This window comes from Streptomyces sp. MAR4 CNX-425 (assembly GCF_048656465.1).
GTDB lineage: Bacteria > Actinomycetota > Actinomycetes > Streptomycetales > Streptomycetaceae > Streptomyces.
In genome coordinates this window covers 1-115343 of record NZ_JBMDLF010000007.1, presented here as the reverse complement: position 1 = coordinate 115343, position 115343 = coordinate 1, and the positions used below count along the sequence as shown (strand labels likewise).

Sequence of the window (115343 nt, the reverse complement as noted above, 5' to 3'; positions counted from 1 at the left end):
GCCAGCATCCGCGAACTCGGCTACCGCCCGCACGCCGGCGCCCGCGCGCTGGCCAGCAGCCGGTCCAACGTGCTGGCGCTGGTGATCCCGTTCCGCACCGGGATCCACGTGCCGGTCGTCATGCAGTTCGCGGTGTCGGTGGTGACCACCGCCCGGCAGCACGACCACGACGTGCTGCTGCTCACCCAGGAGGAGGGCGAGGAAGGGCTGCGGCGGGTGGCCGACACGGCGCTCGTCGACGCCCTCATCGTCATGGACGTGCAGCTGCGCGACGCCCGGCTGCCGCTGCTGCGCGCCCTGGACCGGCCCTCGGTGCTCATCGGCTTCCCCGCCGAGGCCGCCGGGCTGACCTGCATCGACCTGGACTTCGCGGCGGCCGGCGGCGCGTGCGTGACGCACCTGGCGGAGCTGGGCCACCGGTGCGTGGCCCTGGTCGGCTCGCCGCCGGCGGTCTACCTGCGCCACACGGGCTTCGCGCAGCGCGTCACGCAGGGCTTCACCGCGGCGGCCGACGAGCGCGGGCTGACGTCGACCGTGCACCCCTGCGAGGCCACCCCGGCGGCGGCGCAGGAGATGGCGGAGCGACTGCTGCGCGAGCACCCGGAGCTGACCGGGGTCGTGGTGCACAACGAGCCGGTGGTGCAGCCGCTGATCGAGGCGTTCCGGCGGCTCGGGCTGCGGGTGCCGGAGGACCTGTCGGTGGTGGCGATCTGCCCGGACGAGCTGGCGGAGCAGGCGCCGACGCCGATCTCGTCGGTCGCCGTGCCGTCCGCGGAGATCGGCACGCGGGCGGTGGAGCTGCTGATGCGCAAGCTGGACCGGCTGGACGTGCCCGAGGCGACGCTGCTGCCGCCGCGGCTCACCAGGCGGGCGACGACGGCGCCCCGCGGCGGCTGAGACCCGCCCCGGGGGCCGTGCACGAACGGAACGGAGCAACTCATCGCGTAGTCGAAGCGATTCGACTAGATCATAAGGAGTCGTGCACGTGAAACGAAGAACAGTTCTCGCCGCTCCGCTGGCCGTCCCCTTCGCCACCGCCCTCGCGGGCGCGGTGGCGGGACCGGCGGCGGCCGCCCCGGCCACCGCCGGCAAGGTCCGCGAGCTGCTGGGCAAGCTCACCCTGGACGAGAAGATATCCCTGCTCCACCAGTGGCAGCCCGCCATCCCCCGGCTGGGGATGAAGGCGTTCCGCACCGGCACCGAGGCGCTCCACGGCCTCGCCTGGCTCGGCCCCGCCACCGTCTTCCCGCAGGCCGTCGGCCTCGCCTCCACCTGGGACCCCGAGCTGATCCGCAAGGTCGGCGAAGCCGTGGGCGACGAGGTGCGCGGCCTGCAGCACGAGCGCCCGGACGGCTGGGGCCTCAACGTGTGGGCGCCGGTCGTGAACCTGCTGCGCGACCCGCGCTGGGGCCGCAACGAGGAGGGCTACTCCGAGGACCCGTACCTGACCGGCGTCATCTCCACGGCCTACGCGGGCGGGCTCACCGGCGGCGACCCCGACAACCTCAAGACCGCCCCGCTCGTCAAGCACTACCTCGCCAACAACAACGAGGTGCGGCGCGACCAGACCTCCTCGGACCTCCGGCCACGGGTGTTCAAGGAGTACGAGGAGCCCGCCTACCGGGCGGCGATCTCCGCCGACGCCGCGTGCGGCGTCATGACCGCGTACAACCTGGTCAACGGCCGGCCCTGCACGGTCACCGACCTCAACTCCTCGGTACGCACCTGGACCGACCGCACGCTGCTCAACGTCACCGACGCCTGGGCGCCCAACAATCTCCCGGCCAACGGCTCCCAGAAGTACTTCGACACCCTCGCCGAGGCCGACGCCGCCATCCTCAAGGCCGGTCTCGACAGCTTCACCACCGACGACACCAACGGCGAGCCGACCGCCGCCGCCGTCAAGGAGGCGCTGGCGCAGGGTCTGCTCACCGAGGGGGACATCGACACCGCCGTACGGCACATCCTCGACATCCGCGCCCGCCTCGGCGACTTCGACGCGGACGGCGGCCCGTACGGGCACCTCGACAAGTCCGTCATCGACAGCCCCGCCCACCGCAGGCTGGCCCGCCGCACCGCCGCCGAGGCGGTCGTGCTGCTGAAGAACGACCGCGGCGCGCTGCCGCTCGACGCCGGGAAGCTGCGGAAGGTCGCGGTCGTCGGCCCGCTGGCCGACACCCTCTACACCGACTGGTACTCGGGCGAACTGCCCTACGAGATCACCCCGCTGAAGGGCATAACCGACCGCCTCGGCGCCGGCGCCGAGGTGACCACCGGCGAGGGCGTCGACCGGATCGCGCTGAAGAACGCCGCGACCGGCCGCTACGTCACCGCGGGCGGCGGCGGCGCGGACGCGGCGCTGGCGGAGGACGCCACGGCGGCCGGCGAGAACGAGCAGTTCGACCTCTTCGGCTGGGGCGAGGGCGTCGTCACGCTGCGGGCCGTCGTCAACGGCAAGGTCGTCGGCCAGCGCGACGGCCAGTTCTACGCCGACCAGGACCAGCCCAACGGCTGGTTCGTCTCCCAGCTGTTCCGGCCGGAGGAGCAGGACGACGGCACGGTGGTGCTGCGGTACGCGGGCTACGAGGACTGGTTCGGCGACGCCGTCTACCTCCGCGCGCGCGACGAGGACGGCGTGCTCGTCCTCGGCACCGCCGCCGAAGCCTCCCGCTACACGCTGGAGACGCTGCGCGACGGCGTCGAGGAGGCCGTCGCGGCGGCGCGGGCCGCGGACACCGCGATCGTGGTGGTCGGCTCCATGCCGTTCATCAACGCCCGCGAGACCGACGACCGCGAGGAGATGGGCCTGGGCGAGACCCAGTCGGCGCTGGTGCGGGCCGTGCTGGCGGCCAACCCGAAGACCGTCGTGGTGGTGGAGAACAGCTACCCCACCACGCTGACCTGGGAGCAGGAGCACGTCCCCGCCCTGGTGTGGACGACGCACGCGGGCCAGGAGACCGGCCGCGCGCTCGCGGACGTGCTGTTCGGCGACGTGAACCCGGCGGGCCGGCTCACCCAGACCTGGTACCGCTCCGTCGACGACCTGCCGTCGATCCTGGAGTACGACAACATCAAGTACGAGCGCACGTACCAGTACTTCACGGGCGAGGTGCTCTACCCCTTCGGCCACGGCCTGTCGTACACCACGTTCCGCTACGGCCGCCCGCGGCTGCTGCGCGGCGGCGTGGCGGTGTCGGTCACCAACACCGGCCGGCGGGAGGGCGCGGAGGTCGTGCAGCTGTACACGCGGCAGCGCAGCTCGCGGGTGAAGCAGCCGCTGAAGAAGCTCCAGGCGTTCACGAAGGTGTCGCTGAAGCCGGGCGAGACGCGGACGGTGACGCTGCCGCTGACGCGCCGGGCGCTGGCGCACTGGGACGTGACCCGGGAGCGCTGGGTGGTGGAGCGCAGCACGTACGACGTGCTGGTCGGCGCCTCGTCCGGGGACATCCGGGGCCGGACGAAGCTGACCGTCGCCGGCGAGACGGTGCCGCCGCGGAACCTGCGCCGTACGACGCGGGCGGAGAACTTCGACGACTACGCGGGCGTGCGGCTGGTCGACGAGTCGAAGCCGCGGGGCACGGCCGTGGGCGCGGAGTCCGCGGGCGCGTGGCTGCTGTTCGCCGACGCGGACCTGCACCGCGGGGCGCGGCGGCTGACCGCCCGGGTGGCGAAGGAGTCGCCGGGCGCGGGCACGGTGGAGGTGCGCCTGGGCGCCCCGGACGGCCGCCTGGCGGGCACCGTCCAGGTCGACAGCACCGGTTCGCGGTACGCGTACACGGAGGTCAGGGCGGGGCTGAAGGGCGCCTTCCACCGGCAGGACGTGTACCTGGTGCTGTCCGAGGGCCTGCGCCTGGCCGACTTCTCGCTGCGCTGACCAGTTACGGCCCCGGGCCCGCGGGCACCTGACGCCCGCGGGTCCGGGGCAGCCCGCCCTGCTCACGGAAGGAAGCGCCATGCACCCACACGCAACCCGCCGCCGCGCGCGGCCGCGCCGCCTGCTCGCGTCGTTACTCGCGCTCGCCGCGGCGGCCTGCCTCGGGCTGGCCTCCGGCGCCCCGGCGCCGGAGGCCGCGCCGGCGCCCGCCGCCCGCGCGGACACGGGCACCGGGCCCGGCACCGGCCCCGGGCACACCGTCTCCTACGACCGCTACTCGCTGCTCATCGACGGCGAGCGGACCCTCCTCCAGGGCGCCGAATTCCACTACTTCCGGCTGCCGTCGCCGGACACCTGGCGGGACGTGCTGGAGAAGTACAAGGCCGCCGGGTTCAACACCGTGTCCCTGTACTTCCACTGGGGCTACCACTCCCCCAAGCGCGGCGTCTACGACTTCACCGGCGTCCGCGACGTCGACCGGCTGCTCGACGTCGTCGAGGACGTCGGGCTGTACGCCGTCGTCCGCCCCGGGCCGTACATCAACGCCGAGACCAGCGGCGGCGGGCTGCCCGCCTGGCTGAAGAACGTCGAGGGGCGGGCCCGGTCGTCGGACGCCGGGTACACCGCCGCGTACCGGGAGTGGCTCACCGAGATCAACCGGATCATCGTGCCGCACCAGCACACCCGCGGCGGCCCGGTCGTCCTCTACAACGTAGAGAACGAGTACGCGCAGAACACCGACGCGCAGTACATGCAGGACCTCCAGGACCTCGCGTACGCCCAGGGCGTCGACGTGCCCATCACCCACAACCAGTGCTGCCAGGCGTCCTGGACGCCGACCTGGGCGGAGGGCCTGGGCGCCGTCGACATCCCCGGCCTGGACGACTACCCGCAGTCCTTCGAGTGCCAGGACGCGGACACCGTCTGGGGCCCGTGGGGCGACGGCATCACCCGGCGGCTGAAGGACGACGCGCCGGTGTACGCCGCCGAGTACCAGGCCGGGGCGATCGATCTCAACAACGCCGGCTACGAGGCGTGCCGGCAGCTGACCGGCCCCGCGTACATGAAGTACTTCTACAAATCCAACCTGATCTTCAGCGGCGCCACCCTCTTCAGTTACTACATGGGCTTCGGCGGCACCAACTGGGGCTATCTGGCGCAGCCGAACGACGTCTACACCTCGTACGACTACGGGGCGATGATCACCGAGGACCGGCAGCTGACGGAGAAGTACGACGAGTTCAAGCTCCAGTCGCACTTCCTGCGGGCGGCCTCCCGGCACCTCACCGAGACGGACGCGGCGGCGCCCTCGGAGGTCCCCGCCCCGGACAACCCGGCGCTGGAGACCGCGAGCCGCGTCAACCCCCGTACCGGCGCCCGCTTCACCCTGCTGCGCCACGCCGACCCGCCCGCGACCACCGACGACTCCGCCGTCCTCGACTACGGCGACGGGCGGAGGCTGCCGGTGCGCGTCGACGGCCGCGACGCCAAGGTGCTGCTCTCCGACTACCCCTTCGGCGGGCAGCGGCTGGCGCTCTCCAGCTCCGAGCTGATGACGCACACGCGGACGGGCGGCCGGGACGTCGCGCTGCTGTACGGGCGCGAGGGCGAGGCCGGACGGACGGTGCTGGAGTACGGCTCGCGGCCGAAGGCCGAGGTCCTCGCCGGCGACGCGGACGTCTCGTACGCCGCCGGGCGGGGAGAGCTGACGCTCGACTACGTGCACGAGGGCCTGACCCGGGTGCGGATCACCGGCGGCGGCCGGCCGCCGCTGCTGCTCCTGCTCGGCACCGACGCCACCGCGGCGGAGTTCTGGCAGAGCGCGGACGGCGTCCTGGTGCGCGGCACGGACCTGCTGCGGGACGCCCGCGTACGCGGCCGCACCGCGCGGCTGCGCGCGGACACCGGGGAGCCCGGCGGCGTGGAGGTGTTCACCGACGCCCGCCGGCTGACGGTGAACGGCGCGCCGGTGCGCGCCCGGCGCACCGCGAGCGGCTCGCTGACCGCGTTCCTGCCGGGGCCGCGGCCCGTGCGGCTGCCGGAGCTGTCGGAGCCGGCGAGGTGGCGGCAGGCGGCCGGGGCACCGGAGACGGACCCCGGCTTCGACGACTCCCGCTGGCGGGCCGCGGAGCACACGCTGCACGCCGACGACCACGGCTTCCACCACGGCAGCCTGTGGTACCGCGGCCGGTTCACCGCCACCGGCGACGAGACCGGGCTGAAGCTGAACGCGATCACCGGCCGGCGCGGGATCTACCAGGTGTGGGCCGACGGCCGCTACCTCGGCTCGGCGCAGGGCGGCGTCCAGGCGGACTCCGACCCGCCGGTCAACGAGGACCCGGGACCCGGCACGTTCACGCTGCCGGACGCCGCCCCGGGCGAGGAGGTGGTCGTCTCCGTGCTCGTGCAGAACATGGGCCACAACGACGACTGGATCGCCGACGACACCCGCTTCAAGCAGCCGCGCGGCCTGGTGCGGGCCGAGCTGCCCGGCTCGGGCGCGGACATCTCCTGGAAGATCCAGGGCGCCCGCGGCGGCGAGGACCTCGCCGACCGGAAGCGCGGCCCGCTCAACACCGGCGGTCTGTACGGCGAGCGGCACGGCTGGCACCTGCCGCACCCGCCCGCGTCCGGCGACTGGCGCCGGGCCGGTCCGGACGTCGCGGCCGGCACCGTCTCCTGGTACCGGACGACGTTCCGCCCGGACCTGCCCCGGGGCCAGGACACCGCCCTCGCCCTGCGGTTCGGCGAGCCGCCCGCCGGGCACCGGGTGCTGATGTACCTCAACGGCTGGAACGTCGGCCAGTACGGCGCGGGGGTGGGCCCGCAGCGGGACTTCACCCTCCCGGCGGGGCTGCTCCGCGCCGACGGGCGCAACACGCTGGCGCTCGCCGTGGTCGCCGAGGACGACTCGGCGGTCCGGCTGCCGTCGCTGGTGGTGAAGGGCAACCACCGCACGGGCTGAACGCGGTGGTGGTCCGCGGCGGGCGGGAGGACGGCCGCCCGCCGCGGACGCTCTGCTCGGGGCCGGCTCGGGAGGGGGCCGGTCCCGGGTCCGCCGTCAGCCGCCGGAGACGGCGATGGACTGGAACTCGCGGAGCACCTTCCGCGGCGCCTCGTTCTCGCTGACGGCCTGGCCCAGGTCGTTGCCCATCACCCCGAGCAGCTCCGCCCACACCGGCCGGGTCGTGGGGTCGAACCGCGCCCGGCCGGTCATCCCCACGTACCGCCCGACCTGCGGGTCGTCCTTGAGCACGGCCACCGCCGAGCGCGTCGTCGGCAGCAGGCCCTCGGTCTTCAGGTACGGCACGTAGTTCTCCGGCCGGTAGAAGAAGCTGAGGAAGTCGCGGACCAGCTCGCGGTTCCCGGACTTCTTGAACGCCATCAGATAGTCCTGGATACCGTGCGCGACCGGCTCGGCGCCGTGGCTGACCGGGTGCACGGCGAGCCCGTAGTCGACGTCGCCCTCCTCGATCAGGTCCAGGAACGCCCGCGCGCCGAAGGCGCCGTAGACCATCGCGGCCTTGCCCTGGGCGAACAGCGGCCAGGTGCCGTCGGGGCGGTTGGTCTGGCCGGGGTTGGGCTGGGTGTAGCCGCGCCTGCCGAGGTCCTGGAGGAAGCCGAGGGTCTCGACGTTGCGCTCGCTGTCGATGGCCCAGCGGCCGTCCTCGATCCAGCCGCCGCCGCCCGCGCGGGCCCAGGTGCCGAACTCGTAGTGCCCGGACTCGATGCCGAGCGCCAGCCCGTACGGGACGTAGCCGCCGGGCAGCGCCTTGATCGCCTCGACGGCGTCGAGGAACTCGGCGCGGGTGCGCGGCGCCCCGTCGAAGCCGGCCTCGCGGAGGATCGCCTTGTTGTAGTACATGCCGTTGACGGTGGCCAGGAACGGCAGCGCGTACTGGCGGCCGCGGAAGGAGGCGTTGGCGGCGAAGGCCGGCAGGAAGTCGGCGCGGACCTCGGGGGTGAGGACGTCCTCGGCGGGGTGCAGCAGGTCGGCGTCGGCGTAGTCGGCGAAGAGGTTGAGGTTGGCGATGTCGGGGAGCTGGCCGGTCTGGACCATCGTGTTGATCTGGGTCTGGAGGTTGCCCCAGTCGATGATCTGGAGCTTGATCTCCTTGCCGGGGTGCTGCGCCTCGAACTTCGCGGCGAGCTTGCGCCAGTACGGCTGCGTGCCCTCGGTGTACTGCGCGATGACGACCTTGATCGAATTCGGGTCGCCGGCCGCGATCGGCCGGCCGCAGGCCGCCGCCAGGGCGGTGAGCGCGGACGCGGAGGCGAGCGAGGCGCCGGCGCGCAGGACGGTCCTTCTGCCGGGCCCGGTGCCGGACACGGGGTGGCTCATTTCGTGCTGCCCTTCGTCAGGCCGCTCACCAGGTACCGCTCGATGAGCGCGAACAGGATCACCGCGGGCACGATGGCCATCAGGGAGGCGGCGAAGAGGTACTGGTAGTTCGTCTCGTACAGGCCCACGAACTGCTGCACGCCGACGGTGAGCGGCACCCGGTTCTCGGTGGGCTCGTTGAAGACCGTCAGCGAGACGACGAACTCGTTCCAGACCTGGATGAACGTGAAGATGGTGACGGTGATGAGCGCGGGCGCCGCGAGCGGCAGCGCCATCCGCACCATGATCCGGAAGCGGCCGAGGCCGTCGAGCATCGCCGCCTCGTCGATCTCGACGGGTATGGACGCGAACTGGGTGTGCAGGATCCAGATTGCGAAGGCCACGTTGAAGGCGCAGTTGACCGCGATGATGAACCAGTAGGAGTGGATCCCGCCGGTGAACACCGCCTCCCGGTACAGGCCGATGAGCAGCGCCACCGCGGGGAACATCTGCGAGACCAGCACCAGCCCGAGGAACGCGCCCCGGCCGCGGAAGTTCGTCCGGGCCAGGATGAACGCGGCGGGCGCGGCGATCAGCAGCACGACGGCGGTGGAGACCAGCGCGACGACCAGGCTGACCCGGAAGTAACTGGCCAGCGGGATCTTGTCCCACACGTCGGCGTAGTTGGACCAGGCCCAGTCGTCCGGCAGGTAGTCGGCGGGCACCTGGAACAGCTCGGCGTCGGTCTTGAGCGAGCCGAGGAACATCGCCACGTACGGCGCGAGGAAGAACAGCGCGACGCAGAGCCCGGCGAGCGGCAGCCCGATGTGCCGCACCCGCCGCCACCCGGCGGCCAGCGGCCCGGTCACGGGGCGTACGGCGCGGGCGAGCGCGGCGCCGGCGAGGCGGGTGCGGTGGCCGAGGGCCTCGGCGGCGGCGCTGCCGGGGCGCTCGGTGCCGTACGGCCTGCCGGGGGCGTCGGGGCCGCGGCCCCGGAGCAGCCGGATGAGGACGGCGACGAGGATGCTGATCGCGATCACGTTGAGCACGCCGAGGGCGGCGGCCTCGCCGGTGTCGAGCCGGCCGGTGAAGGCGATCTTGTACATGAACGTGACGGAGGTGTCGGCGTGGTTGCCGGCCGTCTTGCCCATGATCACCCAGATCAGGGCGAAGGCGTTGAAGACGTGCAGCATGTTGAGCACGAGCGCGACCGTCAGCGAGGGCCGCAGCATCGGCAGCGTCACCCGGCGCCAGGTCGTCCACGCCCCGGCCCCGTCGATCTTCGCCGCCTCCGTCAGCTCGGCGGGGATGGTCTGGAGGCCGGAGAGCAGGACGTACGCCGTGAAGGGGATCGAGGTGATGATCCCGACCGCCATGAGGGAGTAGAAGGCGATGTCCGGGTCCTTGTACCAGTCCACCGGCGAGTCGAGGATCTTCAGGTCCATCAGCAGCCGGTTGAGCAGGCCGTTGCCGCCCTCGTAGATGAAGCGCCACACGGTCGCGGTCATCACCAGGGACGTCGCCCACGGCACGATCAGCGCGAGCCGGACGAGGCGGCGGCCGAAGAAGTCCTTGGCGAGGAACTGCGCGAGCGCGAGGGAGGCGAGGACCGTGAGGCCGACGACGACCACGACCCACAGAAGGGTGTTGCCGACGACGCCGGGCAGTTCGTCCTCGGCGAAGAGGTTGCGGTAGTTCTGCAGCCCGGCGAAGCCGTCCGTCAAGCCGATGCGGTTGATCTCGACGAACGACATCCCGACCATGTAGATCGCCGGGAAGACGATGACCGCGGCGATGAGGAGGGTGCCGGGCGCGAGCCAGCGGGCCGGGACGGTGCGCTGCCAGAGGGCGCGGAGGGGGCCGGCGGCCGGTGGCCCGGCGGCCCCGGGGGGCGGGGGTGTCGGCGGAGCGCCGGCCTCGTTCCGTACGGGACGGGCGGACGCCTCGGCGCGGGGCGTGGTCGTCAACGGGCACCTCCTGCTGCTCGATCGGCTCCCGGGGCGCCCTGTTCGCCCGGATCGCGCCGGTCGGCCCGCACGCCCGGGTGGCGCGGGGCGCCCGGGAGGCCGTGGTGTGCTGCGGTGTTTCCGGTGTTCTCGCCGCCTTCGCGGGTGTCGCTGTCTTCGCGGGTTTCGCCGCCTTCGGCGCCGCGGGCGAGGGTGGGCAGCGGGACGATCCGGCCGGCGGCGCCGCCGAACAGCTCCCGGTCCAGGTACGCCACCGCCCGCCCGATCGCGCCGACGGCCACGCACTCCTCGCCGAGGGCGGAGGCGCGCAGCTCCGGGACCCGCAGGCACACGTCCGCCAGCCGCCGCCGCAGCCGCGGCAGCAGCACGTCGGCGGCGCGGGAGAAGCCGCCGCCGAGGACGACGAGTTCGGGGTCGAGGGTCATGACCATCGCCGAGGTGCCGAGCGCCAGGTCGTCGCAGTAGCGCTCGACGGCCGCCACGGCGACGGGGTCGCCGCCGCGGGCGGCGGCGAAGGTGTGCCGGGCGGCGTCGCTCTTGGGCACGTCCGGGGGGACGGCGGGGCAGTCGTGGAGGTACGAGGCGGCGGTGACCCAGTGCGTCACGGGGTGCATGCCGACCTCGCCGGCGACGCCGCCGAAGCCCCGGTGCACCCGGCCGCCGACGACGAGCGCGGCGCCGGTGCGCCGGCCGGCGTGCAGGAACACGGTGTCGTCGGCGTCCCTGGCCACGCCCCGCTCGCGCTCGGCGAGGGCGGCGAGGCGGGAGTCGTTGTCGATCTGCACGGGGCAGGGGAAGAGCGCGCCGATGCGGTCGGCGAGGTCGACGCCGGTCCAGTCGGCGACGCCGGCGCAGTACTGCACGGTGCCGGCGCGGTCCACGATGCCGGTGGTGCCGGCGCCGACCGCCCACAGGTCCGTACGCCCCAGCCCCACGGCGGCCAGGCAGTCGGCGACGGCCCGGTCGGCGGCGGCGATGCGCTCGTCGACGGGGGTGGCGGGGCTGACGGGGCGGTGGGTCTGGGCGTGGACGGTGCCGTCGAGGTCGGCGACCGCGGCGCGCACGCTGTGGACGCCGATGTCGATGCCGGCGACGTGGCCGGCGTCGGCGCGGAAGCGGTACCGGCGCGCGGGCCGGCCGACGGTGCCCTGCGCGGGCCCCATCTCCTCGACCCAGCCCAGCTCGACGAGCCGGCCGACGACGTCCTTGGTGGACGGCCGGGACAGGCCGGTCCGCTCGGCGACCGCGGTGAGGGTGAGCGGCTCGGCGCCGCGGAGGGCGTCCACGACCGCGAGCGAGTTGAGGTGCCGCAGCCGGGACAGGTCCCCGCCCAGCTCCGCTGCCGATGCCATCGCGCGCCCCTCCCGGTTCCACCGTTCGCCCCACCGACCAGCCGCGAAGGACTAACGATGGACTCCTTTACATATTTACGATGGAGCCCTTTATATGGAGTGGAGAAGCGCAGCGTCAACCCGTCGAACGGAGCAGGACCTTGATCATCCCCACGCCGTCGCGCAGCTCCCCCCGCCCCGGTTCGTACGCCCTGGGCCCGGACACCCCGCTGCACGTCGCCGATCCGGCCCTCGCTCCGGTGGCCCGCGTCCTGCGCGAGCAACTGCTGCCGGGGACGGGCTGCGTCCTGCCGCCGGGGCGCGGCGGGATAGAGCTCGCCCTCGACCCGGCGGCCGGCGCGGAGGCGGAGGCGTACCGCCTGACGGTCGCCCCCGACGGCATCCGCGTCGCGGCCGGCGGCCCGGCCGGCGCGTTCTACGGCGTGCAGACGCTGCGCCAGCTCCTCCCGCCGCACACCCTGCGCCGCACCGCGCTCGACGCGGGCCCGTGGGACGTCGGCTGCGTCGAGATCGAGGACCGGCCGCGGTTCGCCTGGCGGGGCGTGCTCCTCGACGTGGCCAGGCACTTCTTCACGAAACGGGACGTGCTGCGGGTGCTGGACCAGATGGCCCTGCACAAGCTGAACGTGCTCCACCTCCACCTCACCGACGACCAGGGCTGGCGGCTGGAGATCGACCGCTACCCGCGGCTGACGGAGATCGGCTCCTGGCGCACGGAGTCGAAGCCCGGCTGGAACGAGACGGGCGACGGCCGCCCGCACGGCGGCTACTACACGCGCGACGACGTCCGCGAGATCGTCGCGTACGCCGCGGCCCGGCACATCCTCGTCGTACCCGAGGTCGACCTGCCGGGGCACATGACCGCCGCCATCGCGGCGTACCCGGAACTCGGCAACACCGGCGCGCAGGTGGCGGTGGAGACGGGCTGGGGCGTGAAGTCGACCATCCTCAACGTCTCGGACGCGACGCTGGACTTCGTACGCCACGTCTTCGACGAGGTGATCGAGCTGTTCCCCAGCCCGATCATCAGCGTGGGCGGGGACGAGTGCCCGAAGGACGAGTGGAAGGCGAGCCCGGCGGCGCAGGCGCGGATGGCCGAGCTGGGGCTGCGGAACGAGGACGAGCTGCAGAGCTGGTTCATCCGCCAGGTCTCGGACCACCTGGCGGCGCGCGGGCGGCAGCTGCTCGGCTGGGACGAGATCCTGGAGGGCGGCCTGCCGCCGGCGGCGACGGTGGTGTCGTGGCGCGACAACCACGGCGCGGTGCGGGCGGCCCGCGAGGGCCACCGGGTGATCACGAGCCCGGCCCGCCAGGTCTACCTGGACTACCGGGCGTCGGACTCCCCCGACGAGCCGGTGCCGGTCGGCACGGTGCTGCCGCTGGCGGAGGTGCACGCCTTCGAGCCGGTGCCGGCGGAGCTGGCCGGCACCCCGGCGGCGGAGCTGGTCATCGGCGCGCAGTGCGGGCTGTGGACGGAGGCGATCGACAACGTACGGGCGCTGGACTACCAGGCGTTCCCGCGGCTGAGCGCGTTCGCGGAGACGGTGTGGTGCGAGGGCGAGCGGGACCGGGCGGGCTTCGCGGACCGGCTGGCGCACCACCTGCGGCGGCTGGAGGCGCTGGGGATCGAGTACCGGCGCCCGGAGGGCCCGCGGCCGTGGGAGCGGCGGCCGGGGGTGCGGGGGCGGCCGGTGACGCTGGCGGAGTACCTGGCCGAGGTGGAGGCGGACACGCGGAACATCAGATAGCGGCGGCGCGCCGGGGGGGGCGGGTGGGCGCGGCACCGGCGCGCCCCTCCCCCGCCGGGGTCGGCGCGGGGGCGGCATCGTGCGGTGCGGCCCGTCGAGCCTGGCCGTACGGGTCACTTACCCTTGAAATCCGGCAAATCGCCCACCGGGGGCGGCTTTCCCTCCGATGACTTCGAAGCTCCCGGATGGTCGGTACCAGGGGAAGTCACGAGCCACGACCAGGAAGCTGGTGGACCTCATGAACGTCGCGCGGGTACTCATGGTCGCCCCGGTACGCACCCTCGACACCGCCGTGGCCTGGTACGAACGGCTGCTGGGGCGGCCGGCGGACACCCGGCCGATGCCGTCGCTGGCCGACTGGCACCTCACGTCGGGCGGCTGGCTCCAGGTGTTCGAGGACCCCGGGCGGGCCGGTTCGACGCTGCTCAATCTGGAGGTGAGCGACCTCGACGCGGAACTCGCCGGGCTCGCGGGCCGAGGGCTGTCCGCGGGGCCGGTGCAGACCGGCGGCGTACGTACCCGGTTCGCCGCCCTGGACGACCCCGACGGCAACCGGGTCACCCTCCTGGAGAACCCGGTGGCCTGACGCGCCGGCGGCTACCCCGGCCGCTCCCCCGCCACCGCCGCCGCGAACGCCCGCACCCGGCCGTTCTCCCGGTCCCCCCGCCACACCAGCCCCAGCGCCGACTGCGGCAGCCCCGCCACCGGCACGTACGTCACGTCCCGCCGCCCCTGGTACTCCGACGTGGGCCGGCACAGCAGCATCACGCCCCGGTTCGCCGCCACCAGCGACAGCCCCTCCTGCAACGTGCCCACCGCCGGCCCCCGCGGCACCGGCGTGCCCGCCGGGGTGCGGGTCGGCGCCTGGGCCTCGCGCCAGTAGCCGGGGGCCGGGCGGGAGATCCCGACCAGCGACGTCGTCGCCAACTCCTCGGCGTCCAGGGTGTCGCCGTCGCCTCGGTGGTGGGCGTGCCGTCCGGTGCGTACCTCGGTGAACTGGTGGGCTGGCGCACGGCGTTCCTCGCCGTGGGCGGGCTCGCCGTGCTCGTCGCCACCGCCACGGCGGTGCTGCTGCCCCCGCTGCCCGCCGCCGAGGCGGTGGGGCTCGGCGGCGTGCTGCGGCTGTTCCGCAACGCCCGGGTGGCCACCGGGCTCGCGGTGGTGTTCCTGCTGGTGACGGGGCACTTCGCGGCGTACACGTACGTACGGCCCGTCCTGGAGGACGTCGCGGGCGTCGGGGCGTCGCTGATCGGCGCCCTCCTGCTGGCGTACGGCGTCGCCGGGATCGCCGGCAACTTCGCGGCCGGCGCCCGGGTGGGCCGGTCGCTGCGCGGCACCGTGCTGGTGATCGGCGCCACGCTGACCGGCTCGCTGCTGCTCGTGCCGCTGCTCGGGCGGTCGGCGGCGGGGGCGGCGGCCCTGCTGGTCGTGTGGGGGCTGGCCTACGGCGGCGTGTCCGTGAGCGCCCAGACGTGGCTGGGGCTGGCGGCGCCGGCGGCGCGGGAGGGCGCGACCTCGCTGTTCGTGGCCGTGTTCAACGGGGCCATCGCCCTGGGGGCCTTCACGGGCGGGCGGATGGTGGACGGGTTCGGCACCCGGTCGGTGCTGTGGCTGGGCGGTGCGCTGGCGCTGGGCGCCCTGGCGGTGACCCTGCTGGGGCGCGTACCGGCGGCGGACGGCGGGCGCCTGTAGCGGCACCGCCGCACCCGCCACCGCCGCCGACGTCCGGGAGCGCGGACGCGGGCGGCGGGCGGCGCGGGCGGTCAGGGGCCGACGACGGGGGCCCACTCCCGTACGCCCACGACCTCGACGCCGGGAGCGCGGTAGTACGGATCGTCGGCCATGATCGCGTCGAGCCGCTCACGGGTCGCGTCGAAGACGAGCAGGGCCCCGGAGTCGTCGGCCCAGGGGCCGGCGGCGCGGAGGGTGCCGTCGCGGTGGAGGCGGGCCAGCCGGTCGCGGTGCGCGGGCCGGGCGGCGAGGCGGGCGGGGTCGGGGGCGAAGCGCAGTTCGAGTACGAGCATGGGCCGACGGTACGGTCGGGGGCGTGAGGGGATCTGTATCGCCCGATACACGGCCGCCGGAGCCGGCCGGCGCGCGCGCCGAGCGCGCCCTCCGCGCCGTACCGCTGCTCCGCGGCCTGACCGCCGAGCGGCTGCGCGCCGTCCGGGACGGCTCCGTGCCGCGCCGGTACGCCGCCGGGGAGGTGCTGCGCGCCGCCGGGGAGCCGGCGGAGCGGCTGCTCCTGCTGCTCGACGGCCGGGTCGCCGCGACCGTCGTGTCCGCGGCCGGGCGGGTCGTCCGGGTCGGGGCGTGGCCGGGGCCGTGCGCGCTGGACAAGGTCGCGGTGATCGACGGCCGCGGCCACACCGCCACGTTCACCGCCCTCACCCCCTGCACCGTGCGCGCCCTGCCGCGCGCCGGGTTCCTCGCGCTCGTCGACGACGCCGCCGCCGTCCGCGGCCACGTCCTGCGGACCCTCGCAGCCCAGGCCCGCGAGCAGCAGACCCGCTTCACCGCGGCGGCGACCCTCCCCACGCCCGCCCGGCTCGCGGCCTGGCTGCTGGTGGAGGCCGCCCGCCTGCGCTCCGCCCGGGTCCCTCTCCCCGGTGGGCAGCAGCCCCTGGCGGACCAGCTCGGCGTCACCCGCGTCACCCTCAACCGCGCGCTGTCCGGACTGCGGCGGGACGGGGTGGTGACGTACGCGCGCGGCGAGGTGGAGATCGTCGCCCCGGAGCTGCTGGCGCTGCGCGCGGCGCCCGCGCCCCGCTGAGGGGCCGCCGCCCGGACCGCGGGGGTCCGGTCGCCCCGATCGGGCGGCGTGACCGGGTCCCGTACCCGGCCGTGACTTATCCTCGAACAATCCGGACATAAGCCTCATAAGCCAACTAAGGACGCCATCGCCATGCGACTCCCGCCGCGCGGCGGCCACCGCCGCGATGCCGCAGGCGACGGGACCGCCCCGCACCGCGCGTCCTCCGTCCCCCACGTCGTCTACCCCCTGCTGATCCTCGCCGCCGTCGCGATCGCCGACCTCGCCACCCCCGCCGGGCTGCCACTGGCGTCGCTGCTGGTCATCGCGCCCGTCGTGGCCGCGGCCACCACCTCCGTACCCGCCACCGTCGCGGTCTCCGCCGCCGCCGTCGCGCTGACCGCGGCGCTGAACCTCCACCACGGCATCTGGGGCGACTCCCGCGCCGACATGACCCTCGCGTCCCAGGGCGCGGTGGGCGTGGCCAGCATCGTGACGTCCGTCATCCGGCAGCGCCGCGAGACCAAGCTGAAGCAGGTCAGGTCGGTCGCCGAGGCCGCCCAGCGCGCGCTGCTGCGCCCCCCGCCGCCGCGGATCGACCGGCTCGCCGTGCGCAGCGTCTACCTCGCCGCCGAGGCCGAGGCACAGATCGGCGGCGACCTCTACGAGGCGCTCGCGACCCCGCACGGCGCGCGGGTGCTCATCGGCGACGTACGGGGGAAAGGGCTGCCGGCCGTCGGGGTCTCGGCGGTGCTGACCGGGTGCTTCCGGGAGGCCGCGTACCGGGAGCCGACGATCGGCGAGGTCGCCGGGCGCATGGAGGAGACCGCCGTACGGGAGATCGACCGCGACGACCCGGCGGAGGACTTCAGCGAGCGCTTCACCACCGCCCTGCTGGTGGAGATCCCGCCGGACGAGCCCGTCGCCCGCATCGTGCACCTGGGCCACCCGGAGCCGCTGCTCATCGGCGGCGGCATCGTCACCCGCCACCCGCCGGAGCGGCCGGGGGTCCCGGTCGGGCTGGGCGGGCTGGTCGGCACGCTGCCGGTGCCGCAGACGATCGACTTCCGCCCGGGCGACCGGCTGCTGCTGTACACGGACGGGTTCATCGAGGCCCGCGACGACAAGGGGGTCTACTTCCCCCTCGCGGACGCCGCGGCCCGCCACGCGGACCGCGACCTGGACGAGCTGGTCGCCGCCCTCCGCGCCGACCTCCTCCGCCACACCGGCCGCCAGCTCCCCGACGACGCGGCCCTCCTCGCCATCGAACGCCTCCCGGACAAACCCCCACCGCTGTAGCCCGCCCGGCGCGACACGACCGCACCCGGCGCGACAACCCGGCCCGGCCCGGCGCAGCCCGTACAAACGACGAAGGCGACGCCGCCCGCGCAAACCGCGGGCACACGTCGCCTCTCGTTCTCGTGGAGATGGCGGGAATCGAACCCGCGTCCAACGGTGCAGGGACAGGACTTCTCCGAGCGCAGTCCGCTTCGTTTTTCTCGGCCCCGGAGATCACGCGGACAAGTCTCCGACGGGCTCAGTCACTGTGGTTTGTCCCGCTACACCCCGTGACCGGGTCTAACGGTGGAGTCCCCTAGCTGATGCCAGGATCCGGGTCGGGAACAGCCCCGGGCTGACACTTCGCAAAGTCGCTGCTCAGGCAGCGAGGGCGAAGGAATCGCGCTTGGTGTTGGCGATTATTTGTTTCGGCCTGTGGTTAACGAGATCATGGCCGCTTCCTCGGCTCGCTTCCCCTGTTCCGACAGCCGCTGTCGAAACCGATCATCCCCATGTGGTGTTTTCAAGGTGCGCCGCCCCGGAGGACCGCTGCTGACATCGTAGTGGACAACACGGTGGCGTGCCACCGTATTCCCCTCGTCCGCGCAGGTCAGCCCCGGAACTTCCGCCGCGCCGCCGAGATCGCCCGCTGCGCCTCGCGCTTGTCCTGCTTCTCCCGCAGCGCCTGCCGCTTGTCGTACTCGCGCTTGCCCCGCGCCAGCGCGATCTCCACCTTCGCCCGCCCGTCCTTGAAGTACAGCGCGAGCGGCACGATCGTCAGCCCCGTCTCCTGCGTCTTGCCGATGAGCTTGTCGATCTCCGCCCGGTGCAGCAGCAGCTTCCGCTTGCGGCGCGCGGTGTGGTTCGTCCACGTGCCCTGGGAGTACTCGGGGATGTGGACGTTGTGCAGCCAGATCTCGCCGCCGTCCAGGTGCGCGAAGCCGTCGGCGAGGGAAGCCCGCCCCTGCCGCAGCGACTTGACCTCGGTGCCCGTCAGCACCAGCCCCGCCTCGTAGGTGTCGAGGATGAGGTAGTCATGCCGCGCCTTCTTGTTCTGCGCGATCAGCTTGCGACCCGTGTCTTTACCCATAGCCGGGCCATTGTCGCCTAGACGCCGCTCCCGAGGCCACTCAAAACCGTACGGGCCTCCTCCTCCGCGTCCCGGTCCGCGTCGGTGACCGCGAGGTCGAGGTCCGGGGTGACGCCGACGCCCTCCAGGCTGCGTCCGGCCGGGGTGCGGTACTCGCCGACCGTCAGCTCCGCGACCGAGCCGTCGGGCAGGGCCCGCGGCATCTGCACCGAGCCCTTGCCGAAGGTGCGGGTGCCGACGACGACCGCGCGGCCGCGGTCCTGCAACGCCCCGGCCAGCAGCTCCGCGGCGCTCATCGTGCCGCCGTCGACGAGGACGACCAGCGGCGTCTCGGTGTTGCCGCCGGGTTCCGCGTAGAGCGCCTGCTGGTGCCCGTCCAGGTCGTACGTCGCGACCACCCCGTCGTCGAGGAAGCCGGACGCGGCCTCGACCGCCTCGACGACCAGGCCGCCGGAGTTGCCCCGCAGGTCGAGGATGAGGCCGTCGCTGCCGCGGGCCGCGGCCTCGGACGCGGCCCGGCGCACGGCCGCGCCGCTGCCGCGGGTGAAGCTCTCCACCCGGATCACGGGGGCGGTGGTGCCGTCGAACGCGGGCTCGTCCGCCCGTACGGTCACGGGCTCGGTGCTCAGCTCCACCCGGCGCACGGGCCGGGTCCAGCGCCGCTCGCCGCGCTGGAGCGCGAGCACCACCGTGCTTCCGCGCGCCCCCTCGCCGAGCCGCTCGCCGCGCAGCAGCGCGACGACCTCGGTGACGGGGCGGCCCGCGACCGGGGTGCCGTCGACGGCCCGCAGGGTGTCGCCGGTGCGGATGCCGGCCGCGGCGGCCGGGCTGTCCGCGCCGACCTGGGAGACCTCCATCCGGCCGGCCCGGTCGGTCTTGATCCACAGCCCGACGCCGACGTACTTGCCCGCCAGCATCCGCTGCACCGACGCGTACTCGCGCGCGCTGTACGCCGTCGACCAGCGGTCTCCGCTGCGGCTGACCAGGTCGTCGGCGTCGCCCGCGGACGCGGCGGTGCCGCCCTCGCCGGCCCGCGGGTCGTGGCCGTACGGCGGGTCCTCGGCGACGTGGCCGGTGAGCACCCGGGGCGCACGCGGCGCCTCGCCGGGCAGGGACCCGGTGGCGGCGCCGGTGGCCAGGACGCTGACGAAGACCAACGTCAGGGAGGCCCCGCGGCGGAAGGCGCTGCGGGGCCGGTCACAGTCAGACGAGCCCGACATGCCGCTGAGTGTAGGACAGCGACGGGTGCCGTATGGGGAGTTGGCCCCGCCACGGCACGCACGTGGCCTACGCCACACCCACCCCGATTGTCAGACCTTGAGGTACTTGCGCAGCGCGAAGAAGGCGGCGATACCCGGCATGAGCAGGCCGATCGCGACGACGAGCGGCAGCACCCGGATCACTTCGTCCCAGCCGATGAAGTTGATCAACAGGATCTTGTCGGCAAGCCAGTTGTCGATCAGGAAGTGCTTGCCGCCGACCAGCAGCACCGCCGCGAAACCGGCTCCGATCAGGCCCGCGACCGCGGCCTCGACGATGAACGGCAGCTGGATGTAGACGCTGGACGCGCCCACCAGCCGCATGATCCCGGTCTCCCGCCTTCGGCTGAACGCCGACACCCGCACGGTGTTGACGATCAGCATGATCGCCACCACGAGCATCAGCGCCATCACGCCGATCGCCGCGTACGTCATGCCGTTGAGCAGGTTGAACAGGCTCTCCAGCACGTTGCGCTGGTCCTGCACCTCCTGCACCCCCGGTCTGTCGGCGAAGGCGCTGGTGATGACCTCGTACTTCTCCGGGTCCTTCAGCTTGACGCGGAACGACTCCTGCATCTGGTCCGGCGTGAGGGAGGAGGCCAGCGGGGAGTCGCCGAACTGCTCCTTGTAGTGCTTGTACGCCTCTTCGCTGGACTCGTAGTGGACGCTCTCGACGATGTCCAGCTGGTTCAGGTCGTCCTGGATCTCCTTCTTCTGCTCCGCCGTCACCGCGCCCTTCTCGCAGTTGGGCGAGGTCTCGGCGTCCACTTCATTGCAGAAGAAGATGGAGACGTTGACCTTGTCGTACCAGTAGCCCTTCATGGTGTCGACCTGCTTGCCCATGAGCCAGGAGGCTCCGAACAGGGCCAGCGACAGGGCCACGGAGACGATCACCGCGAAGGTCATCGTCAGGTTGCGGCGGAGACCGACACCGATCTCCGAGAAGACGAACTGGGCGCGCATGCCCGTCCTTTCAGCTCCGGGGGCAGCAGCTCAGTGCTGGTATCCGTACACACCGCGCGACTGGTCGCGCACCAGCCGCCCCAGCTCAAGTTCGATGACGCGCCGGCGCATCTGGTCGACGATCTGCTGATCATGCGTGGCCATGATCACTGTGGTTCCGGTCCTGTTGATGCGGTCGAGAAGCTTCATGATGCCGACCGAGGTCTGCGGGTCGAGGTTGCCCGTCGGCTCGTCCGCGATGAGCAGCATCGGGCGGTTGACGAACGCCCGGGCGACGGCGACGCGCTGCTGCTCGCCGCCGGACAGCTCGCCGGGCATGCGGTCGCCCTTGCCGGTCAGGCCCACGAGGTCGAGCACCTCCGGGACCGTCTTGCGGATCTGGCCGCGCGGCTTGCCGATCACTTCCAGGGCGAACGCGACGTTCTCGGCGACCGTCTTGTTCGGCAGGAGCCGGAAGTCCTGGAAGACCGTGCCCAGCTGGCGGCGCATGTGCGGCACCTTCCAGTTGGACAGCCGGGCGAGATCCTTGCCGAGCACGTGCACCTGACCGTGGGTGGTCCGCTCCTCGCGCAGGATGAGCCGCAGGAAGGTGGACTTGCCGGAGCCGGAGGACCCCACGAGGAACACGAACTCACCGCGCTCGATCTCCAGCGAGACGTCCTGGAGCGCGGGTCGGTTCTGCTTGGGGTACATCTTGGTGACGTTGTCGAATCGGATCACGCTGGGCTCCCTGTCGCGGTCGCAGGTGACCTTACGCGAAGGCCCAGGGGGCGCGCAGTCAGCGTGGGTGGTTGGTGCGTTTCGTCACGGACAAACCGCCCGCTGTCACCGCGGGGATCCGGTGACCCGCGCCGAATCGGGCCGGACCTGGCACAGTGGTAGGTGGAGGGGTGCGATCAACGGGGCCGGGGAGAGCGAAACGGGAGGAGGAAGCACATGACACGCGACTGGCTGGTCTGCGCGAACTGTGCGGGACCCGTGAGCGAGGGCCGTTGTCCCGTCTGCCGGGCGAGCAGGGAGCGCATGCGCCAGGAAGGCGGCTGGCACGGCGTGCCGGCAGCCACGGTGTGGATACTGCTGGCGCTGCTGGCGGCCGTGGCGGCGGTGCTGTTCCTCCAGCAGCGGACGGCGTGACCGAGAGGTCCGGAACCCTCGCGAATGTGACGCGTATCACATCCTTGTGAGCGAATGCGCGGTGACCCACCGCTACGTGCGGCCGCGCACCACACGACGACAGCACACCGAAGGGCCCGGAGCGGGATCGCTCCGGGCCCTTCGTCTCGCCGTGACGGCGCGGGCGTGCCTGCGGTCAGGCAGCCGCGCCCTCGTTGCGGGTCATCAGGCGCGGCAGCAGCCGGAAGCCGACGCCGCCCGCGATGATGCTGGCGGCACCCACGAGCAGGTACGTGGTGCCGCTGGAACCGGTGTCGGCGAGCTCGTCCTGCGGCTTGCTGTCGCCGGCCGGGGAGGGCTCGCTGCCGCCGGAGGTCGACTCGGTCTGGCAGATGACGCTGTCGTCGTCCAGCTCGCAGTCGCTGTCGCCGCCGGTGCCGCCGGTGGTCTGCTGGCCGCCCGTGCCGCCGGTGGTCTGCTGACCGCCGTCGTCGCCGGACCCGCCGTCGTCGCCCGAACCACCGTCGTCGGCGCCGCCGTCGGTCGTGGTCTCGCCGGTCGTCTCACCGGTGGTCTCGCCGGTCGTCTCGCCCGTGGTCTCACCGGTCGTTTCGCCGGTGGTCTCGCCGGTCGTCTCGCCCGTGGTCTCACCGGTGGTCTCGCCGGTCGTTTCGCCGGTGGTCTCACCGGTCGTCTCGCCCGTCGTCTCGCCCGTGGTCTCACCGGTCGTTTCGCCGGTGGTCTCACCGGTCGTCTCGCCGGTCGTCGCGCCCTCGTCGACGCCCCCCGGGCCGACGGTGTCGCTACCGTCGGTGTCGCTGCCGTCTGTGCCACCACCGCCGCTGATGGCGTTGATCTCGATCCCGAGGCCCTGGCCACCGCTGTCGCCACCGTCGTCGCCGGTGGCCTGGGCGGCGCCGGCCGCAGCAAGCGAGGCGCCGCCGGCGATCAGCGCGCTGGCGGCGACCCGCGCCACCCTCACACGCACCTTGTTCGTCATTGCTCGCTACCCCCAGTAGCCGTACTCGTCAGTGGGTTGGCGTCGGTACGGGGGCTGTTCGCGGCGGGTCTGAAATCCCCCCTGAGTCACACGAACCCCACACACCTACAAAGCTCGGCGGCAAGCCTCTCCGGTATTCGGTGGAGCGTCAAGCGAGTTGAGACGGGGTTGTACCTTTTTCCGGCCATTGTCCGGGCCAAGTGGTGCACGACTGTGACACTCACAAGGACCGCGGTCAGCCCTGCAATTGAACCGGAAGGAGCAGGTCCGTAACCGGCCGCCGCGCCCCGGCCGGAATCAGCTCTCCGCGTCCGCCTGCTCCTGCTGCTTGCGCCAGCGGATGCCCGCCTCCAGGAAGCCGTCGATCTCGCCGTCGAGCACCGCGTGCGGGTTTCCCACCTCGTGCTCCGTGCGCAGGTCCTTGACCATCTGGTACGGCTGTAGCACGTACGACCGCATCTGGTTGCCCCACGAGCCGGCGCTGTCTCCCTTGAGCGCGTTCAGCTTCGCCTGCTCCTCCTCCTTGCGCTTGGCGAGCAGGCGGGCCTGGAGCACGCGCATGGCGGCGGCGCGGTTCTGGATCTGCGACTTCTCGTTCTGGCAGGAGACGACGATGCCGGTCGGCAGGTGCGTGATCCGGATCGCGGAGTCCGTGGTGTTCACGGATTGCCCGCCGGGCCCGGAGGAGCGGAAGACGTCGATCCGGATCTCGTTCTCCGGGATGTCGATGTGGTCGGTCTGCTCCACGACGGGCAGCACCTCGACCCCCGCGAAGGACGTCTGGCGGCGGCCCTGGTTGTCGTACGGGGAGATGCGCACCATGCGGTGCGTCCCCTGCTCGACGGAGAGGGTCCCGTACGCGTACGGCGCCTTGACGGCGAAGGTCGTCGACTTGATGCCGGCCTCCTCCGCGTACGAGGTGTCCAGCACCTCCGTCGCATAGCCCTTGTGCTCGGCCCAGCGCAGATACATGCGCTGCAACTGCTCGGCGAAGTCCGCGGCGTCCACGCCGCCCGCCTCCGCCCGGATGTTGACCATCGCCTCGCGCTGGTCGTACTCCCCGGAGAGCAGCGTGCGCACCTCCAGCTCCTCGACCGCGCGGCGGACGTCGGACAGCTCGCCCTCGGCCTCGCGCTGCGCGTCGGCGTCGCCCTCGCTCTCGGCGAGCTCGAAGAGGACTTCGAGGTCGTCGATCCGGCCGCGCAGCTCCTCGGTCCTGCGCAACTGGCCCTGGAGGTAGGAGAGCCGGCTGGTGACCTGCTGCGCGTTCTCGGGGTCGTCCCAGAGAGTGGGCGCCGCGGCCTCCTCCTCCAGCGCGGCGATGGTGGCCCTCAGCTTGTCGAGGTCGAGGACGGCCTCGATGGAGTCCATGCTGGAGCTGAGGGCTTTGAGCGATTCGGATACGTCAGGTGCTGCCACCCCACCAGCGTACCGCTGGATACGGCAGCTACCTGTGGCGCGTGCACGGGGATGCCGTATCCGCGGCTGCGCCCGGCGTACGGGGCCGGGGGTAGGGGGGCGCGGGTGCGGGGCGCGGGGCGCGCGGGGACGGCGACGCGTACGGGCCTGCGCGCGTACGGCGCACGCACGCGTACGCGCGCGGTCCCCGCGTCCTACGGCTCCGAGGTGGCGGAGCGGTCGCCGCCTCCGCCGCCGTCCCCGCCGCCGTCGCCGCCGCCGGACGCGGCCAGCCAGCCGCCGACGCCCGCGACCGCGACGACGGCCGCCGCCACCGTGATCTTGAGCCGGTTCGCGCGCGTCGTGCCCGTGCGGGCGGCGCGGGCCGAGCCCGGCCGCGGCTGGCCGGCCAGCCGCGGCACGCGCGCGGTGCCGCGGGCGCCGCCGGACAGCTCCTCGGCGCTGGGCATGCGCATGCTCGTGTGGGTGTCCCGGTTGGAGTCCGGCGCGGCGGACCGCACCAGCGGCACCGAGCCGCGCAGCGGCCGCCCGCCGGCCCCGGTGACACCCGGCTCGCCGGCCGTGGCCAGGGTGGCCGCCGGGGACGCCGCCCGGTCCGCGCCGAGCCGCATCGTGCGCGGCGAGCCGTGCGCCCCCGCCCCGTCCCCGTCGTCCGTCCCGTCCGCCCCGTCCGCCGACTCCTCCACGTCCAGCTGCGGCAGCCCCTCCAGATCCGGCTGGATCTCGCGCAGCCGGGCGGCCAGCTCCACGGCCCGCAGCCGCGACGCCGGCGCCTTCGCGAGGCACTGCAACAGCAGCTCCCACAGCTCGTCGGGGATGCCGGGCAGCGGCGCGACGGTCTCCGTCACGTGCCGCCGCAGCACGGCGCCGGGGTGGCCACCGCCGAAGGGCGTGAACCCGGCCAGCAGCTCGTAGAGCACGGTGGCCAGGGCGTAGATGTCGACGGCCGCGCGCGCCGGCAGGCCCTCGACGATCTCGGGGGCGACGTAGTCGGGGGTGCCGATGACGCGGCGCTGGGTCGGCACCCGGGTGCCCGCGGCGGTGCCGCCGCGCCCGCGGGGGGCGGGGGGAGGGTGCGGCGCGCGGCCGGGCGCGTCGATGAGCTTGGCCACGCCGAAGTCGGTGAGCAGCGCGGGGGGCGCGCCGCCGGCGCCGGCGGGGGCGTCGGAGTCCAGCAGGACGTTCTCGGGCTTGACGTCGCGGTGTACGAGGCCCGCCGCGTGCGCGGCGGCGAGCGCCTCGGCCACGTCGGCGGCGATGGCGACGGCGGCCTGCGGGAGGAGCCGGCGCTCGCGCTCCAGCCGGGTGCGCAGGTCCGTACCGCGGACGAGGTCCATGACGAGCGCGAGGTCGCGGCCGTCGACGACGAGGTCGCGGACGCCGACCACGCGCGCGTGGTCGAGGCTCATCAGCGCGGTGCGCTCCTGGAGGAAGCGCTCGACCAGCTCCCGGTCCTCGGCCAGGTCCTCCCGGAGCAGCTTGATGGCGACCGGCCCGTCCGGGCCGTCGCCGAGCCACACCGTGCCCGCGCTGCCGCGTCCGATCACCTGATGGGCGGCGTATCGGCTGCCGATTCTGCGTGCCATGACGACAAAGCTACGCGGCGACGCGCGCGTTGGGTGCGTCTCCGGCCCGGAAACCCCCCGTGGGTGTCGACTTGTCGGCATGCTCACAGGCCAGGAGGCGTCCTGGGCCCGTCCCCGGGGGGGGTGCCGGTCCGTCGCCCCCCGGCTACTGGCCCGGGGCCTGGGTGGCGTCCTTGAGGTCGTCGAGACCCTTCTGCGCGTCCTGGAGGTCGTTGACGCCCTCGTCGATGGTGTCCTTCGTCTTCTCGGCGTCGTCGGCGGCGTCGTTGAAGTCCGCGATCCAGTCCTTGAGGTCGGTGGCCCAGTCGCTGAGCTGGTCCCAGAAGCCCTTGCCGTCCGCGATCCAGTCCTGGACCGGGGTCAGCTCCCAGATCAGCCACGAGCCGACGACCAGGATGAGCACCGTGAACAGGCAGCCCTTCAGACAGCCGAGCCCCGGGATGCGCATCGGGTTCGCGCTGCGCCGCCGCTCCCGCGGCGGCTGCTGCGGCGGCGGCGCGGGCGGCTGCGGGCGGGGCTCGTAGCGCTGGGGCTGCGGCTCGTAGCGCTGCGGGGGCGGCTCGCGGCGGGCCGGCGGGGCGGCGTACGCCTCGGGCGGCGGCTGCCGCCGCTGGACGCGCCGCGGCGGGCGGCGGCGCAGCGGGTCCTCGCTGGGGTCCACATAGCCGATCTGCTGGGTCTGCTCGCCGCGGTCGCGGGCGGCGCGCATCTGGGTCTCCCAGGGGTGCGGGCCCTCCGGCTGCGGCGGCCCCTCGGTGACGGGCATCACCCGGGTGCCGTCCTCGGACCCGGGGGCGCCGCCCGGGCCGCCGGGGCCGGACTGGCCGTGCGCGGCGGCCGCGCCCGCGGCGCCGGCGGCGCCCGCCCCGCCGGCGGGCAGGACGCTGGTGGCGGCGTTCGGGTCGTACGAGCCCGGCTGCCCGGGGGCGCCGCCGCTGCCGCCGGGGAGGATCTGCGTGGGGTCGGCCGCGCCCGCGCCGCTGCCCGGCACCTGCGCCGGGTGCGGGTCGGCGGCGAGCAGCGCCGCGACGCCGAGGGCGGCGGTCGCCTGCTCCGGGGTGGCGCCGGCGCCGATGCCCGCGGCGACGGTGCGCAGCCCGCGGGCCAGGCTCTCGGCGCTGGGCCGTTCGTCGGGGTTCTTGCGCAGGCAGGACTGGACGACGGTCCACATCGGGTCGGGCATGCCGGGCGGGCGCTGGGCCTCCTGGCTGAGGTGCTGGTGGAGCACTTCCAGGGCGGAGTTGCCGCCGAAGGGCGGACGGCCGGTCAGCAGTTCGTACAGCAGGATGCCGGCGCCGTAGACGTCCACGGCGGAGGTCTGCGGGCGGCCCTCGGCGGACTCGGGGGCCACGTACGCGGGTGTGCCCACGAACTCGTGCGTGCGCGTCAGGCCCGGGGAGTCCGCGAGCCGGGCGATGCCGAAGTCGGTGAGCATCGGGTGCATCCGGCCGGTGCCGTCGGGCTCCGTGCCGCCGGCGAGCAGCACGTTCGCGGGCTTGAGGTCGCGGTGGACGATGCCGTCGGCGTGGCTGGCGGCCAGCGCGTCCGCGATCTGGGCGGTCAGCAGGGCGGCGCCGACGGGCGAGAACGGGCCGTTCTCGCGGAGGTAGCGGTGCAGGTCGGGGCCGTCCACGAGGTCCATGACGAGGGCCAGCAGATCGCCCTCGACGACGAGGTCGCGGGTGCGGACGATGTTCGGGTGGGTGAGGCGGAGGAGCGCCGAGCGCTCGCGCAGGAACCGCATCACCACGTCGGCGTCGCCTGCCAGCTCCTCCTTGAGGACCTTGATGGCGACCACCTCGCCGGGGCTGCCCGCCACGGCGGCTTCCGCCCCCGCCGTCTCGCGCTGGCGGCCACGCCACACGGTGCCCGTGGCGCCGCGCCCGAGCGGCTCTTCGAGGAGGTACTTGCTGCCTACCGGCCGCACGTCATGCGCTCCCTGGTCGTGGTCGTTCCTGCCGGCCCGCGGACCGGTCAGTCCGGGCGCCATCCGCACCACTCTAGCGGCGCGGCCGGGGCGCGGGTCGGGCCGCCGGGGGCGGGCCCGGCTCCGCCTCGGGCCACCGGTTTTCCGGAGGGCCCCCGTCCTGTTCGCCTGCTTCTGTGCGCCCTTCCGTACGCGCTTTCCGTGCCCCCGTCCGTGCGCGCCCGTGTGCTGTTCCGGACGCCGTACCCGTTCGCGGCGCCCGCTCACCTCCGCCGTACGAGCGGATCGCCCGTACGCGGCCGTTTCGTGACGCCAGTTCGAAGAAAAGACGTCAACCCCCCGGTCCGTGGTTGCCCCCCGAGGGCGACGAAAGCGACAGCGGCGGTCGGGAACGGCCGTTTTCCGGTCGGAACCAGGACGGGAAGCGGCCATACAAGATCCACCAACACCGGTCCCCGAGCGGGTTGTCGGTAGGAGATGGGAATATGACTGCTGCCCTCGAATCGGCCCTGCCCAGGGAAGGGAGCGGTGACCGGCATGCAGATCCGGCTGACCGTCCAGGCGACGCGCGGCGGTGCCGCCGCCCGCGGTCGCGATGTGATCGTCACCGCCCCTGCCGGTACGACACTGGGCGCCGTGGCCGGCGGACTGCTCGACGCCGCGGCGGCCGCCGCCTCGGGCGGCGGCGGCACGGCGAGCGGCACCGGCGGCGCGGGCGTTCCGGTGTACGCGGGCCAGCGGCTCCTGGACCCGGACCGCACGCTGCTCGGCGAGCCCCCGCTGGTGGACGGCGCGGTGCTGAGCCTCGGCGGCCCGGCGGACCCGGGCCACGGCCAGCCGCCGGAGGGGGACGCGGCGGCGGTCACCAGCCTGCGGGTGGTGGCGGGCCCGGACGCGGGCGGGGTCCATCTGCTGCACGGCGGCCAGATCCGGATCGGCAGATCGGCGGACGCCGACGTTCCGCTGGACGATCCGGACGTCTCGCGGCTGCACTGCGCGCTGACGGTCGCGGCGGACGGCCGGATCACGGTGGCGGATCTGGGTTCCACGAACGGGACGACGATCGACGGCCGGGCGGTGGGGCGCACGCCGGTGCCGCTGGCGGGCGGCGCGGTGCTGCGGGTGGGCGAGTCGGCCCTGCGGATCACGGCGGGGGCGGGGGCGGGAGCGGGGGAGGACGTCCGGGTTCCGGAGCAGCGCCGGTCGCCGGAGGAGGGTTCGACGACGAGCGGGCTGGGCAGCGCCTGGCCGGCGGGCGGCGGCCCGGAGCACGGAGGTACGGGTCCCGGGGGGACGGGCGCCGGTACGGAGGGCGCGCGGGGCGGCCGGGCCGCGGACCCGGCGCGGGGCCACGGGGACCCGGCCCGGCCCGGAGCGGAGCACCTGGCCGCCGGCGCGGACGGCGGGGGCGGGGCGGGCGCGCGGCACGGCTACGCCGACGGCGCGGGGCGCCAGGACCCCGGTCCGGGCGCCGCGGGCGGCCCGGCCGCGGCCGACGCCGGCGACGGCGACCGGCGGGAAGGCGCCGACCGGGGCGGACGCCCGGCAGCGGACGACGGCGGCGGACGCGCGGCTCCCCGCCGGGCCGCGGCGGACGGCCGGGGGCCGCACGGTGCCGCGCGGGCGCGCGGCCGCGCGCGCGGCGAAGGCGAGGAGGACCGGGAGCCGTACACCGCCGCGCCGGCCAGGCGCGGTACGCCTACGCGCGGCACCGTCGTGCCGCCGGAGCTGCGCCCGGGCGGCGGCGCCGCAGGGGCGGCCCGGCGCGGGGAAGCCTCCCCCGTACCGCAGCCGCCGCGGCGCGGGATCCGGGCGTGGGCGCGCCGGCTCGGCGCGGGGCGGGAGGAGGCCGCGGCGCCGGAAGCGGAGGCCGCGGCGGAGCCGCGCACCGACCCCGCGTCCCCCGGGGCGGCCGCGCTGGACGACCGCTACCCGGACGCCGCCGCCATCCTGGTCGCGGCCCTCGCCAACGAGGCCGCGTACCGGCCGGGCTTCAGCGCCGCCCCGACCGGCACGGGCGGCACGACCCACGCCTCCTACGCCTACGCCCCGGGCGGCGGCGCACCGGCCCACCACCCCGCGCACCCCGGCGACACCCTGCCCCCGGTCGGCACGTCCCCGTACCCGGGCGCGGCAGCGGGTCCCCCGGGCCCCGGCCCGGCCGGCAGCGCGCCCGGGTCCCCGCACCCCGGCGACACCGCACACCCCGGCGACACCCCACCCGCCGCGCCGCACCCCACCGGCCCGTCCCCGGACCCCGCCACCGGCGGCGCCGACGGGCTCGTCTTCCGGCGGGGGCACGCGCACTCCGACGCGCTCGTGCTGCGCCTCGGCACCGAGTTCCGCGCCGGCGGCGGCACCGCGCCCGTGACCGTCGACCTGCGGCGCGCCGGGTCGCTCGCGCTCGCCGGCCCGCGGCCCCGGCTCGCCGGGCTCGCGCGCTCCGTCGTGGCCCAGCTGGCCGCCCTGCACGCGCCCGACGCCCTCGAACTGGTGGTGATCTCCGCCGACCCGGCCCGCCCGCCCGAGACCCGCGTCGGGGACTGGTCGTGGGCCGGCTGGCTCCCGCACGTACGGCCGCGGCAGGGCCAGGACTGCCGCCTGCTGCTCGCGTACGACCGCGAGCAGGCCGCCGCCCGCGTCGCCGAGTTGCAGCGGCGGCTGGAGCAGCCGGCGGCCGCCCCCCGCAGCGTGGTCGTCGTCGACGGCGACCCCGGTACGGGCACCGTCCGCGACGCCGTCGCCCGGCTCGCCGAGGACGGCCCCGCCGCCGGTGTGCACGTCGTCTGCCTCGCCGAGACCACGCCCGCCACCCCCGCCTCGCCGCTGACCGCGACGTACGCCGCGGCCTGCGAGGCGACCCCCGGGTTCGCCGCGTGCGGCGCGGTGGCGCTGCTCAGCGGCGACGTCGCCACCGGGCTGCGGCTCCTGCTGCGCCCGGCGCAGCCCCCGCCGGCGCCGGCGCCGCCGTCCCCGGGCGCCGCCCCGGCACCGACGCGGGCCCCCGCCGCGGACCCGCCCCCCGGCGCCGCCCCGGCCTCCCCCGCGACCGCCTACGGAACGGGCCGCGCCCACCTCCGCGACGACGGCCTCCCCCCGCCCGGCGGACCGGCGGCGGGCAGCGGCTGGTTCGCCGTCGCCGCCTCCGGGCAGGGGGCCGGCGGACCGGCCGGGACGGTCGACGCCGTGTCGGCGGCCTGGGCGGAGCGGCTCGCCCGCGCCCTCGCCCCGTACGGCGAACGCGACGACGCCGACGGCGCCCACCCCGCCCGCCGCGGCGGCGCCCTCCCCGGGGCCGTACGCCTGCTGGACGAGCTGGACCTGGCCCGCGCCACGCCCACCGCGCTCACCGCCCGCTGGCTGGAGTCCCGCGCCGGCGACCCGCGTGTCGGCGCCGTGCTCGGGACGGGCCCCGCCGGGCGGCTCGCGGCCGACCTCGCCGCCGGGCCGCTGGCGGTCGAGGGGGCGGCGCGGGGCGGCAAGTCGGAGCTGCTGCGCTCGTTCGCCGCCGCGCTGGCCGCCGGGGAGCCGCCGGAGCGGCTCCAGCTGGTGCTGGTCGACGGCGCGGGGCGGGAGCGCGGCGACGCGCTCGGGGCGGCGGCGGACCTGCCGCACGTCTCGGGGTATCTGGTGGCGTCCGACCCGGTGCGGATGCGGGAGTTCGCGCAGGAGCTGGGCGCGGAGTTCAAGCGCCGGGCCGCGCGGTACGCCCCGGAGGGCGAGCCGGCGCCGCCGGGCCCGGCGATCCCCGGACCGCGCTCCGGAGCCGGGCCGCGGCCGGGCGGCGCGGCGGACGTCCAGGCGCCGCAGAGCAACACCCTCCGGCTGCGCCCCCGGGCCGGCGAGGAGCCGGAGACGGGGGCCGGTGGCTCGGCCGCCCACCCCGCCGGTGCCGCGCCGCCGGCCGGCACCCCGGGGGGCGGCACGCCGCCCGGCACGGCCGGACCGGCGGCCGGCGCCCAGCCGGGCGCCCGCACCGGTCCCGGCACCACGCCCGCCGTCGTCCTGCTCGTCGACGACTTCGACGCCCTCGTCGCCCCCGCCCTCGGCAGCCCCGCGCGGCCCGCCGCCGGGTCGGTCGTCCGCGTCGTCGAGGCCATCGCCCGCGACGGCGGCCCGCTCGGCATGCACCTCGTCACGGCCTCCGCGCGGCCCGGGGCGACGTCCGCCACCGCCGCCGTCTCCGGCGCCGCGCACCACGTCGTGCTCGGCGGCGACGACGTGCCGCCCGGGCGCGGGCTGCTGTGCCGCGCCGGGGCGGAGCCGGTGCCGTTCCAGGCGGCCCGGGTCACCGGCCGGATCCCCCGTACGGCGACCGCCCGGCCCACCGTCGTCCCGCTGGAGTGGGCCCGTATGGGCTCGCCCCCGACCAGCCGCCCCCTGCGCGAACTCGGCAACGGCCCCACGGACCTCGCCCTGCTCGCCAGCGCCCTCCAGCGCGCCGCGGGCTCGGCCGCCGCCACCCCGGCGGACGGCACCCGCACACCGTCCCCGTAGCCCCATCCGCTACGCCCCACTCACCCCATCCGCCCCACCCCTCCCCCCGGCAACAAACTGCCATCCCGCACCTCCCGTCGCCGCCGTCGGTCCGCCGCCCCGCGCCCGCGCCGCCGCGCCCGCGCCTGCCCCGCGTCCGTTCCGCGCTCCCCGGTGCCGCTCCCCAACTCCCCTGCCACCAGCGCGTTTTCCACCCCGAGCAGACCCAACTCCGCACCGCACGGCCTCACACACAGCCCCTCCGCAGTCACGGAGTGGTCACGAAACGGCCGTTGACCGGGTTTGCGGAGGGAGCGCTATTGCGGGCCCGCCGGTCCGGGCGTAGGACATACTCCACAGCAATTCGCACCGGTCGACGGGACACCGGTACACGGCACAGACCTTGCGGGGCAGGTCTGCGCCGGCGTGGGACAACCCCATCTGCCCCGCGTTCCTGGGGAGGCTGGGATGCGCAGTTCGCTGCAGACACTGCAGCACGTGAGAGTCGTGCGGACCGCGGTGGCGTTCATCGCCGCCGGCGCGCTCGCCGTGACCGCCGCCGGGTGCGGCGACGACGGCGACGACAGCGGCGGCGGGGGCGGGCAGACGGACAAGTCCGGTGCCGGCGTCAAGCTGCCGAATCTGGACGGCGAGTCGCTGCGCGTCGGCGCCGTGTGGACGGGGCCCGAGCAGGAGAACTTCGAGAAGGTCGTCGACGGCTTCGAGGAACAGACCGGCGCCACGGTGGAGTACGTGCCGACCGGCGACAACGTCGCGTCCTTCGTGCGCACCCAGGTCGCCGGCGGCGAGCCGCCGGACGTCGTGTTCGCGCCGCAGGTGGGCGTGTTGCAGGAGTTCGTCAAGGAGGGCTGGGCGAAGCCGCTCAACGCGGCCGCGAAGAAGGAGCTGGCCAAGAACTTCTCGCAGGGCTGGCAGGACCTGGGCGCGGTGGACGGCGAGCAGTACGGCGTGTACGCGAAGGCCGCCAACAAGTCCCTGATCTGGTACAACACCATGGCCTTCGAGAACGCGGGCGCCCAGGAGCCGAAGGACTGGCAGGGCTTTGTGGAGACCGCGCAGCTTATCTCCGACTCCGGCGTGCCGCCGGTGGCGGTCGGCGGCGCGGACGGCTGGACGCTTACCGACTGGTTCGAGAACATCTATCTCTCCCAGGCGGGCCCGGAGAAGTACGACCAGCTCGCGGCGCACGAGATCCCGTGGACCGACAAGTCGGTGACGGACGCGCTGACCACCCTCGGCGAGCTGTTCGGCAACGACGCGCTGATCGCGGGCGGCAACGAGAAGGCGACGAAGATGGCCTTCCCGGACTCGGCGACCGCCCCGTTCGCCGACCTGGAGAACCCGAAGGCCGCGATGGTCTTCGAGGCCGACTTCGTCGGCGCGTTCGTCAACGAGACCGACGCGCAGGTCGGCCAGGACGCGAAGGTCTTCCCGTTCCCGGCGGTGGGCGCGGACTCGCCGGTGGTCACCGGCGGCGACGCGGCCGTGACGCTGACCGGCTCGAAGGGCGCGCAGGCGCTGCTGACGTACCTGGCCGGCACCGAGGCGGCCGAGACGTGGGCGGAGCCGGGCGGTTTCATCTCGCCGAACAAGAACATGGACATGTCGTGGTACCCGAACGACGTGCAGCGCGAGATCGCGCAGGCGCTCGTCGACGCCGGCGACGACTTCCGCTTCGACATGTCCGACCAGGCCCCCGCCGACTTCGGCGGCACCGAGGGCAAGGGCGAGTGGAAGGCGCTCCAGGACTTCCTGGCCGATCCGAAGGACGTCGAGGGCGCGCAGCAGGCCCTGGAGAAGGCCGCCGCCGCGGCCTACGAGAAGTGACGGACGGGGCGGGGAGACCCTGATGCCGACCTCGTCCGCGGGGGGTGCGGCGGACTCCGCCGCGCCCTCCCCCCTCGGCCCGCCGGGCCGTACGCCGCCCGGGGAGCCGGGCGCACCGGGCAAGCCGGGTACGCCGGACGGCCCGCCGCCGCGCCGGCGGTCGGTGGTACGGACGAAGAGCCCGGTCGCGCTCTGCTTCCTGCTGCCGGCCGTGATCCTGCTCGGCGCCCTGGTGCTGTATCCGATCGTGTACTCGGTCTACCGCAGCCTCTTCGGCGTCTCCGGCAGCGACTTCGTCGGCCTGGACAACTACACCGAGCTGTTCAGCGACGACCACATGCGCACCGCGCTGCGCAACAACCTCATCTGGGTGCTCGTCGCGCCCGCGGTCTGCACGGCGCTGGGCCTGATCTTCGCGGTCCTCACCGAGAAGGTGCGGTGGGGCACGGCGTTCAAGATGGTCGTCTTCATGCCGATGGCGATCTCGATGCTGGCGGCGGGCGTCATCTTCAGCCTCGTCTACCAGAACGACCCGGAGCGCGGCGCCGCGAACGCGGCGTGGACGACGATCCACGACACGTTCACCGACCCCGCGCCCTGGCCGGGCGCCCGCCCGCGCCCGAACGACGACCTCAAGGGGCCGGACGACGGCCCGTTCACCTCGGACGCCACCGTCAGCGCCGGGCAGCCGGCGCTGCTGCCGCTGGTCGCCGTCAAGCCGCAGGACGCGGCGGGCGAGCAGCCCGCCGCCGAGCCGCGGACCGGCGGCGACGGGATCAACGGCACGGTGTGGCTGGACTTCAAGCCCGGCGGCGGCGAGCCGAACGTCGTCGACCGCGGCGAGAAGGCGCTGAAGGACATCAAGGTCGAGGCGGTCAAGGGCGGCGAGGTCGTCGCCTCGGCCACCACGGCCGCCGACGGTACGTTCACGCTGCCCGCCGCGGCGGACGGCGCCCAGCTCCGGCTGCCCGCGTCGAACTTCGCGGAGGCGTACGGCGGCGTCGACTGGCTCGGCCCGTCCCTGGTGACGCCGGCGGTGATCGCGGCGTACGTGTGGATGTGGGCCGGCTTCGCGATGGTGCTGATCGCCGCGGGGCTCGCGTCGGTGCCGCGCGAGCTGATGGAGGCGGCGCGGGTGGACGGCGCCAACGAGTGGCAGGTGTTCCGGCGCATCACGGTGCCGGTGCTGGCGCCGGTGCTCGCGGTCGTGCTCGTGACGCTGATGATCAACGTGCTGAAGATCTTCGACCTCGTCTACATCATCGTGCCGAGCGCCCGGCTGGAGGACGGGAACGTGCTGGCCGTCGAGCTGTTCCAGCAGGCGTTCTCCGGCACCGAGCCCGACCTGGGCATGGGCAGCGCGATCTCCGTCGTGCTGCTGCTCCTCGTCATCCCCGTGATGATCTTCAATATCCGCCGCCTGCGAAAGGAGTCCGGCCGATGACCACCGCTGCAGCGGCGGAGACCGCACCGAAGCCGGAACCGCGGGAGGCGAAGAAGGGCGGGGAGCCGGCGAAGGAGTCCCTCGCCTCCCGCATCGGGCGGTACGCGGGCGGCGGCGCGGTCCGGGCGTTTCTCGTCATCGTGGCGTTCCTGTGGCTGAGCCCGACGGTGGGGCTGCTGCTGTCGTCGTTCCGGGACCCGTCGGACATCGCGACGTCCGGCTGGTGGAAGGTCTTCGGCGATCCGGGGCAGCTGACCACGGACACGTACGACGCGCTCTTCGGCAACGAGGACGTGATGGGCGCGCTGCCGACGACGATCTGGATCACCGTGCCGTCCACGGTGCTGGTCGTGGTCCTCGGCTCGCTGGCGGCCTACGCCTTCGCGTGGATGGACTTCCCCGGCCGGGACTGGGTGTTCCTGGCGGTGGTGGGGCTGCTGGTGGTGCCGGTGCAGGTGGCGCTGATCCCGGTCGCGTCGCTGTACCGGGACCTGAACCTGTTCCACACGATCACGGGCGTGGTGCTCTTCCACACCGCGTTCGGGCTGCCGTTCGCCGTCTTCCTGCTGCGGAACTTCTTCGCGGAGATCCCGCGGGAGCTGCTGGAGGCGGCGCGTATCGACGGGGCGGGCGAGCTGCGGCTGTTCTTCCGCGTCGTGATGCCGCTGGGCGGGCCGGCGATCGCGGCGCTGAGCATCTTCCAGTTCCTGTGGGTGTGGAACGACATGCTGGTGGCCCTGGTCTTCGCCGACCCGGGCAAGCCGCCGCTGACGGTGGCGGTGCAGCAGCAGACGCGGCAGTTCGACAGCAACATCGAGCTGATCGCGTCCGGCGCCTTCATCTCGATGATCATTCCGCTGGTCGTGTTCTTCGCCTTCCAGCGGCAGTTCGTGTCGGGCGTGATGGCGGGCGCGGTGAAGTAGGGACGTACGCTCCGAGCCGATACGGCCGTCCGGGTGGTTCACCCGGGCGGCCGTACTGTCGTACGGCCGGGCGCGTGGGGCCGCCGTTACGGTGGCGGATACCAGAAATAAGGACATTCCGACCAGCGGACTGTCCTGCCGCCCGCCCAGGGATGTGTCCGTGCCCCGGTTCAGCGTCATCGTCCCCGCCTACAGGGTCCAGGCGTATCTCGACGAGTGCCTGGAGTCCGTGCTCTCCCAGTCCTTCACGGACGTGGAGGTCATCGCGGTCGACGACTGCTCCCCCGACCTCTGCGGCGAGATCGCCGACGGCGCCGCCGCCCGCGACCCGCGGCTGACCGCCGTCCACCTCACCGCCAACGTCGGCCTCGGCCGCGCCCGCAACGCCGGCCTGGAGCGCGCCACCGGCGACTACGTCCTCTTCCTCGACGGCGACGACACCCTCGTCCCCGGCGCGCTCCAGGCGATCGCCGACCGGCTCGCCGCCACCGCCGACCCCGACGTCCTCGTCTACGACTACGCCCGCATCTACTGGCACGGCCGCCACACCCGCAACGTACGCGCCGAGCTGCTCGCGGAGCGCGAGCCGCAGGTCTTCCGGCTGGAGGAGCGGCCGGAGCTGCTGCGGCTGCTGATGGTGGTGTGGAACAAGGCGTACCGGCGGGACTTCGTCGCCGCCCAGGGCCTCAGCTTCCCGCCCGGCTACTACGAGGACACGCCGTGGACGTACCCCGCGCTGCTGTCCGCGGAGCGGATCGCGGTGCTGGACCGGGTGTGCGTGCACTACCGGCAGCGGCGGTCCGGCAACATCCTGGGCACGCCGGGCGAAGGGCACCTGGACATCTTCGAGCAGTACGACAGGGTGTTCGCGTTCCTCGACGCGCGGCGGCTGGACCGGTGGCGGCCGGTGCTGTTCGGGCGGATGGTGGACCACCTGACGGCGATCTTCAACGTGGGCGAGCGGGTGCCGCGGCACCGGCGCGCGGAGTTCTTCCGGCGGGCGCGGGCGCGGTACGCGCGGTACGGGCCGGGGGCGGCGGCGGTACGGCGGGCGGCGGGCGCGCGGGCGGCCGGGGCCGCCGTCGGGTCAGCCGCCGGGGCCGTCGTCGGGGTACGGGCCGGGGGCGGCGGACGGGCCGGCGGCGGACGGACCGGGGGCGTGCGGGTCCGGGTCCGGCACCTGCTCGTGCGCCTCGGCACCCGGCGGGCGTTCCAGCTCCTCGGCACCGCCGGCCGCCTCCTCACCCGTACCCGCGACGTCGCCGCCCGCGCCGCCCGCCGCACCCGCACCGGCTGCGGCCGGCTCTACTACCGCCTCCAGCGCCGCCTGCCCCTCGACCCGCACCTGGCGGTCTTCGCCGCGTACTGGTACCGCGGCTACTCCTGCAACCCCGCCGCCCTCGAAGCCAAGGCCCGCGAGCTGGTGCCCGGCCTCGCGACCGCGTGGATCGCCCGCCCCGGCTACGCGCACACCGTGCCGCCCGGCGTCCGGGTCCTGCGCCCCGGCTCGCGCGCCTGCCACCGCGCCCTGGCGCGCGCCACGTACCTCGTCAACAACGTCAACTTCCCGCAGTACGTGGTCAAGCGCCGCGGCCAGATCCACGTGCAGACCCACCACGGCACACCGCTGAAGAAGATGGGCCTGGACCTCGCCGACCACCCGGCGGGCGCGGCGGGCATGGACTTCGAGGCGCTGATGACCCGCGTCGACCGCTGGGACTACAGCCTCTCCGCCAACCGCCACTCCACCCTGGCCTGGAGCCGCGCCTACCCCGCCGACCACACCACCCTGGAGTACGGCTACCCGCGCAACGACGCGCTCGCCGGCGCGTCCGCGGGGGCGCCCGCGCGCGCCGCGCTGCGCGCCCGGCTCGGCATCCCCGAGGGCGCCACCGCCGTCCTGTACGCCCCCACGCACCGCGACTACCTCCCCGGCCACGTCGCGCCGCTCGACCTCGGCGCCCTCGCCCGCGCGCTGCGCGAGCGCGGCGCGCACGTCGTCCTGCTCGCCCGCGCGCACTACCTCCACGACGCCGCGCCCGCCGGCACCCCGCCCGCCGGGGTACTCGACGTCACCGCGCACCCCTCGCTCACCGAGCTGTGCCTCGCCTCCGACGCGCTGCTCACGGACTACTCCTCCGTGATGTTCGACTACGCCCTGCTCGGCCGCCCCATCGTCATCCACGCCGCCGACTGGGACGCGTACCGGCTGGCGCGCGGCACGTACTTCGACCTCACCGCCGACCCGCCCGGCCCGGTCTGCCGCACCGTCGGCGAACTCGCCGACGCCCTCGCCGGCGGCGGCACCCCCCAGGCCACGCCCCCGCCCGCCGCCGCGGAGCTGCTCGCCGGCTTCCGGCGGCGCTTCTGCCCGTACGACGACGGGCACGCCGCCGAGCGCGTGGTGCGGCACGTCTTCCTCGGCCAGGTCGACCGCCCGCCGGTGCCGGGGCACCGGGCGCCGCCGGGCGGGGGCGCGGCCCGCGGGGTGCCGCGGCCGGCGGGCAGTGCGGTGCCGCACGGCGAGTGAGGGCGGGGCGGAGGGACGCGGACCGGGCCGGACGAACACGCAAGCACGGAAGCCGGAGGTACGGATGACACAGACCCGCAGCGAACGACCCGCGGTCCCGGCCGCCGGAACCGGCCGCACCCGCCCGCACACCGCTTCCCACCCGCCGCCGGACCGCCGGACCCCGGGCACCGCTGACGCCCCGGACGCCCCGGACACCGCGCCCGGCGCGTACGCCGCGTACGCCTCCTACGCCGCGGACGCCAACGGCGTGCAGCCCGGGGAGCCGTGGCTCGTACGCCGCTACCGGCGCGCGGTGCCGCGCCGCGTGCGCCGGCTCGTCGTCGCCGTCGCCACGCCCGCCGCCCGGCACCGGGTGCAGCGCGCGCTCGGCACCGTCTCCCGGCGGGTCCCCGAACCCGGGCAGCGGGCCGTCCTGCGCGCCCTGCGCGCCACCGGCCAGCTCGACCGCCCCGACCGCCGGGTGGTCCACTACCGCGGCCGGACCCGGCTCGCCGTCGTCCTCGACTCCCCCACCCCGCTGCGCGCCCGCAACGAGAACCTGCGCCTGGTCACCGGCGCCCTCGACGCCGCGGGCGTCGAGCACTTCGCCGTCCGCGGCTACGGCAGCGTCTCCACCGCCGTCGCCGTCCCCGCGCCCCTCCGCGCCCGCGCCGTCGCCGCGCTCACCGCCCTGTGCGCCGAGCACCCCGGCCACGTCTCGCACGCCGACCGCCGCCGGCGCCCCGAGCGCCGGGTACGCCCCGGCGCCGACCCGGCGGCGTGGGAGGCGCTCGCCGAGGCGGCCGTCGTCCGGTTCACCTGCTACTACACCGACCGCGGGGGGCGCACGCTGCTGGGCGCGGGCTACGGCTGCGACGTGGAGTTCTGGGCGGAGGAGCCGGCCGGGGGGAGCGGCCCGTACGACACGGACGAACCGGACGAGAACAGCGACCCGGATGGAAAGCGCGACCCCGACGGAAAGCGCGCACCTCTTCACGGGAACGGCCAGGGCCCGGCGCCCGGCGGCCCTCCGTGCCGCACCCGGCTCGTCGCCCCCCGCTTCAACCGCGTCGTCGAGTCCGTGCCGCGCGACGGCGCCTGCGTCACCGCCCCCGGCCACCTCTTCACCCGCTTCGTCCTCGCCGACTCCCTCGGCCGCGTCCCCGCCGTCCGCACCCGCCCCGAGCTGGCCGTCCCGCTCCCCGACGACCTCCCCTTCCCCGTCGACGCCGTCTACACCTGGGTCGACGGCGACGACCCCGCCTGGCGCCGCCGCCGCGCCGCCGCGGGCGGCGTCCCGTACCACGCCGAGGCCGCCAACGACGCCCGCTACCTCAACCGCGACGAGCTTCGCTACTCGCTCCGTTCCCTGCACCTCTACGCCCCCTGGATCCGGCACGTCCACCTCGTCACCGACGACCAGACCCCGGACTGGCTCGACACCTCCCACCCCCGCCTCACCGTCGTCGACCACCGCGACATCTTCACCGACCCGGGCGTCCTGCCCACGTTCAACTCCCACGCCATCGAGAGCCAGCTCCACCACATCGACGGCCTGGCCGAGCACTTCCTCTACTTCAACGACGACGTCTTCCTCGGCGCCCCCGTCCTCCCCGACCAGTTCTTCCTGCCCAACGGGATCACCCGCTACTTCCCGTCCCGCGCGCTGCTGCCCGCCGGGCCGCCGGACGCGGACGACGTACCGGTGTCGATCGCCGGAAAGAACAACAGGGCGCTGCTGCGGGAGAGGTTCGGCACGTACATCGCGCAGAAGATGAAGCACACGCCGCACGCCCTGCGGCGCAGCACCCTGGCCGAGATCGAGGAACGCTTCCCCGAACGCCACCGGCAGACCGCGGCGAGCCGCTTCCGCAGCGCCACGGACCTGTCCATCCCGTCCGCGTTCCACCACTACTACGCGTCCTTCACCGGCCGCGCGGTGCCCGGGCAGATCACGTACGACTACATCGACCTCGCCCACCCGGACACCGCCGCCCGCCTCCAGCGGCTCCTGCGCCGCCGCGACCGGAACGTCTTCTGCCTCAACGACACGCTCTCCGGCGCCGGCGACCTGGCCGGCCAGCTGGAGTTCGTCCGGCCGTTCCTCCAGGCGTACTTCCCCGTCCCCAGCCCGTTCGAGAGGTGAGCTGGCCATGCCCCTGGCCGTCCGCACGCCGGTGAACCCGGCCGCGCCGCCCGGCACGCGCGCGTACGCGCGCGCGATCAACGTGCTCAGCCGGAAGGAGACCGCCGTCCAGCGCCAGCTGCGCCGCGCGGGCCTCGCCGGCTACGAGCCGCTGACGCAGGCGACGCTGCTGACCCTCGCGCAGTACGCGCCGCCGCACGCCGCGGTCTACGACGTCGGCGCGCACATCGGGCTCTACGCGGCCCTCGTCGACCTCGTCCACGGCGGCAAGCGGCTCCAGACCGTCGCCTTCGAGCCGACCCCCCACACCGCCGGGCTGTGCCGCGCCCTGCGCGACGGCAACGGGCTGGACTTCGACGTGCGGCAGATGGCGCTGTCGGACCGCGGCCGGACGGCGGAGCTGTACCTGTCGCTGAAGGCCGAGAGCTCCAACTCGCTCAACCCCGGGCACCGCGCGCACACGGAGTCGGTGCGGGTGCCGGTCGGCACGGTCGACGACTTCGCCGAGCGGCACGGGCACGCGCCGTTCCTGATCAAGATCGACGTCGAGACGCACGAGCCCGAGGTCCTCGCGGGCGCGCGCCGGGTGCTGCGCGAGCACCGGCCGTGGGTGGTGTGCGAGGTGCTGCCGGGTACGGACGCGGGCGCGATGGCGGCGGCGCTGAGGGAGCTGGCGGCCCTGGGGTACGGGCTCCACCTGATCCACCCGGAGACGCCGTGGCGCGCGCACGACGCGAAGAGCTACCTGCCGCACGTGCAGGGGCAGTGCCGGGACTGGCTGTTCGCGCCGGAGCCGCTGACGGACGGGTTCTACGCGGCGCAGCGGGGGTGGCTGCGGGCGGTGCTGGAGTGCGGCAAGGAGGAGAACGTACTGGTGCCGCCGGGCGAGCCGCTCCCGCGCGGCTGGAACGCGCCGCACGTGCTGCCGGCGGCGCCGCCGCGGGCGCGCGGGGCGCGGGGCGCGCGGGTGCGGCGGGCGCGGTTGTGGCGGCAGGGGGCGGCTCGATGAGCGTCGGCGACGGCGGCGGGGCCGCGGGGCCGGGCCGGGGCGGGGTGGGGCGGTTGCTGCGCGGGGTGCGGGCGGGCCGCGTTTCGCCGGGCCGGGGGTGGGGCGCGCGGCTGCGGCGGCCGTGGGCGAGTGCCGGTACGGAGAGCGTGGCGAGTGCCGGTACGGAGAGCGGGGCGGGTGCCGGTACGGAGAGCGGGGCCGGGGACGGGACGGAGAGCCGCGGAACCGGGTCGCGGCGCGGGACGGCCGGGGCGACGCCGCCCGGCGACGCCGGGCCCGGGGCGGACGCGTGGCGGTACGGGAGCGCGGCCTGCGGGGTGCTGCTGCACCTCGGCTTCGTCGCCTACGCCGCCCGCCACGTCTCCCCCGCCGCCCTCGGCGCGTACGCCGTCGCCCTCACCGCCGTCCACCTCCTCGTCCACGTCGCCGGCACCGGCATCGCCGCCTCCCTGCACCGCGCCGCGACCCTGGACCGGCCCACCGCGCACGCCGCGCTGCGGCTCGCCGGGGTCACCGGGTTCGCCGGTTTCGCCGTCGCGCAGGCCGCCGCCCCGCTGCCCGCCGTCCTCCTCCACACCCCCGACACCACCCCCCTCCTCCGCCTCCTCGCCTGCTCGTTCCTCTGCCACCCCGCGGCCGAAGCCGCCCTCGCCGCGCTCCACCGCGCCGGCCGCGCCCGCGCCGCCGTGCTGACGGACGCCGGCGGGCAGGCGGGCGGCGTCGCCACCGGCGTCCTGCTGCTCGCCGCCGGCGTCAACCCCCTCGGCCTGGCCGCCGTGCTGCCGGCCGCCGCGGCGCTGACCCTCGGCGCCGCGGGGCTGCTCCTGTTCCGTACGCCGCTGCCGGACGGAGCGGGAGCAGCCGCGGTACGGGCCGCGTCGCTGGTCCGCGTGTCGCGGTTCGCGGCGGGGTTCGGGCTGCTGCGGCTGGTCGCGGCGGGCGCGCCGCTGTGGGCGGTGTGCCGGCTGCTCGGGGCGGGGCCGGCGGGGGTGTACTCGCGGGCGGCGGCGCTGTGCGAGCTGCCGGTGGCGATGGCGCTGGGGGGCGGGCGGGTGCCGTACCGGGGGCAGGGCCGGGAGGTGCGTTCGCTGCTGGGCCCGGGCGGTGTCCGCGGCCGGGACCGGGGCCGGGGCCGGGGCGGGGGCCGGGGCGACGAGCCGGACGGCCGCGGCCCGGAGACCGGGCACCACCCGCGGCCGGACGGCCGCCCGGCGCCCGTGCGCGCCCCGCGCCGCGCCCGGCGCGTCGACGTCCCCGCCGCCCGGCTCGCCGTCACCGGCGCCTCCGCCGCCGCCTTCGCCGGCTTCGGGGCCGCCGCCGGCGTCGGGCCCGCCGCGCTCGCAGTGCTCCTCGGGCCCGGCTGGGGGTCCGCGACGGCGCTGGTGCCGTGGCTGTGCGCCGCGGCGGCGGCGCAGCTCCTCTACTCCGCCGGCTGCTCCCTCGACCTGGCCCGCGGCCGGCGCCGCGCACTCCTCGGCACCCAACTGGTCGTGCTCCTCACCACCGCCGCCGCCTTCGCCCTGGTCCTCCCGTGGCGCGGCTCCGGCCACGCCCTGCCGCTGTTCGCCTGCGCCGCCGCGGCGGGCCCGGCCGCCGGGCACGCGCTGCAACTGGTGCGGTGGGGGCGCTGCGGGCTGGTACGGGTACGGGAGGTGCTGCGGGCGCACGCGGTGCACGCCGGCATCGGGGCGGCGGCCGGGGCACTGGCGACGGTGGCCGGTTCGACGGCGGCCGAGCCCGGTCCGGCGCTGCTCTACGGGCTGCTCGCGCTCGCGCCGGTCGCCGTGCTGTGCGCGGCGCTGCACGAGCGGTTGCCGCTCTCCGCCGCGCTCACCGGCCGCCGTGCGCCCGCTGCCCCGGCCCCGGCGCCGCGCCCCCGGACGCCCGACCGCGCCCCGGCGCACCGCCGGGCGCCGGGCGCCCCGGTCCCGTAGCGGAGCCGTACGCACCGGCACCCGCGGCACACCGGCCGCCCGCGCGCGTCCCTACCGGTTCGTGCGCAGCAGCGTACGCATCGTCCGCATCGCCACCGACAGGTTCGCCAGGTCGAACGACTCCGAACTCTGGATCTCCTCCAGCGTGCTCCGCGCCCGGCCCAGGATCGCCAGGTTCTTCTCCTCCCAGGTCTTGAACCGCAGCTCCGGCGTCACCACGTCGCCGCGTCCGTCCGGCTCCGCCGACAGCACGTCCGCGGTGAGGAGCGCGTGCGCCGCGTACAGGTCCTCGCGGATGGCGGCGCGCGCCATGGACTGCCACCGGTCGGCCCGCGGCAGCTCCACGATGCGGGCCATCAGCTTGCTGATGTGCAGCCGGTCGCCGAGGTCGTAGTACACCTCCGCGACGTCCAGCGGCTCGTGCCCGGTGCGGTCGGCGACGGCGACGATGTCCAGCGTCGGGAACGCCGCCGAGAACGAGGCGACGCGCTGCGCCAGCTCGGCCGGGACGCCGCTGTCGGTCAGCTCGTTCTGGTTGCGCTCGTACCACTCCAGGTCCGCGCCGCGCAGCAGCTTCGGCAGCGCCGCCCAGACCCGCGCGACCCGGTCGCTGAAGAAGTCGATGGTGTCGCCCAGTTGCAGCGGCTGCGGGCGGTTGTTGAGCAGCCAGCGGGTCGCGCGCTCGACCAGCCGGCGCGAGTGCAGCCGGATGCGGGTCTGGACGTCGGCGGCGATGACGTTGTCGAGGGTCTCGACCTCGTCCCAGAAGTCGCCGAGGTGGAAGATCGCGCGGGCCGCGGTGTGCGCCCGTACGATCTCCTCGGTCGCCGCGCCCGTCTCCTCCTTCAGCCGGTGCACGAACGACGTGCCGCCGGTGTTGACGGTGTCGTTGACGAGCACCGTCGTGACGATCTCGCGGCGCAGCGCGTGCGTGCGGATCTGGTCGGGGAAGCGGTCGCGGAGCGGCTGCGGGAAGTACGCGAAGAGCAGCCGTTCCAGGTACGGGTCGTCGGGCAGCCCGGTGGTGACCAGCTCCTCCGTCGTGGTGATCTTCGTGTAGCCCAGCAGCACCGCCAGCTCGGGCTGGGTGAGGCCGAGACCCGCGGCGAGGCGCTCGCGCAGCTGCTTGTCCCCGGGCAGGAACTCCAGCTCCCGGTCGAGCGCGCCCTCCTTGCCGAGCTTGCGCATGTACCGGTGGTGGGCCTGGAGCAGGCTGGGGGCCTGGGCGACGGCGTTGGCCAGGGCGGTGTTCTGCGCGTAGTTGTTGCGCAGGACCAGCGCGGCGACCTCGTCGGTCATCTCCTCAAGGAGCTGGTTGCGCTGCTTGACGGTCATGTCGCCGTCGCCGATGACCTGGTTGAGCAGGATCTTGATGTTCACTTCGTGATCGGACGTGTCCACCCCGGCGCTGTTGTCGATCGCGTCGGTGTTGATCTTCCCGCCCCGGCCGTCGGGGCCGCCCACGCGCGCGAACTCGATCCGCCCCAGCTGCGTCGCCCCGAGGTTGCCGCCCTCGCCGACGATCCGCGCGCGTACGTCGACGCCGTCCACCCGGATCGCGTCGTTCGCCCGGTCGCCGGCGTCGGCCTGCGACTCCGCCGAGGACTTCACGTACGTACCGATGCCGCCGTTCCACAGCAGGTCCACCGGCGCCTGGAGGATCGCCTTCATCAGCTCGGCCGGCGTCATCTTCGCGGCGCCGTCGCCGATGCCCAGCGCCCGGCGCATCTTCGCGTTGACCGGGATCGCCTTGGCCTTGCGGGAGAACACCCCGCCGCCCTCGGAGAGCTTGGCGGTGTCGTAGTCCTCCCAGGAGGAGCGCGGCAGCTCGTAGAGCCGGCGGCGCTCGGCGTAGGAGACGGCCGGGTCCGGGTCGGGGTCGACGATGATGTGCCGGTGGTCGAAGGCGGCGACCAGCCGGGTGTGCTCGCTGAGGAGCATGCCGTTGCCGAAGACGTCGCCCGACATGTCGCCGATGCCGACGGCGGTGAAGTCCTCGGTCTGGCAGTCCACGCCCAGCTCGCGGAAGTGCCGCTTGACCGACTCCCAGGCGCCGCGGGCGGTGATGCCCATGTCCTTGTGGTCGTAGCCGGCGGAGCCGCCGGAGGCGAAGGCGTCGCCGAGCCAGAAGTCGTACGAGACGGCGACCTCGTTGGCGATGTCGGAGAACCGCGCGGTGCCCTTGTCGGCGGCGACGACGAGGTAGGTGTCGTCCTCGTCGTGCCGGACGACGTTCTTCGGGTGCACGACCTCGCCGCCGACGAGGTTGTCGGTGATGTCGAGCATGCCGTAGATGAACGTCTTGTAGCAGGCGATGCCCTCGGCCAGCCAGGCGTCGCGGTCCGCCGACGGGTCCGGCAGCCGCTTGCCGACGAAGCCGCCCTTGGCGCCGGCCGGGACGATGACGGTGTTCTTCACCTCCTGCGCCTTGACCAGGCCCAGGATCTCGGTGCGGAAGTCCTCGCGCCGGTCGGACCAGCGCAGGCCGCCGCGCGCGACCTTGCCGAAGCGCAGGTGCACGCCCTCGACGCGCGGCGAGTACACCCAGATCTCGTACGCGGGGCGCGGCTCGGGCAGCCCGGGGATGGCCTGCGGGTCGAGCTTCAGCGACAGGTACGAGTGCGGGCTGCCGTCCTTGTCGAGCTGGAAGTAGTTCGTGCGCAGCGTGGCCTGGATGACGGTGAGGAACGAGCGCAGGATGCGGTCCTCGTCGAGCGAGGCCACCTGGTCCAGCGCGCCGTTCAGCTCCTCCAGGATGCCGTCGGTCAGCTCCCGCCCGGCGTGCTGCCGCTCCGGCGCCATGCGCGCCTCGAAGAGCGTGACCAGCAGCCGGGTGGTGTGCACGTTGGTACGGAGGGTGTCCTCCATGTACGCCTGGCTGAACTTCGAGCCGGCCTGGCGCAGATAGCGCGCGTACGCGCGGAGCACCATCGCCTGCCGCCACGTCAGCCCGGCGACGGGCACGAGGGCGTTGAGCCCGTCGTCCTCCGCCTCGCCGTTCCACACCGCGGCGAACGTCTCCTGGAAGCGCTCGCGCGCGTCCTCGCCGACCTCCAGGCCGCCGCCGTTCTGCGACGGCGGGAACCGCAGCCCGAAGTCCGAGACCCAGGCGTCGGTGCTGTCGGCGCAGCGCAGCAGGTACGGCCGCTCCTCGGCGACCTCGACGCCGAGGTTGTGCAGCACGGGCAGCACCCGGGTGAGGGAGAACGGCGCGCCCGCCCCGTACACCTTCAGCCGGCGCTCGTTGGGCGCGGCGCCCACCGGCTCGTACAGGCTGAGGGCGAACGTCTCGGTGCCGCCGCGGGAGCTGAGCTTCTCGAAGTGCTGGAGGTCGGAGACGGCGGCGCGGGGCGGGAAGTCCTCCTTGTAGCCCTCGGGGAAGGCGCCGGCGTAGCGGTGGGCCAGCTCGGCGGCGCGCTCCTCGCCGAACTCGGCGACCAGCGCCTCGGTGAAGCCGTCGTTCCAGGAGCGGGAGGCGTCGGCGAGGCGGGTCTCGATGCGGTGGACGTCGGCCTCGGTCAGCTCGCGCAGCTCGGTGCCGGTCTGGACGCGGACGACGAAGTGCAGCCGGGACAGGACCGACTCGGTGTTCCAGGCGGTGAAGTCGACGGAGGTGCCGCCGAGCTCCTCTTTGAGGATGTCGATGAGGCGCAGCCGCACGGTGGTGGTGTAGCGGTCGCGCGGCAGGTAGACGAGGGCCGAATAGTAGCGCCCGTACTCCTCCTGCCGGAGGAACAGCCGCAGCCTGCGGCGTTCCTGGAGGTACAGCACGCTGGTGACGATGGCCTTCAGCTCCGCGACGGGGATCTGGAAGAGCTCGTCCCTCGGGTAGGTTTCGAGGATCTGCAGCAGGTCACGGCCGTCGTGGCTGTTGGGGGTGAAGCCGGCGCGGCTGAGGACCTCGGCGACCTTGCGGCGGACGACGGGCACGCGGCGTACCGACTCGGTGTACGCGGCGGACGAGAACAGGCCGAGGAAGCGCCTCTCGCCGACGACGTTGCCCTCGGCGTCGAACTTCTTCACGCCGATGTAGTCGAGGTAGGCCGGGCGGTGCACGGTGGCCCGGCTGTTGGCCTTGGTGAGCACCAGCATGCGGTGCTCGCGGGCCTTGGCGCGGACGTCGGCCGGCAGCCGGTGGAAGGACTCGGAGGCGGGCTGCGGCTTGCGGTCGTCCTCGCCGTACGCGGCGTGCGCGGGGTCGGCGCGCAGGATGCCGAGGCCGGTGCCGGGGACGGCGGTCAGCTCCTCGCCGTCGCTGTTGACCGTCAGGCGGTACTCGCGGTAGCCCAGGAAGGTGAAGTGGTCGGCGGCGAGCCAGCGCAGCAGCTCCCGGGCCTCCTCGACCTCCCGCGTGGGCATGTCGTCCGGCAGCGGCTCCTCGTCGAGATCATCCGCGATCCGGAGGGCCGAGTCCCGCATCTTCTGCCAGTCTTCGACGGCCTCGCGGGCGTCGGAGAGCACCCGCAGCAGGTCGGCGGTGATCTGCTTGAGGTCCTGGCGGTCGGACTCGCGGTCGATCTCGACGTGGATCCACGACTCGACGACGGCGTCGTGCGGCAGGTCCTCCAGGCCGCGGACGTACGGCGGCGCGGCGTTCGGATCGCGCCCGGCGTCCAGCACCTCCAGCAGCCGCCCGGTGACGTCGCGGCGGACGACGATCTGCGGGTGGATCACCAGGTGAATGCCGCGTCCCTGGCGAGACAGCTCATTGGTGACGGAATCCACCAAGAACGGCATATCATCCGTTACCACCTCGACGACGCTGTGGCTGGACGTCCAGCCGTTCTCCTCCACCGTGGGGGTGTGCACGCGCACGTTGGCGGTGCCCTGCGGACGGTTCTGGGCCAGGTGGTAGTGGGAGAGCGCCGCGCCGAAGACGTCGACCGGGTCGCGGCCGAGCAGGTCCTCGGGCGCGGTGTGCAGGTAGTAGCGCTGGAGGTACGCGTCCAGGGTGTCGGGGGCCAATCCCCCCTCACCCGTCCCGTCCACCCGCGCGGCGCGCGCGAGCAGCTCGTTCTTGGCTTCATCCAGCTTGATCTGCATGGTCCTCAGGCTCCTGTCGCGCGCCGTTGCGTGACGGTTCTGGTGGGCCGGAGGATCCCCCGGCCCTGCTGACGAGCGGGCGCGGCACCGCGGCCCGGATACCTCCGGGCCTCGCGCGGCATCGCGCCGGAACGGGGAAACGCGCCGGTCCACCTGTGGCCATCATCGGGCGGCGGCACCGGTTTCGCCGATCAGCCGTCCCCCGGTTGGTGCCCCCGGCGCCTGCCGACGCCGGGAGGAGCGCGGTCGGGACCCCTCGGGCCCCACCCCCGTCGCCCCGGTGAGATATCGGGCTGATCACGCCCACCAGGCTATCCCCTCGATGCCAGGCCGCGTCCACGTCCGAATGTGTACAAACGCAGCGCCAGTTCTTTGCCTATCTGCACAGCTTGTCCAGGCTGCGGAGACGTCCTTCACCTGGACTAAAGCCTTCCGCATGACCGGTCGGCGGCCGTGTTCACCAGGTGGCGGACGTCACCCTCCGGGGTGTACGGCCGCGGGCGCGGAACGTACGGGCGTATGGGCGTACGGATGTACGGACGTACGGGTGGCGGCCGGAGACGGGCCGGGGCGGCGACGGCGCGGAGCGTACCGCGGCTACGCCGTCACGCCGCCAGCTCGTCCGCCGTCGCGACCGCCTCCGCCAGGCTGTCCACCACCGGGACGCCCGCGGCCGCCAGGCTCGCCCGGCTGTGCGAACCGCCGGTGTAGAGCACGGCGCGCACACCCGCGTGCCGCGCGGCCGTGGCGTCGTCCACGGCGTCCCCGATGACGACCGTGCGGGACGGGTCTATGCCCCGCAGCGCGCCGAGGTGGCGCACCATGTGCGCCGCCTTGCCGCTGTCGGACGGGCCGACGCGGCCGTCGATGCGCATGAAGTGGTCCGCGATGCCGTGCGAGCGCACCATCGGCAGCAGTTGCTCGTGGGGCGCGAGGGAGCACAGCGACTGCGTCTGCCCCGCGGCCCGCCGCTGCGCCAGCAGCGCCGCCGCGCCGTCGGCGAGGGCGGCGCCCTCCGCGCGCACCCAGTAGTGCCGGTGGAACGTCTCGTCCATGACCTCCCACTCCTCCGGCGTCGGCAGCCGGCCAAGCAGCCGCTCGTAGAAGCGGGGGACCGGGACGCAGTACAGCTCGCGGTAGCGCTCCAGGGTGATCGGGGGCAGGCCCAGCTCGGCGAAGGAGGCGTTCGTCGCCTCTATCACCGCGTGGATGTCGTGGAAGAGGGTTCCGTTCCAGTCCCAGACGAGATGTGTACGCACCCCAGAACGGTAACCGGCCGGTGTGACAACCGGGCCGGAAGCCGCTCAGCCGAGGAGGTTGCCGATCTCCTGTACGCCGTACCAGAGCAGTTCGTGGTCCTCCGCGCCGTCGACGGTGAACCGCGCGTCCTCGTCGCCGGCGTCCGCGGCGCCGAGCGCGGCCACGGCCGCCGCGACGTCCGCCGCCGCATCGTCCGCGTCCACGTGCACCGCCGCCGCCAGCCGCAGCGGGACCGCCGCGGCGACGCGCACCTCGCCGATCGCGGCGGGGTCGAGCCCGCGGTCGGGGTCGGCCGTCGCGGCGCCGTCGGGCAGCTCCGCCGCGACCACCACCCGGCGCGGCGGCGCGCCGGGGGCGGGGGTGAGCGCCAGCAGCCGCAGCGACGCCTGCGCGGCCCGGGTCAGGGCCGCGTACTCCAGCTCTTCGAGGTTGTCGGAGACGTACCACTCGCGCAGCGCCGGCGTCACGGCGTAGGCGAGGAGCGGCGCCGGGCCCAGCTCGCCGGCCTCGTGCGCCCGCGCCAGGCCGGGCAGGGTCAGGGGGACGTACACGCGCATGGGCGAACTATACGGCCGCGGTCCCCCGTCCGAGTGGGTCGGCGGGGCGCGCGGCGAAGGCACCGTCCGCCGCGCCCGGCCCGGGCGCGGCGCGAGCCGGGCTCCGGGGCCGGGGCGGCGGGCGTCACCCTGATAGGTGAACTTCGCGGCGCCGCGGGGGCGGGGGCGGCGGGCGTTGCGGGTGCCGCGGGGCGCCGGTAGACCTTCGGGCACCGCGAACCACACGCATCACGGGGGTGACAGCGTGACGACCACAGACACCCGGCCGGACACCGGCCGACCGGCCCGGCGACCCGAACGCCCGCCGACGCAGCGGCCACCGCACGAGCCACGGCACCAGCCACCGCACGAACCGCAAGCCGGGCCACCGGCGCCGGCGGCGTACGGCCCGGGCGGCGGCTCCGCGGACGGGACACCGCACGACCCGGCCCACGGCCCCGCGGCCGGGGAGCCGCCCGCGCCGCCGCCCCGGGCTCCGGCACGGCCCCCGCGCCGCCGGCCCCGGGCCCGTACCGGCCCACCGGCCCGGCGCGACACCCGCCGGCCCCACCCGACGCACCGCCCGCCCGCGCGCGCGGCTTCGGGGGAGCTGCGGCCGCACGAGTGGTTCGCCGAACGGCTGGTGCTCGCGCTCAGCGGGCAGCGGCCGATGCACTGGCTCCTCGGCCACACCGCGGGCCGCGCCTACGACCAGCTCGCCGCGCTCGCCGACGAGCTGCCGCTGCGCGCCGGCCCGCGCCCGGAGGTGCAGCGCTGCGGCTACTGCCGCCCCGCGCCGGACGTCATCGAGGCGTTCGCCCGCGTCGCCGTGGGCGACCGGCTGCGGGCGCTGGCGTTCCGGCTGGAGCTGGGCCCGGACCGCCGCTGGCGCTGCGCCGCGGTCGAGGTGGGCCCGCAGACCGCGGCGGGTGCCCGGTGAGTGCCGTACGGCGCGGGGCGGGCGGTCCCGTACGGCGGACGCACGGCCCGCCGCCGCGCACACGGCGGCGGGGCCGGCCCCGCAGGACCGGCCCCGCCGCACGGCGACGTGCTACGACGTCGTCACTTCTTCCGCCGCTTGCCCTTCGAGCCGCCCTTCTGGGCCCGCCGGCGCTCGGCCCGGGTGCGGCCGTCGCCCTGGCCGCCGGCCGTGGGGGCCAGCGAGGCGTCGGTGGCCAGCTCGCCCTCGGCGACGCCGCCCTCCGCGGTGGGCGCGGAGAAGTGCAGCCGGTCGGGGCGCTGCGGCTGCTCCAGGCCCTTGGCGCGGATGGCCGGGGCCGGCACCGCGTCCTGCGGCGCGGCGTCCTCGGCGGGCACCGCGTCCTGCACCGGAACCTCCTCGACCTGCTGCTCGACCTGGACCTCCAGGTTGAACAGGTAGCCGACGGACTCCTCCTTGATGCCGTCCATCATGGCGTTGAACATATCGAAGCCCTCGCGCTGGAACTCCACCAGCGGGTCCTTCTGCGCCATCGCGCGCAGCTGGATGCCCTCCTGGAGGTAGTCCATCTCGTAGAGGTGCTCGCGCCACTTGCGGTCCAGCACCGACAGCACGACCCGGCGCTCCAGCTCCCGCATGATCTCCGAGCCGAGCTGCTCCTCGCGCTTGTCGTACTGCGCGTGGACGTCCTCCTTGACCATGTCCTCGATGAACTCGGGGGTGACACCCGCGCGGTCGCCGGCGGCCTCCTCCAGCTCCTCGATCTTCACGGAGACGGGGTAGAGCTGCTTGAACGCCTGCCACAGCCGGTCCAGGTCCCACTCCTCGGCGAAGCCCTCGACGGTCTCCGCCTGGATGTAGGCGTCGATGGTGTCGTCCATGAAGTGACGCACCTGTTCGTGCAGGTCCTCGCCCTCCAGCACCCGCTTGCGCTCGCCGTAGATGACCTCGCGCTGGCGGTTCATGACCTCGTCGTACTTCAGGACGTTCTTGCGCGTCTCGAAGTTCTGCTGCTCGACCTGCGACTGGGCGGAGGCGATGGCGCGGGTGACCATCTTGTTCTCGATCGGCACGTCGTCCGGCACGTTCGCCATCGACATGACCCGCTCCACCAGCTGCGCCTTGAACAGCCGCATCAGGTCGTCGCCGAGGGAGAGGTAGAAGCGGGACTCGCCGGGGTCGCCCTGGCGGCCGGAGCGGCCGCGCAGCTGGTTGTCGATGCGCCGCGACTCGTGCCGCTCGGTGCCCAGCACGTACAGCCCGCCGAGGTCCTTGACCTCCTCGTACTCGGCCTCGACCGCCTCCTTCGCCTTCGCCAGCGCGGCCGGCAGCGCCGCCGCCCACTGCTCGGCGTGCTCGACCGGGTCCAGGCCCTGCTGGCGCAGGTCGGCCTCGGCGAGGTCGTCGGGGTTGCCGCCGAGCTTGATGTCGGTGCCGCGGCCGGCCATGTTCGTGGCGACGGTGATCGCGCCGCGGCGGCCGGCCTGCGCGACGATGCTGGCCTCGCGGTCGTGCTGCTTGGCGTTGAGCACCTCGTGGTGCACCTCGCGCTCGATGAGCTTGCGCGAGAGGTACTCGGACTTCTCCACCGACGTCGTGCCGACCAGCACCGGCTGGCCCTTCTTGTACTTCTCCTCGATGTCGTCGACGACGGCGTCGAACTTCGCCTCCTCGGTGCGGTAGATCAGGTCGGACTGATCCATGCGCGCCAGCGGGCGGTTCGTCGGGATGGGCACCACGCCGAGCTTGTAGATCTGCTGGAACTCGGCGGCCTCGGTCATGGCCGTACCGGTCATGCCGGCGAGGCCCGGGAGCTCCCTGCCCTCGTGGTCCTTGCGCTTGTAGAGGCGGAAGAAGTTCTGCAGGGTGATCGTGGCGAGCGTCTGGTTCTCGTCCTTGATCTTGACGCCCTCTTTGGCCTCGATCGCCTGGTGCATGCCCTCGTTGTAGCGGCGGCCGGCGAGGATACGGCCCGTGTGCTCGTCGACGATCATGACTTCGCCGTCCATGACGACGTAGTCCTTGTCCTTCTTGAACAGCTCCTTGGCCTTGATGGCGTTGTTCAGGTAGCCGACGAGGGGGGTGTTCACCGACTCGTAGAGGTTGTCGATGCCGAGGTAGTTCTCCACCTTGGCGACACCGGCCTCGTGGATGGCGACGGTCCGCTTCTTCTCGTCCGTGTCGTAGTCGCCGGTCTCCGCCTTGCCCATGCGCGGGTCGCCCGCCTCGCCCTTGGTCAGCCGGGTGACCAGCTTGGCGAAGTCGGCGTACCACTTGGTGGCCTGGTCGGCCGGGCCGGAGATGATCAGCGGGGTGCGGGCCTCGTCGATGAGGATGGAGTCGACCTCGTCGACGATCGCGAAGTTGTGGCCGCGCTGCACCAGTTCGTCCTTCGACCACGCCATGTTGTCGCGGAGGTAGTCGAACCCGAACTCGTTGTTCGTCCCGTAGGTGATGTCGCAGTTGTACTGCTCGCGACGCTGCGCCGGCGGCATGTTCGCCAGGATGCAGCCGACGGACAGGCCGAGGAAGCGGTGCACGCGGCCCATCCACTCGGAGTCGCGCTCGGCGAGGTAGTCGTTGACCGTGACGATGTGCACGCCCTTGCCGGCGATCGCGTTGAGATACGCGGGCAGGGTGCCGACCAGGGTCTTGCCCTCGCCGGTCTTCATCTCGGCCACGTAGCCCTCGTGCAGCGCCGCGCCGCCCATGATCTGAACGTCGTAGTGCCGCTCGCCGAGGATGCGGGTCGCCGCCTCGCGCACGGTGGCGAACGCCTCGGGCAGCAGATCGTCGAGGGACTCGCCCTCCTCGTACCGCTGCTTGTACTCCTCGGTCAGTGCGCGCAGCTCGGCATCGGAGAGGTCCTTGAAGTCCTCCTCGATGGAGTTGACCTGGTCCGCGATGCGGCTGAGCTTGCGCAGGATCTTTCCTTCGCCTGCGCGCATGATCTTTCCGAAGACGGACACTTTGGGCTGGCTCCTTGCCGGTCGGGCCTGGCACGGTCGGGTGCGCTGGTGCGGCCCCTGTCCTCTGGGGCTCCTCTCGGGCCTCGCGGAGCCCACGGCCGCACCGGCCATCGTATGCGAGGACGCGGGTGCCCCGGGAGGTCCAGCCCAGGGACGTTAGGTGCCGTCACCGTACGTGTCAACGTCCGAACCCCGTGGAAAGTGCCGCAAAGGCCCCCGCCCCGCTCCCCCGCGGCGGCCGCGGGGCCGGGGCGGGGGGCGGCCGCGCGGCGGGAAAAGCCGTGGCGGGGGCGGGAGCCGGAGGCGGAGAATCCGTGGATGGAACCCGTCACCCTGGACACCGAGCGCCTGCTGCTGCGCCCCATGGAAGCCGGCGACGTCGACGCCGTCCTCGCCGCCTGCCAGGACCCCGGCATCCAGCGCTGGACGCGCGTGCCGTCCCCGTACGGCCGCGCGCACGCGGAGGACTTCGTCCTCAAGGTCTCCCCCGCCGGCTGGCGCGAGGACACGCAGTACAACTTCGGCGTCTTCACCCGCGACGGCGGCGCCCTGGTGGGCTCGATGGGGCTCGTCGGCTTCACCCCGACCCGGCACGCGGAGCGCGTGGCGGAGCTCGGCTACTGGACGGCGCCGGAGCAGCGGCGGCGGGGGTACACGGCGGAGGCGGCGGGGGCCGTGGTGCGGTGGGCGTTCACCGAGCTGGGCATCGACCGGGTGGAGTGGTTCGCCGAGGTGGGCAACGAGCCGTCGCGGGCGGTGGCGCTCCGGGCGGGGTTCACGATGGAGGGCACGCTGCGCTCCTGGTTCGTCAACCACGGCACCCGCCGCGACGCCTGGGTGGCGTCGCTGCTGCCCTCGGACGTGGGGCTCGGCTCCCGGCTGCCGTACCTGCCGCCCCCGGCGCGCTGAGCGACCGCCGGGGCCGTTGTCCGAGGCAGGCCCTACGCTCGCCGGCATGACCGCGAACGTGTCTCTCTCCGCCGCCGACGCCCGCCGTATCGCCCTGCGCGCCCAAGGTCTGCTCGGCGCGCCCGACCGCCGCGCCGGCACCGGCGGCGTGCTGCGGCGCCTGGGCGCGGTGCAGCTGGACACCATCTCGGTGCTCGCCCGGTCGCACGAGCTGGTGCCGTACGCGCGTCTGGGCGCCGTCGGCCGCGAGGCGGTGGAGTCCGCGTACTGGTCCGGGACCGCCGCCTTCGAGTACTGGTCGCACGCCGCCTGCGTCCTGCCCATGGAGGAGTGGCCGCTGTTCGCCTTCCGCCGCCGTGAGAACCGCGCCCGCGGCTACCGCTGGCACCGGCTGCGGGACCCGCAGGGCTCCCGCGCCGCCGTCGTGGACCGGCTGCGCGCCGACGGCCCGCTGACCTCCACGGACCTGGGCGGGGCGAAGAACGGCGGCCCGTGGTGGGACTGGTCGGAGACGAAGATCGCGGTGGAGACGCTGCTGGACGCGGGCGACGTGGTGGTCACGGCCCGGCGCGGCTGGAAGCGGGTGTACGACCTGGCCGAGCGCGCCGTTCCGGACGAGCTGTTCCACGACGACCTGGCGGACGAGGAGTGTCTGCGCCGGCTCGTCGCCCAGGCGGGCCGCGCCCTCGGCGTGGGCACGCGCGCGGACCTGGCTGATTATCACCGTCTCAAGGGCGAGCAGGTCGCCGCGGTCGTGGGGGACACCGAGCTGGTCGAGGTGGCGGTCGAGGGCTGGGGCAAGCCGGCGTGGGCGCACCCGGAGGCGCTGGCAGACGCCCCGCGGGGGCGGCACCGGACGACGCTGCTGTCCCCGTTCGACTCTCTGATCTGGGACCGCCCGCGCACGGAGCGGATCTTCGGAATGACTCACCGGCTGGAGGCGTACGTGCCGAAGCCCAAGCGGATACATGGGTATTTCGCCATGCCCGTGCTCGCCGGCGGCAAGCTCGTCGGCCGGGTCGACCCGGGCCGCGAGGGGAGCACGCTCGTCGCCCGCCAGGTCACCCTGGGCACCGACCGGCCGGGCGGGGTCACCCCGGCGAAGGCCGTGGAACCGACGGCCGCGGCGCTGGCGGAGGCGGCGGGCTGGGTCGGGGCGCAGGCGGTGCGGGTGGAGCGGGTCAGCCCGCCGGAGCTGCACACCCCGCTCGCGCGCGCGGCGGAGAAGGCCGTGGGCGCGGGCTGAGCGACGCGACCGGCCCCCGGGACGCCCGCGGCACCCGGGGGCGTCCCGCGGCGTCCGGGGTATCAGCGGATTTCGAGGATCTTCTCGCGCATCGCGTAGACGACGGCCTCCATCCGGGAGTGCAGCTGGAGCTTCTCCAGGATGTTGCGCACGTGGTTCTTCACCGTGTTCTCGCTGATGAACAGCTCTTTCGCGATGTCGCGGTTGTTCATCCCGGTGGCCACCAGCTTGAGCACCTCAAGCTCCCGGTCGGTCAGCCGCGGCGCCGGCACGAGGCGCCGCTCGTCGGTGCGCTGGATCATCGACTTGAACTCGGTCAGCAGCTTCGACGCCATCGACGGGCTGATCTGCGACTGCCCGTCGGCCACGGCGCGGATCGCGGCGGAGACCTCGTCCGTGGAGATCTCCTTGAGCAGATAGCCCGTCGCGCCCGCCTTGATCGCGTCGTAGAGGTCGGCCTCCTCGTCGCTGATCGTCAGCATGATGATCTTCGCGCTGGGGGCCACCTCCTTGATGGCCGTGCACGCCTCGATGCCGGTGCGCCGCGGCATCCGGATGTCCATCAGGACGATGTCGGGGAGGAGGTCGGCCGCCTTGTCGACGGCCTCGGCGCCGTCGCCGGCCTCGCCGACGACCTGAATGTCCTCCTCCTGGGCGAGGACGATCTCCAAGCCGCGGCGGAAGAGCTCATGGTCGTCCACGACGAGGACGCGGATCGGCTCCTCCCGGGGACCGACCGCCGCCTTCGGCTCACCAGCTCCGCTCAGCTCGAACTCCGCCACGCTTGCCCCCAGGCACCGACATTGCCGTGCGCGCACATGATTTCACGAGCGGGCGGCGGGGTGACGCCCCCGCCGCCCGCGTACCGTCGCCTTTCAGCCGCCCAGGGCACCCCCGGCGCCGTCCGGCAGCGACTCCTCGATCGGATAGGGGTCGAGGTGGATCACGCCGTAGTCATATGCGTGCCTGCGGTAGACAACGCTGGGCAGCTTCTTGTCGGAGTCGACGAAGAGATAGAAGTCGTGCCCGACGAGTTCCATCTCGTACAGCGCCTGGTCGAGCGTCATCGGCGGGGCTGCGTGCGTCTTCTCCCGCATCACCAGCGGGCCGTCCCCGTCCACCTCCAGCGGTCCCCGGCGAAGAGGCCGAGAGCCGTTCTGCCGCGTCGTGCTCTCCGCCGCCGTCTCCATGGACGGGGTCGTGAGCTCGCCGTCGTCGGTGAGCTGCGCCGCGTGCGCGACGACCGCGCCCACCTCCGCGGCCGTGCGGCGGTCCTTGCCGGGCCGCCTCGTCTTGCGCTTGTCGTGCTGCTTGCGCAGCCTCGCCTCCAGCTTGGCCGTCGCCAGGTCCAGGGCCGCGTACGGGTCGGCCGCGGCCGCCTCCGCACGCACCACGGGCCCCCGGGAGTGCACCGTGATCTCCACCCGGTCGCAGCGGTCGGCCAGCCGCGGGTTGTGCTCCTTGGACACCTCGACGTCGAGGCTGATCACCTTGCCGTCGAACTTCTGGATCTTGTCCAGCTTCAGCTTCTCGGCCACGTGCCGACGAAACCGCTCGGGAACCTCGGTCTTGCGGCCCTTGACGACGATGTCCACGCAGAACTCCGTTCTGGACGGGCTCCGCGTACCGCTGAGCTGACGGGCGAAGCCGGTCCCTTGGTGCGCTGGGCTCCGGTGGGTGCCGGAGCCGCGGGGTTCTCTGCCGCCGGCCCCTCCCCGCGGAAGGACCGGCCTTCACCTCCTCCTCCCCCACCGACAAGATCGACACCCCATCGGACGCGGCGGATTCGGCCCGTCCGCTGCCCCCACAGCCTCCTCACAATCGAACATAGCTCGCCTCAGATGCCGCGGCACCCCCTGCGGCGCCGATGGTCGGGGCAGGTACGTATACCTCCTTTCTACCTGCGGAAACGTAAGATTGCAGTCAAGGGAGCGGACAGGCGCGACCTGCTTCGAACGCGTCCCGCGGCGCGGCCACGACCGCCGCCGCGAGGACGCCGCGGCAGCCTGCGGCGCGCACGGCCCGAGCCGCCTCCGCGAGCGACGCCCCGGTCGTCAGTACGTCGTCCACGAGCACGACCCGGCACCCCGGCGCCCGCAGCGGCGGCACCCCGCCCCGGACGGCCTCCAGCGCCCCGGAGAGGTTCCGCTGCCGCGCCGCGGCGCTCAGCCCCGCCTGATCCGCCACCGCCCGCCGCTGCCGCAGCACGGGCAGCAGCTCGGCCCGCATCCCGCCGCGCCGCAGCCGCTCCGCGGCGACCAGCCCGGCACGCCGCACCGGATCGTGCCCCCGCCGCACCACGGCTCCCCGCGCCGACGGCACGGGCACCAGCACGACGCGCTCACCCCCCGGCGCCCGGGGCCGCGCCCCACCGCCCGCGGCCCTGCCGCGCGCCCCCGGGCCCGCCCCGGCCACGGGGGCCCCGGTGGCGCGGGGTCCGGCGCCGTGTATCGGGGCGCCGCGGGTCCCGGTGGCGCTGGTCCCGGTGGCGCTGGTCCCGGTGGCGCTGGTCCCGGTGGCGCGGCCCCCCGCCGCCCGGCTCCCGGCCGCCGTGGCCGCCGCCCGGACCGCCGCCGCCAGGGCCGCGCCCAGCGGGCGGGCGAGGCGCAGCGCGCCCCGCTCCTTGTGCGCCAGCAGCGCCGTCCGCGCCGCGCCCCCGTACGCCACCGCCGCGTACACCGCGGGCAGCCCCGGCGGCCGGGGCCGCGGCACCACGCGCCGCACCGCCCCCGCCGTCAGCTCCGCCGCGCACTCCGCGCACAGCGCCCCCGCGCCCCGCCCGGCCCCGCATCCCGCGCAGCCGGCCGACAGCAACAACCCCGCCAGTTCCCGTCCTGTCCCCCGCATACGTCCACCATGCCCGGGCCCACCGACACCCGCGGCCCCCCTGTGGACAACCCCCCGCATGCGGACAACCCGGGCGCCGCGCCGACTCCGCCGCCCGGCAGCCCTACCCCGGGTACACCGGCGCCGTGCCGCCCTCCCCGCCGGCCACCGCCTTCCAGTACGCATTCTGCGGCAGCCGCACGATCCCGTCCTCCGACGCCGCCACCAGCGGCTTCGTGCCGTCCTCCGTCGCCGCCACCGCCGTCACCCCGGTCAGGCCCTGCCCCAGCTCCGCCGCCGGCGGCACCGATCCGTCCGTCGACACCAGCCGCATCTGGTGCACGCCCTCCGACTCGCGCCCCACGACCAGCAGGCGGCTCTCGCCCGCCCACGACACGGTCCCGACCTCCGCCAGCGGGCCCGTCTCCCGCACCAGCGCCACCACCGGCACGCCGTCCTCCACCGACACCGCGCCCAGCACCAGCCGGCTCTCCGTCCCCTCGCTGACGACCAGCGCTATCCGCGCCCCCTCCGCCGACATGCGCAGGGCCTCGATGCGGCCCTCCAGCCCGGTGACGTCGATGCGCACGGGGTCGCCGGTGCCGTCCTCCACCCAGTACAGCCGCGACTCGCCGCCGACCCGGTCCGCCACCCACAGGTCGCCCAGGCCGTCCCAGCTCGGCGCCGTGAGCCCGTCGCCACGCTCCGCCTGCGCCTGGGTGGCGTCGCTGGTCAGCAGCGGTTCGCCCAGTTCCGAGGACTCGTCCAGCGACGACACGTACAGCTCGCGCCCGGTGGCCGTCACCCCGGCCGCCTTCTTCTCCGAGCGGGCCACCGCGGCCGAACCGAACCCCGGATTCCCGTCGCCGAGCGGGCTGATCACCGTCGCGGGCCCGGCGTCGCCCGCCTCCGGCTTCGCGGAGGTCCGTACGAGCCGGTGCTCGGAGTCAATGAAGTACAGCGAGTCGGGGTCGCCCGCCAGCCGGTCCGGCGCGTACCGCTCGCCCGCCGCCGCGCTCAGCTCGCACAGCTTGACGTCCTTGGCGGTCAGCAGCTCCACGTGGTCGACGCGCACGCCCTCCTGGCTCTGCGCGGTGTGCAGCACCTGCGCCGCCATCCGCTCGCACGTGTGCGCCCCCGGCTTCGACGGCAGCACGAGCCGCACCCGCAGGGTGCCCTCCTCGTCGACCGTCAGCCGCTGGTGCCCCTTCAGCTTGGTGCGCGCCGGGAACGTCGTCTGCGTCACCGTCCCGATCAGCCCGCCCGGCCCGTCGAGCAGCGTGCGCACCGCGTCCGTGACGGGATCGATGCGCCTGCGTACGTAGACGGGGTCGGGGACGAGGGTGTCCTTGCTGCGGGCCGTGAAGTGGTACGTGCTGGCCGGCTGGAAGGTCCGCTCGAAGTCCGCCCGGCTGATCACCAGCCCGCGCGGCGGGTCGACGATCCGCCACTGGCCGGACTTGCCCTCCCTGGACAGCTCGATGTTCAGGCTGTACGCACGCTCGTCGGGCGTGTACGTGCCGGCCTCGTTGACCCGCGCGACCTTCTCACCGCGCAGCTGGACGACCGCCGTGCTGATCTTCTTGCTGTTCACCGGCTTGGGCCCGGTCGGCGGCTGCTCCAGGATCTCGGGCGCCTCCGCGAGCACCGCGGTCTCGCCCGGCGTCCACGCGCGCGCCTTCTTCGTCAGATAGTCCTTGGCGACCCTGGCGTAGTCGTCGCTGCGCAGGGCCTCCAGGAAGTCCGCCACGATGCGCTGCGGCCGGGCCCCGCGCTCCGGGGGTTCGGCGTACGTACGCGCGCGTGAATCCTCGCGCTGCTCGGACAGCGGCACCTGGTGCACACCCCCGCTGTCGGGCATGGAGGCGCAGCCGGTCAGCAGCAGGAAGCCCGCGAGCAGGGCGGCGGTGGCGTACCGGCGCGTACGGACCGCGGAGCGGCGCCCGTACGGACGGGAGCGCCCGTACGGACGGGGACGCCCGCGCCAGGACGCCTCCGGTGTCCTTCCCGAACCGCTAGCCGCGCCCACCGCGTTCCCCTTCACCGCCGACCTCGCTCCCGACCTCGGCCCCCGCCTCACGGCCCGCCTCGCCGGAGACCGGGTCGCCGTCCTCGTCCCCCGCGGCGACGCCCTCGGACGCCCGCTCCGGCAGTTCCGCGCCCGCACCCTCCGACGAGGCGCCACCCGACGCCGTGTCGTCCGCCGCACCCGCGTACCCGCTGACCCGCCGCCCGCTGCCGGGCAGCGCCGTCGGGTCCGCCTCCGCCCGCGCCGCGGGCCGCGGCGCCGCCGCACGCGCAGCGGCGCCCGCCCCGCGCCCGCCCTGCGCCGGTACGGTGCCCAGCAGCTCGCCGCCGGTCGTCCCACCGGCCGGCACCACGCTCACCGCGCCCGGCTCCGGCGCCGTCCGCGCCGCCCGCCGCGCCCGCGAGTCGTCCGGCTCCAGCGGCACCGGCGAGCCGTGCAGCGCCTCCCCGCCCTTCCGCGGCAGCGTCAGCCGGAACTGCGACCCGCCGCCCGGCTCGCCCCACGCCTGTAGCCAGCCGCCGTGCAGCCGGGCGTCCTCCAGCGAGATGGACAGCCCCAGGCCGGTTCCTCCCGTGGTCCGGGCCCGGGCCGGGTCGGCGCGCCAGAAGCGGTTGAACACCCGCGTCGCCTCGCCGGGCTTCAGCCCCACGCCGTAGTCGCGGACCGCGACCGCCACCGCGCTCCCGGACATCCCGAGGCGGACGACGACGTCGCGGCCCTCGCCGTGCTCGACGGCGTTCACGACCAGGTTCCGCAGCACCCGCTCCACGCGCCGCGCGTCGACCTCCGCGATCACGGCACGCTCGTCGCCCCGTACGAGCAGCCGCCCGCCCTTGGCGTCCGCGAGCAGCTGCGCGCCGCCCACGACGCGCCGCACGATCTCCCGCAGATCGACGGACTCGGCGTCCAGCGCCGCGGCGCCCGCGTCGAAGCGGCTGATCTCCAGCAGGTCGGAGAGCAGCGACTCGAACCGGTCCAGCTGGTCGAGCAGCAGCTCCGCGGAGCGCGAGGTCACCGGATCGAAGTCCTCGCGCGCCTCGTGGATCACGTCCGCCGCCATCCGCACCGTCGTCAGCGGGGTGCGCAGCTCGTGCGAGACGTCGGAGACGAAGCGGCGCTGCATCCGCGACAGCTCCTCCAGCTGCTGAATCTTCACCTGGAGGTTCTGCGCCATCTTGTTGAACGACTGGCCCAGCCGGGCGATGTCGTCCTCGCCGCTGACCTTCATCCGCTCCTGCAACCGCCCCGCCGCGAGCCGCTCGGCGATGCCGGCGGCCATCCGCACGGGCGTGACGACCTGTCGTACGACGAGCCAGGCGATGGCGCCGAGCAGCACCACCACGAACACGCCGGCCGTCGCCAGCGTGCCCTTCACCAGGCTCAGCGTCTTCTCCTCCTGGGTGAAGGGAAACACGAAGTACAGCTGATAAGGATTGTTGTTCGGGTCGTTCAGCCGCTTGCCGATGATCAGGGCCGGCTCGCTCTCGTCCGAGCCCTCCTTCGACACGCGCGCGTACTGCTCGTAGATCCCGGACCCGCCGCCGCGGTCGACCTCCTCGCGCAGGTCCGCCGGAATGGCCTCCGACGACGTGTCGTCCGAGACGAGCGTGCCCCGCGGGTTGTCGGACGAGCTGGTCGCCCGGTTGTCCACGCTGGAGCTCATCACCAGGACCGACACCACGCCCTTGCCGCTGCCCATCAGCTGCTCGACCAGGTCCGCCCGCCACTCCGCGGAGTTCACGGGCGCCGTGGCCTCGCCGCCGCTGCCGGGCTCCTCCGCGGCGGCACGTACCTCCGCCTGCGCGAACCCGTTCTGCGCCTGCCCCTGCGCGGCGCCGAGCTTCGCCTCCAGCAGCCCGTTGCGGACCTGCCCGATGACGACGATGCCGAGCAGCACGACGACGCCCAGCGACATCAGCAGGGTGGTCGCGACCACCCGCAGCTGGATGTTCCGCCGGTACAGCTTGGTCGCAACCCGCAACGGGCTGCGTACCCAGCGCACACACAGCCGGACGAACGGCTGCACCGGCCCGCCGGGCACGCCCTCCCGCGGCAGCAGGCGGAACACGTCAGCTCGGTCCCGCCTTGTAGCCGACGCCGCGGACGGTCACCACGATCTCCGGCTTCTCCGGGTCCTTCTCGACCTTCGAGCGCAGCCGCTGCACGTGCACGTTCACGAGCCGCGTGTCGGCGGCGTGCCGGTACCCCCAGACCTGCTCCAGCAGCACCTCGCGGGTGAAGACCTGCCACGGCTTGCGCGCCAGCGCCACCAGCAGGTCGAACTCCAGCGGGGTCAGCGCGATCGGCTCACCGCCGCGCTTCACCGAGTGCCCGGCGACGTCGATCACCAGATCGCCGATCGCCAGCTGCTCGGGCACCGGCTCCTCGGACCGGCGCAGCCGGGCCCGGATCCGGGCCACCAGCTCCTTGGGCTTGAACGGTTTGACGATGTAGTCGTCGGCCCCGGACTCCAGGCCCACGACGACGTCCACGGTGTCGCTCTTCGCCGTCAGCATGACGATCGGCACACCGGACTCCGCCCTGATCAGACGGCAGACCTCGATACCGTCCCGGCCGGGGAGCATGAGGTCGAGCAGCACCAGGTCCGGCTTGGTCTCGCGAAACGCGGCAAACGCCTTGTCACCGTCCGCTACGAACGACGGCTCGAAGCCTTCCCCGCGCAGCACGATCCCGAGCATCTCGGCCAGTGCGGTGTCGTCGTCGACGACGAGAACGCGTCCCTTCATGTCGACATCATCCCATTTACACATCCCCTACAGAGAATCCCGTGTCCCAGGTCACGCCGCGGCCACCGCCGTGACGAGCCTCTTCCCCTGACGATCATCCGCGGTCAACGCCCGCACAGCTCAACGAGCGAATCCCCCGACACCGGCGAGGCCACCCCGCGCTCCGTGACCAGAGCCGTCACCAGCTCCGGCGGGGTGACATCGAAGGCCGGGTTGTACGCCTCCGTGCCCACGGGCGCGACCGCGTACGCAACCGCGGCCGGCGCCGAACACGCCCCGGCAGCGTACGGCACGGAGAACTCCGTGACCTCGCCCCCGGCCCGCTGCTCCACCTCGATGGCCGAGCCGTCCGGCGTACCGAAGTCCACCGTCGTCGTCGGTGCGACGACGAGGAACGGAACCCGATGGTAGTGGGCGAGCACCGCCAGCGGGTACGTCCCGACCTTGTTGGCCACCGACCCGTCGGCGGCGATCCGGTCCGCGCCCACGATCACCGCGTCCACCTGCCCGTCCGCGAACAGCGACCCGGCGGCGTTGTCCGTCAGCAGCGTATACGGCACGCCGGCCCGCGCGGCCTCGTACGCCGTCAGCCGGGACCCCTGCAACAGCGGGCGCGTCTCGTCCACCCACAGCCGCCGCAGCGCCCCGGACCGGTGCGCCGCCAGCACCACGGCGAACCCGGTACCCGCACCGCCGGACACCAGCGCCCCGGTGTTGCAGTGCGTGAGCAGCCGGTAACCCCCGGCGGGCACCAGCTCGCCCAGTACCCGCAGCCCGTGCTCGGCCATCCGCGCACTGGCCCGCGCGTCGTCGGCATGCAGCCGCCGCGCCTCCGCCAGCGCCGCCGCAGCGCCGGCGCCGTCCCCGTCCCGCCCGGCGGCCTCAAAGGCGCCCTGCGCCTTCCGTACGCCATACGCCAGGTTGACGGCGGTCGGCCGCGCCCCGGCCAGCAGCCCGGCCGCCCGGTCGACGTCGTCGCCCCGCGCGGCGGCAAGCGCCACGCCGTAGGCCCCGGCAATACCGAGCAGCGGCGCACCCCGCACCGCAAGTTCCCGAATCGCCCGCACCAACGCCGGCACATCGGCACAGACCAGCTCCACCTCATCGACGGGAAGCCGCGTCTGATCCAGCAGAACGACCGCGGGCCCGTCCCCGCCGTCCGGCGACTCGTCCCAACGAAGTGCGGCTATCTCTTCTGCCATTGCCCCAGTCTGCAAGGACGCGAGAAACGACTCAACCCCTGCGCCGCAGCGCAGGGGTTGAGTCGTAAAGTTTGTTCGGCGGTGACCTACTCTCCCACACGGTCCCCCGTGCAGTACCATCGGCGCGGTCGGGCTTAGCTTCCGGGTTCGGAATGAGACCGGGCGTTTCCCCAACGCTATGACCACCGAAACACCATGAAACACACAACACGATGCCTCAAAAAAGCTGGGTTGTTGTCTCAGAACCTACACAGTGGACGCAAGCAGCTATGGACAAGCCCTCGGCCTATTAGTACCGGTCACCTCCACCCCTCACAGGGCTTCCAGATCCGGCCTATCAACCCCGTCGTCTACAGGGGGCCTTAACCCCTACAAGGGGGTGGGAGTCCTCATCTCGAAGCAGGCTTCCCGCTTAGATGCTTTCAGCGGTTATCCCTCCCGAACGTAGCCAACCAGCCATGCCCTTGGCAGAACAACTGGCACACCAGAGGTCCGTCCGTCCCGGTCCTCTCGTACTAGGGACAGCCCTTCTCAAGACTCCTACGCGCGCAGCGGATAGGGACCGAACTGTCTCACGACGTTCTAAACCCAGCTCGCGTGCCGCTTTAATGGGCGAACAGCCCAACCCTTGGGACCGACTCCAGCCCCAGGATGCGACGAGCCGACATCGAGGTGCCAAACCATCCCGTCGATATGGACTCTTGGGGAAGATCAGCCTGTTATCCCCGGGGTACCTTTTATCCGTTGAGCGACGGCGCTCCCACAAGCCACCGCCGGATCACTAGTCCCTGCTTTCGCACCTGCTCGACCCGTCAGTCTCGCAGTCAAGCTCCCTTGTGCACTTACACTCACCACCTGATGACCAACCAGGCTGAGGGAACCTTTGGGCGCCTCCGTTACACTTTAGGAGGCAACCGCCCCAGTTAAACTACCCACCAGACACTGTCCCCGATCCGGATCACGGACCCAGGTTAGACATCCAACACGACCAGAGTGGTATTTCAACGACGACTCCACAACCACTGGCGTGGCCGCTTCACAGTCTCCCACCTATCCTACACAAGCCGAACCGAACACCAATATCAAGCTGTAGTAAAGGTCCCGGGGTCTTTCCGTCCTGCTGCGCGAAACGAGCATCTTTACTCGTACTGCAATTTCACCGGGCCTATGGTTGAGACAGCCGAGAAGTCGTTACGCCATTCGTGCAGGTCGGAACTTACCCGACAAGGAATTTCGCTACCTTAGGATGGTTATAGTTACCACCGCCGTTTACTGGCGCTTAAGTTCTCAGCTTCGCCACCCCAAAGGAATGACTAACCGGTCCCCTTAACGTTCCAGCACCGGGCAGGCGTCAGTCCGTATACATCGCCTTACAGCTTCGCACGGACCTGTGTTTTTAGTAAACAGTCGCTTCTCGCTGGTCTCTGCGGCCACCCCCAGCTCCGGCCGTAAAAGCCATCACCAGAAGCGGCCCCCCTTCTCCCGAAGTTACGGGGGCATTTTGCCGAGTTCCTTAACCATAGTTCACCCGAACGCCTCGGTATACTCTACCTGACCACCTGAGTCGGTTTCGGGTACGGGCCGCCATGAAACATCGCTAGAGGCTTTTCTCGACAGCATAGGATCATCCACTTCACCACAATCGGCTCGGCATCAGGTCTCACCCTCATGTTGCACGGATTTACCTGCACAACGGGCCACACCCTTACCCCGGGACAACCACCGCCCGGGCTGGACTACCTTCCTGCGTCACCCCATCACTCACCTACTACAAGCTCGGGTCACCGGCTCCACCACACCCCGCATCACCCGAAGGATCAACGAGGGGGCTTCACGGGCTTAGCATCACCTGATTCAATGCTGGGCGCTTCACAGCGGGTACCGGAATATCAACCGGTTATCCATCGACTACGCCTGTCGGCCTCGCCTTAGGCCCCGACTTACCCTGGGCAGATCAACTTGACCCAGGAACCCTTAGTCAATCGGCGCACACGTTTCCCACGTGTGTATCGCTACTCATGCCTGCATTCTCACTCGCGAACCGTCCACCACTACCTTCCAGTGCGGCTTCACCCGGCACACGACGCTCCCCTACCCACCCACACACCCGTTAAGGCTCTAGTGTGAGTGACACGACTTCGGCGGTACGCTTGAGCCCCGCTACATTGTCGGCGCGGAATCACTTGACCAGTGAGCTATTACGCACTCTTTCAAGGATGGCTGCTTCTAAGCCAACCTCCTGGTTGTCTCTGCGACTCCACATCCTTTCCCACTTAGCATACGCTTAGGGGCCTTAGTCGATGCTCTGGGCTGTTTCCCTCTCGACCACGGAGCTTATCCCCCGCAGTCTCACTGCCGCGCTCAACTTACCGGCATTCGGAGTTTGGCTAAGGTCAGTAACCCGGTAAGGCCCATCGCCTATCCAGTAGCTCTACCTCCGGCAAGCAACACACGACGCTGCACCTAAATGCATTTCGGGGAGAACCAGCTATCACGGAGTTTGATTGGCCTTTCACCCCTAACCACAGGTCATCCCCCAGGTTTTCAACCCTGGTGGGTTCGGGCCTCCACGACCTCTTACAGCCGCTTCACCCTGCCCATGGCTAGATCACCCCGCTTCGGGTCTAGAGCGTGCAACTCAACGCCCAGCTAGGACTCGCTTTCGCTACGGCTACCCCACACGGGTTAACCTCGCTACACACCGCTAACTCGCAGGCTCATTCTTCAAAAGGCACGCAGTCACGACCGAAGCCCCCAAAAGGACAACGGCGACGCTCCCACGGCTTGTAGGCACACGGTTTCAGGTACTCTTTCACTCCGCTCCCGCGGTACTTTTCACCATTCCCTCACGGTACTATCCGCTATCGGTCACCAGGGAATATTTAGGCTTAGCGGGTGGTCCCGCCAGATTCACACGGGATTTCTCGGGCCCCGTGCTACTTGGGTGGTTCACAACGAGCCGTACACGTTTCGACTACGGGGGTCTTACCCTCTACGCCGGGCCTTTCGCATGCCCTTCGCCTACACGTACGGTTTCTCACTCGCCGACCAGCCGGCAGACCGGTCACGTAAACTCCCACAACCCCGCATGCGCAACCCCTGCCGGGTATCACACACACACGGTTTAGCCTCATCCAGTTTCGCTCGCCACTACTCCCGGAATCACTGTTGTTTTCTCTTCCTGCGGGTACTGAGATGTTTCACTTCCCCGCGTTCCCTCCCAACTGCCTATACATTCAGCAGCGGGTGACAGCCCATGACGACTGCCGGGTTTCCCCATTCGGACACCCCCGGATCACAGCTCGGTTGACAGCTCCCCGGGGCCTATCGCGGCCTCCCACGTCCTTCATCGGTTCCTGGTGCCAAGGCATCCACCATGCGCCCTTAAAAACTTGGCCACAGATGCTCGCGTCCACTGTGCAGTTCTCAAACAACAACCCATAAGAGAAACAGACACTTGCGTGCCCGCGCTCTCAGATACCCAACAGTGTGCCGTGACGCGTAATCGATGTTCCACCCATGAGCTGGCCGTGCGGGACACTTGCCCGCATGCGGCACGGTGCTCCTTAGAAAGGAGGTGATCCAGCCGCACCTTCCGGTACGGCTACCTTGTTACGACTTCGTCCCAATCGCCAGTCCCACCTTCGACGGCTCCCTCCCACAAGGGGTTAGGCCACCGGCTTCGGGTGTTACCGACTTTCGTGACGTGACGGGCGGTGTGTACAAGGCCCGGGAACGTATTCACCGCAGCAATGCTGATCTGCGATTACTAGCGACTCCGACTTCATGGGGTCGAGTTGCAGACCCCAATCCGAACTGAGACCGGCTTTTTGAGATTCGCTCCACCTCACGGCATCGCAGCTCATTGTACCGGCCATTGTAGCACGTGTGCAGCCCAAGACATAAGGGGCATGATGACTTGACGTCGTCCCCACCTTCCTCCGAGTTGACCCCGGCAGTCTCCCGTGAGTCCCCACCACCCCGAAGGGCGTGCTGGCAACACAGGACAAGGGTTGCGCTCGTTGCGGGACTTAACCCAACATCTCACGACACGAGCTGACGACAGCCATGCACCACCTGTACACCGACCACAAGGGGGACCGTGTCTCCACGGTTTTCCGGTGTATGTCAAGCCTTGGTAAGGTTCTTCGCGTTGCGTCGAATTAAGCCACATGCTCCGCCGCTTGTGCGGGCCCCCGTCAATTCCTTTGAGTTTTAGCCTTGCGGCCGTACTCCCCAGGCGGGGCACTTAATGCGTTAGCTACGGCACGGACGACGTGGAATGCCGCCCACACCTAGTGCCCACCGTTTACGGCGTGGACTACCAGGGTATCTAATCCTGTTCGCTCCCCACGCTTTCGCTCCTCAGCGTCAGTATCGGCCCAGAGATCCGCCTTCGCCACCGGTGTTCCTCCTGATATCTGCGCATTCCACCGCTACACCAGGAATTCCGATCTCCCCTACCGAACTCCAGCCTGCCCGTATCGAATGCAGACCCGGGGTTAAGCCCCGGGCTTTCACATCCGACGCGACAAGCCGCCTACGAGCTCTTTACGCCCAATAATTCCGGACAACGCTTGCGCCCTACGTATTACCGCGGCTGCTGGCACGTAGTTAGCCGGCGCTTCTTCTGCAGGTACCGTCACCCCAAGGAGCTTCTTCCCTGCTGAAAGAGGTTTACAACCCGAAGGCCGTCATCCCTCACGCGGCGTCGCTGCATCAGGCTTGCGCCCATTGTGCAATATTCCCCACTGCTGCCTCCCGTAGGAGTCTGGGCCGTGTCTCAGTCCCAGTGTGGCCGGTCGCCCTCTCAGGCCGGCTACCCGTCGTCGCCTTGGTAGGCCATCACCCCACCAACAAGCTGATAGGCCGCGGGCTCATCCTGCACCGCCGGAGCTTTCCACCCCCAGGCATGCGCCCAGAGGTGAACATCCGGTATTAGACCCCGTTTCCAGGGCTTGTCCCAGAGTGCAGGGCAGATTGCCCACGTGTTACTCACCCGTTCGCCACTAATCCACCCCCGAAAGGGCTTCATCGTTCGACTTGCATGTGTTAAGCACGCCGCCAGCGTTCGTCCTGAGCCAGGATCAAACTCTCCGTAAATGCTTCAACAGAATCAAAGCACCACAGAACGAGTCTGCCTCGCTACTGCTGTAATGCTGTGTTTCACAAACACTTGGCATCGACTACTTGGCACACTGTTGAGTTCTCAAAGAACGGACACTTCCTTCAAAACCCTCACGGGCCTCTCCGGGCGTTTCCCTTCGGTGTTCTGAACCTTACCAGACCTTTTCGGTGCGAATTCCCGCTCCCGATCGGGTAGTTCAGAGAGTGCTCTGCTTCGGCGGGACTTCGCCCTCCGGCTGGAGCGACGTGAACAGTACCAGGTCAACCGCGCGCGATGCGAATCGCCCTCAGCCGTCGAGGGAGTTGGGCGGCGTGTCGAGTTCTTCGAGCTCGACTCCGGGGGCGGCCAGGACCACGTCGCCGGCGACGTGGACCGCGTGCTGTTCGCCGGTCTCCAGGTCGCTGACCTGGTAGTTCGTTACGCGGAGCACTCCTGTGTCCGCCTCGTGGGTATCTTCGCCCGTTCGTGTCCACGCCTGGTCCAGAGTGCGCGGGGCGAGCACGGGGTGGGTGAGGGCCACGAGGCGGAGGCGGTGCGGCGCCGGGGTAGCGGGGCCGGGTGGGGTGGGGGGTGGCGGGAGGAGTTGGGTGGTGGCGATGAGGAACGCCGGGGAGGTGCCCGTGAAGCCCTGGGCGCGGGCGTTGCCCTCGCTGGCCGCTGTGCCCGCCGGGTCCGAGCGGACCCACGTGACGCCGTCCAGGGCCGCGCCGCGGACCTGCCAGCCGCCGGCGTGGAGTTCCAGGCGGACGGGGCGGCCGCGGTGGTCGATGGTGAGGTCCACGGAGCCGGCGGGGGTGCCGTCGGGGGCCGTGGTCTGGGCGACGTAGCGCCAGCCGGAGGAGCCGGGGGCGCAGTGGAAGCGTTCGTCGCCCAGCGGGGTGCCGTCGTACGGGTCGTGGAGGGAGTAGCGTCCGCGCGGCATGTGCCGCACCCTACGCGGGTGCCGGGCCCGGACGCGGCGCCGCCCGCCCGGGACGGGTCCGGGCGGGCGGCGGGCGGTCGGGGCTCAGTACCGGTAGTGGTCCGGCTTGTACGGGCCCTCGACCTTCACGCCGATGTACGACGCCTGCTCCGGCCGCAGTTCGGTGAGCCGGACGCCGAGGGCGTCGAGGTGGAGGCGGGCGACCTTCTCGTCGAGGTGCTTGGGCAGCACGTAGACGCCGGTCGGGTACTCGGAGGTCTTCGTGAACAGCTCGATCTGGGCGATCGTCTGGTTCGCGAAGGAGTTGGACATGACGAACGACGGGTGGCCCGTGGCGTTGCCGAGGTTCAGCAGGCGGCCCTCGGAGAGGACAATGAGGACCCGGCCGTCGGGGAAGGTCCAGGTGTGCACCTGCGGCTTGACCTCGTCCTTGACGACGCCGGGCAGCTGGGCGAGGCCGGCCATGTCGATCTCGTTGTCGAAGTGGCCGATGTTGCCGACGATCGCCTGGTGCTTCATCCGCCGCATGTGGTCGGCGAGGATGATGTCCTTGTTGCCGGTGGCGGTGACGAAGATGTCCGCGGTCTCGACGACGTCGTCCAGCCGCGCGACCTGGAAGCCGTCCATGGCGGCCTGGAGGGCGCAGATCGGGTCGATCTCGGTGATGATGACCCGGGCGCCCTGGCCGCGCAGGGACTCGGCGCAGCCCTTGCCGACGTCGCCGTAGCCGCAGATGACGGCGGTCTTGCCGCCGATGAGGACGTCGGTGGCGCGGTTGATGCCGTCGACGAGGGAGTGGCGGCAGCCGTACTTGTTGTCGAACTTCGACTTGGTCACCGAGTCGTTGACGTTGATGGCCGGGAAGAGCAGCGTGCCGGCCTGGTGCATCTCGTAGAGACGGTGGACGCCGGTGGTGGTCTCCTCGGTGACGCCGCGGATCTCGGAGGAGAGCTGGGTCCACTTCTGCGGGGTCTCGGCGACGGTGCGGGTGAGGAGCTGGAGGATGACGTGCTCCTCGTCGCTCTCCGCGGTGTCGGGCGCGGGGACCTTGCCGTCCTTCTCGAACTCGACGCCCTTGTGGACGAGGAGGGTGGCGTCGCCGCCGTCGTCGAGGATCATGTTCGGGCCGCCGGTGGCGGCGCCGGGCCAGGTCAGGGCCTGCTCCGTGCACCACCAGTACTCCTCCAGCGTCTCGCCCTTCCAGGCGAAGACGGGGACGCCGGCGGGGTTGTCCGGGGTGCCGTCGGGGCCGACGGCGACGGCCGCGGCGGCGTGGTCCTGGGTGGAGAAGATGTTGCAGGAGGCCCAGCGGACCTCGGCGCCGAGGGCGGTCAGGGTCTCGATGAGGACCGCGGTCTGCACCGTCATGTGGAGCGAGCCGGTGATGCGGGCGCCGGCGAGCGGCTGGGCCTCGGCGTACTCCTTGCGGATGGCCATGAGGCCGGGCATCTCGTGCTCGGCGAGCCGGATCTCCTTGCGGCCGAAGGCGGCCAGGGACAGGTCGGCGACCTTGAAGTCCGGGCTCGTGGCGGTGGTCGTGGAAGTCACGTCGTCACTCCTTGAGGGGTGGTCGGATTTCCCTGAGCGCAGGCGGGACCTGCCTGGCGCGTGTGCGCACGCGTGCGGACACACCGGTCCCGTACTGCGGCTCAGTCCGCCGGAGGCCCTCTCTCCCCCTCGGCCGGCCCGCTGGCGGGCCACCCGATCGCCATCAGCAGCGACGTCTGGCTCTGCCCCCCGAATCTACCGCAGACCGCCCTGTCCGCGGGGGCGGGTCGGCAACTGGAACCGGCCATCCCGCGGACCGGACACCCGCTGAGACGGCGGGACGGGGAGGGGGGGGACGGGGGTGGCGGGGCGGCAGGCGGGTTCCGGCCGGTCAGCCCCGCGGGGCGCGCCCTGCGGGCGCGGCGGGCGGCGCGGGCGGTTCTACGTGTCCGTCTTCGCGCGGGCGATGTCCGGCTCCAGGTAGATCATCCTGGCGACCGGCACCGCCTCCCGCACCCGCGTCTCCGCGGCGTCGATGGCGCGGGCCACCTCTCCCGCCGTGTCGTCGTGCTGGACGGCGATCTTCGCGGCGACGAGCAGCTCGTCCGGGCCGAGGTAGAGGGTCTTGAGGTGGATGACGTGGGTGACGGCGTCGCCGTCGACGAGCGCCGCGCCGATCGCCTCGACGTCGGCGTCGCTGGCGCCCTCGCCGAGGAGCAGGCTCTTGGTCTCGACGGCGAGTATGACGGCGATGATCAGCAGCAGGACGCCGATGCACACCGTCCCGACGCCGTCCCAGACGCCGTCGCCCGTGGCGAGGGCGACGCCCACGCCGAGGAGCGCGAGGATCAGGCCGACCAGCGCGCCGAGGTCCTCCAGCAGCACCACGGGCAGCTCGGGCGCCTTGGAGCGGCGGATGAACTGCCACCAGCTCTGGCCGCCGCGTACCTGGTTGGACTCCTTGATGGCGGTGCGGAAGGAGAAGATCTCCGCGATGATCGCGAAGACGAGGACGCCCACCGGCCAGTACCAGTGGTCGATCTCGTGCGGGTCCTCGATCTTGTGGTAGCCCTCGTAGATCGCGAAGAGGCCGCCGACCGTGAAGAGCACGATGGAGACGAGGAACGCGTAGACGTAGCGCTCGCGGCCGTATCCGAACGGGTGCTCCTTCGTGGCCGCGCGCTTGGCGCGCTTGCCGCCGAGGAGGAGCAGGGCCTGGTTGCCGGAGTCGGCGAGCGAGTGCACGGCCTCGGCGAGCATGGAGGACGAGCCGCTGAAGGCCCATGCCACGAACTTCGCTGCGGCGATCGACAGGTTGGCGCCGAGCGCCGCGAGGATCGCCTTCGTACCGCCGCCTGCAGCCATCCGCCGCCGGCTCCCTTCGGTCTCTGCCCGCGGCGCGCGGCGGGAGGCCGCGCCCTGTCGGGCCTGTCGAGGCGGCACATTCTGTCAGCACCGCGGCCGGTGGGCGCAAGCCCGGCCCGGCGCGGCTGTGGACAACCCGGGGCCGGGCCCGCCTCAGCCGGCCGGCGTGGCGCGGAAGAGGGTGCCGGAGCCGGTGGCGTGCAGCGTGCCGTCGGCGGCCGGGACGAAGGCCGACTCGCCGCGGTGCAGGGACAGGTGTTCGCCGGCGGCGTTGGTCAGCTCGGCGCTGCCGTCGGTGCACAGCAGGATCTGCGGGCCCGCGCCGGACGGCGGGGGCCCGGCGGTGACGGGGCCGTCGTCGAGGTCGTGGCGGTGGAGGCGGAAGTCGTCGACGGGGACGGGGTACGCGCCGTCGGGGCCGGCCCGGAGCACCTCGGGGGCCCGGGGGGTGAACGAGACGATCTTCAGCAGCTCGGGCACGTCCACGTGCTTGGGCGTGAGGCCGCAGCGCAGCACGTTGTCGGAGTTGGCCATGATCTCGACCCCGACGCCGTCGAGGTAGGCGTGCGGAACGCCGGCGCCGAGGAAGAGCGCCTCGCCGGGCCGCAGCCGGACGACGTTGAGCAGGAAGGCGGCGACGACGCCGGGGTCGCCGGGCCAGGTGCGGGCCAGGGCGCCGTAGGCGGCGTAGTCGGCGGCGTACGGGGAGCCGGTGGTGCCCAGCTTCTCGGCCGCCCGGCCCGCGGCCTCGACGGTGGGCGCCAGCGCGTCGCGGTCGGCGCGCAGCACGCCGGCGAGGACTTCCCGTAGCGCGTCCTCCTCGGGCTGTGCGCGCAGCGCGTCGGCGTAGGGCTTGAGGCCGTCGACGCCGAGGCCGTCGAGCAGGTCGGCGGCGGCCGCGGCCGGGCGGAAGCCGCACAGGCCCTCGAAGAGGGTGAGGGCGCAGATCAGCTCGGGCTTGTGGTTGGCGTCCTTGTAGTTGCGTTCGGGGGCGTCGGCGGGGACGCCGCGCTCCTCCTCGTCGCGGTAGCCGCTGCGGGCCTGTGCGAGGTCGGGGTGGACCTGGAGGGACAGCGGGGCGGCGGCGGCGAGCACCTTCAGCAGGAACGGCAGCCGGGGGCCGAAGCGCGCCACCGTGGCGGCGCCCAGTTCGCCCTCGGGGTCGCCCTCGATCACGCCGTCGAGCCGGACGGGTCCGGCGCCGCGGTCGACGCGCGAGGGGCCGCCGGGGTGGGCGCCCATCCACAGCTCGGCCTGCGGTTCGCCGGTCGGCTCGGTGCCGAGCAGCTCGGGGATGGCGGTGGTGGAGCCCCAGGCGTACGGGCGGACGGTGTTGGTCAGGCGGTCCATGCGGCCATCTTGGTACGGATCATGCGGAACCCGCAGCCAGGGCGAGGTAAACGGCGGTGAAATCGGCGGTGGCGAGCAGCTCCCCGGCGGCCTCCAGGGGGTCGCCGTCGGAGGGTTCCAGCTCGCTGACGGGGGTGCCCTGGGCGGCGGCCAGCTCGCGGGCGGCGGGGGCGGCCTCCCGGGGGGTGCGGGAGCCGTCGGCGGAGTCGTCGTGGAGCAGGACGACGCGGGCCTGGAGCGCGGCGGGCTCGTCGACGCGGTCGCGGAAGAGGTCGTCGGGGTCGGCGCCGGAGGTGAACGCCTCGGACAGCAGCATGCCGTGTGCGGTGAGCGCGTCGGGCAGGGCCGCGGGGAGCGCGGGGCGGCCGGCGAGGGCGGTCAGGCGGCGGGCGAAGTAGCGCGTGGCGGCGCCCGCGACGGGGCCCTCGCTCCACAGCAGCGGCAGCGACTCGGCCAGCTCGGCGGCGAGGGTCTTGGCGGGGTTCGCGTACGTCTCGATGGCCGGCCCGCAGCGCTCGGCGACGATGTCGAGGCGGTCGGCGACCCGGGCGAGGAGGTCGTCGGGGGCGGCGAGGAGGCCGATGCGGTCGGCGAGCGCGAGGAGCGGGGTGAGCTGCGGCCACAGGCCGCCGGTCTCGATCTGCTCACCGGGGGCGTGCAGCAGCGGCAGGGCGAGGCCGCGGGAGGTGACTATCTCGGTGACCGCGGAGGTGCGCGGGGCGACGGCCGCGACGGTGCAGCCGCGCCGGTACGCCTGTTCGACGAGGGCGCTGAGGCCGGGCTCGCGGCCGTACTCGGTGGCGATGAGCAGCAGGTCGTACGGGCCGGCCCAGCCGGGCAGCGTCCAGGTCAGGGCGCTGGGCTCGGGGCGGGCGCCGGCGGGGCGCAGGGCGGTGACCGGGCAGGCGCCGCCGGTCAGGGCGCGCAGCAGGTCGGCGGTGGTGTACGCGACGGGCCCGGGGGCGGCGACGAGCAGCGCGCGGGGGCGGCCGTCGGGGCGTACCCGGGCGAGGTCGGACTCGGCCGCCTGGCGGGCGGCGACGCGGACCTGGGCGCCGGCCTGGGCGACGCTGCGCAGCAGGCCGCGGGCGTCGGCGCGGCTCAGCTCCGCGGGGTCGTCGAGCAGCGACTCGTCGAGCATGTCGGCGGCGGCCTAGGCGGGGCGGCGGGCTTCGTCCACGAGCAGGACGGGGATCTCGTCGCGCACGGGGTAGACGAGGCCGCAGGTGTCCGAGGTGCACCGCAGCTCGGGCCCGGCGGGGTCGCCTTCGCCGGCCGCGCCGGCCGCGCCGTCCTCGCTCTCGCGCAGCGGAGCGTGGCACGCCGGGCAGGCGAGGATCTCCAGGAGGCTGGCGTCGACCGGCATGTACGTCCCCTTCGGCTGGCTGCGCTGCGGCGGTGCTGGGTGCGCTCGGCTGTGCGTACGAGCGGCAGCCGCCAGCCTACCGCCGGGCGTTCGGGCCCGCCCGCGCGCGGGCGGGCGGGGCGGGGGTGGGGACGGGGCAGCGGAGCGTACGGGCGGGGGTAAGGACCGTACGTCCTGGTTCGCGCCCCTTACCGGCCGCGCTCCGCCCGCGCGTCCTGCTCCCGCGCTCCTCCCCCGCTTCGGGGCCCTCAGCCCCGTACCAGCGCCAGCGCCTCGTCCCGTACCCGCGCCATGGTCTCCGCGTCGCCCGCCTCCACGTTCAGCCGCAGCAGCGGCTCGGTGTTGGACGCCCGGAGGTTGAACCACCAGCCGTCGCCGGTGACCGTCAGCCCGTCCAGCTCGTCGATCGAGACGCCGGCGCGCCCGGTGTACGCGGCCCGGACCGCCGCGATCCGGCCGTCCTGGTCCGCGACGGTGCTGTTGATCTCGCCGGAGGCCGCGTACCGGTCGTAGGCGGCGACGAGCTGCGACAGCGGGCCGTCCTGGCCGCCGAGCGCAGCGAGGACGTGCAGGGCGGCGAGCATGCCGGTGTCGGCGTTCCAGAAGTCGCGGAAGTAGTAGTGCGCGGAGTGCTCGCCGCCGAAGATGGCGCCCGTCCTGGCCATCTCCTCCTTGATGAAGGAGTGGCCGACGCGGGTGCGGACGGGGGTGCCGCCGTGCTCCTTGACGACCTCGGGCACGGACCAGGAGGTGATGAGGTTGTGGATGACGGTGCCGCCGCCGTTGCGCGCCAGCTCGCGGGCGGCGACCAGCGCGGTGATCGCGGACGGCGGCACCGGGTCGCCCTTCTCGTCCACGACGAAGCAGCGGTCGGCGTCGCCGTCGAAGGCGAGGCCGGCGTCGGCGCCCACCTTGCGGACCTCGGCCTGGAGGTCGGTGATGTTCTTCGGATCGAGCGGGTTGGCCTCGTGGTTGGGGAAGGTGCCGTCGAGTTCGAAGTACAGGGGGACGACGTCGACGGGCAGTCCGTCGAAGACGCTGGGCACGGTGTGGCCCGCCATGCCGTTGCCGGCGTCGACGACGACCTTCAGCGGCCGTACGGACCGGAGGTCGACCAGGGACCGCAGGTGGGCGGCGTAGTCCGCGAGGAGGTCGGTCTCGGTGACGGTGCCGGGCGCCGCGACGGGCGCGGGCGGGCCCTCGGCCCGCCACCGCTCGACCTTGGCGCGGATCTCGGCGAGCCCGGTGTCCTGGCCGACGGGGGCGGCGCCGGCGCGGCACATCTTGATGCCGTTGTAGCGCGCGGGGTTGTGGCTGGCGGTGAACATGGCGCCGGGCAGACCGAGATGGCCGCTGGCGAAGTAGAGCTGGTCGGTGGAGCACAGGCCGATGAGGACGGCGTCCGCGCCGCGGGCGCCGGCGCCGCGCGCGAAGGCGGCGGCCAGCGCGGGCGAGGAGGGGCGCATGTCGTGGCCGACGACGATCCGGCCGGCGCCGGTGGTCTCGGTGAACGCGGCGCCGAAGAGCTCGACGAGCGGCTCGTCGAGCTGCTCGGGGAAGACGCCGCGTACGTCGTACGCCTTCACGATCGTCGAGAGATCGGTCACGGTTACCGCCCTTCCGCGCGCTGCTGAGGCTTGCACAGTACGCGATGGGGTGGGCACGCGCCGTCCGGGGCCGGGCCGTCCGGCGGGGGTCCGCCGCGGGTCGGTCCGCCGGGGATCAGCCCTCCGGTGAGCGCAGCACCCGCAGGTGGGCGCGGCGGGCGACCTCCATGGGGTCCGCGTCCCGGCCGCCGGGGGCCGCCGCGCGGGGGGTGGCGCCGGCCATGCCGTCGCCGCCGGCGGGGGCGGCGCGGGGCGGGCGGGCGGCCTCGCGTACGGCGTTGGCCAGGGCCTCCAGGTCGTCGCCGCTGGGCCGCGCGGGGCCGGAGGGGACCGCGAGCCGGACGACCTCCCAGCCGCGGGGCGCGGTGAGCCGCTCGGAGTGCTCCGTGCACAGGTCGTAACAGTGCGGCTCGGCGTAGGTCGCGAGGGGGCCGAGGACGGCGGTGGAGTCGGCGTAGACGTAGGTGAGCGTCGCGACGGCGGCACGGCCGCATGCGGTGCGCGAACAGCGACGTACAGGGCTCACGGTGTTGGACGGTACCGCACTCCTGAGCGGGCCGCGACGACTCGCCGCCGCCTCACCCGCCCGTGTCGCCCCCCGTCCGGCGCGAAGCCGGGCGTACATGGCCGAGTTGATCTGCGACGTCGGTCACATCGCGGGCCCGTACGCCGGGACAAGTGATCATCCCTGGCTGTACATCGTGTCAATCCCACCGGTTTCGGCGGACGTCGACCCGTTCATCCGCGGGCCGATTCCACCGCCGACCGCTCACTTCGCGACATTCCCGGGGTTCCCTCCGGTTGGTCTGCGCCGGGCCCGGCGAGAGCTACTCTCGTCGGTGATGGAGCACACAGATCGACCGGCGCCGCCCCCCGGGCCCCCCTCGCGTCCGCGCGGGCGCACCCGCGACCGCCACGGTCGCGGCATGCGCGGCCCCGTGGCGCCGCCCCAGGTGCCGCTGGCGGTGACCCGCTCGGACGCCTTCGTCGACCTGGTGCACGAGTCCGCCACCCGCCTCGAACGCCGCTGGCCGCAGCTCTCCGGTGTCGAGTTCGCCGTCCTCGACGTGCCGGGCGGCGGCAGCGGCCCGGCCGGCTGGGAGAACGACGGCGGGGTGCCGCTCGGCAAGCTGGTCACGGGCGGCGGGGACCCGGACCGGATCGTCGTCTACCGCCGCCCGGTCGAGATCCGTACGAAGAACCGCGACGAGCGGGCGCTCCTGGTCCACGAGGTGATCGTCGAACAGGTCGCCGAACTCCTCGGCGTCGCTCCGGAGTCGGTCGATCCGCACTACGGCCAGGACTGAGCCGCGGCACCCGGCACCGTCAGTCCGCCAGGACGCCCAGGTCCTGCCCGGCGTCCGGGACTTCGACCATGCCCTTGTCGTCCGGGAGCGTCTGGATCGTGAACATCGGGATGCCGTCCTCCTTCTGCTCCAGCGTGCGCGAGGCGTAGAGCGGGCCGCCCGAGACCCGTTCGACGGTGAGCGCGAAAGTGCCCTTCGTGCCGGACGTCTTCGGGGGCTCGACGGCGAGGGTGGAGCGCGGCTTCACCTTGTACGTCTCCTCCGCCGGCTCGCCGCCCCCGCTGCCCGGCGACGCGGTCACCCGGACCTCGACGGCCTTGCCGGGGGCGGTGAGGGACAGGCTCGCGGCCTTCGGCCAGTTGCCGGAGGCGGTGGTGCGCTCCTCGACCGGGGCGGCGGCGGGGATGAACGCCATCTCCTGCCCGGTGTCCTTGCCGCGGGTCACCTGGAGGGCGGCGACGACGGGGGCAGTGCTGCCGTCCTCCGGCTCCAGGATCAGCGAACCCACCTCGCCCTGGGTGAGTTTCCGCATGTCGACCGCCGTCGTCATGCCGCTCTTGGCGTGCACCGACTCGTAGCCGGCGGGGGTGATCGAGCCGTTGGGGCCGGCGAGCTTCACGGCCAGGTCGGCGTCGTCCTCGCCCGGGACGTAGACGACCAGGCGCACGGAGGTGGCGTCGCCGGGGATGCCCGGGAGGACCGCGCCGGGGGCGGGTTCGGCGACGGGCTGGAGCCAGTCGCCGCCGATCTGCTCGTCGGCGGCGTGCACGGCGGCGCCGACGCGGCCGGAGCGGGCGGCGACGTGCACCGCGACGTTGATCGACGGGTCCTCGGCGAGGGTGGACAGGAGCACCGAGACGCTGGAGTGGGCCGGGACCTGGATGCCGTCGCCGTTCTCGCTCTCGACCTGGCCGTCCTTGTCGAACAGCTCCAGGTCGACGACGGCGGCCTCGTCGTCGGGGTTGGTCAGCTGGACGTAGTCGCGGCGCTCGTCGATCGTGCTGGCGCCGGCGAACCAGAACTCGGTGTCCGGCGCCGTGCACCGCGCGCCGGACAGGCCGCGGCCGTCGCCGACGGTGACCAGGGTCGTCTGCTGCACGCTCCAGCCGGGCGCGAAGTCGCCCTCGGCGGTGCCGACGAGGGCGGGCGCGCCGGCCTTCTCGGTGCTGGCCGCGGCGGGGGTGCCGGGGCGCTTCAGCGGGGCGACCGGCTTCGGGGCGTCGTCCTTCCCCCCGTCCTTCTCCGAGTCCTTCTCCGCGTCCTTGTCGTCGTTCTGTTCGTCCTCCTCGGCCGCCTCGGACTCCGTGGTGGCGGGGAGCAGTTCGGCGCTGCCCTCGTCGCCCTCGCCCGCGGGCGTGAAGGAGGTGTACGTCGTCTCGCCGACCTCCGTGTCGCCGGGCTGCGGGCACAGCAGCGTGGAGCGCTCGACGGCGATGCGGGAGGCGGCGGGCGCGGTCCCGCCGCCGTCCTCCTCGCCGTCGGGGACGGTGAGGGTGGCGAGGCCGGCGGTGACGGCGAGTGCGGCCGCGGCGGCGATCAGGGAGAGAGGGCCGGTCTTCACGCGTTGTCGCTCCCGTCCCGCTCGGCGCCCGCGCCGTAGGTCCGCTGGTCGTACTGGTCGTAGTACGGGTCGGGGTACTGGCCGGCGTCGTACTGCGGCTCGTAGGGCGCCTCGTACGGCGCCTGGCCGTACTGCCGGCCGTAGTCGGCGCCGTCCCACTCGTAGCCCTGCGGCGGGGCGGCATACGGATCGGCGACCGCCGTGTCCCCGTACCCCTGCTCCCCCTGGCCGGCGCCCGGCACCGGCGCGGCGGCCCACGCCGGCTGCTCCTCGGCGGCGCCCGGCGCGTCGCCCGGCGGGCCCGGGGGCATCGCGGGCGGCTCGGGCACGGCACCCGGCGCGGGCGCCTCCGCGCCCCCCGGCGCCCCCGGCGCCCCGGCCCCGCCGGCCTCCGCGGCCGCGGCCGCCCGCAGCCGCCGCGCGCGCCGCCCTTCGCCCGCCACCGCCTGCGCCGGCACCGCCGGCGCCGCGTCCGGCAGGTCGTCGTCCACGTCGCGCCGCCGCCCCGGCAGCGCCAGCACCAGCACCACGAGCAGCGCCGCGCCGCGCGCCCAGGTCCACGCCGTGTGCGTCACCGCGGTCTCGTACGTGACGTCCAGCCGGCCGCCGCCGGCGGGCAGCTCGAAGCCCTGCGCCCAGCCGTCGAGCGTCGTGGCCGTCAGCGGCTCGCCGTCCAGGGTGGCCCGCCACCCGGGGCTGGCCGCGTCCGCGAGGCGCAGCACGCGGCCCTCGGGGCCGTCCTTGAGGTCCGTGTGCACCTCGACGGGCCCGGCCGCCACCGGCACCGGCTCGGCGCCCGCGTCCGCGCCGTCGTCCCCGCCGCCGGCGGGGACGACGGTCGCGCGCGAGACCCGGGCGTCGACGCGCCACAGCGCGCCGCCGTCCTGCTGGCTGAGGCGGGTCAGGCCGGGGGTGGCGTCGAGCACGCGCGCGAAGGCGCGCGGGGCGTCGTTCCGTACGAGGACGTACCGCACGGCGTACTCGCCGAGCTCCGCCGACTGGTCGGCGCCGGAGCCGGCCACCAGCCCGGCGACGATGCCGGAGAGCCGCACGTTGCCGCCGCCGGCCGCGGCCAGCTCGGCGTCGCCGAGGCGGGCGCCGGCGCCGCGTACGAGCATGTACGCGACCTCGCCGGCCGACCCGCCGACGACCAGCGTGCGCGGCTGGTCCGGCGTGCGGCTCTCCTCCGCGACGAACGCCGGCACCTGGTCGGCGTCGCCGCGCTCCAGCGGCCCGTCCGCGCCGCGCCACATCCACCCGGCGGCCAGCGCCAGCGGCCCGAGGGCGCAGGCGGCGGCGACGAGCACCGCGGCCGGCTGCCGCCAGCCGAAGGACTGCTCGGCGACGCGGTGGCGGGCGCCTTCGGCGCCGATGACGGCGGCGGCCAGCAGCGCGAGCCCGTAGACGAGGGTCTGCGGCCCGGTCCAGCCGTCGCCGGCGCCGGCCGCGGCGAGCAGCCCGGCGAGGGCGGCGACGGCCCAGGCGGCCCGTACCGGAAGCGCCCGGTCGGAGCGCAGCAGGGCGGCCAGCGCGGCGAGCACGACGCCGGCGAGCAGCAGGCCGCCGCCGGCGTTGGGGCCCCCGGGCGAGGCGAGCAGCAGGCCGAGCGGGGTCGCGTCGGTGGCGGGGGTCTCCAGCCCGGCCTCGGTGAAGAAGCGCGAGGGCGCGGTCAGCAGCTCCAGCGACCAGGGCGCGAGGAGCACCACGGGGGTGACCAGGACGGCCAGTTGCCGCAGGGCCGCGCCGACGGGGCGCCGGCCGCGCGCGACGTACGAGGCGAGGAGGGCGGCGGCCAGCAGGGCGGCCAGCGGCCAGACGACGGGCGTGAAGGCGGTGGTGACGGTCAGCAGCAGCGCGTACGCCCAGGCGCCGCGCCAGCTCGCCCGCCCGCGCAGCCCGCTCGCGGCGACGGCGGCGCGGGCGAGGAGCGGCAGCAGCACGGCGAGCACCGCGGTGCCGATGCGGCCGGCGGCGAGCGCGCCGGTGGCGGCCGGCAGGAAGGCGTACGCGACGCTGCCCCAGGCGCGCAGCAGCCGGGAGCCGACGAGCGGCCGGGAGGCGAAGTACGCGGTGAAGCCGGCCAGCGGCACCGAGCAGACGAGCAGCAGGGTCAGCGCGGCGTCCGTGCTGCCGAACAGCAGGGTGCCGAGGGCGGCGAGGAACGCCAGGTAGGGCGGCGCGTCCTGGGTGCCGCCGGTGCCCACGGGGTGCCAGGAGTCGGCGTACGACGCCCAGAGGTCGCCGGCGTCGGCGGGGGCGGGCAGGAGCGCGCCGCCGATGAGGGAGCCGCCGCCGATCAGCTCACGGCAGGCGACGAGGGCGACGAGCAGCAGGACGGCGAAGAGCACCGGGCCGGGCTTGCGCGCGACCCGCTTCAGCCGGGCGAACTGCTCGACTTCGAGGAAGTCCGCGTCGTCGTCCCCGGGGCCGGACTCGACGGCCCCGCCGTGCCGGCCGCCGCCGGACAGCTCGGGCTCGGAGCGGCCGCTGAAGTTGTTGAGGACCTGTTCGACGGTGGCGCGTACGGTCGCGCCGCGGCCGGGGAAGAGGGGCTTGAGGTCGCCCGGCGGGACGGCGGGTTTGCCGCGCCGCCGGCGGGCGGCGGCGATCCGGTGCGGGCGCAGCAGCACGGCGCCGAGCCCGGCGACCTCGTCGAGGGCCTGGCGGGGGACCTTGCCGACGAGGTACGCGAGCGTGCGCAGCAGGGTGCCGAGGACGAGCCGGAAGGCGATGTACGGCAGGGCGACGGCGCTGCAGTTGGCGAGGAGGGTGTAGGCGGCGCCGGACTTGTCGACGCGGTGGGGGCTTGCGGATGTGCGCTCCGAGCGGCCGATGCAGTCGATGGAGCGGCGCTCGCGGGCGGCGGCCTCGGCGTGCCGCATGACGGCGTCGGGCTGGACGACGACGCGGTGGCCGGCCTTGTGGGCGCGCCAGCACAGGTCGACGTCGTCGCGCATGAGGGGCAGCCGGGCGTCGAAGCCGCCGAGTTGGTCGAAGACGTCGCGGCGGATGAGCATGCCGGCGGTGGAGACGGACAGCACGTCGCGGATGCCGTCGTGCTGGCCCTGGTCCTGCTCGCGGCGGTCGATGCCGGTCCAGCGGCGGCCGCTGTGGGCGATGGAGACGCCGGTCTCCAGCAGCTGCCTGCGGTCGTACCAGCTGCGCAGCTTGGGGCCGACGATCGCGGCGGAGGGCATGTCGTCGGCGAGGCGGAGCAGGGCGGCGAGCGCGCCGGGCTCGGCGGCGCAGTCGTCGTGCAGCAGCCAGAGCCACTGCACGGGCTCGCCGTGCGGGAACTCGGGCATGTCGTACGCGTCGTCGCGCCAGGTGCGGCTGACGGGGTCCCAGCCGCTGGGGCGGCGCAGGTACGGGAGTTGGTCGGGGGTCAGCACGCCGGCGGTGCGCGCGGCCTCGGCGGCCGCGGTGCCGAAGCCCGTGCGGCGGGCGAGGTGCAGCACGCGCTCGGCGCCGAGGGCCTCGGTGAGGATGCGGGCGGAGCCGTCGGCGCTGCCGGTGTCGGCGGCGATGACGTTCTGCACGGGGCGCTCCTGCGCCGTGAGCGCGGCGAGCGCGTCGGGCAGCCAGCGCTCGCCGTCGTGGGAGACGAGCACGGCGGTGACGACGTGCCGCGGGTAGGCGGGGGCGCCGCCGCCGGGGTCGGCCGTGGCCGTCCCGGGCCGGCCGCTTGCGTCTGCTGCGGCGGCCGGGTAGCCGGCCGCGTAGTCAGCGTGGCTGTGGTCGGACATGAGGTGCGGACCCCTGGCGGAGTCCGGGGTCACCTCCCGGGAAATGTGGCGGCTGTCGTGGACGGCACCCCACACTAGAGGGTCTGTCCGTCACGGGGCGACTTGGCGGAGGGTCCCCGGGCCGCCGCGGGGTTCCGCCGAGGTCGCGCGGGCCGCGCGGAGGCCGTACGGAGGCCGTACGGATGCGGCGCGGAGGCCGTGCGCGGGCCGCGCGGGCGCCCGGCGCACGCCCGCGCGCACGCCCGGCGCCCCTACGGCGCTACAGCGCCGCCTTCTTCAGCCGGCGCCGCTCCCGCTCGGACAGGCCGCCCCAGATGCCGAAGCGCTCGTCGTTGGCGAGGGCGTACTCCAGGCACTCGGACCGGACTTCACAGGCGAGGCAGACCTTCTTGGCCTCGCGCGTGGATCCGCCCTTCTCCGGGAAGAAGGACTCGGGATCGGTCTGGGCGCACAAGGCGCGCTCCTGCCACCCGAGCTCCTCGTCCGCCTCCTCGACCAGCACCTGCTGGAACAGCTCGGTCATCTGCGCGCCCCTCGTCTTCGCTTCCCCGTGATGTTGCCGTTACCGCATCGCCCGAACGACACGTGTGAAATTACAGGTACGTCGCTCTGGCACAGTCAAGCCGGGATCTGCTATTGGACCTCTTATTCACCCTGCGGCACCAAGCCCTCATGAAAAGTGTTCATATCGGCCAAGACCATGACAGTCCGATAGACCGTCACCCCGGTGGGCGTCCTCACCCGAAGAGACGATCAGGGCTACGGCGCCGTTGCGGCCCGCCCGGCAAAGCGAAGAAGATCACAGTCGCGTCACGGATGCACAACGGCACCCCGGCCCCGATGGTCGCCCCGCGGTTGGTCGCCGTCCTCTCCGTACAACGGGCTGAATAAACCTTTCGCCACGCCCCGCAACCGGAAGGTGTGAATCCTTGCGCGCAACCCGGACATCCGGTTGACAACCGCCGTCCCGATCCGCTCTGCTGATGCCCATGTCGGGCCCGTGGCCGTACCGGCCGAGCGAGGAGTGTCCGAGCTGTTGTAGCCGCTGAGGCTCCAGCTCCCTCCTCCGCTGCCCGCGCGGCCCCCGGCCGCACACCCCCGGCACCCCTCGTTCCGCACTCCGCGCGCACCACACACGCCAAGGACTCCCGAGCCCGATGCTCAGCGACATCCAGGTCGGCGGCGACCCGCTCGCCTTCCCCCACCTGCTCCCGCCCGCGCCCGCCCACCCCGCCACCGTCGCCGACTTCGCCGGCCTCGCCCGCGCGCTCGCCGCCGACCGGGCCGCCTGGGCGCCCCTCGTCGGCTACGACCCCGTCACCCGCTGGTACCACCGGCTGCGCACCGGCCCCGGATACGAGGTGTGGCTGCTCAGCTGGCTGCCCGGCCAGGGCAGCGGGGCACACGGCCACGGGCCCTCCTCCGGCGTATTCACCGTGCTGGCGGGGGAGTTGACCGAGCGCGCGAACCACACCGCGCGCACCCTCGCGCCCGGCGCGCAGCGCTTCTTCGCGCCGGGGTACGTCCACGAGGTCGTCAACGACGCGCTGACGCCCGCCGTCAGCCTGCACGTCTACTTCCCGGCCCTCACCGAGATGCCGATGCACGAGATGGCGTCCCGCCGGGGGTGCAGCCGATCAGCGGACCGGAACGAGCAGGTCCCGCCGAGCGCTTCGGCCGGCCGGGGCGCTACCGGTGCCTGACCGGGCCACTTCGCGTGCCGCACCCACGGAGAGATCATCGCGAGTCCGGCACCGGAGGGCGAAGCCCGTGATCGCCTGCACCACCTCGCGGGACGCTGCCCCGCACGACGACCACGCGAGCGCGGCGCGCTGCACCGCCGCCGCCACCGCCCGCGGGACGGGTGAGCCGGCCCGCTCCTGACCCCGGCCTGCAAGACTGGGCGCCATGCGCATCGTTGTACTGGCCGGCGGGATCGGCGGCGCCCGGTTCCTCCGCGGCCTGAAGCAGGCAGAGCCGGACGCGGACGTCACCGTCGTCGGCAACACCGGCGACGACATCCACCTGTTCGGCCTCAAGGTCTGTCCCGACCTCGACACCGTGATGTACACGCTCGGCGGCGGCATCCACGAGGGACAGGGCTGGGGCCGCGCCGACGAGACGTTCACCGTCAAGGAGGAGCTGGCCGCGTACGGCGTCGGGCCCGGCTGGTTCGGGCTCGGCGACCGCGACTTCGCCACCCACATCGTGCGCACCCAGATGCTCGGCGCGGGCTTCCCGCTCAGCGCCGTCACCGAGGCGCTGTGCGACCGCTGGCAGCCCGGCGTGCGGCTGCTCCCGATGACCGACGACCGGGTCGAGACGCACGTCGCCGTCGACGTGGACGGCGAGCGCCGGGCGATCCACTTCCAGGAGTACTGGGTGCGGCTGCGCGCCTCCGTGCCCGCGCTCGCGGTGGTCCCGGTCGGCGCCGAGCAGGCCAAGCCCGCGCCCGGGGTGCTGGAGGCCATCGCCGAGGCCGACGTGGTGCTGTTCCCGCCGTCCAACCCCGTCGTCAGCGTAGGCACGATCCTCGCCGTGCCCGGCGTCCGCGAGGCCATCGCCGACGCCGACGTGCCCGTCGTGGGCCTGTCCCCCATCGTCGGCGGCGCCCCGGTGCGCGGCATGGCGGACAAGGTGCTGGCCGCGGTCGGCGTCGAGTCCACGGCGGAGGCGGTCGCGCTGCACTACGGCTCGGGGCTCATCGACGGCTGGCTGGTCGACGAGGTGGACGCGGCGGCGGTGCCGGCGGTGGAGGCCGCCGGGATCCGCTGCCGGGCGGTGCCGCTGATGATGCGGGACACGGACGCGACGGCGCGGATGGCCGCGGCGGCGCTGGAGCTGGCTCAGGAGGTACGGGCATGACGGCGGGCACGGCGCCGCACGCGGCGAAGGGCGCGGGGCAGGACGGGGGCGCGGCAGCGGGGGCGCCCGCGTTCTCCGTACGGGCCCTGCCCGGCATCCCCGAGCTACGCCCCGGCGACGACCTCGCCAAGCTCGTCGCCGCCGCGGCACCCGGTCTCGCCGGACCCCCGCTCGCCGACGGCGACATCCTCGTCGTCACCTCCAAGGTGGTCAGCAAGGCGGAGGGCCGGGTGCGGGAGACCGACCCCTCCGGGGACCGGGAGGCCGCCATCGACGAGGAGACCGTGCGCCTCGTCGCCCGCCGCGGCCCGCTGCGTATCGTCGAGACCCGGCACGGCCTGGTGATGGCCGCCGCCGGCGTGGACGCCTCCAACACCCCCGCCGGCACCGTCCTGCTGCTCCCCGAGGACCCGGACGCCTCCGCCCGCGCGCTGCGCGCCGGCCTGCGCGAGATCCTCGGCGTCAACGTCGGCGTCCTGGTCACCGACACCTTCGGCCGCCCCTGGCGCAACGGCGTCACCGACGTCGCGATCGGCGCCGCCGGCGTCCGGGTGCTGGACGACCTGCGGGGCGTCCCGGACACGTACGGCAACGCCCTGGAGGGCACGATCGTCGCCGCCGCCGACGAGCTGGCCGCCGCCGGCGAGCTGGTCAAGGGCAAGGCCGACGGGCTGCCGGTGGCGGTGCTCAGCGGGCTGCCGCAGCTCGTCGCCCCGGCCGGCGAGGACGACGGGCCGGGCGCCCGCGCGCTGGTGCGGGAGCCGGCCGAGGACATGTTCCGCCTCGGCACGTCGGAGGCGGTCCGGGAGGCGGTCACGCAGCGGCGCACGGTGCGCGAGTTCACGGCCGAGCCCGTCGACCCGGCGGCGGTGCGGCGGGCGGTGGCCGCGGCGGTGACGGCGCCGGCGCCGCACCACACGACGCCGTGGCGGTTCGTGCTGCTGGAGTCGGCCGCGGCGCGGACGGAGCTGCTGGACGCGATGCGCGAGGCGTGGATCCGGGACCTGCGGGAGCTGAGCGGCTTCACGGAGGAGTCCATCGCCAAGCGGATCCGCCGCGGCGACGTGCTGCGCAACGCCCCGTACCTGGTGGTGCCCTGCCTGGTGATGGACGGCTCGCACACCTACCCGGACGACCGGCGCAACGCCGCCGAGCGGGAGATGTTCGTCGTCGCCACCGGGGCCGGGGTGCAGAACTTCCTCGTCGCGCTGGCCGGCGAGTCGCTGGGCTCGGCGTGGGTGTCGTCCACGATGTTCTGCCGGGACGTGGTCCGCGAGGTGCTGGACCTGCCGGCGGACTGGGACCCGATGGGCGCGGTGGCCGTGGGCCACGCGGCGGCCCCGCCGCGGCAGCGGCCGCCGCGGGCGGCGGAGTCGTTCACGGTGGTGCGCTGAGCCCGGCGCGGCAGCCGCACGGCGCCGTAGCGTGCCGTACGGAACGAAACGGACCCCGGCCCGCCGCGGGCCGGGGTCCCCTTCGGTCGGTCGCGCCGGTCAGCTGCCGGACACGGTGACCTTCTCGTCGTTCTTCAGCTGCTCGAAGAGCTTCTTGGCCTTCGGCTCGTCCCACACCTGTATGGACCCGAGCCGCGAGTCGGTGCCGCCGGAGACGACCGGCAGGTTCATCTGCTTGCCGTCGCCGCCCGAGACGCCCTTCATCGCCCAGAACATCTGCAGCACGTTGAACAGGCTCATCTCCTTGTCGACGATCAGCGAGTCCAGGCCGGCGCCCATGGTCGGGTAGAGCTTGAACGGGTTGAGGACCGTCGACATCTTCGCCGACTCGTCGGCCAGCTTGGACAGCAGCTTCTGCTGGTTCTTCGTCCGGTCCAGGTCGCCGCCCGGCAGCGCGTAGCGGTTGCGGACGAAGGCCAGCGCCTCGGCGCCGTCGAGCTTCTGGCAGCCCTTCTGGAAGTCGGCGCCGGAGTTGTCGTCCTGGACCGCCTTGTCGAAGCACATCTCGACGCCGCCGAGTTCGTCGACGATGTTGGCGAAGCCGCCGAAGCCGATCTCGGCGTAGTGGTCGATGTGCAGGCCGGTGTTGTACTCGACGGTGCGGACGAGCAGTTCGGGGCCCTCGATGGAGTAGGCGGCGTTGATCTTCTGGGTCTGCTCCGGGATGCGGTTGCCGGTCTCCGAGCCGGTGAAGGCCGGGATGGTGACCTTCCAGTCGCGCGGGAGGCTGATCATGGTGTTCCCGTTCTCGCCCTTGTGCAGGATCATCATCGAGTCGGTGCGCTTGCCCTCCACCGATCCGGTGTGCAGCTCGTCCTGCCGCTCCTCGGACAGGCCCTCGCGGCTGTCCGAGCCGACGATGAGGAAGTTCGTGCCGGGCTGGTCGCCGGGGCGGTCCTCGACCTTGCTGAGGTCCACCTCGCGGCGCAGCTTGGAGTCGGCCCAGAAGTACGTCGCGACCGGTACGACGATCAGGAAGACGAGCGCCACGATGACACCGATCTTGATCCGCTTGCGCCAGTCCGGCGGCGGCTTGCCGTAGCCGCCGCCGCGGCGGCCGTCGCCCCCGTTCCCGTACGGGTCCGGGGGGCCGCCGCCGCTGCGGTAGACCTGCCCCTCGTTGTAACCGTCGTCGTACGGACCGTGGCCGTCGTCGTAGCCCCGGGACCGCTGCGGCGGCACTCCGCCGCCGCCCACCACGGGCATGACGCGGTGGGGCTCCGGGTCGGCGGCGCGGCTGCCGCGCCCGTGCCGGTCCCGGCTGTCTGCGGTCCATCCCTCGGGCCAGTCGCTCATGCGGGAAGTGTGCCCTGCCCGCCCGGGCCACCTGAAGGGGGGTTCAGGATCGGACCGGGGTTGTAGCGGTTCTGATGCAAAGCGGCGCGCCGCATAAAGTGACACACATGAACGATCAGGAACGCCCGGCGGCGGGCGGGGCGAAACCCACGTCGGCCTCCCGCACCACGCTGTCGCACATCATGACGGCGAACGACGCGAACCTGCTCGGCACCGTGCACGGCGGCGTGATCATGAAACTGGTGGACGACGTGGCCGGGGCGGTCGCCGGGCGGCACTCGGGCGGCCCGGCGGTGACGGCGTCGATGGACGAGATGGTGTTCCTGGAGCCGGTGCGGATCGGAGACCTGGTGCACGTCCTGGCGCAGGTCAACTGGACAGGGCGGACCTCGATGGAGGTCGGGGTGCGGGTGATGGCGGAGCGGTGGAACGAGTCGACGCCGGCGAAGCAGGTCGCCAGCGCGTACCTGGTCTTCGCGGCGGTCGACGACGGTGGCCGGCCGCGCCCGGTGCCGCCCGTCGTCCCGGAGACGGAGCGCGACGAGCGGCGCTGCCAGGAGGCCCAGATCCGGCGCACGCACCGGCTGGCCCGCCGCCGCGCGATCAAGGACCTCCGGGAGCGGCGCGAGACCGCCTGACGGCGGGGGAACGGGCCGGGACCGGCCCCGCGGGCTTCCCCGCCGAGGCGGAGGCACCCCCGCGGCCGCGCGGGACGCGTTATGTACAGAGAACCTCGTCGCCCGTGACCGCCGACCAGACGTCCGCGCCGTCCAGGATCGGGTCCGCGGGCCGTACGCGCCGCACCTTCTCGTGGTCCGGGCCCAGCGTGACCGTCAGCACCGCGCCGTGGTCCGGCACCGGGCGCAGCTTCGCGTGCGGGAGGGCGGCGGCCAGGGAGCGGGCGGAGCGGTCCCACTCCGGGTCGTACGTGATCACCGTACGGCCCGTCGGCGCCGCCGTCGTGGCGGTGCCGGCGGTGGCGAAGCCGGTGCGGGCCAGCGCCCGGTCCACGCGGGCGCCGAGGCCGTTCTCCGCGGTGCCGTTCTCCACCCGCACCCTGATCTGCTCCGGCGGCACCTCCACCGGCGCCGGTTTCCGCTGCCCGCCCCCACCCCCGCTCCCGTTCTTTCCGCGCTCCGCGCCCCCGCGCCGCGGCTTGAGCGGCCTGTCCTCGCGCAGCCGCTCGAACAGCCGCCGGGCCCCCTCCTCGTCCCACTTGACCGTGGCGCCCAGCCCCGGCACCTCGTAGTCCATGTCCGCCACCGGCACCGTCGCGAACTCCGACGACCCCGGCGAGAACCCGTGCAGCGCCTTGCCCAGCGCGAACACCGCCCCGGTGTCCAGCGACGCGTCCGTGCGCACCGCGCCGAGGAGCGTCGAGCCGACCTCGCGGAAGCGCAGCGGGTTCATCAGCCCGCTGCTGCCGGTGAGCTTGTCGATGACGGCGGCCAGGAAGCGCTGCTGGCGCTTCATCCGGCCCATGTCGGACGCGCCGTCCAGGTGCCGGGCGCGTACGTACGCCAGCGCCTCCCCGCCGTCCAGGCTGCTGGTGCCCGCGGGCAGGTCGAGGCCGGAGTACCTGTCGCGCAGCGGGCGCTGCGTGCACACCTGCACGCCGCCGACGACGTCCACGGTCTTCATGAACGCCGCGAAGTCGATCTCCACGTAGTGATCGATGTGCACCCCGGACAGCTTCTCCACCGCGCGTACGGTCAGCGGCGGGCCGCCGTGCGTGTACGCCGCGTTGACCTTCGCCGGGTGCGCGGTGCGCCGTTCGCCGAGGGCGCGGTTGGTGTGCGGCGGCAGCTCGACGTAGCTGTCGCGCGGGATGCTGACCACGCTCGCCCGCTCGCGGTCCCGCGACAGGTGGACGAGCATCAGCGCGTCCGTGCAGTTGCACGGCTGCCCGCCGAGGTGGTGTTCGCGCCGTTCCTGCGCGCTGACGCTGTCGCGCCGGTCGACGCCGGCGACGAGGAAGTTGAGCCCGTCGCCGTCCCGGGGGCGGTCGTGGAGCCCGCCGAAGGCGTCGACCCGCTGGATGCCGGCGCCGATGGAACTCAGCAGGAAGTAGCCGGCCCCGCCGGTGGCCAGCAGGAGCACGGACAGCGCGGTGGCGATCCGCAGACCCCAGCGCGGGCGCTTCACGGACGGGGCTGGCACGGTGGGGGGACCTCCGCGGGGCTTGGACGGGTACGGGTCGGTGCGGGTCGGTAGGGGGCGCGCGGGTGCGCGGACGCCCGGCGGGTGGTACGGGCAGGGACCGACCACGGTAGGGACGTGGGCGCCGTCCTTCCCCGCACACGCCGCCCGTACGCCCGACGCCACCCTGCGGGCACGCCCCGATCCCCCGTTCGCGGTAACCTGAGCGACGCTATGAACGACTCTGCGCCCGCCCCCGCGGTCTCCGTGATCATGCCGGTGCTCAACGAGGAACGGCACCTCCGCGAGGCGGTGCGGCACATCCTGGAGCAGGACTACGACGGCGACCTGGAGGTCGTCATCGCCCTCGGCCCGTCCACGGACCGCACCGACGCCATCGCCGCCGAGCTGGTCCGCGAGACCGCGGACGGCCCCCGCTGCCGGGTGCACACGGTGCCCAACCCCACGGGCCGTACCCCCGCCGGGCTCAACGCGGCCATCAAGGCGTCCAGGCACCCGGTCGTTGTCCGCGTCGACGGGCACGGCATGCTCTCCCCCGGCTACATCGCCACCGCCGTGCGGCTGCTGGCCGAGACGGGCGCGCAGAACGTCGGCGGCGTCATGCGCGCCGAGGGCGAGACGAGCTGGGAGCAGGCCGTCGCCGCCGCGATGACCGCGCGCATCGGGGTCGGGAACGCCGCGTTCCACACCGGCGGGGAGGCGGGGCCCGCGGACACCGTCTACCTCGGGGTCTTCCGCCGGGAGGCGCTGGAGCGGCAGGGCGGGTACAACGAGGAGTTCATCCGCGCGCAGGACTGGGAGCTGAACTTCCGGATCCGCTCGGCGGGCGGGGCGGTCTGGTTCTCGCCGGAGCTGACGGTCTCGTACCGGCCGCGCCCGAGCGTGCGGACGCTGGCCAGGCAGTACCGGGACTACGGCCGCTGGCGCCGCGTCGTCGCCCGCTACCACAAGGGCTCGATCAACCCGCGCTATCTCGCGCCGCCCGCCGCGCTGGCGGGGATCGTGGCGGGGGTGCTGGTGACCCCGCTGACGCCGCTGGGGCTGGGGATCCCGCTCGCGTACGCCGTGGGGATCGCGGCCGGCTCCGTGCCCGCGGGGCGCGGTCTGCCCGTGCGGGCGCGGCTGCGGATCCCGGTGGCGCTGGCCACGATGCACATGTCGTGGGGCTGGGGGTTCCTCACCAGCCCGCGGTCGCTGGCGCGGAAGGTGATCGCCAGCCGCCGGCCGGCGGTCCCGGCGCCCTGAGCGCTCCCCGGGCGGGCATGGGCGGCCCGGGCGTCACCACGTGTAGGCGGGGTTGACGTCCATGCACGCCTCCTTGTTGCTGCCCGCCAGCGGGTTGGCGCTGTCCGGGGCCTTCTCCGGCTCCGCGGCCCCGTCGTCGCCGCCCGCGCCCTCGGGGTAGGCGGTGCCCTCCCGCCAGTCCGCGCCGACGACCAGCGTGACCTCGTCGACGCTGACGGACTGCTTCACCGCCCGGTCGGGCAGCCCGAGCGCCTTGGCCACCGCCAGGGCGTTCGCGTGCTGCGCCTCGGTCCCGTACGAGACCGTGGTGTCGGCCTGCGACTTGGGCGTGGCGTCGGTGGCGGCCCGGGTGAAGCCCTCGCCGACGAGCACCTGCGAGACCTCGCCGGCCCGGCCGGTGACCGGGGCCGCCGTCGTCGTACCGGTGCCGTTCTGCACGAGGACGGGGATGTCCGCCTTCGGGTCGGCCTCGGCGACGAGGTCCTCGGCCGGCTTCTTCTTCCCGGGCTTGTCCTTGCCGTCGAAGGCGACGTCGTTGCGGAGCATGGACCAGATCTGTGCCGCGTCCTTCTCGTTGGGTATGACGTGCGCGGTGTTCTGCGGGTCCTGCACCCACGGCATGGTGGTCATGGTGATGCGGTCGGTTGGCACCCGCTTGATCTCGTTGGCGAGGTCGTACAGCTCCTTCACCGACCCCAGTTCCTCGTCGACGGTCAGCGCGTTGGTGGCCGCCACGGCCAGGGCGCGCAGCTTGCCGGGGTCGCTGAGCTTGGTGCCCTCCTTGAGCTGGCGGGCCATCGCGTTCATGTACTGGTGCTGGGCGTGGGTGCGGCCGATGTCGCTGCCGTCCTCGAAGCCGTGCCGGGTGCGGAGCCACTGGAGCGCCTGCACGCCCTTGATGGTGGTCTCGCCCTTCTCCAGCCGCAGCCCGGAGTCCGGGTCGTCGACGTTGTCCCGTACGCAGACGGGGACGCCGCCGACCGCGTCGGCCATGCTCACCACGCCCTCGAACTCGATCATCATGAAGTGGTCGATGGAGACGCCGGTGAGGGTCTCCCAGGCGGCCACGGTGCAGCCCGGACCGCCGTGCTGGAGGCTGGTGTTGATGGTCGCGGTGGTGGTCTCGGGGTAGACCTTGCCGTCGTCGGGGTCGGTGCACTCGGGGATGGTCACCCGGGTGTCGCGCGGAACGCTGACCACGGACATGTTGCTGCGGTCCGCGGAGACGTGGAGCAGCATCTGCACGTCCGCCAGCGGGTCGCGGCCGACGTCGTCGTGGGAGCCGCCGAGCCTGAGGTTCTCTTCGGAGTTCCGGCTGTCGGACCCGAGGAGCAGGATGTCCAGCGGGGTCTGGCCGTCGGCGTTGGGCTGCTTCTCGTCGAGCTTGTTCTTGCCGAGGTTGAGCGGGTCCTTCTCCAGGTTGTTGTTCAGGTCGCGGTAGAAGAGGTAGCCGGCGGCGGCGGCGCCGAGTATGACGAAGGCGACGGTGCCGAAGAACCAGCGGGCGACGCGCACCCCGCGGCCGCGGCGGCGCGGGGGCGGCGGCCCGTCGTCGTCGCCGTCCGCGTAGCCGTCGGGGCCGTACGGGCCGTCGGAGCGGTGGCGGTCGTAGCCGTCGTGGCCGTCGTCGTGGCGCGGGCCGTCGTAGCGGGGGTCGCCGTCGGGGTGACGCGCGTAGCCGCGCTGCGGTGGCATTCCGGGCACGCCCGCGTCCTCGTACAGAGTGTCGTCCCAGCCGAGCTCGCGGGCTCTGTCGGGGCGACGGTCCGCTCCGCTACCGCGGACACCGCTGCGGCGCATGGGGCCTCCCGGTCGATCGCGTACGTGCGGTGTCCAGTCCGCACGTCCGCCTCACTTCGCACAGACGGTCTTGTCGTCGGCCTTGATGTTCTGCACCCCGTCCGGCGCCTTGTCCGGCGCCTTGACCGGCGTGCCCGGCTGGGTGAAGTCCTCGCCGAGCGTGAGCGTCATGGTCCCTTCGGCCCCCGCGTTCTCCCCCGTCTCCTTCATCGCCTGCTTCGGCAGCCCCAGCATGTCCGCGGCCCTGGCGGCCTGTTCGGCCTGGTCGGGGGCGTACTCCAGGCGGGTCTTGGCGACCGCCTCGGGCGCGTTGCCCGCCTCCGCGGCGTAGCCCGCGCCCTCCTGAAGCAGCCACCCGGCGGTGGCCGACGCCATGCCGGACTCGCCGCCGCCGTTGACGACCTCGACCCGCACCTCCCCGGGGTCCGCCTTCTTGACCGGCTTGTCCTTCTTCTTCTCCTTCGCCCCGTCGAACGGCTTGTCCGCGTCGAGCAGTTTGAACAGCGGCTTGGCTTTGGCCTCATTCATAAGGACGGTCGCGTCGTCCTCAGGGTTGTCCACCACCGGCAAAGTCGCGAAAGTAATCCGGTCCTGGGGGACCTTCTTGAGGTCGTTCGCCAGGTCCATGAGCTTCTTCGGGCTGCCGATGCCGGAGTCAACCGTGAGCGCCTTGGTGGCGGCGTCGGCCAGGTCGAGGAGCTTCTTCGGATTGGTCAGCGAGCCGCTGGACTTCATCTTGCGGATGAGCGAGCTGAGGAACTGCTGCTGGAGTTCGATCCGGCTGAGGTCGCTGCCGAAGCCGACCGAGTAGCGGGTGCGGACGAAGGCGAGCGCGTCCTCGCCCTCGATCGTGTGCCGGCCCGCGGGCAGGTTGAGGTGCGACTTGGGGTCGTTGATGTCCTCGGCGAGGCACACCTCGACGCCGCCGACCGCCGAGGACAGGTCCTTGACGGCGTTGAAGTCGGCGAGGATGAAGTGGTTGATGTCCAGACCGGTCATCTTCTCGACGGTCTTCCAGGTGCAGCCGGGGTCGCGGCCGAACTGCCCGAGGCTCTCGTTGAACTTCGTCCCGTACGTGCCCGGGATGGTCTTCCAGCTCCCGTCCTCCTGCTTGGTCTTGCAGTCCGGGATGTCGGTGATCATGTCGCGCGGGATGCTCAGCGCGGTGGCGTTGGTGCGGTCCTCGGAGACGTGGAACAGCAGGGTGGTGTCGGCGTGGCCCGGGCTCTCCTTGTCGCCGTAGCTGGTGTTGCCCTCGCCGGTGCGCTTGTCCGTGCCCATCACCAGGATGTTGACGGGGCCGTCGATGACCGCCGCGTGGTCCTCGCCGGCGACATCGACCTTGTCTATGTTGCCGTTCAGCTTCTGGTAGATGTAGAACGCGCCCGCGGCGAGGGCGACGAGGACCACCGCCAGGCTCCCCGCGACCCAGATCAGCGCCTTCTTCTTGGCGCTCTTGCGGGGCTTGGGACGGCGGCGGCTGCGCGGGCCGCCCGGCCCGCCCGCGCCGGGCCCGCCGCCCGGCCCCGTACCGGAGCCGCCCGAGCCGCCGGAGCCTCCCGGCGGGCCGCCGCGGCGGCGCTGGGACGGCAGGCGGGGCTCCTTCCCGAGGTCGGGGCCCTCGGGGGTGTCCGGCTCCGGGGGCGGCGCCTGGTGGCGGCCCGGCCGCGGGCCCGGCGCCTGGTCGTGCGGCGGGCGGCCGTTCTGGTGCGGGACGTACTCCTGCGGCGCCCGGGGCTGCGGCCCGGGCTGGTGGCCGTACCCCTGCGGGGCGTGACCGTGCGGACCCGGTGCGTGTCTGCCGTGGGGCGGGCCGCCCTGTCCGCCCGGGATCTGCGGGTCGAGACGCAACTCGTAGCTGCCGGTCTCGGGATTGAACACCCACTGATCGGCGGGGTCGACCTCGCCGGCGTGTCCACGGCCTCGCCCATCCACGGTCGCTCGGGTCCTCACATCGGGTCGGTCAGCGCCTCCCCCTGCCGGCGCCGGTCTTTCTGTGTACGTTCGACGGCCGCCTGTCAGGCGGCCGGTCGGCTCACACTAGCCGCCTCGTTCGACCGGTGGCGACGCCCGTGACAAATTCCACGCACTCGTAACAGGACATCCCGCGCATCCCCTCCAAACACCGTGCCCCCCTTGTGCGCGTTGATCCGCGCTAGTGGCAGATGTCATCCACAGGGGTTGTGTCCTTGACCGCGGGAGGGGTATCGGAGTCCCGCCGCTGCCGGTCCTTCCGGCCCTCCGCGACGAACCGTACGACGCTGTCGTCGCGCAGCGCCTCGAACAGCTTGCCCGCCGCGGGCTGCACCAGTTCGTCGCGGTTGGGGTCGAGGCGGTACGGGCGCCGCGGCACGGTGAGGAAGTGCACGCGCTCGCCGGGCACGTCGCGCACGATGCGTACGAGGTCGTACAGCTCGGCGAGCGACGACAGCTCCTCGTTGGCGGTGAGCGCCGAGGTCACCGCGTCCAGCAGCGGCGCGAGGCGCATCGGGTTGAACAGGACGCCGTTGCTCTGCACCTTGTTCACCAGCGAGGCCATGAACTCCTGCTGCCGGGCCATGCGTTGGGTGTCGCTGCCGCCGTCGAGGGACTTTCGCGCCCGTACGTAGCCGAGCGCCTGCTCTCCGTCGAGCACCTGGCGCCCCGCGGGCAGCCGCAGGTTGGCCGATTTGTCACGCACCGGTTCCGGCAGGCACACCTCCACGCCGTCCACCGCGTCCACGACCTTCTTGAAGCCCTGGAAGTCGATGATGACGTGGTGGTCGACGCGCACCCCGACGAGCTTCTCCACCACCCGGATCGTGCAGGCGGCGCCGCCGTAGGCGAAGCTGAAGTTGAACTGGTTGACCTGCTTGCCGCTCGACCCGTCGCCGCCGCGGCGGCGGCAGTCGGGGATGGGGACCATGAGGTCGCGCGGGATGCTCATCGCGGTGACGCCGTCGCGGTCGCCGGCGAGGTGGAGCAGGACGGCGGTGTCGGAGTGCTCGACGCCGGTGTCGCGGCCGTAGCGGTCGGTGCCCGCGCGGGAGTCGGAGCCGAGGAGCAGGATGTTGCTGGCGCCGCCGGCGGCGGGCGCGGGGCGCTCCTCCTCGTAGCGCTGGAGCTCGCGGGCGGTGGCGGAGTCGACGGTGATGTTGCTTTCGAAGCGCTGGTAGAAGTACCAGCCGACGCCGGAGACGGCGAGGACGAAGAGGGCGAGGCCGACGCCGACGCGGCGGGCGATGACGCGGCGGCGGCTGCGCGGGCGGCGGGGGCCGCGGGAGCCGCCCGGGCCCCGGGGGCCGCCCTCCCGCGGGCCGGTCACGTCTGCGCCCATTCCTCACACTCGATCCGCCGTGTCCTGGTGCAGACGGCCGAGCACCCCCGGGGTCGTCCGGCACGCCGCATTCGGTACATGGCATCACGAATAAGGCGCCATGGCCGACAACTTCCCCCGCGCGTCGCCCCGCAGGCGGCGGTGTGACCCTTCTCTTCAGGAGAAGGCGCTACCCGACGTGCTCGTCGGCCCTGCGCTTCTCCTGCTGCGCGGGCGGGAGCCGGTCGAGGTACGGGCAGAGCACCACCCCGGCGCCGGCGGCCAGCGGGGCGTACAGCCCCGCGGAGAGCCCCTCCCACGTGTCGTACCCGAGTGTCGACAGCGTGCGGGAGCCCGGCGCCAGCGCGCCCGCCTCCGCGTCCGCGCGGGCGCGCGCCACCAGCTCGGCGGCGGTCATCCCGGCGCCCGCCACGACCAGCGCCGGCGCGTCCGGGTCGGCGGGGGCGTACGGCTGGAAGCGGTCGCCCTGGCCCGGCACCTCCACGGCGTAGTCGAGGAAGCCCTCCGGCGGCTGTGGGAAGCGGGCGCCGAGGGGCCGCAGGCTGAGCGCGACCCGCTCGCCGGTGCAGGCGCGGGCCCGCTCCAGTGCGTCGGGGCCGCTGACGACGAGGTCGGCGGCGGCGGCGGTGTCGGGGGAGGCAGGGTCGGCGGGCACCGCGGTGACGCCGGTCGCGGCGCAGGCCAGCAGCCAGACGGCGGTCTGCCAGTGGGCGGGCAGGAGCAGCGCGAGCCGGTCGCCGGGCTCGGCGGCGAGGTCGCCCTGGAGGAGGTTGGCGGTCTTCGCGACCCAGTTGGCGAAGGTGGCGACGGAGAGTTCGACGCGCTCGCCGGTGGTGTCGTCGTAGTACGTGACCAGGGGGCGGGCCGGGTCCGCGGCGAGGGCGGCGTCGAGCAGGGCGGCGGGGGTGGCGGCGGTGGGGTTCATCGCGGCCAGGCTACGCGGTCGGGCGCGGCCGCCCGGCGGGGGCGAGGAGCCGGGGCCGGGCGTCCCGGGCGGCGGCGGGCGCTAGAGTCGTGCGTCATGCCCGCCGCCCCCGACCACCGCGTCCGCACCCGGACCTGGACGCCCCCGGGCCCGTACGACCTGTGGCGCACCCTCGGCGTGCTGCGGCGCGGCCCCGGCGACCCGGCGTACCGCGTCGCGGACGGCGCCGTCTGGCGGGCCAGCCGCACCCCCGCGGGCCCCGGCGCGCTGCGCGTCGCCCCGGCGGGCGGCGCGGTGGCCGCCGAGGCGTGGGGCCCGGGCGCGGAGTGGCTGCTGGACGGGCTCCCCGCGCTGCTGGGCGCGGCCGACGACCCCGAGCCGTTCACGCCGCGCCACCGGGTCGTCCACGAGGCCCGCCGCCGCCACCCGGGGCTGCGGCTGATCCGCACCGGGCTGGTGCTGGAGTCGCTGATCCCGTCGGTGCTGGAGCAGAAGGTCACCACGGACGAGGCGTACCGCTCCTGGCGGCTGCTGCTGCACCGCTACGGCACGCCCGCCCCCGGCCCGGCGGGGGCGGAGCTGCGGATGCGGGTGATGCCGGACGCGCGCGGCTGGGCGATGATCCCGTCCTGGGAGTGGCACCGCGCGGGCGTCGACGGCAAGCGCGCGGCGGCGATCGTGCGCGCCGTCCGCCGCGCCCGCCCGCTTCAGGCGGCGGCGCAGATGGACCTCGACGACGCCGCGGCCCGCCTCACCGCCATTCCCGGCATCGGCCCGTGGACCGCCGCCGAGACCCTCCAGCGCGTCATCGGCGCCCCGGACGCGGTCACGGTCGGCGACCTGCACCTGCCGCGCATCGTGGGCTACACCCTGGGCCGCGAACGGGACGCGGACGACGACCGGATGCTGGAGCTGCTCGCCCCGTACGAGGCCGCCGGCCAGCGCCACCGCGCGACGCGCTACATCTGCCTCCTGGGCCGCATGCCCCCGCGCCGCAAGCCGAAGGCCGCGATCCCCGACATAGCCCGCCTCTGACGCGTCCGGTGCGCACGGCGGCCGATCTTCAGTCCACAATTCCCTGAATTCAGGATCTCCTGTACTATCGGAGGGTGCTGACACTCGCCGCTGACATCGACGTGCTCGCGCGGTTCGGCCGCGCCCTGGCCGACCCCATCCGCTGCCGCATCCTCCTCGCACTGCGCCAGGCCCCGGCCTACCCGGCCGACCTCGCCGACCGCCTGGAGGTCTCCCGCACCCGGCTGTCGAACCACCTGGCCTGCCTGCGCGACTGCGGCCTGGTCGTCACCGTCCCGGACGGGCGGCGCACCCGCTACGAACTCGCCGACGAGCGCCTCGGCCACGCCCTCGACGACCTGCGCACCGCCGTCGTGGCCGTCGCGGCGGACCGCACCTGCCCCGACGCCGGAACGAAGGGCTGCTGCTGAATGACCGCGTTGTCCCTCGGCCCCGGCCCGGCACAACGCGAGGTGCTGGCCCGCCGCATACGGCTGCTGGTCGCCGCGACCATCGCCTACAACGTCGTCGAGGCGGTCGTCGCGCTCACGGCCGGCGTCCTCGCCTCCTCCACCGCCCTGATCGGCTTCGGCCTCGACTCCGTCATCGAGGTCTCCTCCGCCGCGGCGGTCGCCTGGCAGTTCTCCGCCCGCGACCACGCCGTCCGCGAAGCCCGCGAACAGCGCACCCTGCGGATCATCGCGATCTCCTTCTTCGCCCTCGCGCTCTACGTCGCCGCCGACTCCCTCCGCGCGCTGACCGGAACCGGAGAGGCCGGCCACTCCGTCCCCGGCATCGTCCTCGCCGCCCTCTCCCTGGCGATCATGCCGTTCCTGTCCGCCGCCCAGCGCCGGACCGGCCGCGCACTCGGCTCGGCCTCCGCCGTCGCCGACTCCCGGCAGACCCTGCTGTGCACCTACCTCTCGGGGGTGCTGCTGGCCGGTCTGCTCGCGAACATGCTGTTCGGCTGGGCCTGGGCCGACCCGGTCGCCGCCCTGGCCATCGCCGCCGTCGCCGCCAAGGAAGGCCGCGACGCCTGGCGGGGCAAGGGCTGCTGCGCCCCCACCGCCGGCCCGGCCGCGGCAGCGGACGAGGGCTGCTGCGCGCCGAACGCCGCGCCCTGCACGGCCACTCCGAAGCCCCCGGCCTGACGGACGCACCCGCCGCCAGCCCGCCGCCGGCCCCGGCCCGGCCGGGTCGCCCGCGGCTACGGGCGGCGGCGGGACCGGAGGGCCGTGGCCGCCTCGCGGGCCGCGAGGGCGGCGGGGAGGGCCACCGGCGCCGACAGCAGGACCGCGCAGGCCGCGCGGTACCAGAACGCGCCGTCGAGCGGGCCCTCGGCGAGGCCGTCGGCCGTCCAGCGGGCCACCTCCGCGAGGGCGGGCAGCACCAGCAGCACGAACCAGGCGGCCACGCCGGCGAAGCCCGCCAGCCACACCCATCGGAACCAGCGGCCGGCGCGCACGTCCACGGGGTCGGCCGCGGCCAGCTCCGCCGTCTGCCGCGGCGTCAGCCTGCCGAACGCGCGGCGGAGCAGCAGCGACTTCACCCGCCACAGGTCGCGGCAGCCCAGGGCGTTGACCAGGACCGCGTAGAGGTCGGTCCGCAGGAAGACCATGCACTGATAGAGCATCTGCCCGGTCTTGATCAGGACCCAGGCCGCCAGCAGCTCGTCGACGGTGGTGGGCGGGCTCCAGTGACCGGTGTCGACCAGGAGGCGGGCGACGAGCGCGGCGGCGAGTTGCACGGCGTCGACGGCGAGGCCCGCCAGCAGCGGCCCGTAGCGCAGTCGGCGTTCGACGGTCCACAGCTGCGTGAGGTCGGTCTCGACGACCAGCACGACCATGCGGCGGTCGACGCCGAAGCGGCTGCGGACGCCCACGGCGCGGGCGGCCAGCCAGTGGCCCGCCTCGTGCCCGGCGACGGCCAGCAGGGCGAGCGGCAGCAGCAGCAGCCCGCTCAGGCCGGTGTCGGTGAAGACCAGGGCGTCCGCGGCCGGATCGGGCCGTAGCGCCGGCCGGAGCGCCGGTACGGCCACGGCGCCGGCGGCGCACAGGACGTAGCAGGCCCAGGCGGCCGGGCCGAAGAACCGCCGGGCGGTCTCCGGGCGGACGCCGGCGAGCCAGCGCCGGCCCTGGACGGGCGCGGTCGGCCGGGGGCTGCGGTCCTCGCCGTCGTCGAGGAAGCCCAGCTCGCCGAGGGTGGTGACGAAGGCCGGGACGTCCACCGGCTCGCCCGCGAACTCCTCGGCGCCGGCGGCGGCCTCGGCGAGGGTGGCGCCGCGTCGCAGGGCGTCGATCACGACGCCGCCGACGGCGGGCATCGTGACGAACGTGCCGGACTCCGGATCTCCGACCACGACCTCGTCGCCCTCCCGCACCACGCTGAGCGCGCGCAGCCGTACGGTGCCGCCCGCGGTCTCAGGCATCGGCGACCGCCACCGGCGGCGGGGCGGCGGGCCGGGCGGCGCGCGGCGGGGCCGCGGCGCACACGGCGCAGCCGGGGTCCCGGGTGAAGGGCACCCGGGTGGCGGCCAGGCCGTCGCGCAGGTCGACCACGACGCGGCAGCCGGCGGCCTGCGGCGGTTCGAAGCCGGTGAGGTAGCGCAGGGCCTCGTAGGCGACGAGGGAGCCGACCTGCATCGCGACGGGGGCGATCAGGGGGTTGCTCTGGGGCATCGCGGCGGTCAGGCGCATGGCCCGGCCCGCGGTGCTGCCGGGGTCCGGATCCCCCGCCCGGTCGCAGGCCAGGCAGGGGCTCGCGCCGGGATCCACGGAGGCGTACGAGAACTGGGTGCGCCCGGCGCCGCCGAAGACGTAGGGGACGCCGGCCCGTACCGCCGCCTCGTTCACCCACAGGGTGGCGTCGGGGTGGCCGTCGAGGCCGCCGGCGACCAGGGTGACGCCGTCGGTGAGGTCGGCCAGGTCCTCGGGTCCCGAGACCCAGCGGTCGACGGTGTGGACGCGGATCGCGGGGTCGTAGGCGGCGACCCAGGCGGCGGCGCGCTCCACCTTGGAGCGGCCGATGTCGTCGTGCCGGTAGAGGAACTGGCGGGAGAAGTTGCGTCGTTCGACCCGGTCGTGGTCGAGGAGGGTCAGCCTGCCGACGCCCAGCCCGGCGAGGCACTGCACCAGGGACGAGCCGCCGCCGCCGACCCCGAGCACCAGCACGTGGGCGTCCGCCAGCCGGCGGACGTAGTCGCGCCGGGACCGCTCCAGGGAGGCGTGGGCGCCGAAGAAGGCGAGGTTGGAGAACTGCCGCTCGACCTCCTGCGGGTCTGCCGGGGCGCGGTGGTCCGTGATCTCGACGAAGCCGAGCGAGTCCAGCCCCTCCAGGCCGGCGCGCACCTCCGCCTCGGTGACCGGGAAGCCGCGGGCGGCCAGGGAGTCGACGAGTTCCGCGGGGGTCTGCGGCGCCCGGTCCAGTTCGGTCAGGAGGGCCGTGATCCGGCCGTCCGGGTCGCCGAGGGTGACGGCCTCACGCGGGTCGAAGACCACGACCAGGTCGTCCCCGGCCCGTTCCCACAGGCATTCCTTGAGGCTCACGCGCACGGGCTGCTCTCCTCGAAGTGACGAAGGGGAGTCCCCCGCGGCGGAACCCGCGCGCGGGGGACGAGGCCAGGTCGTGGCTCAGACGTAGAACACGGTGGCCTTGACGGGCTCCACCTTCTGCACCTTGATCTGCATGGTCCGGCACCTCCCCTCCGCACTCGGTGTCGAAAGGCTGTACCAGCGGGCTGATTTCAGGCTGATTTGCGACTGATTCAGCAGGTAGATTGATCTTCTTCCGGAACGGGAAGGGGTGTTCGATCGTGCCGGACCGGGTCGAGTTGCGGGTGCTGGGACCGGTGGGGGTGTGGGCCGGGGGGCGGCGCCTGGGACCCGACACCGCGCAGGACCGGGCGGTGCTGGCCATGCTGGCCCTGGAGGCCGGGCACGTGGTGCCGGTGGCACGGCTGGAGCGGGCCCTGTGGGGCGGGACGCCGCCGGCCTCCGCGCGCAACGCCGTGCAGGGCCGGATCTCCTCGCTTCGGCGGCTGCTGCACGCGGCGGCGCGGGAGGACGCGGCCGGGGACGGCGACGCCGAGGAGGTGGGCCTGACCACGACGGGGGCGGGCTACCGCCTGCGGGCGGCCGGGGCGCGGATCGATCTGCACCGCTTCCGGACCGGGGTGCGCCGGGCGCGCCGCCTGAACGGCTCCGGGGCCGCCGAGGAGGCGCTGACCGCCGCACTCGCCGAGTGGCGCGGCACGGCCCTGGCGGACGTCGCCGGCGACTGGCTGCCGGACGCGGTGGTCCCGGCGCTGGAGGAGGAGCGGCTGGCCGCGGTGGAGGACCTGGCCGCGCTCCGGACCGCGGCCGGACGGCACGAGGAGGTGGTGTCGGCGCTGACGCCGCTGCTCGCCGAGCACCCCCTGCGGGAGCGCCCGGCGGCGCTGCTGCTGACGTCGCTGTACCGCGGCGGGCGGCGTGCGGAGGCGCTGGAGACGTACGGGCGAATACGCCGCCGGTTCGTGGCGGAGCTCGGCATCGAGCCCGGCCACGAGCTGCGCCGGGCGCATCAGGCGGCGCTACAGGACGCGCCGGTGGCCGCGGGCGGCACCGGCCCGGAGGAGGGCCCGCCGGCAGCGGCTCCGGTGCCGCGTCAGCTGCCGCCCGCCACCGCGTACTTCACGGGCCGGCAGGAAGAGCTGGCCGCGCTGGACCGGCTGCTGCCCGCGCCCGGCGGCCGGGCGCGGGCCGTCCCCGTGACGGTGGTGGTCGCCGGTACCGGCGGGGTCGGCAAGACGGCGCTGGCGGTGCACTGGGCCGCGGCCCGCGAGGAGCACTTCCCCGACGGCCAGCTCTACGTCAACCTGCGCGGGTTCGGCCCCTCGGCGGCGCCGCTGGAGACCGGCACCGCGCTGTGGGGCTTCCTCGAAGCGCTGGGCGTCCCCCGCGAGCGGGTGCCGGACAACGCCGAGGCGCGGGTCGGCCTCTACCGCAGCCTGCTGGCGGGCCGGCGCATGCTCGTCGTACTGGACAACGCCCGGGAGGCCGAGCAGGTACGGCCCCTGCTGCCGAACGCGCCCGGCTGCCTGACGCTGGTGACCAGCCGCCACGACCTCCTCGGCCTGGTGGCCGCCGAGGAGGCGCGGCCGGTGCGGCTGGGCCCGCTGCCGCCCGCGCAGGCGCGGGAGCTGATGGCCCGCCGGCTGGGGGACCAGGGCGTCGCGGCGGAACCGGAGGCGGTGGCCGAGTTCATCACCCACTGCGCGGGGCTGCCGCTCGCCCTGGCGATCGTGACGGCACGCGCCGTGGCCCGCCCCGGCATGCCGCTGTCCGCGATGCTCCCCGAACTCGGCGGGGCGGACGGGGCGGACGGGGCGACCGCGCGGCTCGACGCGTTCGACGGCGGGGACGCCCGGACCGACCTGCGGACCGTGCTGTCCTGGTCCTACCGCTGCCTCAGCCCGGCCGCCGCCCGGCTGTTCCTGCTGCTGGGGACGCACCCGGTTCCCGAGATCGCGCCGGCGGCCGCGGCCAGCCTGGCGGGGGTGACGCCGGTACGGGCGCGGCGCACCCTGACGGAGCTGTGCCGGGCGCACCTGCTGGAGGAGTCCCCGTCCGGCCGCTACACCTGGCACGACCTGCTGTGGAGCTACGCCCGGGAGCGGGCGGACGACGAGCTGCCGGCGCCGGAGCGGCGCGCGGCGGCCGCCCGGCTGGAGGAGCATCTGCTGCACACCGCCTACCACGGCGACCGGCTGCTGAACCGGCACCATCAGCTGCCGGTCACCCCGCCGCCGGCGGCGGCCGACGTCACCGTCGTCCCGCCGCGCGACGAGCGCGAGGCCCTGGCGTGGTTCCGCCGGGAACGGCAGACGCTGCTCGCCGCGGTCGACGGCAGCGCACGCGCCGGCCGGGACGTGCACACCTGGCAACTCGCCCGCATGCTGCGCACGTTCCTCTACCAGCAGGGGCACCTGTCCGACGAGGCGGACGTCCACCGTGCCGGGCTCGCGGCGGCGGGGCGGCTGGCCGACCCCGCGGCGCGCGCGTACTGCCACTTCGGGCTCGGCCAGGCGCTGGTGCGGCTGCGCCGCGCCGAGGAGGGCGGGGCCGAGCTGCGCCGGGCCCTCCGGCTGTACGAGGACAGCGCCGACGCCGTCGGCCAGGCCGTGGTCCTCACCCAGCTCGCGGTGCTCGAAGGGCAGCGCGGCGACCCGGCCGGCGCCGAGCGGCACGCGGAGCGGTCCCTGGAGCTGTGCCGCGGGGCGGGGCACCGCCCGGGGGTGGCGCTGGCCCTGAACAACCTGGGCTGGTACCGCGCCCAACGGGGCGACCTGACGAGCGCGCTGCGGTGCTGCGAGGAGGCCCTGGGCATCCTCGACGACCTCGGCGACACGCTGGGCCAGGCCGCCACCCTGGACAGCCTGGGCTTCATCCGGCTGCGGCTGGACCGTCCGGAGGACGCCATCGCCAGCTACCGCCGGTCCCTCCGCCTGCTGTCCGGCCGGGAGGAGCGGGTGTACCGGGCGATCACGCTGCCCCAGCTCGCCGAGGCGCAGGAGGCGGCGGGCCGGCTGCGCGAGGCGCGCGACACCCTGTGCCAGGCGCTGCACCTGCTGGTCGGGCTGGCGCCGAGCGAGACGGCGGAGGTACGCGACCGGCTGGCGGACCTCGAACGGCGGCTCGCGGACGCGGCGCCGCGGGACCCGCGCCCGGCGCCCGGCCCGGCCTGACCCGCCGCCGGCCGGCGCGTCCGGGCCCGGCCGCCTTCCGTACGGCCCCCTCCCGGCCGCGCCCGCCGTGCCAGCGATCTCCCGGTCTCCCCTCCAGCGCGTACGGGAGGCGTACCGGCCGCCCCGGAGGGGCGTCAGGGCAGGTTGCGGGCCATGACGACGCGCTGGACCTGGTTGGTGCCCTCGTAGATCTGGGTGATCTTGGCGTCGCGCATCATGCGCTCCACCGGGTAGTCGCGGGTGTAGCCGTAGCCGCCGAGGAGCTGCACCGCGTCCGTCGTGGCCTCCATCGCCACGTCGGACGCGAAGCACTTGGCCGCCGCGCCCTGGAAGGTGAGGCCGGTGTCCCCGCCGCCGGCGGCGACCCGCTCGGACGTCGCGGCGGCGGCGTACGTCAGCTGGCGGGCGGCCTCGATCTTCATGGCCATGTCGGCGAGCATGAACTGCACGCCCTGGAAGTCCGCCACCGGCTTGCCGAACTGCTTGCGCTCGCGGACGTAGCCCTTCGCGTAGTCGAGCGCGCCCTGCGCGATGCCCAGGGCCTGAGCGGCGATGGTGATGCGCGTGTGGTCGAGGGTCTTCATCGCGGTGGCGAAGCCCGTGCCCTCGGCGCCGATCATGCGGTCCGCGGGGATCCGGACGTTGTCGAGGTAGACCTCGCGGGTGGGGGAGCCCTTGATGCCGAGCTTCTTCTCCGGGGCGCCGAAGGAGACGCCCTCGTCGGACTTCTCGACGACGAAGGCGGAGATGCCCTTGGAGCGCTTCTCCGGGTCGGTGACGGCCATCACGGTGTAGTACTCGGAGACGCCCGCGTTGGTGATCCAGCGCTTGACGCCGTTGAGGACGTAGGAGTCCCCGTCCCGTACGGCACGGGTCTTCATCCCGGCCGCGTCGGAACCGGCCTCGGGCTCGGAGAGGCAGTACGAGAACATCGCCTCGCCGCGCGCCAGCGGCGTCAGGTACGTCGCCTTCAGCTCCTCGGAGCCGGCCAGCATCACGGGCAGCGAGCCGAGCTTGTTGACGGCCGGGATCAGGGAGGAGGAGGCGCAGACGCGGGCGATCTCCTCGATGACGATGACCGTCGCCAGCGCGTCCGCGCCCGAGCCGCCGTACTCCTCGGGGACGTGGACGGCGTGCAGGTCGCCCGCGACGAGCGCGTCCAGCGCCTCCTGCGGGAAGCGCGCCTCCTCGTCCACCTCGGCCGCGAAGGGCTCGATCTTCGCCTCGGCGAGGGAGCGGACGGCGTCGCGGAGCATGTCGTGCTCCTCGGCCGGGCGGTACAGGTCGAATTCGGGCGCTCCTGCCAAGGCTCTCTCCATTCCCGCGCATGCTAATTACCGTTAAGTAGTGCCGATGGTATGCCGTGCGCGGCGGGCGCACCTACGTGACGTTGACGACAGGGGCCGTGGAGCGCGGCGGCGGGGGCTCAGGGGGCGGTGCTGCCCAGGCGGTCGGTCGGGTACTTCTCGACGTACCGCTCCATGGTGTCGTTCCGCATGGCCTCCCACAGCGGGGCGGCGGCGCCGTCGTCCAGCAGCACCACCGACTGGCCGTCGATCATGTCCAGACCGGCCACCGGCGCGTTCATGAACACCAGGTCGTCGGAGCGCACGCCCTTCATGTCCCACATCAGGTCGCGCATCGCGCCGTCCGAGAACCTGTCGTCGACGCTGACGGTGTCGGTGACCGCGTCCAGCAGGCGCTTGACCTTGAGCGGGTTGGAGAAGTTGTCCGAGGACATCGTCTCGGTGATGACGGCGCGCAGGAAGTTCTGCTGCCGCTGGGTGCGGTCGAGGTCGCCGCGGGGCAGGCCGTGGCGCTCGCGCACGTAGTCGAGGGCGGTCTCGCCGTTCATGTGGTGGGTGCCGGCGGTCCACTCGCCGCCGCCGTTGCGGCGCGGGGTGGTCTCGTCGATGGTGATGTCCACGCCGCCCACGGCGTCGGTGAGGCGCTTGAAGCCGCTCCAGTCGATCACCGCGAGGTGGTCGATCTTGACCTTCGTCATCCGCTGCACGGTGTCGATGAGCAGCGGGGGTCCTCCGTAGGAGAAGGCGGCGTTGAGCTTGGCCTCGCCCCGGCCGGGGATGGTCACCCAGGAGTCGCGGGGCAGGGAGACGACGTAGCCGCTGTCCCGGCCCTCGGGGAGGTGGACGAGCATCATCGTGTCGCTGCGCTGCGCGCCCGGCTCCCAGGTGTGCTCGCCGGCGCCGTCGCCGGTGAGCGGGAGGTCGGAGCGGGCATCGACACCGATGAGCAGGTACGTTTCGCCGCCCTTGGACGGCGCCGGCTGGTGCTTCTTCGGGACGTTGGTCGGGAAGGCGTTCGGGATGCGGTCGACGCGGCCGGTGTAGTGCTGGTACGCCCACCACAGGCCGCCGGCGGCCATGAGCACCCCGGCGACGAGCATGATCACGGCGCCGAGGAGCACCTTGCGGCCGCGGCTCATGCGGCGGCGGGGAGCGGCGGGCGGAGGGCCGTCGGCGGGGTCGCCGGGGTCGGCCGGGTCGCCGGGGCCGCTCGGGTCGTGAGGGCCGCTCGGGTCGTCAGGACTCTTCGGGCCGCTCGGGTCGTGCAGGTCGTTCAGGTCGGCCGGGTCGGTCGGACCGGCCGCCGGTTCCGGGGCGTACGGCGTACCGTGCTCGTCGGTTCCGCCGCCCGCTCCGTCCAGATGCCGCCTCGTCACGATCCCCCACCTCTATGAGTGCACGTTCATGAGTCAGACTCCGAACGCGGGCGCATGGTTGCCCAGGTGGACGTGTCGGAGCCCGCGGATATGCTCGGGCACATGACCTTGAAGATCACTGTGATCGGCACGGGGTACCTCGGTGCCACGCACGCCGCCGCGATGGCGGAGCTGGGCTTCGAGGTGCTGGGCCTGGACGTGGTCGAGGAGAAGGTCGAGCTGCTGTCCTCGGGCCGGGTGCCGATGTACGAGCCCGGCCTGGAGAAGCTGCTGCGCAAGCACGTCGCCGGAATCGAGGGCTCCACCGGCCGGCTGCGCTTCACCACCTCGTACGCGGAGGCGGCGGCCTTCGGCGACGTGCACTTCGTCTGTGTGAACACGCCGCAGAGGCACGGCGAGTACGGCTGCGACATGAGCTATGTCGACGCCGCGGTCGACGCCCTCGCGCCGCGTCTGGACCGGCCGTGTCTGGTGGTGGGGAAGTCGACGGTGCCCGTGGGTTCCGCGGCGCGGCTGGCGCGGCGGCTGGCCGAGCTGGCGCCGGCCGGGGAGCAGGCGGAGCTGGCGTGGAACCCGGAGTTCCTGCGCGAGGGCTTCGCCGTGGAGGACACCCTGCGCCCGGACCGCATCGTCGTCGGCGTGGCGAGCGAGCGCGCCGAGGAGACGCTGCGCGAGGTGTACGCGACTCCCCTGGCCGCCGGTACGCCGTTCGTGACGGCGGACTATCCGACCGCGGAGCTGGTGAAGACCTCGGCGAACGCGTTCTTGGCCACGAAGATCTCGTTCATCAACGCCATGGCGGAGGTGTGCGAGGCCGCCGGGGGCGACGTCGTCAAGCTCGCCGAGGCCATCGGCTACGACGACCGGATCGGCAGGAAGTTCCTGCGCGCCGGCGTCGGCTTCGGCGGCGGCTGCCTGCCCAAGGACATCCGCGCCTTCATGGCCCGCGCCGGCGAGCTGGGCGTGGACCAGGCGCTGACGTTCCTGCGCGAGGTCGACTCGATCAACATGCGCCGCCGCGCCCACATGGTCGAGCTCGCCCGCGAAGCCTGCGGCGACACCTTCCTGGGCCGGCGCATCGCCGTCCTGGGCGCCGCGTTCAAACCCGACTCCGACGACGTCCGCGACTCCCCCGCCCTCAACGTCGCCGGCCAGATCCACCTCCAGGGCGGCCAGGTCACCGTCTACGACCCCAAGGGCATGGACAACGCCCGCCGGGAGTTCCCCACCCTGCGCTACGCCGACTCCGCCGAGGACGCGCTGCGCGGGGCGGACATCGTGCTGCACCTCACCGAGTGGCCGGAGTTCCGCGACCTCGACCCCGGGCACCTGGCGGCGGTCGTCTCCCGGCCGCACCTGATCGACGGGCGGAACACCCTGGATCCGGCGCCGTGGCGCGCCGCGGGCTGGACGTTCCGCGCCATGGGCCGCCCGGCGGCGTAGCCCGTGCACGACGAGGCCCCCCGTTCCGCCGGAAACGGGGGGCTGCGCCGTACTGCGGGGGACCCTCAGAGAGAGACGCCGTTGTCGCGCAGGTACGCGACCGGGTCGACGTCCGAGCCGTAGTCCGGGCGGGTGCGCACCTCGAAGTGCAGGTGCGGGCCGGTGGAGTTGCCGGTGGAGCCGACCAGGCCGATCTGCTCGCCGGCGCCCACGGTCTGGCCCACGCTCACCGAGACGGACGACAGGTGGGCGTACTGGCTGTAGCGGCCGTCGTCGTGCTTGATCACGACGGCGTTGCCGTACGCGCCGCCGTCGGCGCCGTTGCCGGCCTTGACGACGGTGCCGGAGGTGACGGCCTTGACCGGGGTGCCGGTGCCGGCGGAGAAGTCGACACCGGTGTGGTAACCGCTGGACCACGAGCCGCCGGCGGCCCGGTACGCGGTGGACAGACCGGCGTCGATCGGGGCGGAGAACCCGCCCGCCGAGGCGTCGGCGGCCGGCTGCTCCTGCTCCTCCTGCTGCGGCTCCTCGGCCGGCTGCTCCTCCTGCGCCGCGGAGGGCTGCGCCGGAGCGGACTCCGGCTCCTCCAGGGTGACCTCTTCGCCGCCGTCGAACTCGTACTGCTGGCCCGGGAAGATCAGGTCCGGGTCGCCGCCGATGACGTCCTTGTTGGTCTCGTAGATCGACTGCCAGCCGCCCGCGATGCCGTGCTTGCGAGCGATGTCCCACAGGGTGTCGCCGGAGACGACGGTGTAGGTGCCGGCCTTGTCGTACTTCTTCTCCGGCGCCTGCTCCTGCTGCGGGGCCTCCTCCTTGGCGGCCTGCTCCTGCTGGGCGGGCTGCTCGGGCTGCGCCTCGGGCTCGCTCTCCTGCTGAGCCTCCTCGCCACCGCCGGTGGAGAGGTCGGGGGCGGGGCCGCCCTGGGTGAGCCCGGCCTGGACCGAGCAGACCGGCCAGGCGCCGGGGCCCTGGGACGCGAGCACCTTCTCGGCGATCTCGATCTGCTGCTCCTTGGTGGCCAGGTCGGCGCGCGGCGCATACTGCGTGCCGCCGTAGCCCTCCCAGGTGCTCTGCACGAACTGCAGACCGCCGTAGAAGCTGTTGCCGGTGTTGATGCTCCAGTCGCCGCCGCTCTCGCACTGGGCGACGCGGTCCCAGGTGTCGACGGAGGCGGCCTGGGCGTGGCCGCCGGCGATCAGGGGGATGGCGACGCCGGCGCTGCCGGCGGTGATGACGAGGGCCCTGCTGCCCCGGGCTATCCGGCCCAGGCGACGGTGACGTCCGCGTGCGGACATGGACATGCTCCTCTCCGACGCCTGCGAGGTGAGCTGTCGGGTTCGAGCTGGAGATGCCCGGCCATGCGGAGCATGGCTTCACCCCAAGCCGTCCCGTGCGTGCGCACGGTCCGGCACTTACCTGGGTCCCCCGCTCCTGCCGTGAAAGCTGAAGTGTCCGCCCGTCGCCGCCGACAGGATTCGGCGTTACGGCGACGAGGTACCCGCATCGGTGGCGCGAGCACGGCGAGCACCGTAAACACACAGCCGAAAACAGAACAAGCTGTGAAACGTCGTCAAGGCCGTTTCCCACGTCACACCGGAACCAGCCCGACAATCACCCCATCCCGCGCGGGTCCTCAATTCCTCCCCCGAGGTGGAGACTTGCCGATTCCCGAGGAGTCGGACACATCGCCCCCTCGTATGAGAATTCCGTGAGTGACTTATGTCACGCGGCTCAACCCCGACCGCTCGCGGGCCCGTCGAGCTGTTCGATGGTCGCGATCGACGGGCCCCGCCGCCCGGCCGCGTCGCGGGCCGCCGCCTCGGCGTCGCGCAGCACCCGCACCGCGTTCCCCCACAGCAGCCTGGCCAGGTCTTCTTCCGACCAACGGCGGCTCAGTAGCTCGGCGACGAGGTGCGGGTAGCCGGCCACGTCGGCGAGGTCGGCGGGGACGAAAGGCGTGCCGTCGAAGTCGCCACCGATACCGATATGGTCGATTCCTGCCACTTCGCGCATATGGTCCAGATGGTCCGCCACGGTGGCGGCGGTCGCCTCCGGCCGCGGGTTCGCCTCCTCGAACGCGCGGCGCACGCGGACCGCTTCGTCGCCCGCGTCGAACGGGTCCAGACCGCGGGCGCGCATGTGCGCGTCCACCTCCTCCGTCCACGCCACGGCGGCCGGCAGGACGAACTTCGGCACGAACGTGGCCATCGCCACACCGCCGTTGCCGGGCAGCATTTCCAGCACATCATCAGGAATGTTGCGCGGGTGGTCACATAGGGCGAGAGCGGACGAATGGGAGAAAACGACCGGCGCCTCGGTGACGCGCAGCGCGCCGCGCATCGTGGCCGGAGCCACATGCGACAGGTCGACGAGCATGCCGACCCGGTTCATCTCGCGCACCACCTCCTCGCCGAAGGCGGTGAGCCCGCCGTGCCGCGGCTCGTCGGTCGCGGAGTCGGCCCAGTCGGTGTTGTCGTTGTGCGTGAGCGTCATGTAGCGCACGCCGAGGCGGTGCAGGGCGCGGAGGGTGGCGAGCGAGTTGGCGATGGAGTGCCCGCCCTCGGCGCCCATCAGCGACGCGATCCGCCCGTCGGCCCGGGCCGCCTCCACCTCGTCGGCGGTCGTGGCCAGCCGCAGGTCCCCGGGGTAGCGGTCGACGAGCTGCCGCACCACGTCGATCTGCTCCAGACACGCGCTGACGGCGGCGTCCCCGGCCAGCGCGGTGTCCACGTACACGGACCAGAACTGCGCCCCCACCCCGCCGGCCCGCAGCCGCGGGATGTCGGTGTGCAGCCGCGCGCTCTGGTCGGCGGCGATGTCGCGCTTGTCGATGTCGTACGTCACCTGCTGGCGCAGCGCCCAGGGGAGGTCGTTGTGCCCGTCGACAACGGGGTGCGCCCGCAGCACGTCGCGCGCACGCGCGAGCAGTT

At 73.7% G+C, this 115343-nt stretch carries 76 protein-coding genes, 3 rRNA genes, 1 other RNA gene, 2 pseudogenes and 1 riboswitch (1 of these 83 running past the window's edge); of the genes and pseudogenes, 31 read left to right on the top strand and 51 right to left on the bottom strand.

The window, feature by feature from the left end; all coding sequences use genetic code 11:
• The 3 genes from ACHZ99_RS20625 to ACHZ99_RS20615 form a co-directional block, all read left to right on the top strand.
• A protein-coding gene (locus tag ACHZ99_RS20625; RefSeq protein ID WP_420306143.1) for a LacI family DNA-binding transcriptional regulator crosses the window boundary here: on the top strand, positions 1–897 show its 3' portion. Its footprint begins 111 nt before the window's first position; the window shows 897 of its 1008 coding nt (coding positions 112–1008); its start codon lies beyond the left edge, outside the window; it ends in the stop codon at positions 895–897.
• Between the two features lie 88 nt (positions 898–985).
• Positions 986–3874, top strand: coding sequence for a glycoside hydrolase family 3 C-terminal domain-containing protein (locus tag ACHZ99_RS20620; protein WP_420306142.1), 2889 nt, complete (start codon positions 986–988; stop codon positions 3872–3874).
• Positions 3875–3953: 79 nt separating this feature from the next.
• Positions 3954–6839, top strand: coding sequence for a beta-galactosidase (locus ACHZ99_RS20615; protein ID WP_420306141.1), 2886 nt, complete (start codon positions 3954–3956; stop codon positions 6837–6839).
• A gap of 96 nt (positions 6840–6935) precedes the next feature.
• Here ACHZ99_RS20615 and ACHZ99_RS20610 read toward each other — a convergent pair whose 3' ends face one another.
• Genes ACHZ99_RS20610 through ACHZ99_RS20600 form a run of 3 tightly spaced genes read right to left on the bottom strand, consistent with a single transcriptional unit; the run spans position 6936 to position 11514 of the window.
• Positions 6936–8204, bottom strand: a complete 1269-nt coding sequence (locus ACHZ99_RS20610) for an extracellular solute-binding protein (RefSeq protein WP_420306140.1) — start codon at positions 8202–8204, stop codon at positions 6936–6938.
• An 8-nt stretch (positions 8205–8212) separates the two neighbouring features.
• Positions 8213–10162 carry an ABC transporter permease subunit gene (locus tag ACHZ99_RS20605; protein ID WP_420306139.1) on the bottom strand — a complete coding sequence of 650 codons (1950 nt, stop codon included), beginning with the start codon at positions 10160–10162 and terminating at the stop codon, positions 8213–8215.
• Positions 10159–11514: an ROK family protein gene (locus tag ACHZ99_RS20600; RefSeq protein ID WP_420306138.1), complete on the bottom strand. Its 1356-nt coding sequence runs from the start codon at positions 11512–11514 to the stop codon at positions 10159–10161. Before ACHZ99_RS20600 ends, ACHZ99_RS20605 begins: the two co-directional genes overlap by 4 nt.
• A 140-nt stretch (positions 11515–11654) precedes the next feature.
• Between ACHZ99_RS20600 and ACHZ99_RS20595 the strand changes: the two genes are divergently transcribed.
• Positions 11655–13262 (top strand): beta-N-acetylhexosaminidase, encoded by a 1608-nt coding sequence (locus ACHZ99_RS20595; protein ID WP_420306137.1) that lies wholly within the window; start codon positions 11655–11657, stop codon positions 13260–13262.
• Between the two features lie 238 nt (positions 13263–13500).
• Positions 13501–13848, top strand: coding sequence for a VOC family protein (locus ACHZ99_RS20590; RefSeq protein WP_420306387.1), 348 nt, complete (start codon positions 13501–13503; stop codon positions 13846–13848).
• Between the two features lie 11 nt (positions 13849–13859).
• Here the strand turns inward: ACHZ99_RS20590 and ACHZ99_RS20585 are convergent.
• Positions 13860–14204 (bottom strand): annotated as a pseudogene (locus ACHZ99_RS20585) (LysR substrate-binding domain-containing protein); the annotation flags it as partial.
• Between ACHZ99_RS20585 and ACHZ99_RS20580 the strand changes: the two are divergent.
• Positions 14199–14954, top strand: a pseudogene (locus ACHZ99_RS20580) (MFS transporter); the annotation flags it as partial. The pseudogenes ACHZ99_RS20585 and ACHZ99_RS20580 sit on opposite strands and share 6 nt — an antisense overlap.
• 71 nt (positions 14955–15025) lie before the next feature.
• Here ACHZ99_RS20580 and ACHZ99_RS20575 read toward each other — a convergent pair.
• A complete protein-coding gene (locus tag ACHZ99_RS20575; RefSeq protein ID WP_420306136.1) occupies positions 15026–15286 on the bottom strand; it encodes a YciI family protein in 261 nt (86 codons plus the stop codon).
• A 23-nt stretch (positions 15287–15309) separates the two neighbouring features.
• Here ACHZ99_RS20575 and ACHZ99_RS20570 point away from each other — a divergent pair, with 23 nt between their 5' ends.
• Both ACHZ99_RS20570 and ACHZ99_RS20565 read left to right on the top strand, forming a co-directional pair.
• Positions 15310–16035: a Crp/Fnr family transcriptional regulator gene (locus ACHZ99_RS20570; RefSeq protein ID WP_420306135.1), complete on the top strand. Its 726-nt coding sequence runs from the start codon at positions 15310–15312 to the stop codon at positions 16033–16035.
• Between the two features lie 132 nt (positions 16036–16167).
• Positions 16168–17313 (top strand): PP2C family protein-serine/threonine phosphatase, encoded by a 1146-nt coding sequence (locus ACHZ99_RS20565; protein ID WP_420306134.1) that lies wholly within the window; start codon positions 16168–16170, stop codon positions 17311–17313.
• A gap of 120 nt (positions 17314–17433) precedes the next feature.
• Here ACHZ99_RS20565 and ssrA read toward each other — a convergent pair.
• The 5 genes from ssrA to ftsE form a co-directional block, all read right to left on the bottom strand.
• Positions 17434–17804, bottom strand: a transfer-messenger RNA (tmRNA) gene (gene ssrA, locus ACHZ99_RS20560).
• A 98-nt stretch (positions 17805–17902) separates the two neighbouring features.
• Complete coding sequence (gene smpB / locus ACHZ99_RS20555; RefSeq protein WP_420306133.1) at positions 17903–18382, bottom strand: SsrA-binding protein SmpB; 480 nt, start codon at positions 18380–18382, stop codon at positions 17903–17905.
• Positions 18383–18399: 17 nt separating this feature from the next.
• The gene (locus ACHZ99_RS20550; RefSeq protein WP_420306386.1) at positions 18400–19539 is read right to left on the bottom strand and encodes a S41 family peptidase; all 1140 of its coding nucleotides are present in this window, start codon (positions 19537–19539) and stop codon (positions 18400–18402) included.
• Positions 19540–19692: 153 nt separating this feature from the next.
• Positions 19693–20604 (bottom strand): permease-like cell division protein FtsX, encoded by a 912-nt coding sequence (ftsX, locus tag ACHZ99_RS20545; protein ID WP_420306132.1) that lies wholly within the window; start codon positions 20602–20604, stop codon positions 19693–19695.
• A gap of 30 nt (positions 20605–20634) precedes the next feature.
• Complete coding sequence (gene ftsE, locus ACHZ99_RS20540) at positions 20635–21324, bottom strand: cell division ATP-binding protein FtsE (RefSeq protein ID WP_420306131.1); 690 nt, start codon at positions 21322–21324, stop codon at positions 20635–20637.
• A gap of 216 nt (positions 21325–21540) precedes the next feature.
• On the opposite strand from ftsE, the gene ACHZ99_RS20535 reads away from it, so the two are divergent.
• The gene (locus ACHZ99_RS20535; RefSeq protein ID WP_420306130.1) at positions 21541–21738 is read left to right on the top strand and encodes a hypothetical protein; all 198 of its coding nucleotides are present in this window, start codon (positions 21541–21543) and stop codon (positions 21736–21738) included.
• A gap of 175 nt (positions 21739–21913) precedes the next feature.
• Here the strand turns inward: ACHZ99_RS20535 and ACHZ99_RS20530 are convergent, their stop codons facing one another.
• The 4 genes from ACHZ99_RS20530 to ACHZ99_RS20515 all read right to left on the bottom strand — a co-directional run bounded on the left by ACHZ99_RS20530 (position 21914) and on the right by ACHZ99_RS20515 (position 27649).
• Entirely contained in the window at positions 21914–22717 is an 804-nt protein-coding gene (locus ACHZ99_RS20530; protein ID WP_420306129.1) for a hypothetical protein, read from the bottom strand.
• A 297-nt stretch (positions 22718–23014) separates the two neighbouring features.
• Positions 23015–24136, bottom strand: coding sequence for a peptide chain release factor 2 (gene prfB / locus ACHZ99_RS20525; RefSeq protein ID WP_420306128.1), 1122 nt, complete (start codon positions 24134–24136; stop codon positions 23015–23017).
• A 194-nt stretch (positions 24137–24330) separates the two neighbouring features.
• Positions 24331–25722: a serine/threonine-protein kinase gene (locus ACHZ99_RS20520; RefSeq protein WP_420306127.1), complete on the bottom strand. Its 1392-nt coding sequence runs from the start codon at positions 25720–25722 to the stop codon at positions 24331–24333.
• Positions 25723–25867: 145 nt separating this feature from the next.
• Positions 25868–27649: a serine/threonine-protein kinase gene (locus ACHZ99_RS20515; RefSeq protein WP_420306385.1), complete on the bottom strand. Its 1782-nt coding sequence runs from the start codon at positions 27647–27649 to the stop codon at positions 25868–25870.
• A 537-nt stretch (positions 27650–28186) separates the two neighbouring features.
• On the opposite strand from ACHZ99_RS20515, the gene ACHZ99_RS20510 reads away from it, so the two are divergent.
• From ACHZ99_RS20510 to ACHZ99_RS20475, 8 genes are all read left to right on the top strand, one after another.
• The gene (locus ACHZ99_RS20510) at positions 28187–32146 is read left to right on the top strand and encodes an FHA domain-containing protein (protein WP_420306384.1); all 3960 of its coding nucleotides are present in this window, start codon (positions 28187–28189) and stop codon (positions 32144–32146) included.
• A 447-nt stretch (positions 32147–32593) separates the two neighbouring features.
• Positions 32594–33973, top strand: coding sequence for an ABC transporter substrate-binding protein (locus ACHZ99_RS20505; RefSeq protein WP_420306126.1), 1380 nt, complete (start codon positions 32594–32596; stop codon positions 33971–33973).
• A gap of 22 nt (positions 33974–33995) precedes the next feature.
• Positions 33996–35417 carry a carbohydrate ABC transporter permease gene (locus tag ACHZ99_RS20500; RefSeq protein ID WP_420306125.1) on the top strand — a complete coding sequence of 474 codons (1422 nt, stop codon included), beginning with the start codon at positions 33996–33998 and terminating at the stop codon, positions 35415–35417.
• Positions 35414–36340 carry a carbohydrate ABC transporter permease gene (locus tag ACHZ99_RS20495; protein WP_420306124.1) on the top strand — a complete coding sequence of 309 codons (927 nt, stop codon included), beginning with the start codon at positions 35414–35416 and terminating at the stop codon, positions 36338–36340. The genes ACHZ99_RS20500 and ACHZ99_RS20495 overlap by 4 nt, the downstream gene beginning before the upstream one ends.
• Positions 36341–36494: 154 nt before the next feature.
• Positions 36495–38870 carry a bifunctional glycosyltransferase/CDP-glycerol:glycerophosphate glycerophosphotransferase gene (locus tag ACHZ99_RS20490; RefSeq protein ID WP_420306123.1) on the top strand — a complete coding sequence of 792 codons (2376 nt, stop codon included), beginning with the start codon at positions 36495–36497 and terminating at the stop codon, positions 38868–38870.
• A gap of 64 nt (positions 38871–38934) precedes the next feature.
• Positions 38935–40998, top strand: a complete 2064-nt coding sequence (locus ACHZ99_RS20485; protein WP_420306122.1) for a stealth family protein — start codon at positions 38935–38937, stop codon at positions 40996–40998.
• A gap of 7 nt (positions 40999–41005) precedes the next feature.
• Positions 41006–42007, top strand: a complete 1002-nt coding sequence (locus tag ACHZ99_RS20480) for an FkbM family methyltransferase (protein WP_420306121.1) — start codon at positions 41006–41008, stop codon at positions 42005–42007.
• Entirely contained in the window at positions 42004–43941 is a 1938-nt protein-coding gene (locus tag ACHZ99_RS20475) for an oligosaccharide flippase family protein (RefSeq protein WP_420306120.1), read from the top strand. The genes ACHZ99_RS20480 and ACHZ99_RS20475 overlap by 4 nt, the downstream gene beginning before the upstream one ends.
• Before the next feature lie 51 nt (positions 43942–43992).
• Here the strand turns inward: ACHZ99_RS20475 and ACHZ99_RS20470 are convergent, their stop codons facing one another.
• The 3 genes from ACHZ99_RS20470 to ACHZ99_RS20460 all read right to left on the bottom strand — a co-directional run bounded on the left by ACHZ99_RS20470 (position 43993) and on the right by ACHZ99_RS20460 (position 50801).
• On the bottom strand, positions 43993–48984 hold the full coding sequence (locus tag ACHZ99_RS20470) for an NAD-glutamate dehydrogenase (RefSeq protein WP_420306119.1): 4992 nt from the start codon (positions 48982–48984) through the stop codon (positions 43993–43995).
• Between the two features lie 605 nt (positions 48985–49589).
• Entirely contained in the window at positions 49590–50243 is a 654-nt protein-coding gene (locus ACHZ99_RS20465) for an HAD family hydrolase (RefSeq protein ID WP_420306118.1), read from the bottom strand.
• A gap of 45 nt (positions 50244–50288) precedes the next feature.
• Entirely contained in the window at positions 50289–50801 is a 513-nt protein-coding gene (locus tag ACHZ99_RS20460) for a DUF6912 family protein (RefSeq protein WP_420306117.1), read from the bottom strand.
• Positions 50802–51423: 622 nt separating this feature from the next.
• Between ACHZ99_RS20460 and ACHZ99_RS20455 the strand changes: the two genes are divergently transcribed.
• On the top strand, positions 51424–51720 hold the full coding sequence (locus ACHZ99_RS20455; RefSeq protein ID WP_420306116.1) for an Rv3235 family protein: 297 nt from the start codon (positions 51424–51426) through the stop codon (positions 51718–51720).
• A 122-nt stretch (positions 51721–51842) separates the two neighbouring features.
• On the opposite strand, the gene secA is transcribed toward ACHZ99_RS20455, so the two are convergent.
• Positions 51843–54689: a preprotein translocase subunit SecA gene (gene secA / locus ACHZ99_RS20450; RefSeq protein ID WP_420306115.1), complete on the bottom strand. Its 2847-nt coding sequence runs from the start codon at positions 54687–54689 to the stop codon at positions 51843–51845.
• A 318-nt stretch (positions 54690–55007) separates the two neighbouring features.
• Here secA and ACHZ99_RS20445 point away from each other — a divergent pair, with 318 nt between their 5' ends.
• Both ACHZ99_RS20445 and ACHZ99_RS20440 read left to right on the top strand, forming a co-directional pair.
• The gene (locus ACHZ99_RS20445) at positions 55008–55598 is read left to right on the top strand and encodes a GNAT family N-acetyltransferase (protein ID WP_420306114.1); all 591 of its coding nucleotides are present in this window, start codon (positions 55008–55010) and stop codon (positions 55596–55598) included.
• Positions 55599–55644: 46 nt separating this feature from the next.
• A complete protein-coding gene (locus tag ACHZ99_RS20440; protein WP_420306113.1) occupies positions 55645–56844 on the top strand; it encodes a winged helix-turn-helix domain-containing protein in 1200 nt (399 codons plus the stop codon).
• Positions 56845–56906: 62 nt separating this feature from the next.
• Here ACHZ99_RS20440 and ACHZ99_RS20435 read toward each other — a convergent pair whose 3' ends face one another.
• From ACHZ99_RS20435 to ACHZ99_RS20350, 18 genes are all read right to left on the bottom strand, one after another.
• The gene (locus tag ACHZ99_RS20435; RefSeq protein ID WP_420306112.1) at positions 56907–57626 is read right to left on the bottom strand and encodes a response regulator; all 720 of its coding nucleotides are present in this window, start codon (positions 57624–57626) and stop codon (positions 56907–56909) included.
• A gap of 93 nt (positions 57627–57719) precedes the next feature.
• On the bottom strand, positions 57720–58439 hold the full coding sequence (gene hpf / locus ACHZ99_RS20430) for a ribosome hibernation-promoting factor, HPF/YfiA family (protein WP_420306111.1): 720 nt from the start codon (positions 58437–58439) through the stop codon (positions 57720–57722).
• A gap of 328 nt (positions 58440–58767) precedes the next feature.
• Complete coding sequence (locus tag ACHZ99_RS20425; protein ID WP_420306110.1) at positions 58768–59691, bottom strand: ComF family protein; 924 nt, start codon at positions 59689–59691, stop codon at positions 58768–58770.
• Positions 59692–59794: 103 nt separating this feature from the next.
• The gene (locus ACHZ99_RS20420) at positions 59795–61699 is read right to left on the bottom strand and encodes an LpqB family beta-propeller domain-containing protein (RefSeq protein WP_420306109.1); all 1905 of its coding nucleotides are present in this window, start codon (positions 61697–61699) and stop codon (positions 59795–59797) included.
• Positions 61686–63767: an MtrAB system histidine kinase MtrB gene (gene mtrB, locus ACHZ99_RS20415; RefSeq protein ID WP_420306108.1), complete on the bottom strand. Its 2082-nt coding sequence runs from the start codon at positions 63765–63767 to the stop codon at positions 61686–61688. Before mtrB ends, ACHZ99_RS20420 begins: the two co-directional genes overlap by 14 nt.
• Position 63768: 1 nt before the next feature.
• Positions 63769–64446 (bottom strand): two-component system response regulator MtrA, encoded by a 678-nt coding sequence (gene mtrA, locus ACHZ99_RS20410; protein WP_420306107.1) that lies wholly within the window; start codon positions 64444–64446, stop codon positions 63769–63771.
• Between the two features lie 104 nt (positions 64447–64550).
• Positions 64551–65648, bottom strand: a complete 1098-nt coding sequence (gene mtnA / locus ACHZ99_RS20405) for an S-methyl-5-thioribose-1-phosphate isomerase (RefSeq protein WP_420306106.1) — start codon at positions 65646–65648, stop codon at positions 64551–64553.
• A gap of 73 nt (positions 65649–65721) precedes the next feature.
• Positions 65722–65838 (bottom strand): 5S ribosomal RNA (gene rrf / locus ACHZ99_RS20400).
• 79 nt (positions 65839–65917) lie between these two features.
• Positions 65918–69046 (bottom strand): 23S ribosomal RNA (locus ACHZ99_RS20395).
• A gap of 172 nt (positions 69047–69218) precedes the next feature.
• A 16S ribosomal RNA gene (locus tag ACHZ99_RS20390) occupies positions 69219–70751 on the bottom strand.
• Together the 16S, 23S and 5S rRNA genes form the textbook arrangement of a ribosomal RNA operon.
• A gap of 311 nt (positions 70752–71062) precedes the next feature.
• Entirely contained in the window at positions 71063–71698 is a 636-nt protein-coding gene (locus tag ACHZ99_RS20385; protein WP_420306105.1) for a hypothetical protein, read from the bottom strand.
• An 84-nt stretch (positions 71699–71782) separates the two neighbouring features.
• A complete protein-coding gene (gene ahcY / locus ACHZ99_RS20380; RefSeq protein WP_420306104.1) occupies positions 71783–73246 on the bottom strand; it encodes an adenosylhomocysteinase in 1464 nt (487 codons plus the stop codon).
• Positions 73247–73627: 381 nt separating this feature from the next.
• A complete protein-coding gene (locus ACHZ99_RS20375; RefSeq protein ID WP_420306103.1) occupies positions 73628–74551 on the bottom strand; it encodes a cation diffusion facilitator family transporter in 924 nt (307 codons plus the stop codon).
• 153 nt (positions 74552–74704) lie between these two features.
• Positions 74705–75901: a mannose-6-phosphate isomerase, class I gene (gene manA / locus ACHZ99_RS20370; protein ID WP_420306102.1), complete on the bottom strand. Its 1197-nt coding sequence runs from the start codon at positions 75899–75901 to the stop codon at positions 74705–74707.
• Between the two features lie 19 nt (positions 75902–75920).
• Positions 75921–77042 carry an SIS domain-containing protein gene (locus ACHZ99_RS20365; RefSeq protein WP_420306101.1) on the bottom strand — a complete coding sequence of 374 codons (1122 nt, stop codon included), beginning with the start codon at positions 77040–77042 and terminating at the stop codon, positions 75921–75923.
• A gap of 12 nt (positions 77043–77054) precedes the next feature.
• Positions 77055–77267, bottom strand: coding sequence for a Trm112 family protein (locus ACHZ99_RS20360; protein ID WP_420306100.1), 213 nt, complete (start codon positions 77265–77267; stop codon positions 77055–77057).
• 248 nt (positions 77268–77515) lie between these two features.
• Complete coding sequence (locus ACHZ99_RS20355; RefSeq protein ID WP_420306099.1) at positions 77516–78874, bottom strand: phosphomannomutase/phosphoglucomutase; 1359 nt, start codon at positions 78872–78874, stop codon at positions 77516–77518.
• A 115-nt stretch (positions 78875–78989) separates the two neighbouring features.
• Positions 78990–79499, bottom strand: a complete 510-nt coding sequence (locus tag ACHZ99_RS20350; RefSeq protein WP_420306098.1) for a DUF3499 domain-containing protein — start codon at positions 79497–79499, stop codon at positions 78990–78992.
• Between the two features lie 301 nt (positions 79500–79800).
• Here ACHZ99_RS20350 and ACHZ99_RS20345 point away from each other — a divergent pair, with 301 nt between their 5' ends.
• The gene (locus tag ACHZ99_RS20345; protein ID WP_420306097.1) at positions 79801–80181 is read left to right on the top strand and encodes a metallopeptidase family protein; all 381 of its coding nucleotides are present in this window, start codon (positions 79801–79803) and stop codon (positions 80179–80181) included.
• A gap of 19 nt (positions 80182–80200) precedes the next feature.
• Here ACHZ99_RS20345 and ACHZ99_RS20340 read toward each other — a convergent pair whose 3' ends face one another.
• The 3 genes from ACHZ99_RS20340 to ACHZ99_RS20330 all read right to left on the bottom strand — a co-directional run bounded on the left by ACHZ99_RS20340 (position 80201) and on the right by ACHZ99_RS20330 (position 86011).
• Positions 80201–81742: a DUF5719 family protein gene (locus ACHZ99_RS20340; RefSeq protein ID WP_420306096.1), complete on the bottom strand. Its 1542-nt coding sequence runs from the start codon at positions 81740–81742 to the stop codon at positions 80201–80203.
• The gene (locus tag ACHZ99_RS20335) at positions 81739–85488 is read right to left on the bottom strand and encodes a glycosyltransferase (protein ID WP_420306095.1); all 3750 of its coding nucleotides are present in this window, start codon (positions 85486–85488) and stop codon (positions 81739–81741) included. Before ACHZ99_RS20335 ends, ACHZ99_RS20340 begins: the two co-directional genes overlap by 4 nt.
• Before the next feature lie 259 nt (positions 85489–85747).
• Entirely contained in the window at positions 85748–86011 is a 264-nt protein-coding gene (locus ACHZ99_RS20330) for a WhiB family transcriptional regulator (protein WP_018840771.1), read from the bottom strand.
• Positions 86012–86645: 634 nt separating this feature from the next.
• On the opposite strand from ACHZ99_RS20330, the gene ACHZ99_RS20325 reads away from it, so the two are divergent.
• The 3 genes from ACHZ99_RS20325 to ACHZ99_RS20315 all read left to right on the top strand — a co-directional run bounded on the left by ACHZ99_RS20325 (position 86646) and on the right by ACHZ99_RS20315 (position 89747).
• Positions 86646–87191 (top strand): cysteine dioxygenase, encoded by a 546-nt coding sequence (locus tag ACHZ99_RS20325; protein WP_420306094.1) that lies wholly within the window; start codon positions 86646–86648, stop codon positions 87189–87191.
• Positions 87192–87396: 205 nt separating this feature from the next.
• Entirely contained in the window at positions 87397–88353 is a 957-nt protein-coding gene (cofD, locus tag ACHZ99_RS20320; RefSeq protein ID WP_420306093.1) for a 2-phospho-L-lactate transferase, read from the top strand.
• The gene (locus ACHZ99_RS20315) at positions 88350–89747 is read left to right on the top strand and encodes a coenzyme F420-0:L-glutamate ligase (RefSeq protein ID WP_420306092.1); all 1398 of its coding nucleotides are present in this window, start codon (positions 88350–88352) and stop codon (positions 89745–89747) included. Before cofD ends, ACHZ99_RS20315 begins: the two co-directional genes overlap by 4 nt.
• A gap of 99 nt (positions 89748–89846) precedes the next feature.
• Here ACHZ99_RS20315 and ACHZ99_RS20310 read toward each other — a convergent pair whose 3' ends face one another.
• Positions 89847–91013, bottom strand: coding sequence for an LCP family protein (locus ACHZ99_RS20310; protein WP_420306383.1), 1167 nt, complete (start codon positions 91011–91013; stop codon positions 89847–89849).
• Between the two features lie 197 nt (positions 91014–91210).
• On the opposite strand from ACHZ99_RS20310, the gene ACHZ99_RS20305 reads away from it, so the two are divergent.
• Positions 91211–91741: an acyl-CoA thioesterase gene (locus ACHZ99_RS20305; RefSeq protein ID WP_420306091.1), complete on the top strand. Its 531-nt coding sequence runs from the start codon at positions 91211–91213 to the stop codon at positions 91739–91741.
• A gap of 79 nt (positions 91742–91820) precedes the next feature.
• Here ACHZ99_RS20305 and ACHZ99_RS20300 read toward each other — a convergent pair whose 3' ends face one another.
• Positions 91821–93248, bottom strand: a complete 1428-nt coding sequence (locus ACHZ99_RS20300) for an LCP family protein (RefSeq protein ID WP_420306090.1) — start codon at positions 93246–93248, stop codon at positions 91821–91823.
• Between the two features lie 228 nt (positions 93249–93476).
• Here ACHZ99_RS20300 and ACHZ99_RS20295 point away from each other — a divergent pair, with 228 nt between their 5' ends.
• A complete protein-coding gene (locus tag ACHZ99_RS20295) occupies positions 93477–94508 on the top strand; it encodes a glycosyltransferase family 2 protein (RefSeq protein ID WP_420306089.1) in 1032 nt (343 codons plus the stop codon).
• 33 nt (positions 94509–94541) lie between these two features.
• On the opposite strand, the gene ACHZ99_RS20290 is transcribed toward ACHZ99_RS20295, so the two are convergent.
• From ACHZ99_RS20290 to ACHZ99_RS20275, 4 genes are all read right to left on the bottom strand, one after another.
• Positions 94542–96308 carry an LCP family protein gene (locus tag ACHZ99_RS20290; protein WP_420306088.1) on the bottom strand — a complete coding sequence of 589 codons (1767 nt, stop codon included), beginning with the start codon at positions 96306–96308 and terminating at the stop codon, positions 94542–94544.
• A 51-nt stretch (positions 96309–96359) separates the two neighbouring features.
• Positions 96360–98189: an LCP family protein gene (locus ACHZ99_RS20285; protein ID WP_420306087.1), complete on the bottom strand. Its 1830-nt coding sequence runs from the start codon at positions 98187–98189 to the stop codon at positions 96360–96362.
• 274 nt (positions 98190–98463) lie between these two features.
• Positions 98464–99624, bottom strand: a complete 1161-nt coding sequence (locus tag ACHZ99_RS20280; protein WP_420306086.1) for an LCP family protein — start codon at positions 99622–99624, stop codon at positions 98464–98466.
• A 169-nt stretch (positions 99625–99793) separates the two neighbouring features.
• Entirely contained in the window at positions 99794–100549 is a 756-nt protein-coding gene (locus tag ACHZ99_RS20275) for a TIGR03089 family protein (protein WP_420306085.1), read from the bottom strand.
• A 96-nt stretch (positions 100550–100645) separates the two neighbouring features.
• On the opposite strand from ACHZ99_RS20275, the gene ACHZ99_RS20270 reads away from it, so the two are divergent.
• The 3 genes from ACHZ99_RS20270 to ACHZ99_RS20260 all read left to right on the top strand — a co-directional run bounded on the left by ACHZ99_RS20270 (position 100646) and on the right by ACHZ99_RS20260 (position 102714).
• Positions 100646–101584 (top strand): DNA-3-methyladenine glycosylase family protein, encoded by a 939-nt coding sequence (locus ACHZ99_RS20270; protein ID WP_420306084.1) that lies wholly within the window; start codon positions 100646–100648, stop codon positions 101582–101584.
• A 74-nt stretch (positions 101585–101658) separates the two neighbouring features.
• A complete protein-coding gene (locus ACHZ99_RS20265) occupies positions 101659–101994 on the top strand; it encodes an ArsR/SmtB family transcription factor (RefSeq protein WP_420306083.1) in 336 nt (111 codons plus the stop codon).
• Positions 101995–102714, top strand: a complete 720-nt coding sequence (locus ACHZ99_RS20260) for a cation transporter (protein ID WP_420306082.1) — start codon at positions 101995–101997, stop codon at positions 102712–102714.
• 56 nt (positions 102715–102770) lie between these two features.
• On the opposite strand, the gene ACHZ99_RS20255 is transcribed toward ACHZ99_RS20260, so the two are convergent.
• Positions 102771–103991, bottom strand: coding sequence for a hypothetical protein (locus ACHZ99_RS20255; protein ID WP_420306081.1), 1221 nt, complete (start codon positions 103989–103991; stop codon positions 102771–102773).
• The gene (locus ACHZ99_RS20250) at positions 103984–105108 is read right to left on the bottom strand and encodes a HesA/MoeB/ThiF family protein (RefSeq protein ID WP_420306080.1); all 1125 of its coding nucleotides are present in this window, start codon (positions 105106–105108) and stop codon (positions 103984–103986) included. Before ACHZ99_RS20250 ends, ACHZ99_RS20255 begins: the two co-directional genes overlap by 8 nt.
• Before the next feature lie 266 nt (positions 105109–105374).
• Here ACHZ99_RS20250 and ACHZ99_RS20245 point away from each other — a divergent pair, with 266 nt between their 5' ends.
• Positions 105375–108287: an AfsR/SARP family transcriptional regulator gene (locus tag ACHZ99_RS20245; RefSeq protein WP_420306079.1), complete on the top strand. Its 2913-nt coding sequence runs from the start codon at positions 105375–105377 to the stop codon at positions 108285–108287.
• Between the two features lie 134 nt (positions 108288–108421).
• Here the strand turns inward: ACHZ99_RS20245 and ACHZ99_RS20240 are convergent, their stop codons facing one another.
• Entirely contained in the window at positions 108422–109606 is a 1185-nt protein-coding gene (locus ACHZ99_RS20240; RefSeq protein ID WP_420306078.1) for an acyl-CoA dehydrogenase family protein, read from the bottom strand.
• Between the two features lie 107 nt (positions 109607–109713).
• Positions 109714–110970, bottom strand: coding sequence for an LCP family protein (locus tag ACHZ99_RS20235; RefSeq protein WP_420306077.1), 1257 nt, complete (start codon positions 110968–110970; stop codon positions 109714–109716).
• Positions 110971–111072: 102 nt separating this feature from the next.
• Here ACHZ99_RS20235 and ACHZ99_RS20230 point away from each other — a divergent pair, with 102 nt between their 5' ends.
• A complete protein-coding gene (locus tag ACHZ99_RS20230) occupies positions 111073–112413 on the top strand; it encodes a UDP-glucose dehydrogenase family protein (RefSeq protein WP_420306076.1) in 1341 nt (446 codons plus the stop codon).
• A 65-nt stretch (positions 112414–112478) separates the two neighbouring features.
• Here ACHZ99_RS20230 and ACHZ99_RS20225 read toward each other — a convergent pair whose 3' ends face one another.
• Positions 112479–113708 carry a transglycosylase family protein gene (locus ACHZ99_RS20225; RefSeq protein WP_420306075.1) on the bottom strand — a complete coding sequence of 410 codons (1230 nt, stop codon included), beginning with the start codon at positions 113706–113708 and terminating at the stop codon, positions 112479–112481.
• A 3-nt stretch (positions 113709–113711) separates the two neighbouring features.
• Positions 113712–113904, bottom strand: a riboswitch (cyclic di-AMP (ydaO/yuaA leader).
• A 240-nt stretch (positions 113905–114144) separates the two neighbouring features.
• Positions 114145–115341, bottom strand: coding sequence for a dipeptidase (locus ACHZ99_RS20220; RefSeq protein ID WP_420306074.1), 1197 nt, complete (start codon positions 115339–115341; stop codon positions 114145–114147).
• Between the last annotated feature and the right edge of the window lie 2 nt (positions 115342–115343).

Excerpts from the sequence above, each read along its gene's own strand:
- ACHZ99_RS20280 (WP_420306086.1), bottom strand. The coding sequence starts at position 99,624 with ATGGGCGCAGACGTGACCGGCCCGCGGGAGGGCGGCCCCCGGGGCCCG.
- ACHZ99_RS20255 (WP_420306081.1), bottom strand. The coding sequence starts at position 103,991 with ATGCCTGAGACCGCGGGCGGCACCGTACGGCTGCGCGCGCTCAGCGTG.
- ACHZ99_RS20230 (WP_420306076.1), top strand. The coding sequence starts at position 111,073 with ATGACCTTGAAGATCACTGTGATCGGCACGGGGTACCTCGGTGCCACG.
- ACHZ99_RS20385 (WP_420306105.1), bottom strand. The coding sequence starts at position 71,698 with ATGCCGCGCGGACGCTACTCCCTCCACGACCCGTACGACGGCACCCCG.
- ACHZ99_RS20495 (WP_420306124.1), top strand. The coding sequence starts at position 35,414 with ATGACCACCGCTGCAGCGGCGGAGACCGCACCGAAGCCGGAACCGCGG.
- ftsX (WP_420306132.1), bottom strand. The coding sequence starts at position 20,604 with ATGCGCGCCCAGTTCGTCTTCTCGGAGATCGGTGTCGGTCTCCGCCGC.
- ACHZ99_RS20505 (WP_420306126.1), top strand. The coding sequence starts at position 32,594 with ATGCGCAGTTCGCTGCAGACACTGCAGCACGTGAGAGTCGTGCGGACC.
- ACHZ99_RS20485 (WP_420306122.1), top strand. The coding sequence starts at position 38,935 with ATGACACAGACCCGCAGCGAACGACCCGCGGTCCCGGCCGCCGGAACC.
- ACHZ99_RS20445 (WP_420306114.1), top strand. The coding sequence starts at position 55,008 with ATGGAACCCGTCACCCTGGACACCGAGCGCCTGCTGCTGCGCCCCATG.
- ACHZ99_RS20535 (WP_420306130.1), top strand. The coding sequence starts at position 21,541 with ATGACACGCGACTGGCTGGTCTGCGCGAACTGTGCGGGACCCGTGAGC.
- ACHZ99_RS20335 (WP_420306095.1), bottom strand. The coding sequence starts at position 85,488 with ATGTCCGACCACAGCCACGCTGACTACGCGGCCGGCTACCCGGCCGCC.
- ACHZ99_RS20310 (WP_420306383.1), bottom strand. The coding sequence starts at position 91,013 with ATGCCCGTGGTGGGCGGCGGCGGAGTGCCGCCGCAGCGGTCCCGGGGC.
- manA (WP_420306102.1), bottom strand. The coding sequence starts at position 75,901 with ATGGACCGCCTGACCAACACCGTCCGCCCGTACGCCTGGGGCTCCACC.
- ACHZ99_RS20440 (WP_420306113.1), top strand. The coding sequence starts at position 55,645 with ATGACCGCGAACGTGTCTCTCTCCGCCGCCGACGCCCGCCGTATCGCC.
- ACHZ99_RS20480 (WP_420306121.1), top strand. The coding sequence starts at position 41,006 with ATGCCCCTGGCCGTCCGCACGCCGGTGAACCCGGCCGCGCCGCCCGGC.
- mtnA (WP_420306106.1), bottom strand. The coding sequence starts at position 65,648 with ATGGCAGAAGAGATAGCCGCACTTCGTTGGGACGAGTCGCCGGACGGC.
- ACHZ99_RS20330 (WP_018840771.1), bottom strand. The coding sequence starts at position 86,011 with ATGACCGAGCTGTTCCAGCAGGTGCTGGTCGAGGAGGCGGACGAGGAG.
- ACHZ99_RS20425 (WP_420306110.1), bottom strand. The coding sequence starts at position 59,691 with ATGCGGGGGACAGGACGGGAACTGGCGGGGTTGTTGCTGTCGGCCGGC.
- ACHZ99_RS20345 (WP_420306097.1), top strand. The coding sequence starts at position 79,801 with ATGCGCGGCCCCGTGGCGCCGCCCCAGGTGCCGCTGGCGGTGACCCGC.
- ACHZ99_RS20240 (WP_420306078.1), bottom strand. The coding sequence starts at position 109,606 with ATGGAGAGAGCCTTGGCAGGAGCGCCCGAATTCGACCTGTACCGCCCG.
- ACHZ99_RS20365 (WP_420306101.1), bottom strand. The coding sequence starts at position 77,042 with ATGCTCGACGAGTCGCTGCTCGACGACCCCGCGGAGCTGAGCCGCGCC.
- ACHZ99_RS20590 (WP_420306387.1), top strand. The coding sequence starts at position 13,501 with ATGAACGTCGCGCGGGTACTCATGGTCGCCCCGGTACGCACCCTCGAC.
- ACHZ99_RS20290 (WP_420306088.1), bottom strand. The coding sequence starts at position 96,308 with ATGCGCCGCAGCGGTGTCCGCGGTAGCGGAGCGGACCGTCGCCCCGAC.
- ACHZ99_RS20475 (WP_420306120.1), top strand. The coding sequence starts at position 42,004 with ATGAGCGTCGGCGACGGCGGCGGGGCCGCGGGGCCGGGCCGGGGCGGG.
- ACHZ99_RS20510 (WP_420306384.1), top strand. The coding sequence starts at position 28,187 with ATGCAGATCCGGCTGACCGTCCAGGCGACGCGCGGCGGTGCCGCCGCC.
- ACHZ99_RS20260 (WP_420306082.1), top strand. The coding sequence starts at position 101,995 with ATGACCGCGTTGTCCCTCGGCCCCGGCCCGGCACAACGCGAGGTGCTG.
- mtrA (WP_420306107.1), bottom strand. The coding sequence starts at position 64,446 with ATGAAGGGACGCGTTCTCGTCGTCGACGACGACACCGCACTGGCCGAG.
- ACHZ99_RS20575 (WP_420306136.1), bottom strand. The coding sequence starts at position 15,286 with ATGCTCGTACTCGAACTGCGCTTCGCCCCCGACCCCGCCCGCCTCGCC.
- ACHZ99_RS20275 (WP_420306085.1), bottom strand. The coding sequence starts at position 100,549 with ATGAACCCCACCGCCGCCACCCCCGCCGCCCTGCTCGACGCCGCCCTC.
- cofD (WP_420306093.1), top strand. The coding sequence starts at position 87,397 with ATGCGCATCGTTGTACTGGCCGGCGGGATCGGCGGCGCCCGGTTCCTC.
- ACHZ99_RS20295 (WP_420306089.1), top strand. The coding sequence starts at position 93,477 with ATGAACGACTCTGCGCCCGCCCCCGCGGTCTCCGTGATCATGCCGGTG.
- ACHZ99_RS20460 (WP_420306117.1), bottom strand. The coding sequence starts at position 50,801 with ATGCGCGTGTACGTCCCCCTGACCCTGCCCGGCCTGGCGCGGGCGCAC.
- ACHZ99_RS20270 (WP_420306084.1), top strand. The coding sequence starts at position 100,646 with ATGCCCGCCGCCCCCGACCACCGCGTCCGCACCCGGACCTGGACGCCC.
- ACHZ99_RS20500 (WP_420306125.1), top strand. The coding sequence starts at position 33,996 with ATGCCGACCTCGTCCGCGGGGGGTGCGGCGGACTCCGCCGCGCCCTCC.
- ACHZ99_RS20615 (WP_420306141.1), top strand. The coding sequence starts at position 3,954 with ATGCACCCACACGCAACCCGCCGCCGCGCGCGGCCGCGCCGCCTGCTC.
- smpB (WP_420306133.1), bottom strand. The coding sequence starts at position 18,382 with ATGGGTAAAGACACGGGTCGCAAGCTGATCGCGCAGAACAAGAAGGCG.
- ACHZ99_RS20520 (WP_420306127.1), bottom strand. The coding sequence starts at position 25,722 with ATGGCACGCAGAATCGGCAGCCGATACGCCGCCCATCAGGTGATCGGA.
- ACHZ99_RS20530 (WP_420306129.1), bottom strand. The coding sequence starts at position 22,717 with ATGACGAACAAGGTGCGTGTGAGGGTGGCGCGGGTCGCCGCCAGCGCG.
- ACHZ99_RS20305 (WP_420306091.1), top strand. The coding sequence starts at position 91,211 with ATGAACGATCAGGAACGCCCGGCGGCGGGCGGGGCGAAACCCACGTCG.
- ACHZ99_RS20225 (WP_420306075.1), bottom strand. The coding sequence starts at position 113,708 with ATGTCCGCACGCGGACGTCACCGTCGCCTGGGCCGGATAGCCCGGGGC.
- ACHZ99_RS20350 (WP_420306098.1), bottom strand. The coding sequence starts at position 79,499 with ATGTACGCCCGGCTTCGCGCCGGACGGGGGGCGACACGGGCGGGTGAG.
- ACHZ99_RS20565 (WP_420306134.1), top strand. The coding sequence starts at position 16,168 with ATGCGACTCCCGCCGCGCGGCGGCCACCGCCGCGATGCCGCAGGCGAC.
- ACHZ99_RS20375 (WP_420306103.1), bottom strand. The coding sequence starts at position 74,551 with ATGGCTGCAGGCGGCGGTACGAAGGCGATCCTCGCGGCGCTCGGCGCC.
- ACHZ99_RS20600 (WP_420306138.1), bottom strand. The coding sequence starts at position 11,514 with ATGGCATCGGCAGCGGAGCTGGGCGGGGACCTGTCCCGGCTGCGGCAC.
- ACHZ99_RS20470 (WP_420306119.1), bottom strand. The coding sequence starts at position 48,984 with ATGCAGATCAAGCTGGATGAAGCCAAGAACGAGCTGCTCGCGCGCGCC.
- ACHZ99_RS20315 (WP_420306092.1), top strand. The coding sequence starts at position 88,350 with ATGACGGCGGGCACGGCGCCGCACGCGGCGAAGGGCGCGGGGCAGGAC.
- ACHZ99_RS20360 (WP_420306100.1), bottom strand. The coding sequence starts at position 77,267 with ATGCCGGTCGACGCCAGCCTCCTGGAGATCCTCGCCTGCCCGGCGTGC.
- ACHZ99_RS20325 (WP_420306094.1), top strand. The coding sequence starts at position 86,646 with ATGCTCAGCGACATCCAGGTCGGCGGCGACCCGCTCGCCTTCCCCCAC.